Source organism: Enterocloster alcoholdehydrogenati (assembly GCF_013282095.1).
Lineage (GTDB): Bacteria > Bacillota > Clostridia > Lachnospirales > Lachnospiraceae > Enterocloster > Enterocloster alcoholdehydrogenati.
Genome location: NZ_BLTJ01000004.1, coordinates 1 through 114,087, shown reverse-complemented (window position 1 = coordinate 114,087; position 114,087 = coordinate 1). Strand labels below are relative to the sequence as shown.

120 protein-coding genes, 5 tRNA genes, 1 other RNA gene and 1 pseudogene (1 of these 127 only partly in view) are annotated in these 114,087 nt (G+C 47.3%); 17 read left to right on the top strand and 110 right to left on the bottom strand.

The features are described from left to right. A protein-coding gene (locus HW447_RS06150; protein ID WP_176254437.1) for a YesL family protein crosses the window boundary here: on the top strand, positions 1 to 218 show its 3' portion. It extends 406 nt beyond the left edge of the window; the window shows 218 of its 624 coding nt (coding positions 407–624); the start codon falls outside the window, past its left edge; it ends in the stop codon at positions 216 to 218. Between the two features lie 59 nt (positions 219 to 277). Continuing rightward, the gene (locus tag HW447_RS06145) at positions 278 to 1,729 is read left to right on the top strand and encodes a sulfatase family protein (protein WP_176254436.1); all 1,452 of its coding nucleotides are present in this window, start codon (positions 278 to 280) and stop codon (positions 1,727 to 1,729) included. On the opposite strand, the gene HW447_RS06140 is transcribed toward HW447_RS06145, so the two are convergent. From HW447_RS06140 to HW447_RS06090, 11 genes are all read right to left on the bottom strand, one after another. Continuing rightward, positions 1,714 to 3,396, bottom strand: a complete 1,683-nt coding sequence (locus HW447_RS06140; protein WP_176254435.1) for a M3 family oligoendopeptidase — start codon at positions 3,394 to 3,396, stop codon at positions 1,714 to 1,716. The two genes, HW447_RS06145 and HW447_RS06140, sit on opposite strands and share 16 nt — an antisense overlap. A 217-nt stretch (positions 3,397 to 3,613) precedes the next feature. Continuing rightward, the gene (locus tag HW447_RS06135; RefSeq protein ID WP_176254434.1) at positions 3,614 to 5,866 is read right to left on the bottom strand and encodes a glycoside hydrolase family 3 N-terminal domain-containing protein; all 2,253 of its coding nucleotides are present in this window, start codon (positions 5,864 to 5,866) and stop codon (positions 3,614 to 3,616) included. Positions 5,867 to 6,125: 259 nt separating this feature from the next. After that, on the bottom strand, positions 6,126 to 7,028 hold the full coding sequence (locus tag HW447_RS06130) for a dihydroorotate dehydrogenase (protein WP_176254433.1): 903 nt from the start codon (positions 7,026 to 7,028) through the stop codon (positions 6,126 to 6,128). A gap of 15 nt (positions 7,029 to 7,043) precedes the next feature. Further along, positions 7,044 to 7,829, bottom strand: coding sequence for a dihydroorotate dehydrogenase electron transfer subunit (locus tag HW447_RS06125; RefSeq protein WP_176254432.1), 786 nt, complete (start codon positions 7,827 to 7,829; stop codon positions 7,044 to 7,046). A 100-nt stretch (positions 7,830 to 7,929) separates the two neighbouring features. Continuing rightward, positions 7,930 to 8,847, bottom strand: coding sequence for an orotidine-5'-phosphate decarboxylase (gene pyrF / locus HW447_RS06120; RefSeq protein ID WP_176254431.1), 918 nt, complete (start codon positions 8,845 to 8,847; stop codon positions 7,930 to 7,932). 199 nt (positions 8,848 to 9,046) lie between these two features. After that, the gene (locus HW447_RS06115) at positions 9,047 to 9,994 is read right to left on the bottom strand and encodes a CocE/NonD family hydrolase (RefSeq protein WP_176254430.1); all 948 of its coding nucleotides are present in this window, start codon (positions 9,992 to 9,994) and stop codon (positions 9,047 to 9,049) included. Positions 9,995 to 10,057: 63 nt separating this feature from the next. Next, positions 10,058 to 10,747 (bottom strand): DUF554 domain-containing protein, encoded by a 690-nt coding sequence (locus tag HW447_RS06110; RefSeq protein ID WP_176254429.1) that lies wholly within the window; start codon positions 10,745 to 10,747, stop codon positions 10,058 to 10,060. Positions 10,748 to 10,840: 93 nt separating this feature from the next. Further along, positions 10,841 to 12,079: an MATE family efflux transporter gene (locus HW447_RS06105; RefSeq protein WP_243176223.1), complete on the bottom strand. Its 1,239-nt coding sequence runs from the start codon at positions 12,077 to 12,079 to the stop codon at positions 10,841 to 10,843. A 230-nt stretch (positions 12,080 to 12,309) separates the two neighbouring features. Beyond that, positions 12,310 to 14,115, bottom strand: a complete 1,806-nt coding sequence (pepF, locus tag HW447_RS06100) for an oligoendopeptidase F (protein ID WP_176254428.1) — start codon at positions 14,113 to 14,115, stop codon at positions 12,310 to 12,312. A gap of 41 nt (positions 14,116 to 14,156) precedes the next feature. Further along, positions 14,157 to 14,516: a YccF domain-containing protein gene (locus HW447_RS06095; protein ID WP_176254427.1), complete on the bottom strand. Its 360-nt coding sequence runs from the start codon at positions 14,514 to 14,516 to the stop codon at positions 14,157 to 14,159. A 258-nt stretch (positions 14,517 to 14,774) separates the two neighbouring features. After that, the gene (locus HW447_RS06090; RefSeq protein ID WP_176254426.1) at positions 14,775 to 17,015 is read right to left on the bottom strand and encodes a glycoside hydrolase family 3 protein; all 2,241 of its coding nucleotides are present in this window, start codon (positions 17,013 to 17,015) and stop codon (positions 14,775 to 14,777) included. A gap of 354 nt (positions 17,016 to 17,369) precedes the next feature. Here HW447_RS06090 and HW447_RS06085 point away from each other — a divergent pair, with 354 nt between their 5' ends. Further along, a complete protein-coding gene (locus tag HW447_RS06085; protein ID WP_176254425.1) occupies positions 17,370 to 18,101 on the top strand; it encodes a hypothetical protein in 732 nt (243 codons plus the stop codon). Positions 18,102 to 18,165: 64 nt separating this feature from the next. Here HW447_RS06085 and HW447_RS06080 read toward each other — a convergent pair whose 3' ends face one another. From HW447_RS06080 to pyrE, 20 genes are all read right to left on the bottom strand, one after another. Beyond that, on the bottom strand, positions 18,166 to 18,408 hold the full coding sequence (locus HW447_RS06080; RefSeq protein ID WP_176254424.1) for a hypothetical protein: 243 nt from the start codon (positions 18,406 to 18,408) through the stop codon (positions 18,166 to 18,168). A gap of 145 nt (positions 18,409 to 18,553) precedes the next feature. Further along, the gene (locus tag HW447_RS06075; RefSeq protein WP_176254423.1) at positions 18,554 to 19,330 is read right to left on the bottom strand and encodes a nucleotidyltransferase domain-containing protein; all 777 of its coding nucleotides are present in this window, start codon (positions 19,328 to 19,330) and stop codon (positions 18,554 to 18,556) included. 2 nt (positions 19,331 to 19,332) lie between these two features. Further along, positions 19,333 to 20,355 carry a nucleotidyltransferase domain-containing protein gene (locus tag HW447_RS06070; RefSeq protein ID WP_176254422.1) on the bottom strand — a complete coding sequence of 341 codons (1,023 nt, stop codon included), beginning with the start codon at positions 20,353 to 20,355 and terminating at the stop codon, positions 19,333 to 19,335. A gap of 584 nt (positions 20,356 to 20,939) precedes the next feature. Then, entirely contained in the window at positions 20,940 to 21,173 is a 234-nt protein-coding gene (locus tag HW447_RS06065) for a helix-turn-helix domain-containing protein (RefSeq protein ID WP_176254421.1), read from the bottom strand. Between the two features lie 373 nt (positions 21,174 to 21,546). Beyond that, a tRNA-Gln gene (locus HW447_RS06060) sits at positions 21,547 to 21,619 on the bottom strand. Positions 21,620 to 21,650: 31 nt separating this feature from the next. After that, positions 21,651 to 21,723: transfer RNA gene (locus HW447_RS06055), tRNA-Lys, on the bottom strand. A gap of 257 nt (positions 21,724 to 21,980) precedes the next feature. Next, on the bottom strand, positions 21,981 to 22,676 hold the full coding sequence (locus HW447_RS06050) for a metallophosphoesterase (RefSeq protein ID WP_176254420.1): 696 nt from the start codon (positions 22,674 to 22,676) through the stop codon (positions 21,981 to 21,983). Continuing rightward, positions 22,654 to 23,079 carry a helix-turn-helix domain-containing protein gene (locus HW447_RS06045; protein ID WP_176254419.1) on the bottom strand — a complete coding sequence of 142 codons (426 nt, stop codon included), beginning with the start codon at positions 23,077 to 23,079 and terminating at the stop codon, positions 22,654 to 22,656. Before HW447_RS06045 ends, HW447_RS06050 begins: the two co-directional genes overlap by 23 nt. Positions 23,080 to 23,433: 354 nt before the next feature. After that, the gene (locus HW447_RS06040; RefSeq protein ID WP_176254418.1) at positions 23,434 to 23,946 is read right to left on the bottom strand and encodes a hypothetical protein; all 513 of its coding nucleotides are present in this window, start codon (positions 23,944 to 23,946) and stop codon (positions 23,434 to 23,436) included. A 118-nt stretch (positions 23,947 to 24,064) separates the two neighbouring features. Then, a complete protein-coding gene (locus HW447_RS06035; protein WP_176254417.1) occupies positions 24,065 to 24,823 on the bottom strand; it encodes a hypothetical protein in 759 nt (252 codons plus the stop codon). 379 nt (positions 24,824 to 25,202) lie between these two features. Then, positions 25,203 to 25,736, bottom strand: coding sequence for a DUF6652 family protein (locus tag HW447_RS06030; protein WP_176254416.1), 534 nt, complete (start codon positions 25,734 to 25,736; stop codon positions 25,203 to 25,205). 510 nt (positions 25,737 to 26,246) lie between these two features. Then, positions 26,247 to 27,521, bottom strand: coding sequence for a phosphoribosylamine--glycine ligase (purD, locus tag HW447_RS06025; protein ID WP_176254415.1), 1,275 nt, complete (start codon positions 27,519 to 27,521; stop codon positions 26,247 to 26,249). A gap of 151 nt (positions 27,522 to 27,672) precedes the next feature. Continuing rightward, positions 27,673 to 28,266, bottom strand: a complete 594-nt coding sequence (purN, locus tag HW447_RS06020; RefSeq protein ID WP_176254414.1) for a phosphoribosylglycinamide formyltransferase — start codon at positions 28,264 to 28,266, stop codon at positions 27,673 to 27,675. Then, positions 28,260 to 29,291 carry a phosphoribosylformylglycinamidine cyclo-ligase gene (purM, locus tag HW447_RS06015; protein ID WP_176254573.1) on the bottom strand — a complete coding sequence of 344 codons (1,032 nt, stop codon included), beginning with the start codon at positions 29,289 to 29,291 and terminating at the stop codon, positions 28,260 to 28,262. The genes purN and purM overlap by 7 nt, the downstream gene beginning before the upstream one ends. Before the next feature lie 46 nt (positions 29,292 to 29,337). Beyond that, complete coding sequence (purE, locus tag HW447_RS06010; protein ID WP_176254413.1) at positions 29,338 to 29,850, bottom strand: 5-(carboxyamino)imidazole ribonucleotide mutase; 513 nt, start codon at positions 29,848 to 29,850, stop codon at positions 29,338 to 29,340. 166 nt (positions 29,851 to 30,016) lie between these two features. Continuing rightward, complete coding sequence (locus HW447_RS06005; RefSeq protein ID WP_176254412.1) at positions 30,017 to 32,164, bottom strand: aminopeptidase; 2,148 nt, start codon at positions 32,162 to 32,164, stop codon at positions 30,017 to 30,019. 70 nt (positions 32,165 to 32,234) lie between these two features. After that, the gene (locus tag HW447_RS06000; protein WP_176254411.1) at positions 32,235 to 32,558 is read right to left on the bottom strand and encodes a DUF6142 family protein; all 324 of its coding nucleotides are present in this window, start codon (positions 32,556 to 32,558) and stop codon (positions 32,235 to 32,237) included. Further along, a complete protein-coding gene (locus HW447_RS05995) occupies positions 32,555 to 33,028 on the bottom strand; it encodes a VanZ family protein (protein WP_176254410.1) in 474 nt (157 codons plus the stop codon). Before HW447_RS05995 ends, HW447_RS06000 begins: the two co-directional genes overlap by 4 nt. Positions 33,029 to 33,041: 13 nt before the next feature. Then, positions 33,042 to 33,191, bottom strand: a complete 150-nt coding sequence (locus HW447_RS05990; protein WP_176254409.1) for a hypothetical protein — start codon at positions 33,189 to 33,191, stop codon at positions 33,042 to 33,044. A gap of 49 nt (positions 33,192 to 33,240) precedes the next feature. After that, the gene (pyrE, locus tag HW447_RS05985) at positions 33,241 to 33,918 is read right to left on the bottom strand and encodes an orotate phosphoribosyltransferase (protein WP_176254408.1); all 678 of its coding nucleotides are present in this window, start codon (positions 33,916 to 33,918) and stop codon (positions 33,241 to 33,243) included. Positions 33,919 to 34,194: 276 nt separating this feature from the next. On the opposite strand from pyrE, the gene ssrA reads away from it, so the two are divergent. Then, positions 34,195 to 34,534, top strand: a transfer-messenger RNA (tmRNA) gene (ssrA, locus tag HW447_RS05980). 236 nt (positions 34,535 to 34,770) lie between these two features. Here ssrA and HW447_RS05975 read toward each other — a convergent pair. Continuing rightward, entirely contained in the window at positions 34,771 to 35,043 is a 273-nt protein-coding gene (locus tag HW447_RS05975) for an IS3 family transposase (RefSeq protein WP_176254407.1), read from the bottom strand. A 189-nt stretch (positions 35,044 to 35,232) separates the two neighbouring features. Further along, complete coding sequence (locus HW447_RS05970; RefSeq protein WP_176254406.1) at positions 35,233 to 36,135, bottom strand: DUF3658 domain-containing protein; 903 nt, start codon at positions 36,133 to 36,135, stop codon at positions 35,233 to 35,235. A gap of 1,001 nt (positions 36,136 to 37,136) precedes the next feature. Here HW447_RS05970 and HW447_RS05965 point away from each other — a divergent pair. Together HW447_RS05965 and HW447_RS05960 are read left to right on the top strand one after the other, a co-directional pair. Further along, positions 37,137 to 37,208: transfer RNA gene (locus tag HW447_RS05965), tRNA-Glu, on the top strand. Positions 37,209 to 37,259: 51 nt separating this feature from the next. Further along, positions 37,260 to 37,331 (top strand) — tRNA-Glu (locus tag HW447_RS05960). A gap of 135 nt (positions 37,332 to 37,466) precedes the next feature. On the opposite strand, the gene smpB is transcribed toward HW447_RS05960, so the two are convergent. The 7 genes from smpB to HW447_RS05925 form a co-directional block, all read right to left on the bottom strand. Continuing rightward, positions 37,467 to 37,931, bottom strand: a complete 465-nt coding sequence (gene smpB / locus HW447_RS05955) for an SsrA-binding protein SmpB (RefSeq protein WP_176254405.1) — start codon at positions 37,929 to 37,931, stop codon at positions 37,467 to 37,469. A gap of 212 nt (positions 37,932 to 38,143) precedes the next feature. Further along, entirely contained in the window at positions 38,144 to 38,311 is a 168-nt protein-coding gene (locus HW447_RS05950) for a hypothetical protein (protein WP_176254404.1), read from the bottom strand. Between the two features lie 115 nt (positions 38,312 to 38,426). After that, entirely contained in the window at positions 38,427 to 38,717 is a 291-nt protein-coding gene (locus HW447_RS05945) for a hypothetical protein (RefSeq protein WP_176254403.1), read from the bottom strand. Continuing rightward, a complete protein-coding gene (locus HW447_RS05940; RefSeq protein WP_176254402.1) occupies positions 38,714 to 40,357 on the bottom strand; it encodes an ABC transporter transmembrane domain-containing protein in 1,644 nt (547 codons plus the stop codon). The genes HW447_RS05945 and HW447_RS05940 overlap by 4 nt, the downstream gene beginning before the upstream one ends. A 651-nt stretch (positions 40,358 to 41,008) precedes the next feature. Beyond that, on the bottom strand, positions 41,009 to 43,192 hold the full coding sequence (gene rnr / locus HW447_RS05935; protein ID WP_176254572.1) for a ribonuclease R: 2,184 nt from the start codon (positions 43,190 to 43,192) through the stop codon (positions 41,009 to 41,011). Positions 43,193 to 43,339: 147 nt separating this feature from the next. Then, the gene (secG, locus tag HW447_RS05930; protein WP_176254401.1) at positions 43,340 to 43,591 is read right to left on the bottom strand and encodes a preprotein translocase subunit SecG; all 252 of its coding nucleotides are present in this window, start codon (positions 43,589 to 43,591) and stop codon (positions 43,340 to 43,342) included. A 164-nt stretch (positions 43,592 to 43,755) separates the two neighbouring features. Beyond that, positions 43,756 to 44,724 (bottom strand): hypothetical protein, encoded by a 969-nt coding sequence (locus tag HW447_RS05925; RefSeq protein ID WP_176254400.1) that lies wholly within the window; start codon positions 44,722 to 44,724, stop codon positions 43,756 to 43,758. Positions 44,725 to 44,996: 272 nt separating this feature from the next. Here HW447_RS05925 and HW447_RS18105 point away from each other — a divergent pair, with 272 nt between their 5' ends. The 3 genes from HW447_RS18105 to HW447_RS05910 all read left to right on the top strand — a co-directional run bounded on the left by HW447_RS18105 (position 44,997) and on the right by HW447_RS05910 (position 47,556). Next, positions 44,997 to 45,773, top strand: coding sequence for a collagen-like domain-containing protein (locus HW447_RS18105; protein ID WP_279285663.1), 777 nt, complete (start codon positions 44,997 to 44,999; stop codon positions 45,771 to 45,773). 397 nt (positions 45,774 to 46,170) lie between these two features. After that, a complete protein-coding gene (locus HW447_RS05915; protein ID WP_330589053.1) occupies positions 46,171 to 47,355 on the top strand; it encodes an RtcB family protein in 1,185 nt (394 codons plus the stop codon). A 3-nt stretch (positions 47,356 to 47,358) separates the two neighbouring features. Continuing rightward, entirely contained in the window at positions 47,359 to 47,556 is a 198-nt protein-coding gene (locus HW447_RS05910) for a hypothetical protein (protein ID WP_176254399.1), read from the top strand. Here the strand turns inward: HW447_RS05910 and HW447_RS05905 are convergent. The 32 genes from HW447_RS05905 to HW447_RS05750 all read right to left on the bottom strand — a co-directional run bounded on the left by HW447_RS05905 (position 47,538) and on the right by HW447_RS05750 (position 74,355). Then, positions 47,538 to 48,503 carry a peptidylprolyl isomerase gene (locus tag HW447_RS05905; RefSeq protein WP_243176222.1) on the bottom strand — a complete coding sequence of 322 codons (966 nt, stop codon included), beginning with the start codon at positions 48,501 to 48,503 and terminating at the stop codon, positions 47,538 to 47,540. The genes HW447_RS05910 and HW447_RS05905 overlap by 19 nt on opposite strands. 62 nt (positions 48,504 to 48,565) lie before the next feature. After that, positions 48,566 to 49,351, bottom strand: coding sequence for an HAD family hydrolase (locus HW447_RS05900; protein WP_176254397.1), 786 nt, complete (start codon positions 49,349 to 49,351; stop codon positions 48,566 to 48,568). Next, on the bottom strand, positions 49,344 to 49,967 hold the full coding sequence (locus tag HW447_RS05895; RefSeq protein WP_176254396.1) for a Maf family protein: 624 nt from the start codon (positions 49,965 to 49,967) through the stop codon (positions 49,344 to 49,346). Before HW447_RS05895 ends, HW447_RS05900 begins: the two co-directional genes overlap by 8 nt. Before the next feature lie 18 nt (positions 49,968 to 49,985). Beyond that, on the bottom strand, positions 49,986 to 50,537 hold the full coding sequence (locus HW447_RS05890; protein WP_176254395.1) for a putative ABC transporter permease: 552 nt from the start codon (positions 50,535 to 50,537) through the stop codon (positions 49,986 to 49,988). A gap of 10 nt (positions 50,538 to 50,547) precedes the next feature. Further along, positions 50,548 to 50,988, bottom strand: a complete 441-nt coding sequence (locus tag HW447_RS05885; RefSeq protein ID WP_176254569.1) for a divergent PAP2 family protein — start codon at positions 50,986 to 50,988, stop codon at positions 50,548 to 50,550. A 90-nt stretch (positions 50,989 to 51,078) separates the two neighbouring features. Beyond that, positions 51,079 to 51,594 (bottom strand): HD domain-containing protein, encoded by a 516-nt coding sequence (locus HW447_RS05880; protein ID WP_176254394.1) that lies wholly within the window; start codon positions 51,592 to 51,594, stop codon positions 51,079 to 51,081. Between the two features lie 48 nt (positions 51,595 to 51,642). Next, complete coding sequence (gene glgA / locus HW447_RS05875; RefSeq protein ID WP_176254393.1) at positions 51,643 to 53,085, bottom strand: glycogen synthase GlgA; 1,443 nt, start codon at positions 53,083 to 53,085, stop codon at positions 51,643 to 51,645. Positions 53,086 to 53,185: 100 nt separating this feature from the next. Beyond that, positions 53,186 to 54,016: a sporulation transcription factor Spo0A gene (gene spo0A, locus HW447_RS05870; RefSeq protein WP_176254392.1), complete on the bottom strand. Its 831-nt coding sequence runs from the start codon at positions 54,014 to 54,016 to the stop codon at positions 53,186 to 53,188. Positions 54,017 to 54,232: 216 nt separating this feature from the next. Next, a complete protein-coding gene (gene spoIVB, locus HW447_RS05865) occupies positions 54,233 to 55,519 on the bottom strand; it encodes a SpoIVB peptidase (protein ID WP_176254391.1) in 1,287 nt (428 codons plus the stop codon). A gap of 74 nt (positions 55,520 to 55,593) precedes the next feature. Further along, complete coding sequence (recN, locus tag HW447_RS05860; protein WP_176254390.1) at positions 55,594 to 57,270, bottom strand: DNA repair protein RecN; 1,677 nt, start codon at positions 57,268 to 57,270, stop codon at positions 55,594 to 55,596. 125 nt (positions 57,271 to 57,395) lie between these two features. Further along, positions 57,396 to 57,848 carry an arginine repressor gene (gene argR, locus HW447_RS05855; protein ID WP_176254389.1) on the bottom strand — a complete coding sequence of 151 codons (453 nt, stop codon included), beginning with the start codon at positions 57,846 to 57,848 and terminating at the stop codon, positions 57,396 to 57,398. A gap of 14 nt (positions 57,849 to 57,862) precedes the next feature. Beyond that, complete coding sequence (locus HW447_RS05850) at positions 57,863 to 58,702, bottom strand: NAD(+)/NADH kinase (RefSeq protein WP_176254388.1); 840 nt, start codon at positions 58,700 to 58,702, stop codon at positions 57,863 to 57,865. A 20-nt stretch (positions 58,703 to 58,722) separates the two neighbouring features. Next, on the bottom strand, positions 58,723 to 59,550 hold the full coding sequence (locus tag HW447_RS05845; RefSeq protein ID WP_176254387.1) for a TlyA family RNA methyltransferase: 828 nt from the start codon (positions 59,548 to 59,550) through the stop codon (positions 58,723 to 58,725). Continuing rightward, positions 59,547 to 61,460: a 1-deoxy-D-xylulose-5-phosphate synthase gene (gene dxs, locus HW447_RS05840; protein ID WP_176254386.1), complete on the bottom strand. Its 1,914-nt coding sequence runs from the start codon at positions 61,458 to 61,460 to the stop codon at positions 59,547 to 59,549. Before dxs ends, HW447_RS05845 begins: the two co-directional genes overlap by 4 nt. 30 nt (positions 61,461 to 61,490) lie before the next feature. Beyond that, the gene (locus HW447_RS05835; RefSeq protein WP_176254385.1) at positions 61,491 to 62,402 is read right to left on the bottom strand and encodes a polyprenyl synthetase family protein; all 912 of its coding nucleotides are present in this window, start codon (positions 62,400 to 62,402) and stop codon (positions 61,491 to 61,493) included. Then, positions 62,395 to 62,628 carry an exodeoxyribonuclease VII small subunit gene (gene xseB / locus HW447_RS05830; protein WP_176254384.1) on the bottom strand — a complete coding sequence of 78 codons (234 nt, stop codon included), beginning with the start codon at positions 62,626 to 62,628 and terminating at the stop codon, positions 62,395 to 62,397. The genes HW447_RS05835 and xseB overlap by 8 nt, the downstream gene beginning before the upstream one ends. A gap of 2 nt (positions 62,629 to 62,630) precedes the next feature. Further along, on the bottom strand, positions 62,631 to 63,911 hold the full coding sequence (gene xseA / locus HW447_RS05825; protein ID WP_176254383.1) for an exodeoxyribonuclease VII large subunit: 1,281 nt from the start codon (positions 63,909 to 63,911) through the stop codon (positions 62,631 to 62,633). Between the two features lie 82 nt (positions 63,912 to 63,993). Further along, entirely contained in the window at positions 63,994 to 64,494 is a 501-nt protein-coding gene (gene nusB, locus HW447_RS05820; protein WP_176254382.1) for a transcription antitermination factor NusB, read from the bottom strand. 192 nt (positions 64,495 to 64,686) lie between these two features. Further along, positions 64,687 to 65,067 (bottom strand): Asp23/Gls24 family envelope stress response protein, encoded by a 381-nt coding sequence (locus tag HW447_RS05815; protein WP_176254381.1) that lies wholly within the window; start codon positions 65,065 to 65,067, stop codon positions 64,687 to 64,689. Between the two features lie 259 nt (positions 65,068 to 65,326). Beyond that, on the bottom strand, positions 65,327 to 66,232 hold the full coding sequence (locus tag HW447_RS05810; RefSeq protein WP_176254380.1) for a SpoIIIAH-like family protein: 906 nt from the start codon (positions 66,230 to 66,232) through the stop codon (positions 65,327 to 65,329). Positions 66,233 to 66,248: 16 nt separating this feature from the next. Next, positions 66,249 to 66,902 carry a stage III sporulation protein AG gene (locus HW447_RS05805; RefSeq protein ID WP_176254379.1) on the bottom strand — a complete coding sequence of 218 codons (654 nt, stop codon included), beginning with the start codon at positions 66,900 to 66,902 and terminating at the stop codon, positions 66,249 to 66,251. Further along, positions 66,856 to 67,527 (bottom strand): stage III sporulation protein AF, encoded by a 672-nt coding sequence (locus HW447_RS05800; protein ID WP_176254378.1) that lies wholly within the window; start codon positions 67,525 to 67,527, stop codon positions 66,856 to 66,858. The genes HW447_RS05805 and HW447_RS05800 overlap by 47 nt, the downstream gene beginning before the upstream one ends. Before the next feature lie 55 nt (positions 67,528 to 67,582). Beyond that, entirely contained in the window at positions 67,583 to 68,824 is a 1,242-nt protein-coding gene (locus tag HW447_RS05795; protein WP_243176221.1) for a stage III sporulation protein AE, read from the bottom strand. Between the two features lie 77 nt (positions 68,825 to 68,901). Continuing rightward, positions 68,902 to 69,288 carry a SpoIIIAC/SpoIIIAD family protein gene (locus HW447_RS05790; protein ID WP_176254377.1) on the bottom strand — a complete coding sequence of 129 codons (387 nt, stop codon included), beginning with the start codon at positions 69,286 to 69,288 and terminating at the stop codon, positions 68,902 to 68,904. 11 nt (positions 69,289 to 69,299) lie between these two features. Beyond that, positions 69,300 to 69,494, bottom strand: coding sequence for a stage III sporulation protein AC (gene spoIIIAC, locus HW447_RS05785; RefSeq protein ID WP_176254376.1), 195 nt, complete (start codon positions 69,492 to 69,494; stop codon positions 69,300 to 69,302). 12 nt (positions 69,495 to 69,506) lie between these two features. Continuing rightward, positions 69,507 to 70,037, bottom strand: coding sequence for a stage III sporulation protein AB (locus HW447_RS05780; RefSeq protein ID WP_176254375.1), 531 nt, complete (start codon positions 70,035 to 70,037; stop codon positions 69,507 to 69,509). 11 nt (positions 70,038 to 70,048) lie between these two features. Further along, positions 70,049 to 71,017 carry a stage III sporulation protein AA gene (spoIIIAA, locus tag HW447_RS05775; RefSeq protein WP_176254374.1) on the bottom strand — a complete coding sequence of 323 codons (969 nt, stop codon included), beginning with the start codon at positions 71,015 to 71,017 and terminating at the stop codon, positions 70,049 to 70,051. A gap of 198 nt (positions 71,018 to 71,215) precedes the next feature. Then, complete coding sequence (rlmH, locus tag HW447_RS05770; RefSeq protein WP_176254373.1) at positions 71,216 to 71,695, bottom strand: 23S rRNA (pseudouridine(1915)-N(3))-methyltransferase RlmH; 480 nt, start codon at positions 71,693 to 71,695, stop codon at positions 71,216 to 71,218. A 3-nt stretch (positions 71,696 to 71,698) separates the two neighbouring features. Continuing rightward, the gene (locus HW447_RS05765; RefSeq protein WP_176254372.1) at positions 71,699 to 72,190 is read right to left on the bottom strand and encodes a GNAT family N-acetyltransferase; all 492 of its coding nucleotides are present in this window, start codon (positions 72,188 to 72,190) and stop codon (positions 71,699 to 71,701) included. Positions 72,191 to 72,255: 65 nt separating this feature from the next. Continuing rightward, a complete protein-coding gene (locus tag HW447_RS05760) occupies positions 72,256 to 72,975 on the bottom strand; it encodes a response regulator transcription factor (protein WP_176254371.1) in 720 nt (239 codons plus the stop codon). A 35-nt stretch (positions 72,976 to 73,010) separates the two neighbouring features. Beyond that, the gene (locus HW447_RS05755; RefSeq protein ID WP_176254370.1) at positions 73,011 to 73,811 is read right to left on the bottom strand and encodes a helix-hairpin-helix domain-containing protein; all 801 of its coding nucleotides are present in this window, start codon (positions 73,809 to 73,811) and stop codon (positions 73,011 to 73,013) included. A gap of 115 nt (positions 73,812 to 73,926) precedes the next feature. Continuing rightward, positions 73,927 to 74,355, bottom strand: a complete 429-nt coding sequence (locus HW447_RS05750; RefSeq protein ID WP_176254369.1) for a DMT family transporter — start codon at positions 74,353 to 74,355, stop codon at positions 73,927 to 73,929. Positions 74,356 to 74,652: 297 nt separating this feature from the next. Here HW447_RS05750 and HW447_RS05745 point away from each other — a divergent pair, with 297 nt between their 5' ends. The 3 genes from HW447_RS05745 (at position 74,653) to HW447_RS05735 (ending at position 77,318) form a co-directional block, all read left to right on the top strand. Then, the gene (locus tag HW447_RS05745) at positions 74,653 to 75,396 is read left to right on the top strand and encodes a TMEM164 family acyltransferase (RefSeq protein ID WP_176254368.1); all 744 of its coding nucleotides are present in this window, start codon (positions 74,653 to 74,655) and stop codon (positions 75,394 to 75,396) included. Between the two features lie 75 nt (positions 75,397 to 75,471). After that, the gene (locus tag HW447_RS05740; protein WP_176254367.1) at positions 75,472 to 75,891 is read left to right on the top strand and encodes a C-GCAxxG-C-C family protein; all 420 of its coding nucleotides are present in this window, start codon (positions 75,472 to 75,474) and stop codon (positions 75,889 to 75,891) included. 32 nt (positions 75,892 to 75,923) lie between these two features. Then, complete coding sequence (locus HW447_RS05735) at positions 75,924 to 77,318, top strand: MATE family efflux transporter (protein ID WP_176254366.1); 1,395 nt, start codon at positions 75,924 to 75,926, stop codon at positions 77,316 to 77,318. 22 nt (positions 77,319 to 77,340) lie between these two features. On the opposite strand, the gene HW447_RS05730 is transcribed toward HW447_RS05735, so the two are convergent. Beyond that, positions 77,341 to 77,886, bottom strand: coding sequence for a DUF5662 family protein (locus HW447_RS05730; RefSeq protein ID WP_176254365.1), 546 nt, complete (start codon positions 77,884 to 77,886; stop codon positions 77,341 to 77,343). A gap of 156 nt (positions 77,887 to 78,042) precedes the next feature. Between HW447_RS05730 and HW447_RS05725 the strand changes: the two genes are divergently transcribed. Beyond that, complete coding sequence (locus tag HW447_RS05725; RefSeq protein ID WP_021869793.1) at positions 78,043 to 78,240, top strand: cold shock domain-containing protein; 198 nt, start codon at positions 78,043 to 78,045, stop codon at positions 78,238 to 78,240. A gap of 157 nt (positions 78,241 to 78,397) precedes the next feature. Here HW447_RS05725 and hslO read toward each other — a convergent pair whose 3' ends face one another. The 3 genes from hslO to HW447_RS05710 all read right to left on the bottom strand — a co-directional run bounded on the left by hslO (position 78,398) and on the right by HW447_RS05710 (position 80,698). Beyond that, the gene (gene hslO / locus HW447_RS05720) at positions 78,398 to 79,279 is read right to left on the bottom strand and encodes an Hsp33 family molecular chaperone HslO (RefSeq protein ID WP_176254364.1); all 882 of its coding nucleotides are present in this window, start codon (positions 79,277 to 79,279) and stop codon (positions 78,398 to 78,400) included. 2 nt (positions 79,280 to 79,281) lie between these two features. Beyond that, entirely contained in the window at positions 79,282 to 80,046 is a 765-nt protein-coding gene (locus tag HW447_RS05715; RefSeq protein ID WP_176254363.1) for a class I SAM-dependent DNA methyltransferase, read from the bottom strand. A gap of 142 nt (positions 80,047 to 80,188) precedes the next feature. Beyond that, positions 80,189 to 80,698 (bottom strand): SEC-C metal-binding domain-containing protein, encoded by a 510-nt coding sequence (locus HW447_RS05710; protein WP_176254362.1) that lies wholly within the window; start codon positions 80,696 to 80,698, stop codon positions 80,189 to 80,191. Positions 80,699 to 80,941: 243 nt separating this feature from the next. On the opposite strand from HW447_RS05710, the gene HW447_RS05705 reads away from it, so the two are divergent. Beyond that, the gene (locus tag HW447_RS05705) at positions 80,942 to 81,115 is read left to right on the top strand and encodes a DUF1540 domain-containing protein (protein ID WP_176254361.1); all 174 of its coding nucleotides are present in this window, start codon (positions 80,942 to 80,944) and stop codon (positions 81,113 to 81,115) included. Between the two features lie 260 nt (positions 81,116 to 81,375). Beyond that, positions 81,376 to 81,448 (top strand) — tRNA-Ala (locus HW447_RS05700). A gap of 139 nt (positions 81,449 to 81,587) precedes the next feature. Here the strand turns inward: HW447_RS05700 and HW447_RS05695 are convergent. The 7 genes from HW447_RS05695 to HW447_RS05665 all read right to left on the bottom strand — a co-directional run bounded on the left by HW447_RS05695 (position 81,588) and on the right by HW447_RS05665 (position 88,246). Beyond that, the gene (locus HW447_RS05695) at positions 81,588 to 83,054 is read right to left on the bottom strand and encodes a serine hydrolase (RefSeq protein WP_176254360.1); all 1,467 of its coding nucleotides are present in this window, start codon (positions 83,052 to 83,054) and stop codon (positions 81,588 to 81,590) included. Positions 83,055 to 83,431: 377 nt separating this feature from the next. Further along, positions 83,432 to 85,054 (bottom strand): chaperonin GroEL, encoded by a 1,623-nt coding sequence (groL, locus tag HW447_RS05690; protein ID WP_176254359.1) that lies wholly within the window; start codon positions 85,052 to 85,054, stop codon positions 83,432 to 83,434. Positions 85,055 to 85,098: 44 nt separating this feature from the next. Beyond that, entirely contained in the window at positions 85,099 to 85,383 is a 285-nt protein-coding gene (locus tag HW447_RS05685; protein ID WP_066546627.1) for a co-chaperone GroES, read from the bottom strand. Positions 85,384 to 85,622: 239 nt separating this feature from the next. Then, complete coding sequence (locus tag HW447_RS05680) at positions 85,623 to 86,843, bottom strand: tyrosine-type recombinase/integrase (protein WP_176254358.1); 1,221 nt, start codon at positions 86,841 to 86,843, stop codon at positions 85,623 to 85,625. Positions 86,844 to 86,947: 104 nt separating this feature from the next. Next, on the bottom strand, positions 86,948 to 87,142 hold the full coding sequence (locus HW447_RS05675) for a hypothetical protein (RefSeq protein WP_101880270.1): 195 nt from the start codon (positions 87,140 to 87,142) through the stop codon (positions 86,948 to 86,950). 454 nt (positions 87,143 to 87,596) lie between these two features. Then, positions 87,597 to 87,830: a helix-turn-helix domain-containing protein gene (locus HW447_RS05670; protein ID WP_176254357.1), complete on the bottom strand. Its 234-nt coding sequence runs from the start codon at positions 87,828 to 87,830 to the stop codon at positions 87,597 to 87,599. Further along, on the bottom strand, positions 87,827 to 88,246 hold the full coding sequence (locus tag HW447_RS05665) for an RNA polymerase sigma factor (protein ID WP_106622564.1): 420 nt from the start codon (positions 88,244 to 88,246) through the stop codon (positions 87,827 to 87,829). The genes HW447_RS05670 and HW447_RS05665 overlap by 4 nt, the downstream gene beginning before the upstream one ends. 517 nt (positions 88,247 to 88,763) lie before the next feature. Here HW447_RS05665 and HW447_RS05660 point away from each other — a divergent pair. After that, positions 88,764 to 89,123 carry a helix-turn-helix transcriptional regulator gene (locus tag HW447_RS05660; RefSeq protein WP_176254356.1) on the top strand — a complete coding sequence of 120 codons (360 nt, stop codon included), beginning with the start codon at positions 88,764 to 88,766 and terminating at the stop codon, positions 89,121 to 89,123. A 104-nt stretch (positions 89,124 to 89,227) separates the two neighbouring features. Here HW447_RS05660 and HW447_RS05655 read toward each other — a convergent pair whose 3' ends face one another. The 4 genes from HW447_RS05655 to HW447_RS05640 all read right to left on the bottom strand — a co-directional run bounded on the left by HW447_RS05655 (position 89,228) and on the right by HW447_RS05640 (position 91,479). Then, entirely contained in the window at positions 89,228 to 89,416 is a 189-nt protein-coding gene (locus HW447_RS05655) for a cysteine-rich KTR domain-containing protein (protein ID WP_025477909.1), read from the bottom strand. Positions 89,417 to 89,428: 12 nt separating this feature from the next. Then, positions 89,429 to 90,133, bottom strand: coding sequence for a transglutaminase-like domain-containing protein (locus HW447_RS05650; RefSeq protein ID WP_176254355.1), 705 nt, complete (start codon positions 90,131 to 90,133; stop codon positions 89,429 to 89,431). Between the two features lie 44 nt (positions 90,134 to 90,177). Further along, positions 90,178 to 90,936, bottom strand: coding sequence for a helix-turn-helix domain-containing protein (locus HW447_RS05645; RefSeq protein ID WP_176254354.1), 759 nt, complete (start codon positions 90,934 to 90,936; stop codon positions 90,178 to 90,180). A gap of 75 nt (positions 90,937 to 91,011) precedes the next feature. Continuing rightward, positions 91,012 to 91,479, bottom strand: coding sequence for a hypothetical protein (locus tag HW447_RS05640; RefSeq protein ID WP_176254353.1), 468 nt, complete (start codon positions 91,477 to 91,479; stop codon positions 91,012 to 91,014). Positions 91,480 to 91,610: 131 nt separating this feature from the next. Here HW447_RS05640 and HW447_RS05635 point away from each other — a divergent pair, with 131 nt between their 5' ends. Then, a complete protein-coding gene (locus HW447_RS05635) occupies positions 91,611 to 92,144 on the top strand; it encodes a PadR family transcriptional regulator (RefSeq protein ID WP_176254352.1) in 534 nt (177 codons plus the stop codon). A 54-nt stretch (positions 92,145 to 92,198) separates the two neighbouring features. On the opposite strand, the gene HW447_RS05630 is transcribed toward HW447_RS05635, so the two are convergent. From HW447_RS05630 to HW447_RS05520, 23 genes and pseudogenes are all read right to left on the bottom strand, one after another. Next, complete coding sequence (locus HW447_RS05630) at positions 92,199 to 93,110, bottom strand: conjugal transfer protein (protein WP_176254351.1); 912 nt, start codon at positions 93,108 to 93,110, stop codon at positions 92,199 to 92,201. A gap of 15 nt (positions 93,111 to 93,125) precedes the next feature. Beyond that, positions 93,126 to 94,133 carry a bifunctional lytic transglycosylase/C40 family peptidase gene (locus tag HW447_RS05625; protein ID WP_176254350.1) on the bottom strand — a complete coding sequence of 336 codons (1,008 nt, stop codon included), beginning with the start codon at positions 94,131 to 94,133 and terminating at the stop codon, positions 93,126 to 93,128. Further along, a complete protein-coding gene (locus HW447_RS05620; protein ID WP_176254349.1) occupies positions 94,130 to 96,334 on the bottom strand; it encodes a CD3337/EF1877 family mobilome membrane protein in 2,205 nt (734 codons plus the stop codon). The genes HW447_RS05625 and HW447_RS05620 overlap by 4 nt, the downstream gene beginning before the upstream one ends. Next, positions 96,334 to 98,784: a conjugal transfer ATPase TcpF gene (tcpF, locus tag HW447_RS05615; RefSeq protein WP_176254348.1), complete on the bottom strand. Its 2,451-nt coding sequence runs from the start codon at positions 98,782 to 98,784 to the stop codon at positions 96,334 to 96,336. The genes HW447_RS05620 and tcpF overlap by 1 nt, the downstream gene beginning before the upstream one ends. Continuing rightward, positions 98,762 to 99,160, bottom strand: coding sequence for a conjugal transfer protein (locus HW447_RS05610; RefSeq protein WP_002606086.1), 399 nt, complete (start codon positions 99,158 to 99,160; stop codon positions 98,762 to 98,764). The genes tcpF and HW447_RS05610 overlap by 23 nt, the downstream gene beginning before the upstream one ends. 114 nt (positions 99,161 to 99,274) lie before the next feature. After that, positions 99,275 to 99,781, bottom strand: coding sequence for an antirestriction protein ArdA (locus tag HW447_RS05605; RefSeq protein WP_176254347.1), 507 nt, complete (start codon positions 99,779 to 99,781; stop codon positions 99,275 to 99,277). 15 nt (positions 99,782 to 99,796) lie between these two features. Further along, on the bottom strand, positions 99,797 to 100,294 hold the full coding sequence (locus tag HW447_RS05600; RefSeq protein WP_002606084.1) for an antirestriction protein ArdA: 498 nt from the start codon (positions 100,292 to 100,294) through the stop codon (positions 99,797 to 99,799). Beyond that, positions 100,282 to 100,509, bottom strand: a complete 228-nt coding sequence (locus HW447_RS05595; protein ID WP_002606083.1) for a hypothetical protein — start codon at positions 100,507 to 100,509, stop codon at positions 100,282 to 100,284. The genes HW447_RS05600 and HW447_RS05595 overlap by 13 nt, the downstream gene beginning before the upstream one ends. A gap of 87 nt (positions 100,510 to 100,596) precedes the next feature. Then, a complete protein-coding gene (locus HW447_RS05590) occupies positions 100,597 to 101,067 on the bottom strand; it encodes a GyrI-like domain-containing protein (RefSeq protein WP_002606082.1) in 471 nt (156 codons plus the stop codon). Then, on the bottom strand, positions 101,064 to 101,306 hold the full coding sequence (locus HW447_RS05585; RefSeq protein ID WP_002303262.1) for a DUF3781 domain-containing protein: 243 nt from the start codon (positions 101,304 to 101,306) through the stop codon (positions 101,064 to 101,066). The genes HW447_RS05590 and HW447_RS05585 overlap by 4 nt, the downstream gene beginning before the upstream one ends. A gap of 85 nt (positions 101,307 to 101,391) precedes the next feature. Then, complete coding sequence (locus tag HW447_RS05580) at positions 101,392 to 101,613, bottom strand: hypothetical protein (RefSeq protein WP_002323342.1); 222 nt, start codon at positions 101,611 to 101,613, stop codon at positions 101,392 to 101,394. Then, positions 101,614 to 101,727 (bottom strand): annotated as a pseudogene (locus HW447_RS05575) (DUF3789 domain-containing protein); the annotation flags it as partial. Positions 101,728 to 101,760: 33 nt separating this feature from the next. After that, on the bottom strand, positions 101,761 to 102,957 hold the full coding sequence (gene mobT / locus HW447_RS05570; RefSeq protein WP_023921737.1) for a MobT family relaxase: 1,197 nt from the start codon (positions 102,955 to 102,957) through the stop codon (positions 101,761 to 101,763). Between the two features lie 183 nt (positions 102,958 to 103,140). After that, a complete protein-coding gene (locus HW447_RS05565; RefSeq protein WP_117508784.1) occupies positions 103,141 to 104,535 on the bottom strand; it encodes an FtsK/SpoIIIE domain-containing protein in 1,395 nt (464 codons plus the stop codon). Positions 104,536 to 104,608: 73 nt separating this feature from the next. Further along, a complete protein-coding gene (locus tag HW447_RS05560; protein ID WP_117508783.1) occupies positions 104,609 to 105,025 on the bottom strand; it encodes a DUF523 domain-containing protein in 417 nt (138 codons plus the stop codon). Positions 105,026 to 105,094: 69 nt separating this feature from the next. Further along, complete coding sequence (locus HW447_RS05555) at positions 105,095 to 105,484, bottom strand: YdcP family protein (RefSeq protein WP_009319862.1); 390 nt, start codon at positions 105,482 to 105,484, stop codon at positions 105,095 to 105,097. A gap of 15 nt (positions 105,485 to 105,499) precedes the next feature. Next, a complete protein-coding gene (locus HW447_RS05550) occupies positions 105,500 to 105,826 on the bottom strand; it encodes a YdcP family protein (protein ID WP_117508782.1) in 327 nt (108 codons plus the stop codon). Positions 105,827 to 106,064: 238 nt separating this feature from the next. Continuing rightward, the gene (locus tag HW447_RS05545) at positions 106,065 to 109,109 is read right to left on the bottom strand and encodes an SrtB-anchored collagen-binding adhesin (RefSeq protein WP_117508780.1); all 3,045 of its coding nucleotides are present in this window, start codon (positions 109,107 to 109,109) and stop codon (positions 106,065 to 106,067) included. Between the two features lie 352 nt (positions 109,110 to 109,461). Next, positions 109,462 to 110,442 (bottom strand): glycoside hydrolase family 88/105 protein, encoded by a 981-nt coding sequence (locus tag HW447_RS05540; protein ID WP_243176220.1) that lies wholly within the window; start codon positions 110,440 to 110,442, stop codon positions 109,462 to 109,464. A 45-nt stretch (positions 110,443 to 110,487) separates the two neighbouring features. Further along, a complete protein-coding gene (locus HW447_RS05535; protein WP_176254345.1) occupies positions 110,488 to 111,312 on the bottom strand; it encodes a rhamnogalacturonan acetylesterase in 825 nt (274 codons plus the stop codon). Between the two features lie 115 nt (positions 111,313 to 111,427). Continuing rightward, the gene (locus HW447_RS05530; RefSeq protein WP_176254344.1) at positions 111,428 to 111,706 is read right to left on the bottom strand and encodes a hypothetical protein; all 279 of its coding nucleotides are present in this window, start codon (positions 111,704 to 111,706) and stop codon (positions 111,428 to 111,430) included. Next, positions 111,699 to 113,531 carry a glycoside hydrolase family 2 protein gene (locus HW447_RS05525; RefSeq protein WP_176254343.1) on the bottom strand — a complete coding sequence of 611 codons (1,833 nt, stop codon included), beginning with the start codon at positions 113,529 to 113,531 and terminating at the stop codon, positions 111,699 to 111,701. Before HW447_RS05525 ends, HW447_RS05530 begins: the two co-directional genes overlap by 8 nt. 89 nt (positions 113,532 to 113,620) lie before the next feature. After that, a partial coding sequence (locus HW447_RS05520) for a carbohydrate ABC transporter permease (protein ID WP_176254342.1) occupies positions 113,621 to 114,087 on the bottom strand: 467 nt, incomplete at its 5' end.

Genomic DNA, 114,087 nt, shown 5'->3' with positions numbered 1-114,087 from the left:
ACAGCATCAGGCATACTGTATACAATGCTCTGGTCATGGCTCTCTGCCATCTTCCATCCAGCATCGCTATGCTGACTATCTCCTTCGCCCTTTTGGCCATTGGAATGACCTTTTTCCCTCCCCTGCTGTTTGTAGCCCCCGGAATGGCTGCCTATCTGCACTCCCGCTTTCTCAGACGGATCTTTGACCAGTACCTGACGCAGCCAGAAGAGGCATAAGCAGACAAACATAGCTGCAGCCTGCCTAAGGCGTATATAAAATAACGAAAGGAATACCCATGAAACAGCCGCATATCATCTTTATCTGCGCAGACCAGCTCCGGTATGATGTCCTTGGAAAAGGATTTACCCCCCATATCGACGCTCTGTCCCGCGAAAGCTTCTGCTTTGACAATGCCTATTGCGCCAGCCCCCTATGTGTACCGGCCCGCGGTTCTATGTTCACCGGAATGTGTCCCAACACTACAGGCAGCCTGATCAACCCCTGGGAGGCCGCCGATGCCTGGGCCGGATATGTAAAAAAAGATATTAAAAACCTCTATGAAATTATGGAGGAACATGGCTGGGACTGTATTCACAGCGGAAAACAGCACCTTTTTACCGAGGGAACGCCTCTGGAGCAGCGTCCCAATTCAAAGACCCGGTGGATGACCACAGAAAAAACCTATAAAGCGTATTTAAAGGACCACAAAAAGCCCATGCCCGGAGGGCCGGATTTCCGCTCCCCCGTGCCGGAGATCCTAAGCCGGAAGAAAACCATATTCACCACCTGCTCCAACGCCAATACGGGGCTTTATGAGCCTGGAGAGGATTTTTACTTTGACAGTTATTTTGCCAGGGCTGCCGTAAAAGGCTTACAAGAGCGCGACACTTCCAAACCCGTATTTTTAAGCTCCATGTTCCTGGCCCCCCATCCTCCCCTGCAGATCCCGGATCCCTGGTTTTCCAGATACAGGCCTGAGGAGGTTTCGCTCCCTGAAAATGTAGGAAACTGGTATCCCCATCAGTCTCCCCTTCAGCTCTATAATGTCACCGGCGCTCTGGGAACCCATTACAAAAAAGCAGAGTGGGCGGAAAGCTGGAGAACCTATCTGGGGCTTGTTTCCCTTTTGGATCACTGTGTAGGACAGCTCATAGACGAGCTGAAGCAGCAGAATATTTACAATGACTGCCTGATTTTGTTTACCTCCGATCACGGAGAGATGCTGGGTTCCCACCGCCTTTTCCAGAAGATGTGTATGTATCAGGAGTCTGCAAAGGTTCCTCTCCTTATGCGTCTGCCGGATCACCCGCTTAAAAAGCAGGCCTCTATCACGGACAATGTAAGCCACATTGACCTGCTTCCCACTCTCTGCGGGTATCTTGGGCTGGAACCAGACTTAAAAACGGAGGGCCGCTCCCTTCTCCCTCTGTTTGAAGAAAACGGATCTCTTACACCGCGCCCGGTTTTCATCCAGTATGACGGAAACAGCTGTCTCAGCGGATGTCAGCGCTGCGTGGTAGACGGCCATCTGAAGCTGATCGTAGATTCCTTCCAAAATGAGATCTTCTTTGAACTTTACAATAAAACAGAAGATCCCCAGGAAACACGGAATCTTCTGTTTGAAAACGGCTATATTCATGAAGGGCGCAGGCTCTTTGAACTGCTTTTAGAGCACATGGCCGCTACCTCCGATCCTTTTATATGCGATCCGGGGGCGTATGAAGCCTTTCTTCACATTCTGTCGTAAATCTCCTCCAGACCCGCAGCGATCTGTCGGATAGTTCCAGGTTCAAAAGGAGAATCCAGGCCCGCGTCCTTTAACATACGGGTGAAAAAGTCAGAGGCGCTGGCCTGACAGAAGGAAAGGTAGCTTTCCCAGGCTGCCTTATAATCCTTCTGCATCCAGATCTTATACTGGAAGGCATCCGTCTGGGCGATCACATAGTCAATGTAGTAAAAGGGATAACTGTAAATATGGTGCTGACGCTGCCAGAAACCTCCCTCTGCATAAAAGGGTGATTCCTCCTCATAGGTCAAATGAGGCTTATACTGATGTTCCAGTTTTTTCCATTCTTCTTTCCGCTGGGCCGGCGTCATTTCCGGGTGATCGTATACAATATGCTGAAATTCATCCACCATACTGCCGTAAGGGATAAATACCACCGCATCCTCCAGCTGGGATTTCAGGAAATCCGCCGCCCTGTCGCCGAAGAAATGCTCCATCCATGGATTGGTGAAAAACTCCATGGACATGGAATGGGTCTCCGCCGTCTCCATGGTAATGTCAGAATGTTCCATAATGGGATCTTTGCCGGAAATATATCCCTGAAAGGCGTGGCCGCACTCGTGGGTGACTACATCCACATCTCCTGCGGTGCCGTTGAAATTGGCGAAGATAAAGGGAGCCTGGTAGTCGGGCAGGTACGTCATATAGCCTCCCACCTGCTTATGGGGACGTGAAAACACATCGAACAGATCCCTCTCCATCATAAAATCAAAAAATTCTTTTGTCTCCGGGGACAATTCCTCATACATCTCCTGCCCGCTTTTTAAAATCTCCTCCGGCGTACCTGATGGCTTTGGACTGCCTTCCGGGAAACTTAAGCCTTCATCCATATGGTACAGCTTGGCAAGCCCCAGACGTTTCCTTCGGTTTTCCCACATTTTCTCTGCAAAGGGCACCCAGTCCTTTTTGATCTGCTTTCTGAAGTTCTCTATGTCCTCTCTGCCATAGCTGTTGCGGTTCATACGACAGTAGCCCAGCTCAGTATATGTCTCAAATCCCAGCTTTCTTGCCTGCTCCGTCCGGTTCTTCACCAGCTTATCATAGAGTGTATCTAACTGCTCCTCAATCCCCTGATAGAACGTATTTACCTTGGACGCCGCTTTCCTGCGGATATCCCGGTTCTCATGGTTCAGATAGGGCGTCATCATGGAAAGGTTGAGCGTCTGCCCCTCCCAGTCGATTTTTGCACTGGCCAGGAGTTTTTGATATTCTGTTACAAGGGTATTTTCCTGCTGCATCAGCGGAACCACTTCCTCGCTTACGGCTTTTGCAGCAAGCTCGATGTTTTTTAAAGCCGGGCCGCCAATCACCGCCTCCAGCTCTCTGCGGTATGGAGAATGGTATAGCAGCTTTTTATACTGCACCTCCTGGTTTAAAAACGCCGGCATTTCCTGATCATAATAATTTTTTTCCTTCTCATAAAAGGGATCTGAGGTGTCAATGCTGTGACGGATCTCCGCCAGAGTGGCCTGCGTCTTAATATGGCCCATAAGCTTATAATAGCGGCGGTGAACATTCAGCTGCTCCTCTGCCGTGCCTGCCGCCTGAAATGCTTCCATAATTGAAGCCAGTTCTTTTTTCGCAGCATCAAAATCGATCCGCTGGTAAGGCATTTCTCCAAATTTCATGTTGATTTCCTCCTGTCTCCATTGTGGTGTTAGTATGGCTGATTTTTATTTTACCATCCCCGAAGAGAAACTGCAAGAAGACAGAAGCACCGCATACGCTCATAAAAGAACGAAATTCCCTGAGCCGGCCGCTGCGTTTTCGCACAAAAAACCGCCTGCCCATATAAGAGCAGACGGTCTGCAAAAGAGGCATCCGATACGGGAAAGGGGTTAAGCCTTAAAGCCCCGGATAGTACCGCAGCCCAAAATCCAACTCATAATAATTTCCCGCTCCATCCCTGTAAGCGTAAGCTTTTCCGTTCTCATCCTTCAGTTCATCCGGCATATACAGATCCTTGTCATATCCCGGAACATCATTGGGGCTGATGCAGACTCCGTTTTCGTCTACTGTTAAAACCTCATCTCCCCTTGGAAGAGTTACCGGCAGCTTTCCTACTGGTGAGAAACGGCCGAAGATTACATCCAGCGTAGCAGTTACATAGGTATCAAAACCTGCCAGAAAAGCGTCGCAGAAAGGCTCTGCATTTCCCACTTCCCAGGCCAGAGTAATATTCAGATTGGCGATTACCTTTCCACCCCGGCTGTGAACCGCCTGAGCGATCGCCTGGATCTCGCCTGCATCCTTTAGGGTAGTCTCCCTATGGGTCTCTTTCGTGGGACGGCCCTCATCATCCACATTGCACACTTTTTTGTCCTCGCACAGATCCAGCTCCAGGTATCCGGGCGTTGCATTAAAATATTCGCCAGAGGACGGATTTAAAAGCAGGATGGCAAGATCCGCCTCACGGTAATCCTCCGTAAGCTCTGCCTCCTCAGCAAGCTGCTCTCTGAGCGCGCTGGTAGCCGCCTCTGCCGCCTCCTCTTTCTTGTTAAAGCACCGGGCATATATCTTCTTTCCCGCCAGTTTCTCTCCGGTCAGCGGCAAAATACCGTCATTTTTCAGCAAAACCACGCTCTTTCTGTGAGCATCCATGGCATGATCCCAGTCAGACCGCTCTCCAATCACCTGCGCCGCATTTTGGGGATCACGGTAAGGATTTTCAAACATTCCCAGGGCAAACAGCTCAGTAAGGGTACGCACTGCCGCCCGGTCAACGCTCTCATCGGTCAGCACCAGCTCCTCCCCGGAAAAGCCCTCAGGAGCCGGGTGATCCCTGTAATAGTCCTTCTTCCACCGGTCATATGCTTCCTGCCCCTGTTTCTGGTCAAACAGGCCGCTGATCAGATCCACGCCCGCATGGGTTACTGCAAAACCGATCCGCTCCGGCTCGTCTAACAGCTCCACGCCCCAGCTCATGTTGTGAACAATGCCGGTATCGGAGTTAATATATCCCTCAAAGCCCATCTGCTTTCTCAAAAGCCCGTCGATAAAGGGCTTATTGTAGGCAAAACCATAAGGCTCCATCTCCATTTCCTGCCCCTTTTTATCCGTCTGTGTCCGGCTTTTTTCAGCTGCCGGCTTTGCGTAGTAGGGCATGATCGAGGCTGCATGGCAATCCACTGCTGTCTGGAACCCCGGAATATGGTATTTTTCCAGAGAACCCTCTGTCTGGTAGACGTTCCACTGGCCCATACGGTAATGGGGATCAAAGCCATTTTCACGGGCTCCCCCTCCCGGAAAATGCTTTACGGTCATAGCCACGCCGTCAGGGGAAACTCCGTCACGGCTGCCCTGGATCCGCGGGATAATCCGCTCAAAGATGCGGCATACCAGCTCCGGATCCTCCCCAAAGGTGCCGTAGCTGCGCTGCCATCTGGGATCTGTCAGTACATCCGCCATATACATATATCCCTTTTTCATACCTACGCTGTCCCATTCCCGGCGGATGCAGTCTGCAAAATCATCTAACAGCTCCGGCCCGTCGCCCCGGACGGCTGCCGCGATTCCCAGTGTTCCCGGCCATGCGGCAAAGACGCCGCCTGCGTCATTCATTCCAAAGATCATCTCGCCATTTTCATTCCGGGAATTGGAAACAACCTGAACCGGTATAAAATGTTCACATTCCTCCGCAACCGCATGAAGCTGGTTGATCCAGTCTGTCATATCTTCCGGCGTAGGGCTGTCGCGCAGGATCAGGTGACGGGCAAACCACTCCTTGATCAACTCGGTAGTGCCCGGCAGATGCTGTTCTCCGAAAATGGTCTTTCCATGAAATTCCCCGTCATCCAGCACCCCGGATTCATCCAGCTGGGGCTTGTGGTCGGGAAAACGATCCGTGTATTTTCCCATACGCCAGTCAGAGATGAAAAGCTGGGCGATCTTTTCCTTGGTAGTCAGAGTCTTTACATACGCCTCAGCCCGCTCCCTTGCCGGAATACGCCAGTCGTCAAAATCCTTAAACTCCCCGCTTCCGTCCAGATCTTTAAAGTAAAGTCCGTCCCGCTCTATCACGTTTCTTGAAACCGTTCCGATCACAGGGCCTCCCTGGTTCTCATAATACCGAATATGATCCGATGCTTTCTTTGCCATAATCCTTTTCCTTTCTCTCATATTCACCTGCAGATAAAGGCTTGCAGCCCATCCGCCTCAGTTTGCCCTTATCATACACGGATTTTGCACAATTTCATAGGACAATTTTCGGAAATATCAGTATAATTTTAAGTTATTGCCGCAGCAGGAAACAAAGGATTCCTGCTGGTTGATTTACAGGCCCAAAAAGGCCCGCAGCATCTCTCCCGCGGGCCTCTGTTAAAACCGGCCGCAATCCCAAAAGAGCTGCAAAACAGCCTTACCGGACTGCGCCGATCAGTTCCTTTATATCCTTCACTCCATGCTTTTGCATATAAGCCTGAATTCCATCCACGGTCTCCACCGTTGCGTACGGATTGTGGAAATTGGCGGTTCCGATGGATACGGCAGTGGCACCGGCCAGAATAAACTCCAGGGCGTCGGAGGCATTTGCAATACCGCCCATTCCAATGATGGGAACACGGACTGCATTTGCCGCCTGATATACCATGCGCACTGCTACCGGCTTGATGGCAGGGCCGGAAAGTCCGCCGGTCTTGTTGGCCAGCGCAAAAGTGCGGCGCTCCACATCGATCTTCATACCCGTTAAGGTATTGATCAGGGAAATGGCGTCGGCTCCCCCTGCTTCTGCCGCCTTTGCCATCACCGTAATATCGGTGACATTGGGACTGAGCTTCATGATAACCGGCTGCTTTGCATGGGCCTTGACCGCCTTTGTGATGGCCTCCACAGCCTTCGGATCCTGACCGAAGGCAATCCCGCCCTCTTTTACATTGGGGCAGGAAATGTTGATCTCCAGCATATCTACCGGCTCCTCGCCCAGGCGCTCCACTACCTCAATATAGTCCTCTGTGGTGCGGCCACAGACATTTACAATGATCCTGGTATCATATTTCTTTAAAAATGGAATGTCGCGCTTTGCAAATACATCGATGCCGGGATTCTGAAGCCCAATGGCATTGATCATGCCGCCGTAGGTTTCCGCAATTCTGGGGGTGGGATTTCCGGGCCAGGGCACATTTGCAACGCCCTTTGTCACAACGGCACCCAAACGGTTTAAATCTACAAACTCGCTGTATTCCATACCGGAGCCAAAGGTTCCGGAGGCTTCCATCACCGGATTTTTAAATTCCACGCCGGCAATATTTACACTCATATTCACGGATCCGTTCCTCCTTTACAGTTCGATCTCGTCTGCCAGGAATACAGGGCCGTCCTTGCAGATGCGCTTGTTGTGTACCTGAGAATGTTCGTCTTTTTCCCTGGACTGGCAGACGCAGGCCAGACAGGCACCCACGCCGCAGGCCATCTTTTCTTCTAAGGAAATCCAGCACTGAATTCCCTTTTCCCTTGCATACGCCTTTAGGGCACGAAGCATGGGAGCAGGGCCGCAGGCGTAGATCACCTCTGCGTCAAGGCCGTTTTCACGAATAGCATCCAGGACATTTCCCTTTGTACCGCAGCTTCCGTCCTCCGTTGCCGCATACACAGAGCCGCAGTCTTTAAATTCATCCATCAAAAAGGTCTGGCTGTTCCGGTAGCCCATTACAGACTGAACCAGCTCTGCACCGTTTAAACGCTTTAACTCCTTTGCCAGCTCCAGCATCGGAGGTACACCGATGCCGCCTCCGATCAGGAACGCCTTTTTTCCCTCTTTAAGAGGGAAACCATTTCCCAGAGGCCCCAGGATATCCACTGTATCACCGGCCTTAAGGGTGGAAAACTCCTCTGTGCCTGCTCCTGCGATCCTGTATACCAGCCGCAGTTCCCCGGCCTCCCTGTCAATGCCGCAGAGGCTGATGGGCCTTGGAAGCAGGCGGGAGCCGTCTTTGGAATAGACGGATACGAACTGTCCCGCCACAGCCTGTGACGCAATCTCACCAGCCTTCAGCCTTAAATCATAAATACCTTCAGCCAGCTGTGCCTGTGAGACAACAGTGGCTGTCATTTTTAATTTTGCCATGAATCTTCTCCCATTTTCCTGTCATTCTTATGCCGATCCCATCGGGAACCAGCCATAACCGGACCGTTTCTGCCCCGGCAGAAGGCCGGGGCAGCCTTTCTTACAGTACGCGGTTGATGTCAGCCACCATATCTATTACAGCCTGTCTGGATGCCTCTGCAAAATGCTCCGGGCCAAACTGCTTATACTTCTCCTGCTTATACGCTGCAATAATTCCTCTGGATGAGTTTACGATGGCACCCAGACCGTCTTTGTTAAAGCAGTGCTTTAAGTCCTCTGCCGTGCCGCCCTGAGCGCCGTAGCCGGGTACAAGGAAATAGGTGCGGGGCATAAGGTTTCTCAGTATCCGGCTCATCTCAGGATAGGTAGCACCTACGACAGCGCCTACATTGCTGTAATCACCGTCCATGGAAGCGTCTCCCCACTCTACTACCTTCTCTGCCACCCACTCATAGAGAGGACGGCCGTCAATTAGGCGGTCCTGGAACTCGCCGCTGGAAGGATTAGAGGTCTTTACCAGAACAAAGAGACCTCTGTCATGGCTACTGCATACATCCACAAAAGGCTTTACGCCGTCTGTGCCAAGGTATGGGTTTACGGTAAGGAAATCTGTATCAAAACCGCTGTAGGTTTTTGAACCGACCTGGACACTGCCGATATGGCCCACAGCATAGGCGGCGGAGGTAGAACCGATATCGCCTCTCTTCGCATCACCGATGACAATCAGGCCCTTTTCCTTACAGTAATCCACGGTTCTTTTATAAACCTTTAAGCCCTCAATGCCGAACTGCTCATACATGGCGATCTGGGGCTTTACGGATGGGATCAGGTCAAAGGTATGATCTACGATCTCCCTGTTGAACTGCCAGATAGCTTCTGCCGCTCCCTCAAGGGTCTCTCCGTACTGCTCAAAGGCAGCTGCCTGAATGTGCTCCGGAACATAGGAAAGCATGGGGTCTAAGCCTACGCAGACAGGGGCCTTTGTTTTCTGTATTTTTTCAATTAACTGACGGATCATAACGTCCTCCTCTTGTCTTGTGATGTGTTGATTGTTTATCATTTTATCATAGTTTTTGCGGTCTGAACAGTACCCATTTTCCTGGAAAATACAGCTTTGAAAAAAGGAAAACGGCATCCGGCTGAGTTTTCACATTTCTCAGGGATACCGTTTTTGTACACTCATTTCAGAATCCGAGACTGCTGCAGCGCCTTCGCCCTCAGTCCCTGGTATTCTCTCTTTTCATCACAGCCCTTGAAGGGGTCTTTGGACCTCTGTGCACGGTAATATGCGCCTTTTGGACGAAAGCACTGTCAAAGCCGTCTCTGGTATTGCTGTTGGGGAAGATGAAATTTTTGCCGCTGGAGGTGACTGTCAGGCGCAGCCTGTGGCCGGGAAGGAAGGCGTTTGATATCTTGGTAGTTCGGATGGTAATCTCATAAATCCCATCCGGTTCCAGATACTCCGCCTTTTCAAATCCATTCCTGTATTTTGCGCTTAAAACACCGTCCGCCAGCTTGATGGAACGCCCCTGTTCATCCACATCCGTAATCCGCACCATAAAGTCCGTATCCGGGCAGTCGCAGGAAATATAAAGAGTGACTGCCAGCTCACCGGTGATAACACAGGACTTTGTAAATGGCTCTGTGGTGTAGGCAAGCATATCCTCCCGCCACTCCATACGTGTATAATCCTCTGGTATCTCCAGCTCATTTTCCGACATATCCACGATATGGACGGACGGATTTTCGGGATCGTACACATAGCAATCCCTGCCTTTACCGGCAGAAGGCTCAAAGCGCAGACTCCCCTTTCCGCAGCCGGCAGCTGCCCACTGGACATAGCCCAGATAGGAGCCTCCGGTCATTCCCACTGTGCCGTCACTCCATGGCTGGGCCGCAATCCAGTTTAAGGTATCATCTCCATCCTCAATCTCATAGTGCTGGGGCATCCATTCCCCTGTGCTGTCCTCCCGTCCTCTGACGTCCTGGATCACCACCGCGTATCCTCTCTGTACAAAGCGGTAATATACCTCCACGCCCCGGCGCTTTCCGTAAGGGGTACGAATTAGAACAGCGGGCCAGCGCTGTTGGCCTGCCGGGGCGCTCTTTACAGCGAGAAGATATACTTCCGAAGCCAGCCTTTCCCCATCTCTGGTCTGAACCATTTCCGTTCCCCAGAAACAGACGCCAAGTTTCCTATGTGTCCAACTATGCAGAAATGGACTCTTTCACCCCATTCCCGCTGCCGTCAAAACTGCGATCACTGCGGGAGGCACCAGAAGGGCTGGAAGAAGATTCAAGGTACGGATCTGCTTGATCCCAAGGATCCCCAGTCCGCTGCTTAAAATCAGGATTCCGCCCACCAGGCTGATCTCGTTCATCAGTGCATCGGTGATAAACGGCTCAATCACGCTTGCTAACAGATAGATACTGCCCTGCCAGCAAAACAGGACTGCCGCTGCAATGGCGATTCCCACACCGAAGGTAGAACTGAGCACCGTTGATGTGATTCCATCCAAAATCGCATTGGTATAAAGGTAGGTGTTATCTCCCTGAAGGGCGCTCTGCATAGGGCCTAAAATTGAAAGCGTGCCTGCGCAAAACAGAAGGATGGCAGCAGACAGTCCCTGGGAAAGATTTGATCCCCCGGATATCTTCCCCACCGCGCGGTCAAAAACCGCAGCCAGATCCAGTCTTGTACCGATCAGTCCCCCAATGGCCAGGCTGACAATAAAGAGCACATGGTACCTTGACTGGGGCATAGCCTCTGTAATGGAATTGATGCCAAGAGCCGCGGCAGCCAGCCCCATGGAATCCATCATAACCGTTTTATACTTCTCTCCGATTCCTTTCTTTAAGGTGCTGCCAACTATACTTCCCATAAGAATAGCGCCCGTATTCGCAATGGTTCCCAACATGGATATTTCCTCCTGTGTACTTTCTCTCTTTTAACCGGCTGCGCCTTCCTGCGGCCCGCTTACTTCCATATCTTACAGCCTCTCATGTTTCTTTCAGATCACCCTTCTGCGGCTCCATTTTCCTGACAGATATCCGGCAAAGGAAATCAGATAATTGGCTGTCCATCCCATGGGGACTGCATACCACACAGCTGCCACGCCCCATACCGGAGCCAGCAGAAACGCCACGGCTACTCGGATTCCCAGATTGATAAGGTTTGCTGCCGTAAATACCGCCATGTCCCCCGCGCCTCTTAGGACACCGTCCGTGCAGGCCTTTAAGCCGATAAATACAAAGAACCAGCCAATAAAGGACAGATACCCGGTTCCTGTGGCAAAAGCCTCCGATGCTGTATCCCCTCCCAGAAAAGCAGCGATGATTTCTCCGTTCCAGATTCCCACGCCAAAAGCGATGAGCGCTGCAAACGCCCCCACAATTGCATAGCTGATCCGGTAGCCTCTCTTTACCCGGTCAATCCTGTCTGCACCGATGTTCTGAGCAGTAAAGGTGGCTACCGCATTTCCCGTCGCTATCATAGGCACAATGCAGATAGACTCAATACGGCTGCCTGCGGAGTAGCCTGCCAGCACAGCCGAACCAAAGCCGTTGACTACCGACTGTACCAGCAGCATTCCGATGGATACAATGGACTGCTGAAGGATCGAGGGAAGCGCAATCCTCGTTCCTCCTGCCAGCATCCCACTGTCATACCGTTTCACAGCCCCTGACGGATACGTTTTTAATTTGCGGATCAGAAGTCCAAAGGAAATCACAGCGGATACTCCCTGTGAAAATACCGTTGCAACCGCTGCCCCATCTACTCCCATCCCAAGCACAGTAATGGAAAAAATATCCAGAACTACATTCAAAATAGAGGAAAAGACCAGAAGATACAGCGGCGTTTTAGAATCTCCCAGCGCGTTAAAAACAGCGGCCAGCACATTGTACATAAAAAGAAAGGGCATCCCAAGAAAATAGATCCCCAGATAAAGCTCTGCCTGAGCCATGATATTGTCTGGGGTCTGCAGAGCTCTTAAGATCGTGCCGTTAAAATAATATCCCACACCGCCCAGGATCAGACTCACCGTAATGAAACTGATCAGGGCAGTAAACACCGAGGTTTTCATTCTGGCATAATCTCTGGCTCCCAGATACTGGGAGGTCAGCACCGACGCGCCGTTTCCGCCGCCAATGGCGATCATGATAAACACATTTGTCAGGGCATAAGAAGCGCCCACTGCCGCCAGGGCTTCCTCTCCCAGAAAATTTCCAACAATCATGGAATCCGCCATATTGTAAAACTGCTGAAACAGATTTCCAAGGATCAGAGGCAGCGCAAAGAAAAGCAGGCGGATGCCCGGCTCTCCTGTTGTCAGATCCCTGTTCTGCTTCTTTGTTTCCGTTCCCGTTTTCTCTATGACAATCCCCCTCCTTTGTGCTGTACCTTAGCTCTCAGCCGGATTACACCGGTTATCCTGCAAAGGTTCTTAATGTATCCTCCAGTATTCCCCGAAACAGCCGTTTATACCCCGGTCTCCTCCCTCATGCATCTCTCAAATTCATCCAAAAGCTCCCCGAAGAATTCCAGCGCCTCATCTACGGGCCCGCTTTCAGACATATCTACGCCGCAGAGTTTTAAAAGCTCCACTGGCTCCATAGAGCAACCGCCTCCTAAAAAGCTTCTGTAGCCTTCCAGAGTCCCCGGCTCCCCGGCCATGATCCTGCGGCTGATGGCGATTGCCGCGGAAAATCCGGTAGCATACTGATATACATAAAAAGGCGTATAGAAATGGGGAATCCGCTCCCATTCATATCCGATCTCTTCATCCACCTCCATATCCGGACCGAAATAGTCCCTGTTTAACTGCGCATAGATCCCGCACAGACTCCGGGCCGTCAGGCTCTCTCCCGCCGCCTCCATCTCATGAGCCTTCTGCTCAAATTCCGCAAACATGGTCTGGCGGAACAGCGTGGTACGAAAGCTTTCCAGAAAATGGTTCAGCAGATAAGCCCGCTCCTTCCTGTCTTTGCTGGTTTCTAACAGATGACGGATTAAAAGCGCCTCGTTGCAGGTAGACGCCACCTCAGCCACAAAGATCCTGTAGCCGGCATACGTATAAGGCTGGGCCTCATTGGAATACCATGTATGGATGGCATGGCCCATCTCATGAGCCAGCGTAAAAACATCCTTTAAGGTTCCCTGGAAATTTAACAGCACATAGGGATGACAGCCATAAACTCCCCAGGAATAAGCTCCGCTCCGCTTACCCTCATTCTCATACACATCGATCCAGCGGCCGTCAAAGCCCTTTTTTAGCAGCGCCCGGTACTCCTCCCCCAGAGGCGCCAGTCCCTCTTTTACCATCTCCTTTGCCTCCTGAAAGGAAAACGGCCGGTCTGCCTCTGCCACCAGGGGCACATAGAGATCATACATATGAAGATCATCCGTTTTAAGAAGTCTTTTGCGCAGAGAAATATAGCGGTGAAGCTTTGGCAGCCCCTTTCTCACGGAAGCAGTGAGCCGGTCATACACCTCCTCCGGCACCTCATTGGAGTTAAGATAATAGGAACGGCTGGAATCATATTTTCTGGCTCTGGCATAAAAAACAGCCTGCTTTACATTGGCTGCAAATGCTGCCACCAGTGTATTGGAATACTGCTTGTATACACCATACAGGCTTTCAAAAGCCGATTTACGGATCTTTCGCTCCGGGTTCTCCATAAGGGAAATAAAGGAACCATGAGTCACAGGAAGCTCTCTGCCGTCACTTCCTGTAATGGATGGAAAACGTACGTCTGCATTGTTAAACATACGAAATATCTGAGCACCGCCCTGAGTGGCTTCTTTAGAACGCGCCAGCAGCCCTTCCATCTCATGGGATAAAGTATGGGCCTTTCTCTTTGCCAGCTGCTCCAGAAGGCGTCTGTAGTGGGAAATACCGTTTTCCGATCTGCAATACAAAGCCAGCTGACCGTCAGGCATCCCTAAAATCTCCGGTATCATAAAAGCCGACAGCTCCCCGGCCCGAAAAGACAGACTCTGAGCCCTTGAAAACATATCCTGGTACTCCTGGTCTGCCGTATCCTCATCAGACCGCATCCTGGCGTATACATACAGGCGCTCAATCTTCTCAGAAAAAGTGTCGTCAAACTTCAGCGCTTCGTACAGCACATCTGCCGACTCTGCCAATTTTCCCTTAAATTCCTCATAGCGCTCCGCCTCCTTTACAGCCTCCTTATAAAGCTGCTCCCAGGTTTCACGGTCTGCCACCATATCCTCCAGTTTCCATGTATCTTCCATGGGTATTTCATATCGCTTTTTCGTCATATAAAGCCTGCTCCTTTTTTATTCTATCCTTCCCTCACGGGTCAGCATACCTCTGCTCCAAACGGCATCAGCGCCAGCTTTGCCAGTTTAAACTGCTGGAGTCCAAAGGGGATTCCTACCACCGTCACACACAGGAAAAGCCCCAGGCACAGATGCTCCGCAGCCAGAGGCAGCCCTGACACCAAAAGCCAGATGATATTTAACAGAAACGACCCGGCGCCTCCGCCGTAGATCACTTCCTTTCCAAAGGGAAAAAAGCTTAAGGACGCCAGCTTAAAGCACTGTAATCCTATGGGGATTCCCACCACCGTAACGCACCACAGACAGCCTGCCAGACACCAGCTCAGACCGCTGACTGCGCCTCCGAAGATAAACCAGACTGCGTTTCCAAGACATCCCATACGTTTTACTCCTTCCTCCATATTCATTTTCATTCTGCCGTCAGCAGCAAAAGGGACACACGTCCCAACTGCCCTGTAAGGTGATTATATAATAAATGGTTCTGGCTGTAAAGGAGCGTGCAGTCATATATAAAACATCTGCCAGGTCACAGCCTTGTTCTGCCGGAAAATACATCAGAAACAGCAGTTATCCCTGCAAAAAAACTGCCTGCGAAGTTTTACAGGCAGTCTCCAGACAAACATATTCTATTCATTCGCTCAGGAGCGTTTCTCTATCACCCCACTAAAATCCATCCCGAATCCAAAGTCATACACATGGCCTTCGCTGTCTTTGTAGCATTTCATATCAAAGGCCACATCCTCCTTCTGCTCCTCTACCGTCTTCATATCTGCGGGGAGTTGAAGGGGCAGACGGCCCTGGGGCGCAAACTCACCGCAGGCCACCTGGCAGACGGCCCTGGGATTGACGCCGTAGTCCGCCAAAACAGCGTCAGCTAAAGGCTCAAGTTCTGCCATGACCATGGGATTTTTCATGGATACCGACACAACCACCGGCTTTTCTCCCATTATTTCCCGCATCCGAACTACCATATCCAGATCCTCCTCATTGGCAGCCGTATTCCACTTGCCGCGGTAGCTGCGGTTTGCAGACTCCTCCAGCGGATCGCCGCCCGCTATGCTTATCTCTCTGGCATATTCTGCCTGATAGGGGCGGTACTGAAGAGTCACCGGCACATAGCCGTTCCCGCCCGCCGCCCGATCCTCCGGGCTATATCCCTGAGAAATGGGTGACTCGATAAAACACAAGGCCGCATCTGCCTCCTGGGGCGTATCCACCACTGTAAAATACTCTTTTGCGGCCTCCTTTCCCGCCGGAATCATAAAGCAGTCCTCTGTCCTGTGGCTCATAAAATCATAATAGGGCCGGATATGACGGTTCGGAATATAAACCTTCGCCTTTTGTTTCAGCGGAAGAACATTTCCACGGTTTTTCAGGAGGGTAATGCTTCTTAACTGAGATTCAAAGCCCTTTTTCACATACTCCGGGTTTCCCACGGTCTCCAGGGAGGCCTTCAGATCCAGATACGGATTTTCAAAAAGGCCCACTCGGAAAATATTGGTTAAAAGGCGCACGGCAGACCGCTCCAGTCTGGCCCGCATAGCCTCCTCACCATAGATCTGACAGCCTCGCTCATAAGCTGTCAGCAAAGGCTCTGCATCGTTATTTCCGCCAAACTGATCCACGCCTGCTTCCAGTGCCTTTAAATGGCGTCCAGCCTCATCCAGGCCCTCCACGCCCCAGCATTTTCCGGAAAACGTCTCTTCCTTTGGCCCCATATCGCGGGTAATGCCCCAATCCGTGCATACTACACCGTCATAGCCCAGTTCCTCCCGCAAAAGATCCTGGATCAGATACCGGTTGTAGGAATTTCCCACATTTTCCCCGTTCTTTTTATCCTGATTCCAGGAAACGGTATAGTAAGGCATCACCGCGCTTGCACTGCCCGTTCCATCTTTTAAGTCAAAGGCCCCTTTCGTAAATGGCTTTAGATGCTCCTTAAAATTCTCCCCCGGATATACCGCGTATTTTCCATAAGCGTAATGGGCGTCTCTTCCTCCTTCGCAGGGACCGCCGCCGGGAAAATGCTTTACCATGGTATGAACACTTTCTTCTCCCCATCCATCCTCGCTTCCCGGAGTTGTCTGGAAACCGTCGCAGTATGCCCTGGCCATTTCCGCCGTCAGCTCTGTGTCCTCTCCAAAGGTATCCGCAAATCGCATCCATCTCGGTTCCGTAGCAAGGTCGATCTGGGGAGACAGGGCCGTGGTAATTCCCAGGGCGCGGTATTCCCTAGAGGCGATCTGCCCGAAGGTCTTTACCTGCTCTGGATCAAAGGCCGCTGTAAGCCCGATTCCATTGGCCCATTTTGAAATAGGCTCCCCCGTCTGTGCAATATATTCCGCCGTAGATCCTACGCTGTGGCGGGGATCTGAGCTGTTATTGGCCGGGATGCCAAAGCCGTCATTTTCCGCCAAAGCCTGAAGATTATTATTCCAGCGCACCGCGGTCTCCGTATCCTTTAATTCCAGGATCAGCACATGGCGCACCTTATCTTTCAGAAGAAATTCCCTCTGCTGATCCGTCAGATCCCAGCTTTTAGCACCGCTCTCCATGAATTTCTTTCCATGATAGGTTCCCCCAAAGGTCTCTGCCTGAGGCCCGCAGGCAGGAATCACCTGATGGGCGCTGTAAAGCATAAGCCCCGCAATCTCCTCTATGGAAAGCCTGGCTGCCAGGTCCTTTGCCCGTTCCTTTGCGGGAAGTCTCCAGTCCTCATAGGGCGCCAGCTTACCCGTTCCCAAAAAATCCTTAAATGCCAGCCCGTCCTCCGTGATCAGCTGGACCCTGGTATCTTTAGCCAGCCCCAGATCCTTTCCGCCCGGATTATGAATAATGACATATCCGTCCTTTGATTCTTTTGTCCATTTTCCTTCCATCTGTAACCTCCTGCTTGCGCCGCCCCATATTCCCCACTGCTCTCACCTAAGAACAGTTTCACCGGCCTATTACGGCAAAGGATACGAAGGCCCTGGGGAGAGGGGCGCTGATTCTGATGGCATTATTGTATCACAGGATGGAAACCGACTGATAGAACTATTTACAGAAAAAATATCCACATTTCCCGCTCATTTCCCCCAATCTTAACAAAAATGTCAGAAATTATTAGAAAATAGTCAAAAGAAAGTAATTGGTTTTGTAATATCTATCCGTTATAATCATATATGTTAAAATATCTTTTGCCCCAGCATCATATAAAAAGGTAAACAGATTCATAAAAGGAGAGTTTCATTATGAAAAAGAGATTTATAACAGCAGCAGCTATGGCAGCAGTCACAGCAACCGTATTGTTAAACGGATGTACCAGCCCTCAGACCAGCTCTTTGGTTTCCTCTCAGACAGAAACAGAGTCCCCCGCAACAGAACAAGTGCAGACAGAAGAAAGCACAAAGGCGCCGGAAACAGCAGCCGGCGAGACAGAAGCTGAGGCGGAGGATGTGGTTCGGACCGAAGCCGTCTATGTCAAGGACAGCGAGTTTGCTGATGAGGGAAAGCTGGTATTCCACAATGACACCCTTGGCGATTTCATCTGCATTCTCAGCGATTTTACCGTTATGCCCGAGGAATTAAAGGACGGAGAAACCTATGTCATCAGTCATTCCATGGTTATGACCATGTCTCTGCCGGGGCAGCTTCCCCAGGTATATTCCATCCGTACCATGGATGATCCCTATCAGGATTCCATCGGCACAGTGAAGGCCATAGATGAGGACAGCGTACTCTTTGAACGGGCTGACGGTTCTCAGTTCATGGTAAACAAAGACAGTCTTGGCAATACAACGGTTCAGGAAGGAGATCTCTGTGTGGTAAGCCATACACAGAACATGACCCGTTCCATGCCGGGAACCTATATGGAAGTAAACCGCGTGGCTGTACTTCCTCAGCCCGAAGAAGGGACGGAAGCTGCCAGTCCGACCGAATCCCTTACAGAGAGCACAGAGATGGAAACCATCAAGGCAGAATAAGCTGGGATTGCAAAATACCTCCCCGCCACAGACACTGTTTCTGTGACAGGGAGGTATTATATGTTTATCCGTCCTTCCGTTCATCCTTCCAGACAAAAAGGATCCCCTTCTCCTGATACTCCCGGATCTGTTCATCCGTGTAGCCCAGATTCTTTAAGATTTCCGGCCCCTGCTCGCCAATCAGAGGGCCGCCCTTATACTCAGGAACGCCCATTTCCTGGAATTTCACCGGCGGTCTTACCAGGGTTCTGATGTTTCCGTTGTCATATTCCATCCTGTACAGACAATCTCTCGTTTCTCCTTCCACACACTATGTTCCTTCCCCATTTTTCTGTTTCCCCAAAATATTTTCTGTCCATCCACATTCCCACCAAAAGCTTATCCAATGCCTTCCAAAATTTCTGAAACGCTTATATGTGCTTGGCACTGCATATTACTTCCAGCAATGCGCTTTAAGAATTCTCCTCCTGCAATAGATTAAAAAATATTCGGTTCAACTCTCTCCAGTCATAATTCCGGTCATCCGGCATCTGATCCGCTATTTCTTTCTGACGTTCAAGTTCCCTGGCGATATACTCCTGAACCGTTGGATTCTGCAGTCGGCGTTCTGCCTCATCCGAGTTTCTCTTTACTGCAAGAAGCCTGTCAATTTCTCTGGAAAGCTCCCGGGGAAGTTCCTGTTTCATCAGATCATCAAATAAAACCGGAGCCGGAATACCGTGTTCCCTGATATACTTCGCCGCTAAAAGGGGCCTCAGAGCATAGAAGTATTTTTTATATTTTACCTTTTCCTCCTGCAGATCCTGAAGAAATGTCTTGTTCGCTGTACCGTAATAGTGATATATGGCGGCCTTTTTTGAAAAATACAGTTTTGCTGTCTCATAAATACATTCCCAGGCTGCGCTGGATTTATATACGATCGGAGAATTTGCCCACTCAAACAGCGTGGCATTTCCACGCTGAAACTGTACCAGGGCCTTCTTCAGATCCCACCCGTTAATATCAAGAACTTCATCCAGCTGCCATTCAATCACATCTTTTACCGGATCCAGACGCAGATATTCGTCTGGTTTCCGCACATAGATGAAGCGCACGTCATAATCACTGTCCGGCGATGCGATTCCCCATGCACGGCTTCCTGATTCCACTGCATAGAGGATAGCAACCTGTTCCTTCTCTTCAATTTCCTTCAGTTTTTCCTGAATTTCGTTCTGAATCTCCCGTTTCATCATCAAATCTCCAATGCCCTTCTGTTAATATGCTCCACAAACTCCTCCACCCTAACCATATCAGGATGATCCGGCAGGCAGCTCTCTTTTTCTGCCTGTTCCAGGCGTTTTTCATAATCCGAAAGCAGTTCATAAAACTCCGGCATAAAGTCTTTTTCTGCCGTCTGAAAACCGCCGTTTCGGATTTTTAAAAGCAGTTCCTGCTCTGCGGTCCGTCTGGTGCGGATCTCACCGCGTTCCAGAATATCAATGGCCATCATAAACAGCCGGATCAGATGCATGGCGTGCTTGTTCAGGTGGTTGTCATCCTTCTTTTTATTGCGTTTTCCGATTTTGTCATAATCCTTCACTACATTGTGCATAGAAGACCACATCTTTTCATAATCTCGAAGGGGCAGGCGTTTAAAATCTGCATCCACAAATATTTCCGTTTCCAGCTTGGGATTTTCAGCCTGGTCAATGTACAGGTGAATCCTTCCCTTGTCAAACCGGTCATACCTCCGTCCAAAATCCTCCAGTACATTCTGAACGGAACGGAGTATATGCTGCTCCCTCTCCTTTTGAGGCATGAAATCTCTGGCAATCGCGTTCTGGAGACGGCGCAGCTGAGCGCTTGCATATCCTCCAAAAGACCTGGCTGCCCGTTTTGACAGAAACATCCCCCGATGTTTATAAAGTTCCCGTCCAAGAGAGGACATAATCAAATACTGATCCTCATCAAGCCCCAGGATTTCAATGGTATTGGGATTACATTCCAGCAAAAGCTTTACAATTTTGTTGAATGAGTAAAGAACCGTATCCGTATCCCCATCCTCGTACTGCTCAAATTCTGTCAGTCCCACCAGATCAGAAGGCAGATTCAGCGTCACTCCTCTGAAATCAATATCACTGTTTTCATTATTCGTCCCGTAAGCATAGCTTCCCCCAAGGCCAAGGAGCATGATCCGTTTTCCCAGCCTTGGATTTGTCTTTAAAAATTCATATTCTTCTGTATCCAGCAACTTTTTAAAATCCCTGTCCGCCATTCTTTTCTCACTCCTTCCACGGGTATTCCAGCCGCATATCCCCTCATTCCTGTCATTAAAATGATTGCATACAAAAAGACAATGCACTGTCAAGTACCGCAGTTTCTCAGCCAGATCTGACTGTCACAGTTTCCAATACCGTCCAATGATTCCTTACAAAATCTATGACTGTGCAGTGTCATCCCTTCACCCGAACGGCTAACATCATGATTGATGTTTATTTTTGTTTATGCTAAGATCATAGTATAATTTTGTCTGACATACAATCCAATTTTCTCATTTTTTCAAGAAACACACCTGCATATAGTTTTTCTGCAAAATACTATATGATGGCTGCCTGGATTTTGCCGTCCTTCTGGAGCCGACAGACACTACAAGGTATGAGTACATTTCGCTGCCCGCTTTTGATTGCCGGGAACTTTTAATACCAGAATTGCATGGTGGGCTCAAACGGAATTAGAACGCATGAATATTGTCGCAACTTACAATTTGATAAACGGTATCCTGTGTTCAATAAAGCGTCTGAAGCTTTCTTAAACGAATTTTGGAAATGAACCTGTGTTTTTACATACTAATGGGGAGACTTATCCCTTCTTCATCACCACAATATCATTCACGCTTACTCCAAACAGCATACTGAGCGCCATCACATTATCCAGTGTCGGCATACTCGTTCCATGAATCCACTTGTAAATTGCGTTTGTCGTGGCAAAGCCAAAATACTCTGCCATAGCGGCCACACTGTATCCGGCGTCCCTTCGCATTCCATCTATATTTATTCCGGTGGCAACCGGATCAATAACCGGATAATTTCCCATTTTTCTCACCTTCACACAATAAAAATAACTGTCTTCCCTCATGGAGAAAGCGGCTGCATGGACGTGAGCTTTGGAAGCTACGGCAAGCGATAAGCCTTTTCCTGCCATAAGGGTACAAAAAAGAGACGCTGTTGTTTACGGCGTTTTTCTACCTGCCCATGGCGTTTCAGACCATTACTCATCATAGATTCCTCCTGTGCTTATCGTTATATCTTCCCCCAGCATACCCGTCTCTGGCAAAAAAGCAGCCAGTAGTTTTTATCCTTCTGCCGGGATAGCCGGACTGAAACCAGCCTCGTTCTGTCCGCAGCGCAATACCTTATCCATTTGGCTGCGTTCGCTCATAATTATATGTTCCTGTACGGTTCCAAAACTACGGATGCAGGGCTCGAACCTGCGACACGCTGCTTCAGAGGCAGCAGCTCTTCCAGCTGAGCTAATCCGCATAAATTTTTATATCTGTAAGTACAGATATCATGCGTGTAGTGGGGCTCGAACCCACGACCTGACGGTTAAAAGCCGCCTGCTCTTCCAGCTGAGCTATACACGCAAAAATACCGCCTGTCCGGTCAGGGCAGGCGGTGAGAAAAACGATAACGGGATTCTGTCACAAATCAATCAAAAATCCCCTTCCACAGCTTTATCCTGACAGGTATTGGAAACAGACGCTCTTTACGGGCGCGTTTCTGTTTCTGCTGCTGTTTCTCAAAAATCGCCATATTTGTCATCGTTTTTCTCTCCCTTCGTTTTGATATCTGCATTATACTCCGGCAGACAGAACCTGTCTATCTTCTGTCAGTAGATAACTCAGGTAAATAATCTAATATCATGAAACAGAAATGTCAGTTTATCGATTTTCTTGTTGATATGCCAGTGGCCGCAGTACCACTCTCTGTAATCCAGCCTGTCCTCAATGCTATCCAGCCAGTTCTCCGTAGATTTATCTACCTTACTCTGGTCAATTCCCGGCAAAAAATACTCTACCGGCTCATATTTGCGGGGACAGGTGTGTGTTAATACCACGTCCACGTTCCAATTCGCCTTATCCAGCTGCTGTTCCACATATCGCCTGACCTCCTCCGATGGCTGCTCATCCGGGAACCATCGGTATCCCATACGCAGCCGGTATTCCTTATCAATCGAATAGGCCCCGCCGATAACCAGTACACTTCTTCCATTGATCCGGTAAATTTCACCGTCTTTTGCAAATAGCAGCCGCGGGAAACGCGCCTCCTGATAAACCATTCCACCGTTCCAATCAACCAGCCGGTATTCCCCCACTGTTTCCGGCCGCATCTCATGGTTGCCATGTACCAGAAAATATGTCATGTGCGTATGAGATACGTCCATTTTTCCTGCATCATCTCTGATATCCCCAAAATAATTAAACCCCGCATCTCCCAGAATCATCATGATATCATCCTGCTTCGTTTCCATTTCCGCACAGAAATTTTCGATTTGACGAAAATCCCCATGGGTATCACCTGTAATATATACCGCCATTGTAGTTCTTCCTCCCATTAGAACACTTATTTTTCTTAATCCCCCAACTGTCACAGCACTGCAAAAACAATGCAAATGCTTTATGCTTACACTCCCGGAAATTCTTTTCCTTTTCTTCTTTTTTATATTTGTCAAGGCGTCTTGTCGTCCCACCCTTTAATACAGCAATATCCCCGTCCACGACGAGGATATCTTCGATACTGGTATGTAATATTCTGCTGAGGATCAGGAAATTGTCCAGACTCGGAAGGGATTTTCCGGACAGCCACTTATAGACTGCCTGGGGATTCTCAAAACCCATTGCTTCCTGGATATCCTTAACGGAATACCCTCTATCCCGGATCATCGTTTTCATCCGCTTTCCGGTGGCTTCCTGCTGGATCGACAAATATACTGGTTCCATATGGCATACCTCCTGCTATTCATCTTTCCATTCCAAAACACGATGAAAACAGTATACCTCTTTTCTGGATCCTATACCATAACTTTTTTATTACAATTCATAACTGTTCAGCCATGTTCACATTTTTCTCCTTAAACGCGGCATATGACCGTGCTTTTGCCGCTTCGCACATACAGAATGTACGAAAAGCTTTCGATTCCCCAGACAGACAGCGATATGGCAGGATTTCCCTCTTAAACTGACTTTATACCCTATGGAATAACAAACAAATAACGGATAACAGGATTCCTAAACGCTGTACATCTTCTCTATTAGCATTAAAAATTTTCTGTCTGGAAAAAACCGGGAAAGCAATCAGAGGTCAATTTCCATGGTTTCGGTACTGTTCACAGCATCCAGAGCCGTCTGTGCCCTGGCAAGTTCATCGGATACTGCCGCATAGTCTGCTTCCGCCTTCCCGATGTTGTAGTTGGCATAGCAGTAGTCAATAATACTGCCTGTATGGCCAAATCCACCGGCCATCTCACGCTGCTTCGGAAGGCGGCTTTTCATATTGGACAGCTTTTTCTTTTTTGATGTAAGCTGCGGGATATATACCAGCATCTGGTCTATGGTCATATCGAAGCCCTGAACCTCATGGCTTACATTGAATCCATTGATTGCGTGCTTTACCATACGTATTTTCCGATCCAGTTCCTCCAGTTCTTTCTGCGTCTGTGCATAGTCATAATCCGGCCTTACAGAGTCCACATCCTCTCCCATGGCGGCCAGAAATGTGCTGCTTTTGAGTTCTTTCACTAACAGGGCATCCCGCTCCTCCGTCAGTCTGCGAAGCAGCTTATTCGCTTCTGATGACGTATATCTCATAGCTGTTCCCTCCTTCATCTGTCTTTGTTTACCTGATCACACCTATTATATCCCAGGATGCACAAGCTGTCATTAAACTGCTGGTTTACTAAGACCAAAACATTCTTTCTCTCAATTTTTATACCTCTGGATGCTGTACCCGCATCCCATTGTTTTTAATCATCCCTGCTGCACTGTCCCGCAGGTTTTCCTGAAAGAAGCCCATAGCGTAGTCCGGCGGATCATTTTCAGACAATCCCCGGTCAAAGCGGTCCTTCCGGTAAAATCCGATGGTATAAAGGGTAAAATGGTGACAGGTTTTGCTCTTGGCCCCGTGTGTAACAGCCATCTTTTGCTCAGAACCTGTTTTTACCTCTGCAATGTCACTCAGCCGAACCAGTACGGCATAGGGCGAGCTGCCCTCCTGCAGGATATAGTGGGACGTCAGGATCACCCTTGCCGGGGTTCCATTGCTGTTCGGCCCGATCATCTGGTAGGAAAGCACCTGTTCCCCGCCCTCTAAGGCAGCCAGCATTTCTCTGCCCAGAAACTCCTTTTCCATGTCGTTTGCAGAAAGAGCCTTAACACTTTGCTCAATTTTTTGCACATACCGGCTGGGTCTGAGCTGAAGCAGCAGAACGGCCAGGTAAAAAGCGCAGATAATTAAGCCTAAAAATAAGCCTCCAACCATCCCTGTGAGCAGATCCTGTGTACTGCCGCCCCCTAAAAGCGCCATGCCTCCAAACAGAACGGCTAAAAGCAGAATCGTCAGCGGCACAACCTTCAGAATACTGTTTTTGCGGATACGGCTGCAATAGGCACCGATCCATTCCTCTTCCTTTTTCAGCCAGTTCTGGTAAGCAGATCCTGTCATATTGGTTCCTCTCTTTCTGTACACTCCGTGCCTGCACAGCACGAAGGGTCTCTCCCATCCTATTCGCCTTTAAGATAGCCTTCAGCACCCGCAGATGCTTCATAGCCAGCTGCCCTCCCGATCCCCGCCCTCAGTATCCCTACAAAGTACACAGTTATGAACGGTAAATTTATAGCTGATATTTGGCAATTCCCGTTTCTGCGCCGCCGCACTCCGCCCCATCCGCTTTTTCAACAGGACGGGCATGGCGAGAGGGGCGGCAACCAGCAAAACCATGCCAAGAGCAGCTACAGACATTCCCCTCAGCTGACAATCGCCAGCACCACAGCAATAACCATGGGAAGGCCGCACCCGGCAAGAACATAGGCATTGTCGGTATTACTCCAAATTCCAATTTATTCCCCTATTCATCCCCTTGTTTTTTCAAAATAAGGATTGTGCTGAAAATGTCAATCACTGGAAAAAACTGCAGTGCATAGTGAATACCCGACGGACATTTCTGATGTTTTTTACGCAGAAGCATGATATAGCAAATTCCCACACAACCGCTCTGGACAATCAGGATACAGGTGAAAATGACCGGAAGCGGAACAAGAAGAATCATCATCCCTCTGGAAGCCCCCACCAAAACAAACCAGACCAAACAGCTGTAAAGAAAATTAAGGATGTAAAATGGGATACTCCATAGTTTCAGCCATTTCCAGCCTTTCCTTAGATTATCTGCTTCATTTCGGCAATAAGCCATAACCGCAGCTGCAACACAAACCCATCCGGCAATATGTACAATTACCGCCATTGCCAGATAAAACTCAAAAAGTCCCATCACCACTGTATTCCATCCACTGTCGCCAAAATAGAGCATCCCCATGGGGACAGCGATACTCAAAACAAGGTGCAGATACATTCCCATCAGAAAAATCTTCGCCAACTTTTTCAAATCTGTTCCCCCCTTTCAGGTTTTTAAAACCATTTAGACCTTTCATGGATCTGCCATAAACCCATCTGAAATTTCCTCTTATCAATGATCAAAAAAGCCCTGCGCCGCGCCGCCGTAAAGACAGCCTGACACAGGGCATGAAAAGCCCGCAAAACGATCCCCACATCCATGGCGGATGTGGTCTCTTCTACAGATAAAATCATTTTTATATGTGTGACTTTGTGTTTTATTATATCATAAATTGTTTTTATTTGGAAACATTTTCTTATCTGAGTTTCCGCAGTTTTATCCACAGCCTTCCCATTTTGCAATCACTGAAAGCTGAACATATGTCTTGACCTCTGCAGCCTGAGGAAACATCATAAGCCTCACATGGTCATCATGGTACGCTGCATATATATCAAAGAGCCGGAACTTTCATTCCGGCTTCTTAAACTGCGTTTCACTGATACTGTATACCAGCAGTTTCTCTTATTTTGAAATGGAAATCAACCGCAGCATCACAGCGCATCAAGCCTCGTCAATGGCATACCCTATATCATTCCTCATATATTTATTCCCAAACTCTACCCACTCCGCAGCCTGATAGGCGTTAACCCGCGCTTTCTTCAGATCTTTTCCCACAGCAGTAACGCCCAGTACACGGCCGCCGTTTGTGACAACCTGGCCCTTTTCATCAAATTTCGTTCCCGCATGGAATACATAATATCCGTCTGCATCCTTAAATTTCTCCAGGCCCGAAACTGGGTATCCCTTCTCATAATGCTCTGGATACCCCTCAGAAGCCAGAACCACACATACGGCTGCATTGTCCTCAAATTCCAGTTCTGTCTGATCCAGGGTTCCGTCGATGCAGGCCTCAAAAAGCTCTGCCAGATCGTTTTTCATCCTCGGCAGCACTACCTGCGTCTCAGGATCGCCGAAACGGGCGTTGTATTCCAGAACCTTCGGTCCGTCAGCAGTGAGCATGAGTCCAAAGAAAATAATTCCCTTAAACTCTCTTCCCTCTGCTCTCATTGCGTCCACCGTAGGCTGATAGATCCTTTCTCTGCAGAAAGCATCCACCTCAGGCGTATAAAAGGGACTTGGAGAGAACGTACCCATTCCGCCGGTATTTAAGCCTTTATCTCCGTCTTTGGCCCGCTTGTGATCCTGAGCGGAGGTCATGATTTTGATGGTCTTTCCATCTACAAAGGATAGTACAGATACCTCACGGCCAGTCATAAATTCTTCTATGACAATCTCGTCTCCCGCAGAACCGAACTGTTTATCCAGCATCAGCGTCCTGACGCCGTCCTTTGCCTCCTTTAGGCTGTTGCAGATCAAAACTCCCTTTCCCAGAGCGAGGCCATCTGCCTTTAAAACAATGGGCATTTTGGCTGTCTCAAGATACTGGATGGCCTTATCCGGATCCGTAAAGGTTTCATAGGCGGCTGTGGGAATGTTGTATTTTTTCATCAGATCCTTTGAAAATGCTTTGGATCCCTCCAGGATCGCTGCATTGGCTCTGGGGCCGAACGCCCGCAATCCCGCTGCCTCAAAGGCATCTACGGCTCCCGCTGCCAGAGGATCATCCGGAGCTACGACTGTCAGATCGATCCCATGTTCTTTTGCAAACGACACCTGTTTATCAAATTCCATCACACCGATGTTGATGCACTCTGCTACCTCCGCAATTCCTGCATTGCCGGGAGCGCAGTAAATTTTCTCTACCTTCGGGCTCTTTGCCAGTTTCCATGTAATCGCGTGCTCCCTTCCGCCGCCGCCTATGATCAGAATTTTCATCTGTGTTTTCCTCCTTCTCTCCTGTATCATTTTGCCAGGACGCAGACAGACCGGCGGCTTCCCCCGGTCTGTCTCCTGCGCTGTCCTGTTTCGGGATGTGTGTAAGCCTATAAACGCCTGTTAACATCCAATCTGTAATTTCACCCGTTCATCAGGCTTCTTTATCAGCGATCATCTGAATCGCTTTTGGAAGAATTACCCACTCCGCCTGCTCCATTACCCTTCTCTGAAGCGTCTGGGGCGTATCTCCCTTTTCCACCTCTACCGCCTTCTGTAAAATGATCGGCCCCGTATCCATACCGCCGTCTACATAATGGACCGTAGCTCCCGTAACCTTTACTCCTCTTGCCAAAGCGGCCTCATGAACCTTAAGCCCATAGTAGCCCACGCCGCAGAAGGCCGGGATTAAGGACGGATGGATATTGATGATCCGGTGCTCATATTTCTCCACCATAGCCTCAGGGATCTTAACAAGAAAGCCTGCCAGCACAATGAGATCCAGCCGGTACGCATCCACCTTTGCAAGAAAAGCCTGATTAAAGGCCTCTCTGCTTTCATACTCCCTGGGAGACATACATACTGACTCAATGCTGTGGTTCCTTGCCCTTTCCAGAGCGTAAGCGCCCGGATTATTGCTGATCACCACTTCTACTCTGGCATTTGTGATCGTTTTGCTGTCAATTGCATCCAGGATTGCCTGAAGGTTGGTACCGCCGCCGGATACCATGACGCCTACTCTTAGCATAAGGTCACTCCCTTTTCTCCCTCTTCAATGGAGCCGATCACATAGGGAGTATCTCCGGCTGCCCGAATCGCCTCCATGGTCTTATCCACGTCTGCAGGATCTGCTGCCACGATCATACCGATTCCCATATTAAAGGTATTATACATCATTTCCTCGGCAATCCCGCCTTTTTCTGCCAGCAGCTTAAAGACAGCAGGCACCTCATAGCTGTCCTTTCGGATCACGGCGCGGACGCCGTCTTTCAGCATACGGGGTACGTTTTCATAGAAACCGCCGCCGGTGATGTGGCTGCAGGCTTTTATGGAGACGCCGGCCTTCTTGATGTTTTTTAACGCCTTTACATAGATTCTGGTAGGCGCTAAAAGCGCCTCGCCCAGTGTCTTTCCCAGGCTGTCATAGTAGGTTTCCAATCCCTCTTTTGTCATTTCCTGTTCAAATACCCTGCGCACCAGAGAGAAACCATTGGAATGTACGCCAGTGGACGCCATACCGATAAGCACATCTCCTGCCTTCAGGCTTTCGCCAGTAATCATTTCCTTCCGATCGCAGACGCCTACGGCAAAACCAGCCAGATCATAGTCCTCTTCCGGCATCAGTCCCGGATGCTCTGCCGTCTCGCCGCCGATCAGGGCCGCTTCAGACTGCAGACAGCCTTCCGCTACTCCCTTTACGATATCTGCAATCTTTTCAGGATAGTTCTTTCCGCAGGCAATGTAATCCAAAAAGAATAATGGTTCGCCGCCGGCACAGGCAATATCGTTGACGCACATAGCCACCGCATCAATACCAATGGTATCGTGCCGGTCCATGATAATGGCCAGCTTTACCTTGGTGCCGCAGCCGTCGGTGCCGGATAACAGCACCGGCTCCTCCATGTCCTTGATCTTTGCCAGTGAGAAAGCGCCGGAAAAGCCGCCCAGGCCGCCTAATACCTCTGCGCGCATGGTCTTTTTTACGTGCTCCTTCATCAGTTCTACGGACTTGTATCCCGCCTCGATATCTACTCCGGCTTTTTTATAATCCATCATGGTATTCATCCTCCGTTTTTAGTGGTATGGTTTCAAAGTCCTATTACATCTGCGCAAGATATTCTTTGTAGCCTAAGCTGTCTAATTTTTCCGCTTTCTTTACCACGTCCTCCTTAAGGCTCTCAGAGTATGCCTTAAGCCGTTCAAGCAGTTTCTGATCGGAAGCCGCAAGAATCTTTGCAGCTAGGATGCCTGCATTGGCGCCGCCGTTGATTGCTACGGTTGCTACAGGAATACCGCTTGGCATCTGAACGATGGAATACAGGGAATCTACACCTCCCAGGTCAGAGGTTTTTATTGGGATGCCGATTACAGGAAGAGGGAAGATGGCTGCACACATACCAGGCAGATGGGCTGCCTTCCCGGCGCCTGCAATGATTACCTTAAAGCCCTTTTCCTCTGCGCCTTTTGCCCACTGAAAGAAGATGTCCGGCTCTCTGTGGGCGGAGATAATTGTCATTTCATAATCAATTCCCAGCTTATCCAGGATCTCTGCTGCCTTTGCCATAACCGGCATATCTGAGTCACTGCCCATTACAATTCCTACTTTTGCCATGTTTCAATCTCCTTTTCTAATAATAAATATTAGTTATAATTATAAATAGCTTTTCATATCTTAATTTTGCTTATAATTATAATACTAGGAAACCGCACAGGCGTCAATAGAAATCTTAAAGTCCAGGTAATTTTCCGTCAGGCCTCTTTTCTCCCAAAATGCTTCTCTACAGTGCCTCTGAATCCAGGGCCTTATTTAATTCCTCCGTTCCAGGCAGCACGAACCGGCCGGCCCGTATAAGGGCTGTCTGGCTGCTGTCCGCTTCCACTGCCAGAATATCTCCCAATTCATTATAAGGAATAGTAATATCCGTATGGCAGCTGAAATACGCCTTCTCCATATTCTCTTTTCTCAAAATGGAAATCTCATTATCTCTGGCAATGACCTCTTTTCCATCTGGATTATACATAGGAGAATCCTCGGCAAATCGGTAGCAGGTATCTCCCACCGCAAAATGAGGTCCCGTCTTTTCCGCGATCAGAATCGGCAGCCTGTTTCCGATGCCATACTTCTTGGCCATAGCATAAGCAGCGGTATTGGTACCGATGGCAAACTCTCCTAACGGCAGCCAGCTGTGTCCCCGCATGATCACCTGCTTTACCAGATCCTTTCCCTGACGGAGATCATTTTCCTCTGTGCCTGTCTCATTTTCCTGTGAAATGAAATTTCCGCAGGAAAAATCCGTAACTCTGCCGTCTTTAAAATGCAGCCGCAGATCCTTAAAAAGATACCCCTCCACATATACCCTTTTCACATGGAGAAGGCCGCTGGTTCCCGTCAAAACCGGAGAGGTAAACACCTCGCCCAAAGGGATATTGACATCGGAAACACAGTTTTCAAAGTTGGTCTCTCTGGAGGGATTGCCTAAATTGTGCAGATGAACCCGGATATCCGTCTCGTTCCCGTCCCGTCCAGTGACCCTTACATACTCCGCTCTGTCTAGGGCATCTATCAGCGTTTGCTGAATCTTCTGGTAAGTTTCATAATCCAGGGTGTTGATGCGGATGGTCTCTTTAAAGATATCCTCAAACATCGGCCCGATCTCCGGTCTTGGGAAAGCGATCATGGTAAAGCTGGTCTCATCTCCAGGCATATATTGGTTGATGATCTGCCTGGCAGCGGTGGCACAGGAAAGAGTCAGTTCCTGCTGATGGTCGTTTAAGGAAAACGCCGTCTTTTTATTCACCGGCTGAAACTCCTCCTCACCAAAAGTCTCCACCAGGGCCGGGCCTGCGCACCAGGATGCCTGCTCCTTAAACGTCTCATAAGCCGTTTTTAAAATCGACAGCCTCCGCTCCTTAAAGGCATTTCCCATATAAAGGGCGCTGTCATAGCGGTGGTCGTATTCATACTGACGGTTTGGGGAAGAACTGCAGTAACCGCGTCTGCCGTTTGAAAGGCGGTTTACGGACTCCACAGCCGCCCGGTAAAATACCGGCTCCAGGCCCATTTCCCGAAAATTCTCCACGGCGCGGCGGATCATCCGTTCAAAGCCTAACTGGTACTCCACCACAAGGGTTTTCTTTTTTGACAGGTCGCGCCCCATGACCTTAAATCCACGGCGGAAGCCCTCGGTATAGGTAGCTGCCATTTTCTCAATGACCTCATCAGGCAGGGATGCCATAAAGGCAGCCAGCTTCATTTCCGAAGGAGAAATGTATTCCCCAAACTGATATAGATACCGCAGATCAGTCAGATCCTCCTTTATAATCAGTTCTGTTCCAAAGTTCAGAGACGGATCCAGTCCCTCTCTGATCCGCCAGGGCAGGTAAAGATCCGCATAATCGCTCACATACCAGTACAGCGCGTCTCTTACCGCCTGTTCCCTGGGCGCTTCTTCTCCCTCTTCCCAGGCTTGGGTAAACAGGTTATAAACCTCCAAAAAGGTCTCTGCCAAAATGGTTATATTTTCCAGTCTCATTTCAAAAGCATACACAATACAGCCCCGGATCTCGGTATAAAGGAAGGACAGCAAAGGCCCCATCCCCTTTCCCAGGCACCGAACCGCCCAGTCGGGGTTTGCAAAGCTCTCTTTGTAATGCTCTGGAAGGATATCCTCGTAAAGCCGCTCATTCCACCTGGCTAGCTCTTCCAGTGTCTGCGCCTTCCAGCGTTTTGGAAGTGCATCTTCCCAGATTCCCCTGGCAGTCAACAGTTCACACATCAGGCCGAAAAAACCGGCCATCCGTTTAAAATAAGGGCCGTAAGGCAGCCGGATCTCCTCTTTTTCAATCGAAGCGATTCGCTCCATGGAAAGGTCCAGCCGTTCCCTTACGGCTTCATTCTCTTTCTGTAATAATATTCTGTAATCCATGCAAAAACTCCTGTTTAAAAACGATAAGGACTGGCCAGAGCGGCCAGTCCCGGTAACATTTATCCTGGTTTCAGCCTGCAAATCCGATCAAAATGATCATGACCCAGAGGAGGATAATAAGTCCTTCCAGGGCAATTCCGATCTTGGCCAGAATATAATTGCAGCCATCCTCTGTAAATGAAAGAATCCCGTACCATAATCCTGCCGCAGCAGCCACGATACTGGAAAAGCCGTAGGCGCCTGTATTTGGTCCCCCCTGTCCAGCCCCCTGAACAGACAGATACAGACTGAAAGCGCCCAGTCCCAGCGCTAAAATCCCCAGTCCCAGACAGATAAAGCTGCGCTTGGCAAAGGGATTTCTCACATAGGATATTTTATTTCCCACCTGTCTCACTGTTTCCACCTCCTGTACCGGATAAGAATACGGATATAATGGGCTGCCCCGTGGATATAAAAGCCGGCAGCAGCTCCCAGGGTATTAAGAAACATATCATCCACATCAAAGCTTCCCACCTTAAAGATCAGCTGCAGAGTTTCTAAGGTCAGACTCCAGATAAAGCCAAACATCACAGTATTATACCACAGCCGGCTTCGCCTGCTGATGATGGGCAGAAAAAAACCAAAGGGGATAAACGCAGCGATATTTCCAACAATATTGATCATAAACAGAGAAAAGCCAAGGACATCATAATGACGGAAGTAGCGGCTGATCTCTTTAAAGAGAACCAGGTTATAAGCATACTCCCGATCTGCCTCCGTGCGGCCGAAGGATTCCGAAAAAAACATAAAATAAGCCAGAAGGCACAGATAAAGTATAAACAATACCCATCCTGCCTTCTGCCGCGGGGTGGTACGCCTGATCATCCTTCCCCGCCTGTTAAAATTCGATCTCGGATTTGCGCTTTAATAAGAGCGCTCCATTTACGATCGAAATAATGCCGACAGTCAGTCCCGTGACTGCCATGATAATGCCTACCGCAATGCATCCCGCGCCGGTATTGCGCATGGTCTTATATATTCTTTCCATATTTTTACTGCCTTTCATGGGTTCTGCGGCTGCCTGCGCTTTTAAGATGTTATTCCTGTGCGCCGTACTCTGCATAGTATGCGTCAATAGCAGCCTTTAATGTATCATCAATGACAACTTTGCCGCCGCGCTCCTTATTGTACAGGTACTCGGTCACATCCGCCATGGTAACGATGGCAGCCGTTGGAAAGCCGTACAGATCTTTGATCTCATCCAGAGCACACTTTGTTCCCTTACCCCGCTCCATGCGGTTTAAGGATACGATCAGGCCCTTAACCTCCACACTGCCCTGTGCCTTTAAGATCGGGAACGTTTCTTCGATGGACTTTCCTGAGGTGGTAACATCCTCAATAATCATCACACGATCACCATCCTTAATGGGACTTCCAAGCAGGATGCCCGTATCTCCATGATCCTTTACCTCCTTGCGGTTGGAGCAGTAACGGATATCTTTTCCATAAAGCTCACTGATCGCCATGGTAGTTGCCACGCTCAGTGGGATTCCCTTGTAAGCCGGTCCGAACAGCACGTCAAAATCCAGACCAAAATTATCATGAATGGCTTTTGCGTAATACTCGCCCAGCTTGCGAAGCTGCGTTCCTGTCACATAGGCTCCCGCATTCATAAAAAACGGGGACTTGCGTCCGCTCTTTAAGGTAAAATCTCCAAATTTGAGCACATTACTCTCTACCATAAAATCTATAAATTCCTGCTTATACTGTTCCATTATGAAAAAACCTCCTTTAAAATAATTCGGAAAATAATTAAATTGGGGATATTCTCTCCGATTGTAGCATATTTTTCCAGTCTTGTGAACTACCCATTACATAAATCCCAGGACAAATCCCCAAGTAAACCTATCGCAAAAATAAGAATGGAAAAATATTCCAGCCTGTACCGTGTGAGATTTTCCAACACGCCTTGACATTCCCCCTTCAACCTGCTAATATAGGTAAAAGCGAATTGTTTCGTTGACATACCAGATATGCAAGCTTGGTTATCCGGGGTTGTACTGGTTTCGACGGGGGTCATGCAGCTGGTGAAGCTATCCCCATGCGATGGGTTAAATGGCAAAATTAAAAATAAACGCTAACGACGAATTAGCATACGCTGCCTAATGGCAGCTGTCAGACTTAAGGCACCCACACTTTAAGAGCCTGGCATCGACTATGTGGGAAACGACGTATACAAAGCTTTGAGTATACGGGCGTATGATGAAGCTACTAAAACCGTCAGAGTGTCTTTTCCCGGACGGCGGAGGGAATGTTAAATAAAAGACTATGATAGTAGAAGAACAGGGAATTGATTTTCGGACAGGGGTTCGATTCCCCTCAGCTCCACTTTAAAGAAACCGCGTAAATGCTGGAAAATCCAGTGTTTAGGCGGTTTTTTCGTGGTTTGGGGATGTAAGGACAGAAAGCAGTAAAGCCCCCACCCCCCACCATATCCCCAATGTTTTCCAGGCAAGTATCACACGAAATATCACACAGGCAGGCAAAAGACAGCGGATAGTAATATAAAGGCTGGGGAAACGCCTGGTTTCTCTGGCCCTTTTTATCGTCCTCAAAATAAGACATCTCTATAAACTGCCTTCCAGAAGGTCAAGCATTTTGTGGTTCAAAACATATCCTCGGTTACGCAGTTCCATTAAAATCCGGCGGTATCCGTAACGTCCCTGATTTTCCTTATAAATTGCTGTGATTTCTGCTTTTTCAAGATTATATTTGTCTCCAGACTGCACTTTTTTGCAATGATAGTAATAAGTGCTTCTGGGGATGCCGGAAAGTTCCAGCAGGGCTGCCAGTTTATAGTTACGCCTTAATTCTGTAATGGCAGTCACAATATGGGGCATTTGTATTTTTCCCGCTTTTGAATTAAGGCGTTCATTTTTTTAGGTAGTCATTCTCCATACGGAGCCGCAGTTTTTCTTCTTCAAGACACTTCTCCGATGTTTCTCTCCGGGTATGGCCTTCCAGCACATATTGAACAACCATCATTTTGAATTCTTCTATAAAAAGTTCTTTTCCCATAAAACTGCAAGTTATCCACCAGATAGAGTACCTGCTAAACAGATCACTCTCGCATATTTATTTTCGGAATCCTCCAAAACTTTAATTTTACCTTGCCGAATAAAATGTTCGATTCGCCCTGCAAACCACCAGTCCCCCATACCTATCTGAAAACACCCAAGAATATCGCCTATCAATCTTGCCTCTTTGATGGGCTTATATGTAAGTCTTTTCCATATCAAAAAATCATAAAAATCTTCTGGAACACTGGTAACTCTCCCGTTTATCACTGCTCTGAGAGGACTGTTATCCTCAATCAATCCTATCCAAAGCAGCGCATACTTCCTCTCTTCTTCTTTGGTCAGCATCCTTTCATGGGAGAGGAATCCTGCAAATTCCTCCGGCGAAACTTCTCCCCAGTTTCTGTAAGAAATAATACTCGTTTTTCTTACCACAGATTCCGGGAGTTTTACGATATGAACCTCATTTTTATAGTTTTGCAGTATCCGGCACAGACTGTAAAAACCACATATCGAATACGGCGCATCGCTGTACCATACCCGGATTGTCTCGCCATCTTCCAGATATTTCTTCAAACGCAATAATTCATTCAAATAAACTTCCCCTGTCAGTTTCAATTCCTCATCCATTTCTTGACTTTTACCATACGTATTTTGTGCGTACATGGAATAAATCAGATTGTTCCGGTACTGACTGTCTAAAGGCTCTTTGATATTACCAATATCCAGCATGAAACCAAGGCAGACTACTTCTTCTGCCATTCCCTCCACCCATCCAGTAAAGGTTTCATCTGGCGGTGTCTTTTTTTCTGCCATCCACACCGATGTCGGCCCGTTCACATGACCAACTGCTACCGTACTTTTTGCGGCTTTCATAGAGGCCGCTTCACTTTCTCCAAATAATACTTCAATCATATCTGCTTTCTCCGCAAATTCCGAATCAGTTCGTTTATAATTATATTTTACCATATAAGCCCTTAAAAAACTATTTATTTGCCCTTGATTCTTGGAATGGTGAGGGCTGCTGTCCATAAAAATTTTGTGCAACTTTATCGCACATGAGCATTTACTGATGGATTCACGGGAACCCCCTCTTTTTAACTATCCTGCCGTCTGACAGCCTTTTTAAGTCCTCTGAAATCTCCGTTTTTATCCCCCTCCCTCATCCACCTGACCAACCGGCTGTATTTTCAGCCTGTTCGCTTCCCAAATTTGGACAGCAACTCCCTCGGATTATCGAGCCATTAAATTCTCAGAGCCAACGCATCCCTCCCGCACTCCCTGTATCATTCACAAACTTCTTACACTATGTTCATATTTCTGTTACAGATTGATCAAACTCTCTTCACGATTTTTTCCTATACTTAGTTTTGCAAAGAGCTAATGCTATTAAACTTTTTTTCATAATACTCGGCCGGCTGGAAGGACTTTCAGCCGGCCTCCTCCTTTTTACAGACACATATTAAAACGAGTACCTGGCAAAAATCCGTCCGTTTCCTCCTTTTTTACTTTCTTTCCGTGATTTTGTATAAAATCTTTTTTCATATTTTCTAATTTTTGTGTAGACTTATTTCATCATCTGTGCTATTATAATAGACGTAACCCCCCAATACATTATATAGTTTTTGCTACACCCCATAAGAAACGAAATACCTTCTCCTGAAAAGACCGGTTCCCCGACCGGTCTTTTCGCTGTTCGGATATTGCTGCATCTTGGAAATGATCTGCCGCAGGAATGCACCTGATATCGTCTTTTCATTTATACCGATTATAAGCGCTGTGAATTATCTGATTTTTTACTTATTTTGCTTCAAATTGAACATCTTTATTTTTTTTACAAAAAATGCTGGACAAATTGAAAAGCTCATGATAGACTATACAAGTTCTCAGCGATGAGCAGATAACAAATTGAAAAAGGCCTGATGGTCAAGCGGTCAAGACGACGCCCTCTCACGGCGTAAACCCGGGTTCGATTCCCGGTCAGGTCATTGAAGAAACATTTTGTTTTTTCTTTAATAATCACATTACAATTTATAAAAGGCCTGATGGTCAAGCGGTCAAGACGACGCCCTCTCACGGCGTAAACCCGGGTTCGATTCCCGGTCAGGTCATTTAAAGCAAGCAGTATAATTACTGCTTGTTTTTTTGTACCTCACCGCCATCCTTTCTGCACTCCAATAAAAAGGCCGATAGTCAAAAAAAGAAACAGGCACCCTTTACCAGGAAACCGCCTGTTTCCACACATTCTAATACAGATTTCTGACCTTAAATTCTTTCTCCAGCTCTCTGCGCTGATCCTTCTTTGCAATGTCCGCTCTCTTGTCATAGAGTTTCTTTCCTCTGGCAAGTCCGATCTCTACCTTCACAAGGCTTCCCTTAAAATACACCTGCAGAGGCATCAACGTATATCCTTTTTCTGCAATTTTGCCGTTTAGCTTCATGATCTCCGATTTATGCAGAAGCAGACGGCGGATCCGCAGCGGATCCTTATTGAAAATATTTCCCTTTTCGTAAGGACTGATATGCATACCATAGATATACACCTGGCCTTTCTCAATCTTTACAAAGGCTTCCTTTACGCTGCATTTGCCTATACGAATGGACTTTACTTCTGTGCCGAACAGTTCAATTCCGGCTTCATATTTATCATCAATAAAATAATCATGGTATGCTTTTTTGTTATTAGCCACCAGCTTGATCCGATCTTTCACCTTGTCCCTCCCTCTGACTGGTCTTTCCGGCAGATGTCCCTATCATACCACAGGCAGGTCTTTTCAGTCAAGAAGAGACGCAGCCGCTGCAGAAACGCCTGAATTATTTATTTAAATTCTACCCTTCACTTGGCAAGCAGAACTTACTCTTTCACTTTGATCGAGCAGTGACAATCTCCCTAATGATCCTGACCAATCATCCAGAACTCAGCCTATCCGTGACACCCCTCTATTCCTACATTGACAAAGGAATCCTTCTCAGCCGGAATATAGATCTGAAACGGAAAGTGAAGTTCAAAAAGCGGAAATCCAATCAGCCCCAAATACAGAATCGTAAGATCTTCAATGGGCGTACCTGCGCCGATTTCAAAGGAGTTCATGCGGATGAATTGGACTTTTGGGAAATGGATACCGTCAAATCTGCACAGGGATCCGCCACGCTTACAGAAAGCTTTAGGCGACAGCGTTGAATTTACATTTCTCTTCCCGGTCATCTTAACAGACCGGGACGGAGAATTCGGAGATCAGGAAAACCTTGAAATGAGTCGGCAGGATAGACGGCGGACCAGCATCTTTTACTGTGACCCTATGTACAGTAGCCAGAAGGCTGCACAGGGACTCTGGACCCCGGCTGCCGCGGCCCGCAGGGCCATGCCCCCAAGCAAAAGCCCATAGCTGTCCCGACCCGCTCTCAATGGTAATATACCAGCTCAGCACATAATCCGTTACTACCGAGCCAAGGATGGAGCCGATCTGGCTGATCAGAAATCCTCTGACTGCTTTCATACAAAAATCTTTTTCACCTTTCCATTCTGCTTTTCTTCATAGTATTTTTCAAAGGAATCATTGTGGGAAACAATAAGAAGGGACATTCTCCAGCGCCTGCAATACTCTGCCACCCGCTCTGTCACAGTATCCGCCAGCTCCGGGTTCAGCGCGCTCACCGGCTCGTCCAGCATAAGAAGCTCCGGCTTGCGGATCAGCGCCCTGGCAAGCCCCAGACGCTGCTTCTGTCCGCCGGAAATATTTTCCCCGTTCTGCTCGATAAGGTAATCCATCCCCTTAGACTCCACAAACTCCTCCAGACAGGCCGCCTCCACTGCCTCGTGGATCTCCCGCTCTGAAAAAGCCTCTCCCAGCGTAATATTATTTAAAATCGTATCCCGGAAAATATAGGGAGTCTGCTGAGACTGCAGGACGTGGCTGTAATATGCCTCCGGCTCTATGCCGGCCGCCCGGATGCCGTTAAATCCCACGGATACAGGCTGACCCTCCGTATCATAAAAACGGGAGATCAGGTTTAAAAGGCTGGTTTTTCCCCTTCCGCTGGGCCCAGACACGATCCCCGCTTCTCCTCTTAAAAGAGTAAAATCCACATCATGGAGAATGGATTTTCCATCAGGGAAGGTAAAGGACCTGGAGGAAAATGAAAATTCCTTCAGAGACTCCAGCTGGCAAGTCTGATACTCCCTTTCCTGTTTTTTAAGAATCGGAGCTATTTTCTCCTGCATGGCCAGGGCCTGGGTTCTCTTATTCAGATAATCCGGGATCACCTGGATGGGCTCCTGGAGGGTTCCGGCCACTCCGTAGATGGCAATCAGCTGGCCGATGGAAAGCTGGCCCTTCATCACCAGTCCCACTCCGATGATCACCGTTAAAATCGGCATGGCGATCACAAGCATGGCATAGGTAGAGGTAAAGGCAGAATAATAGCGTGAAATACTGCGGCTGTATCGGAAGGGGTATTCATCAATAAAATCCGACAGCTTTTTATCAAAAAATCCTTCTTTTTTATACTGCTTTATATCCTTGATCCCATCCAGACACTCCACAATATCGGTGCTGATCTCCGTATTGGAAACCTGAAGCTGATAGGTCCGGTCAGAAATAATCCGGCTGATATACTGGGTTCCCAGAAAGCAGGCCATGACGATCAGAAATACAATAATAGAGATCAAGACGCTGTAGTAAAGCATCACTCCAAAAGCCAGGATCAGGCAGCAGACATTGAAAACAACGGTTATGATCCCCACACTCTGCCAGTCTGAAATAAACTTGCTGTCATCCTTTACCATTGTAAGGATTGATGAGGAAGAAAAGCGCTCATAAAATGAATATTCCTTTCTCATAGACAGCCCAAACAACCGCTTCATCAGGGAATAATGGCTGGTATACTGCAGCTTCCGATACCAGTATTGGAAAAAACAATTCAGAAAAAAGAATGAGAAAACCAGGATCAGACAGTTCCTTATATAGGACTGGGTTATACCGATATTCCCTGCCGTAAGGCTGTCAACGGTTCTTTGGATCTCCATCAAAAGCACATACCGGATCAGCATCTCCGCCACAAAAATAAGCGTCGCAATGACCTGGATCTTTCGGATGGGCTTAAAGGTGTGATTGATTTCTCTGTCAAATTGCTTCATCGGGGGGCACACTCCTCTTTTTTCTTCATTTTATCTATTTATGGTAATAAAAGCAATCGCAATCTTTCCTAATATCTGAATCCTGAATTATTTATTTAAATTCTACCCTTCACTTGGCAAGCAGAACTTAGTTCCGTAAATGCAGAACTTAAGCTTTCATATATTCCTTGTTATTCCCATGTTTTTTCATGTATCCTTCTTTTGTTCCCACGCGGCGGCTAAGGGAGGGACATTATATCAAATGTATGATCATACCAAAAGGAACCGTTTTTGAAGGGTTCACACAGTGGGATATACGTAAGGCCGTTGATCATGGTAAACAATGCTCCCAGGAAGAAGCTGGGAGGACCCACGCCTTATCAAATCTCTATGAATGTATTCGGTGAAGAGATACTCAAAAAGCAGCAGCTCCGGTACATTTCCTCTGACGAGGCAACGTACCGGAGCTGCTGAAATAAAATCAATCGATGAAAAACGCCGCAGGACACAGCAAACTTTACTCATTTCATAAAAGCCTGTAGAAGTCAGTTTCAAACAGCACCCTTCCAGAGGCTTATTTGCCATATCACAAAGATGATTATTTTCAATGATCTACCTTTCGCTTATCACAAAAACTCAGTATTTCATATGGCAAAAATATAAAAAAGTTCCCTACCTTTCCCTTTCAAGTACGAAATCTACTGTCCGCAGCAGTCGATCCGTTCCCGCCACAATCACACGCACCGGCTGTCCCAGCTTGTAGGTTTTTTTTGTCATTTCTCCTGTAAGTTCATATTTTGTTTCATCAAATATATAATAATCATCCCGCAGCTCGCTGATATGAACCAGCCCCTCTACTGTATTGGGCAGTTCTACATAGATGCCCCAGTTTGCCACTCCTGAGATCACACCCTCAAAGGTTTCACCCACATACCTTGCCATATACTCGCATTTTTTCAGCTTATCTGTCTCCCGCTCCGCCTCGTCGGCCCTGCGTTCCAGAACCGACGCCTGTACCGCCACCTGGGACAGCAGCAGCTGGTAATGTGCCTGACGTTTCTCTTTTAAGCCCCCGCAAAGAGCTTCCTTGATAATACGGTGGATCTGCAGATCAGGATAACGCCGGATGGGCGAAGTAAAATGTGTATAGTACCTGGCCGCCAGACCAAAATGGCCGGAACATTCGGTGGTATATTTTGCCTGTTTCATAGAACGCAGCGTCAGCCTGGCAAGCAGCGGCTCCTCTGGCGTTCCTTCAATCCGGTCTAAGAGCTTTTGCAGTTCCTTGGGATGAATCTCCCCCTGCTGCATCCGAATAAAATAGCCGAAATTATTGATAAACACTCCCAGCTGCTTCATTTTCTCGGGATCCGGCGTATCGTGCGTCCTGTATAAAAACGGCACGGACTGCCAGTAGTAGTCTTCTGCCACTGTTTCATTTGCCAGCAGCATAAAGTCCTCAATGATCCTGGTGGCCGTATTGCGCTCATAAGGCCTGATTTCCAGGGGATGCCCATTTTCATCCAGAAGAATCTTGCTCTCCGGGAAATCAAAGTCAATGGCTCCCCGCCTCTTTCTCCTCTCCCTCAAAACAGAGGACAGCTTCTCCATTCGCCCAAAAAGAGGCAAAAGCTCCTTATATTCCTCTATCAGTTCTTCTTTTTTTTCTGTCAAAATACCATTAACCGCCGTATAACTCATCCGTCGATCCACGCAGATAACTGTCTCACAGATCCTGTGATCCATTACATTTCCCTGATGATCCACTTCCATAATGCAGCTTAACGCCAGCCGGTCTGTACCTGCATTCAGAGAGCAGATACCATTTGACAGCTTGTGAGGCAGCATAGGGATCACCCGGTCTACCAGATAAACGCTGGTGCCCCGCTTTAGGGCCTCCTTATCCAGAGCGCTGCCCTCTCTTACATAATGACTTACATCCGCGATATGGACTCCCAGGATATAATTTCCTTCCGGCGTCATCCCAAGGGTGATTGCATCGTCCAAATCCTTTGCATCCTCTCCGTCAATGGTAACGGTCTGTAAGCTGCGAAGATCCAGACGACTCATATAAGTACCCTTCCAGGTATGATTTTCCCTCAAATCATCCAGATGATACACTGCCTGCGGACCTGAAAAGGCGGTTCCTGCCGGCGTTTCCATCTCCAGCTTATCCGGTACAGACTCCAGTTCCTCCATCACCTCCTGTGGAAATGCTTCTGGAAGCCCGTAGGCCCGCACCAGGGACAGGATATCTGTTCCAGGATCATTCACATGGCCTAATATCTCAACGATCCTCCCCTCCGGTTTCTTTCCCTGACTACCGAAGTCCGTGATTTTCGCAACTACTTTGTGACCCGTTACCGCCCCCTGATCGCAGCCCTGAGGAATAAAAATATCCTTTGTCAGTTTCTGATTATCAGGCACCACAAAACCGAAGGTCTTATTTTTCTGGTAATATCCCACAACCTGGCTGTTGGCATGATCCAGAATCCGCACCACTGCCCCCTCTGGTCTGCGGCCATTTTTCCCGTCAGATGTGATTACGATCTGCACCCGGTCCCCGTGAAGAGCCGCTCCAGTCTTTTCCTCCGGAATAAATACATCCTGATCCATTCCTTCCACTGTCACAAATCCAAAGCCTCTCGGATGACTCCCAAAGATGCCGTTTACCGAAAAGGTCTCCGGTTTCGCATATTTTCCTTTTTTTGAAATACCAATGATACCCTCTGCCGTAAGTTCATCCAGCACCTCCTGAAGCTCGCCGCGCTGGGATTTAGGGATATCCAGCAGCATGGCAAGCTCCTTTGCTTTCATAGGCACATAGGCCTTTTCGTCCATAAGCTCTGTGAGCATTTTCTTTCTCTGTTCCAATAATTCTCTTTCCATGTATCCTCTTTTCTGTACGGCGTTTCTTCCTTAACAACGCCAAAAGCTGATTAAAAAAACACCCTTCATTGATGATACATGAAAGGTGTTCTTCTCTGTCCTGTGTCCGTATTATTATCCCTGAACCTTTAAAAGAATATTCAGGATCAGTGTGATGATCATAAAAACAATGGCGCCGTATCTTGTGAAGTGCTCCAGTGTGCCCTCCATGGAACGTCCCTTGTTCTTGCTCCAATAGCTCTCAGCTATGCCGCCGATGGCACCGCCCAGTCCATTGGACTTGCCCTCCTGCATCAGGATCACGATAGAAATCGCAACGCCGAGGAGCACATATATGATCGATAAAATAACCTGAATCACTGCCATGACCTGTACCTCTCTCCATTTTCTTATAATCAAACAAAGCTACTATACCATACTTTTTCTGTAAATACAAGGATTTTTTCACGCTCCGCCATTTCGTCTGTCGCCGGATCCCTGTTCCGATCCTGATTCATACGGCAGCCTGTGCCCCATACATCCAATGGATCTCACTGCAAAAGCCTGGCACCGTCCTCTCCCACCGCAGATCCATCCGGCGTTACCGCTGATACCAGCATAGCGCCTGACTCATCACAGAAATACTCTTTTCCATTCCAGAAGATCCAGCCCGTTTTCATATACCCATCACTGTCAAAAAAATACCACCGGGAATCAATGAGCTGCCAGCAGTCTCTTGGGTAAGAACCGTCCCTGTTTTCAAACCACCAGCCGCGGCCGTCCCGTTTCCAGCTGCCTTTCCAGTCCGCCAGGTCAGCATCCGTTACTTCAAACCAGGGTGATTCCACCCAGTCTCCCTCATTTCCTCTGATATCGACGGCCCTTACTTTAAAATAGTAATTGCCGGCCTTGGGAATCTGCTCTGCAAAATCAAAGCTGTTTTCTGCCACTGTGCAGACTGCTCCTATTCGGTTTTCAGAAGAACTGCCGCCCTTTCCCCTGTACAAACGGACCTTATAGCTTTTTGCAATACCGTTCTGATCCCAGTGAGCAATCGCATTGTCTTGATCCCACACAAGACCTGATACATCCAGATCCTCGTCCTCCTCATCCAGTTCATCCAAAGACACTACAAGGCGCAGCAGCTCTTTATCGTATTTTGTGGAACTGGACACATATTTTACCTCATCTCCTGTAAAGGTGAATGTACTTTTTCCCGATTTTTTAAAATAGCAGTCGCTGTCAGCCGCCAGCCATATTTCCACCTTAGGCCGGACGCCGCCGGCCCAATATTCCTGCTCATTGATGAAATCCGCGCTCTCTAGGGAACAGTTCCCCTCCTCCACTGACACATCGATCGAAGCGCCTGCATCTCCTGCCTGTATATCAGAGCTGATATTCAGACGGATGTGCCCCACCGGCGTCCGCTCCTCTTTTGCAAATGCCGGAAACGCACAGAGGGCTGAGAAAACCATAGCTCCCATAATACCATGAAACAGGCGTTTTTTTATTACTGTCATTGTAATTTCCCCCTTTTATTTCTTATCCTGCGTGTTGTACCCATTCCTGTGTAAGTATATCACAGATCCTTGCGTTTGCGAACCATTTTCCCAACATTTGCGCACGGTACCCTGCCTCATCCCTCCTGTTCGCACAGCCTGGACACACAACCTGACAATGAAGCATATAGTACATTAAGCGGACGGAGGAGCATTCAGCCTGCAGCGGCAGGCACGGATCCATACTCCTATGCATGGAGGGTACAGCGCAAGACACAGAAAGGAGTGCAACTATGTATTTTGAGTATCCTGATGATCTGGAACTTGACGCCCGAATGGGGGATATTCCCGATGGGCCTTTTGAAAATGAAACAGTCAGCCGGGAAAACAGCGGACTGGAGACTTCTGACAGAGGCTGCGGCACACAGAGTTCTGACAGCAGATGCTGCAGGTGTAATTGTGAAGGGCAGAACAGAGAATGCTGCCGATGCTGCCGGCGGGGACCAGCCGGACCAAGAGGCCCCATGGGCTGTCCCGGACCCACCGGTGCCACCGGGGCTATGGGACCCAGAGGTTTCACCGGAGACACCGGACCAAGAGGTCCTGTCGGACCGGCAGGGCCGCAGGGACCTGTTGGCCCCCAGGGGCCTATTGGAACAACCGGTGCCACCGGGCCAATGGGACCCAGAGGCTATACCGGCGCAGCCGGGGCAGCCGGCCCCAAAGGGGATACGGGAGCAGCCGGAGCCACTGGCGCTCAAGGCCCCAAAGGTGACACGGGAGCCACTGGACCAATGGGACCCAGAGGCTATACCGGGGCCACCGGCGCAGCCGGAAAAGCTGCCACTATTACCATCGGAACCGTTGCCACGGGAGCTCCCGGAACAGATGCCGCCGTTACCAACACCGGTACGAATACGGATGCTATTTTTAACTTTACCATTCCGGCCGGGGATTCGGGAGTTGTAACTCCTGCGGCGCCAGTAGAGGATGCCGTCTGCACCACCATTCTGACCCAGTTTAATCTTCTGCTGGCCCACTTAAGAGCAGCCGGGCTGCTGGAAGAATAACATTCCCTTATAAAGGCGGGAACACCTCCCAACGTGTTCCCGCCTTTATAAGGGCGCATACAGAAGGAGAGCACACAGAAAGACCAACAAACCCTTAAGAAAATGGCATGGCTGAACAGTTACATATTTCCTTCGCTCTATCAGGCATTGACATTTTCGCTGCTTCTCACTATAATAGCCTCATAAAACAGAAGCACGACTGTTTGCAGCTATTGACCCGGATGAAAGGAGGATAACCATGACAGCAACTTACAACCGCAACATAACTTTAAATTTTATCAGAGGTCTGGAGATCCTTCCGGTATTGGGCTGATCTGCGCTTTTATATTATCCAAATTCGGATCCCATTCTCAATATCTTACGATCCCCACACCTCTGTCTGCTGCGAGGTATTTTTATGCCTGTTATCAGGCGAAACTTCCCGGCAGAGAAAGGGATCATCATGAAAATCATAAACGGACGCTATACATCTGCAGTCATCTATCACACGAACAATGAAAAAACAGGCATTGAGCCTTACGCCCTGGCACAGATCCAGGCGCTTTGCGATAATGAAGCATTCACAGGAAGCCAGATCCGTGTCATGCCTGACGTTCACCCCGGCAAAGTCGGAACCATCGGATTTACAGCCACTGTAGGCAGTCGGATCCTGCCCCAGGTAGTGGGGATTGATATCGGCTGCGGCATCACCCTGGCCCGTCTTTCTTCCAAGGCCAGAAAAGACTGTTTTCCCAGGCTGGACACCCTGATCCGAGAGCGGATTCCCGCAGGCTCCCGGATACGAAACGACCTGCACCGTTTTGCTGACTCCTTCAGACCGGAAGCATTTTACTGCAGACGCAGCATAGATGAGGTCAAGGCCGTATTAAGCCTCGGAACCCTGGGCGGAGGCAACCATTTCATCGAACTTGACGAGGATGAAAACGGCGCTCTCTATGCGGTGATTCATTCCGGCAGCCGCTCCTTAGGAAAAATGGTTACCGAATACTATATGAGAGAAGGCCAGAAAGCCCTCAGACAAAAAGGCGTACGCGTGCCCTATGAACTGACCTGGCTGGAGGGCTCCCTGAAAGAACAGTATCTTCACGATCTTCAGTTAGTTCAGCAATTTGCCGCTTTAAACCGGGAATCCATTCTGGATGAACTAACCCGCGCAATGAAATGGAAAACGGAATCCATTCTCTCCTGCCAGCATAATTATGTGGATCTGAGAGGCAACATCCCCATTTTAAGAAAGGGAGCCATTTCCGCCCGAAAAGAAGAGCCTGTCATTATTCCCATCCATATGCGGGACGGCGTTCTTTTGGGAAAGGGACTTGGAAATAAGGACTGGAACTTCTCAGCCCCTCACGGCGCCGGAAGGATCATGAAACGGGAGGATGTAAAAAAGCACTTCACGTTGTCCGCCTTTAAAAAGGAGATGAAGGGGATTTATTCTCCCAGCATCAGCAAAGATACTCTGGATGAGTCCCCCTTTGCCTATCGACCCATGGATGAAATACGCGCCGCCGTCTCAGACACTGTAGAGATCGATCAGATCCTGCATCCTGTCTATAATTTCAAGGCTGGAAGGGAGGGATGATTTATGGCAAAATACAGAGAAATTCCCTGTAAATACTACGAAGCACTGGGGCTCTGCAAAAAAGGCCGCCAGGCCTGCCACAAGACCTGCTGCCAGCACTGCTCAAAATACCAACCCCGAGCCAAGATCCGCTGTCTTAACAAAAAAAAGCTGTATCTGGAAAAACGCGCCGGTAAAACCTGTCACTGGCGCGATGTGTGATACAGCTGGAAAAAGTTATCCGCAGTGCACTCCTCACCTCCCGAAAAATCCATCTCATCCCACATACCCTCCTTCAGGCGGACAGGATTTGTCTGGCTGAAGGGAGTGTAGATCTGGTCAAAGGCCCTTGCCTTTTTTTCCTCCAGCAGCTTAATCTTTCGGGCAGCCGTGGCGTCTTTATCATAGGCATTGGTGCATTTTTGAATATAATATTTTCCTTCATATGAAATAACCTTACTGATCTGATCCTGTTCCAGGAAAAAGGCCGACTGCTCTAAGGGCGTCATATCCCCGCTCCATTCCAGCTCATACTCAATCTGACTGTTCTGGGATTCCTTAGCAGCCACAGCAGCAAAATCCGCCTTTTCCTGGGTCGCCTTTTCATAAACCTCCTGGGCTTTTTCCTCCGTATCAGTCTCGATCTGCTGGATGTGGATTACCTTGGCCTCCGCGTCGCTCACCTCCAGATCTTCCTCATTGGTAAGCTGGGATACCGTCTTATCTGCCAGGTAATATTTGCTGTAAAGGTCATAGACCTCATCCTTTGATACCTTCATATAGTCCAGGTCGCCTTTTGTCAGGCCGGAATAATATTCGTCCGTCAGGTTCTGAACTGCATCCTTTTCCTGACTGGTAAGCTGGATTCCATTTTTCTCAGCAAGCAGGTTCACCACAGCCAACTCCTTCAAAAACTGCTCAACCTGCCCCTTCAGCAGTGTCTCAAAGGTATTCCCCTCTCCGTCAGCCGCAACCGACCACAGCTGGCTGGTATAGATGTTCTGATACCGGTTGCGCTCCGTAGCGGCCACCATTCGGATCTGGCCTGGCGTATATTCGGTGACAGAGCCCATACTCCTCTGCCCGGAAGAGGCCTGTCCGCTGCAGGCTGTAAGCCCTGCGGTCCCAATGAGAACCCACAGTCCCAGACACAGGATTCGACGCCACATTCCCATCCCCCTGCTATTCCTTTTCTGGTTCAATACAGACTCCTTTCCCACAGAGCATCTTATTACAAAAGATTCTTAAGGATCTTTAGAACTCCGTCGTTTACATTGGTGTCCGCCTGAAATCTGGCCCTGTCCCGCACCTCTTTTCTGGCGTTTGCCACAGCGAAGCTGTAATAAGCCTGATCCAGCATTTCCAGGTCATTCAGCTGATCGCCAAAGACCATTGTCTCCTCAGGCCGAATATCCAGACACTCCTGAATAGTCCTTACCGCACTCCCCTTATTGACGCCGAAAGCCATGCAGTCCATCCACATATCTCCGGCGCAGGCCAGCTTAAGCTCACCTCCAAATTCATCAAAAACAAAACGGGTGGCAGCTTCAATACCCTCAGGCTTGTAAATGGAAATCTTTACCGGAGCTTCCTCTAAGGCAAGAAGATCCTCCACCCTGTTCAGCTTAAACTTATATCCGTCAATCAGCCAGCGTACCAGTTCTTCATTTCTGGAATCCACATAATCTCCGCCGGCGCAGGCATAGACAATCTCCAGTTCCGGATGACGGCGAACGGAACGAATCAGCCGGTCTGCCAGGGTCTTATCGATGGCGTATGTATAGAGGCTGCGGCCATAGCAGCCAATATAAGAGCCGTTATTTGCAATATAAAATATCTTTTTCTTTACCGGGTCAAAGGTATGCTCCACGCTGGACCAGGGCCGTCCGCTGGCAATGGCGAACTGGATTCCCTTTTCCCGCAGCTTTTCGATCACATCAAACAGCTCCGGATTTAAATCGGCTGACCCGTCAGGCACCAGCGTTCCGTCTACATCCGACACGATCAGTTTAATCATTGTCTGTTCCTCCATTCTCTGTCAGCAGAGCATCCACCTCATGAACCAGACGCCCCAGAGGCAGCCCTACCACATTGGTGTAATCTCCCCGGATTCCCTTTATATAGGCGGCAAAACGGCCCTGAATCCCGTAAGCGCCCGCCTTGTCAAGCGGCTCGCCGCTCTGGGCGTATGCAAGGATCTCTTCCTGAGTCATGGGCCAGAGGCTTACGTCGGTACATTCTGCGAAGGTTGTATTGTGATACCGGCCTTCTCCCAGACAGAGAAGTACCGTAACACCAGTGTAGACCTGATGATCACGCCCCTCAAGGCTTTTTATCATCTGCGCGGCCCGCTCAGGCGTCTTTGGTTTCCCAAGAATTTCATTGTCCAGCGCCACCACCGTATCCGCGCCAATCACAAGGGTTCCCGGCATACAGTCTGACGCGACCTCCCGCGCCTTGCCGTCTGAAAGTTCCATCACCAGTCCCTTTGGCGTATCTGCCTCAGAGGTCTCCTCCAGGGAACTCGGACATATCCTGGCCCGGATACCGATCTGCTCTAAAAGCTCTTTTCTTCTGGGCGAACCGGAGGCAAGCACCACCGGATGTCCCTTCCAATATTCTGTCATTTCCATATCTGTCTCCTGCTTTCTTTAGTATACCTTCAGCCGTCCCACGGTTTCCTTCTCATCCTCTTCCCCTCCCAGGCGGCGGTGAATACACCACAAAAGATCCAGAAGATAATAAAGCGGTAATACCCAGGCTAAAACATGACCGGCTTTTACCGGTATATGCCCCACTGCCTGCCGTACCTGACGATCCAGAAAATGGAAGAAAAAGATTCCTAAAAGTCCCCAGGCCAGACTGCTTTCCAGGCAGATAATGCCGCGGTAATTAAAAGGCTTTGTGCTGTAGTCCCACCAAAAACTTCCAAACAGGCGAATCATCACCGCAGCCGTCACAAGTTCCATCACAGTAGCCATCACCATGGACGCCGTGTAAAGCTTCACCGGATCCCCGGCTACCGGCGTCAGAAGAAACATCGCCCCCAGCGCCCCGAAGCCGTATATGACGCAAAAGGGGCCATGGCCAAAGCCACGGTCCACTACGGGGCGTCTGTATTCAATACTCAGTACCGTGCATTCCAGAAGATAGCCTAAAAAACTGTACATAAAAAACCAGTTGATCATGGTATAAGGTTTCATGGATCACCTCTTAATAATATGTGTTTAACAGAAGCGCCAGACAGATTCCCAGGATAGCTCCGGCCAGAACCTGAAGCGGCGTATGGCCCACGTATTCCTTTAATTTTTCCTGAAGAACCTCTGCATTAAGCTTAAGCGGATTTTCCATCAAAATGGAGTTTAACAGCTTTGCCTGCTTTCCCGTCTCTCTGCGCACTCCAATGGCATCATACATGACTACCATGGAAAGGACAAACGATATGGCAAACTCAAAGGAGCCTGCTCCGTATTCCAGTGCAGCGGCTGTGGTCAGTCCGCATACTGTGGCAGAGTGGGAGCTGGGCATACCGCCGGAGCCTACCAGACGTTCCGCGTTGAAGTTTTTATTTAAAGCAAAGTCGATCAGTGTCTTTAAAACCTGGGCTGTCGTCCAGCCCACTACGGCGCTTACAAGGATCTGATTGCCAAGCATCTCGTTCCAAACATTCATGGTGCGGTTATTTTCCCCTTTCTTCGGGCGTTTATCTGTGTTTTCATTTACCGGCCTCTTAAAGGGGATATTCTAGCCCCGCCCTGCCGGCTGTGCCATAAAGGACATAAGGATCCAATCCTTTGCCCGCGCCGCCGTTTCCCTTGTGCCGCAGATCTTGTCAGCCATGGTAACTGCGTAGCCGGCCCTGGTAGCCGGCGGCACCGGCGTCAGAGGCCACATATGGCGCAGGATGATATTTTTTTCCTCTTCTGTAATATTAAAATAGAGAACCGCATTTTCCATCGCTCTGCGCGGGTGGGTAAAGCCGTGAAAATGCTCACCTGTCTCTCTGGCATGGGTATGCCAGTCATATAAAAACAAATCATGGAGAAGCCCCCCTCTGGCAGCGCTCCTCCAGTTTCCTCCCAGTCTCCTGCACAGCCGGTACGCCATGTAGGATACCTGAATACAGTGTATCTTACAGGTGGTGGTGCCGTGCTGTATGTACTGGTCCATAGACTGGAATACCGGATGGGACAGGATATCTGCCACACACTCCAGGTATTCCGGATCCGTTAAATATACATTTGTTTCAAAGTCCTCCATGGGCATCTTACCTCTTTTTGCGCACAGAGCAACCCTTTTTCACGGTCATCAGCCGATGAGCCAGTCATACAGCTCCTGATATCGGGAAGCAGATGTTTTCCATGAGAAATCGGCCGCCATCGCCCGGTCAATGATCTTATTCCACTCCCGGCGTCTGCTGTAGTAGACGTATTTGGCATAGCGGATGCTCCCCAACATCTCGTGAGCATTATAATTGGCAAAGGAGAAGCCTGTGCCTGTGCTTTCGTATTCATTATAAGGCCAGACGGTATCCTTTAAACCGCCGGTCTCTCTGACAATAGGCACTGTGCCGTAGCGCAGGGCCATAAGCTGGCTTAAGCCGCAGGGTTCAAACAGAGACGGCATCAGGAAGGCATCACAGGCTGCATAGATCTTATGGGACATGGCCTCTGAATAATAGATCTGGGCCGATACCCTGTCATGGTACTTCCAGTCATAGTGGCGGAACATATTTTCATACCGCTCATCGCCGGTTCCCAGGATAATCAGCTGCATATCCTCGCTGCATATCTCATCCATGACTCCCTGAATCAGATCCAGCCCCTTCTGGTCTGTGAGGCGGGATACAATTCCCACCATAAACTTTTTCTCATCAACCGGAAGCCCCAGCTCCTGCTGCAGAGCTTTCTTGTTCTTCCCTTTTTCCCTGCGGAAATTCTTTGCATTGTAATTCTGAGCAATATAACGGTCTGTCTCCGGGTTAAATTCATCGTAGTCGATTCCATTTACGATTCCCCTTAAGCTGTTGGAGCGGGCCCGCATCAGGCCGTCCAGCCCCTCTCCATAGAAGGGCATCTTGATCTCCTCCGCGTATGTATTGCTTACCGTAGTAATGGCATCGGCATATACGATACCGCCCTTTAACAGATTTCCGTCCTTATAGGCTTCCAGCTTATCCGGTGTAAAATAATAATCAGGAAGTTCCGTAAAGCGCTGGATGGTCTTGACATCCCACACGCCCTGGAACTTTAGGTTATGGATGGTGATAACGGACTTCATATTGCAGAAGAAGTCTCCGCCCCGAAAACTGTCCTTTAAAAGTACAGGGATGAGTCCGGTCTGCCAGTCATGGCAGTGAACTACGTCCGGTTTAAAACCGATGACCGGAAGAGCTGAGAGCGCCGCCCGGCAAAAGAAACAGAACTTCTCCAGATCCCAGAACCAGTCGCCGTATGGCTTTGCCCCGTTAAAATAACTCTCGTTATCAATAAAATAAAATGTAATCCCCTCATGGACATACTGAAGAATCCCCACATAACGGCTCTGGCCCAGATAATCCATATAGAAATGGTCCACATACTGCATCCTGTCTCTCCACTCCTGGCTGATGCACAGATATTTAGGGATCATGACTCTTACGTCAAAATACTTCTTATCAAAACATTTTGGCAGAGAACCCACTACATCTGCCAGTCCCCCGGTTTTAATAAATGGTACTGCTTCAGAAGCCGCAAATAATATCTTCTTCATCCAAACCTCCCTCTCCCGACATACACAGGTAGCTTTTTGCCTTATCTGATAGTATATCGTATTTTTATGAAATTAGGAAGTAATTTTCCATGTATTTATCTTAAATTTTTTTGTATTCCAGGAATATTTTGTCAGAAATAAGAGCAATAAATTCAGAATTGGTAGGCTTGCCCTTACCCGTACTGATGGTGTATCCAAAAAGCTCGTCAATGGTTTCCATTTTTCCCCGTCCCCAGGCTACTTCGATGGCATGGCGGATGGCCCGCTCTACCCTGCTGGCTGTGGTCTGATTCTTCTTGGCAATGGCCGGATAGAGGATCTTTGTCACAGATCCCATCATCTCCTGATCCTTTACAACCATGGTAATGGCATCTCTTAAATACTGGTAGCCCTTGATATGGGCGGGGATTCCCAGTTCGTGAAGCATCTTTGTAATATCGGTCTCCAGATGCTCCTGTATATATTCTTCTCTTGTAATCTTAGGCTCCTCCTCACGGACGGGGAGCGGCGCTTCCAAAAGACGGCCCGACGGGATCCTTACAGGAAGCCGGCCTGCATGGCGGATCTTGGTCATCAGAATATCCCTGTCAAAGGGCTTCATCAGGTAATAATTTACTCCTGCCCGAAAGGCTTCCTCTGTGACCTGCTCGCCTCCGGCGGCACTGAGCATGATAAAAACAGGATGCTTGCGAAATGTATCTCTGCGCTTTAGTTTTTCCACGATAGTGATTCCATCTACCTTCGGCATTACCATGTCTAAAAGGACGATGTCCGGGGTAGTATCCTTTATCATGTCAATGGCATCCTCGCCATTGTCGGCCTTTCCAATGACCGTAAGCCCATCTTCGGCATTGATCATTTCATCCAGAGTGTTTAAGATCATGGGATTATCATCCACGATCACCACGTTTAACTGTTCCTGCTTTTCCATTTGCTCCTCCTCATTACACGGGGCCGGGAGTATCCTCCCCCTGCCTAAGATTAGCACAAAGGAGCCGCCAATTCAACGGCCCCTTTGTCTTGATCAGTAACATTTTATATTATACAGGCACATCTTGTCATTTGGCAATATCTGGTAGTCGCAAATTTAGACACATTTTTTCGTGTATTTTTGGTATTTTTCGACATTTTGTAACCATCTTCTCTATCATTCCTCATATTTCAGCATATCTTCTGCCAAAATTCCGTATCCTCTTGTTGGATCCTGCACAAATACGTGCGTTACTGCCCCCACCAGTTTTCCATCCTGCAAAATGGGAGTTCCCGACAATCCCTGAACGATCCCGCCGGTAAACGCCAGAAGCTCCGGATCCGTAACTTTTAAAACCATGGTCTTATTTTTCTTAGTGGCGCTGTAATCTACCTTCTGAATCTCCACCGAGTAATCCTTCGTCTCACCGGAAACCGTAGTTCGGATCACTGCCGGCCCCGGCTTTACCTCCTGGCGTCTGGCGATCTCCACCGGTTCGCCTGACAGTTCCTTTTTAAACTGCTGATTCACCTTCCCGAAAATACCGTCCTCTGTGTTGGATGATATCTCACCCATACAGGACTGAGGGCCGTAGTAAATGACGCCTGATAAAAGGCCTGGTTTGCCCGCCTCCCCTTTTTCCACGCCCATGATCTTTGCCGTATAGAGAGCGCCGTTCTCAATCTCCACCAATTCCCCGGTATCGCTGTCACTGATGCCATGGCCCAGCGCTCCAAAGTTTCCATTGGGATCTACATAGGTAATCGTGCCGATGCCCTGGGTATCGTCCCGAACCCAGGCTCCCAGCTTATACTGGCCGTCTGATCCTTTTACCGGATCCAAAGCCACCTCCATAGTCTCACCCTCCCTCCGGATGGTGAGGCTTGCCTGACCGCCTTCCCAGTTTTCCACCTTCTGGATCAGTTCCTCTTTGGTTGATAGAGGTGCTCCGTTAAAGGCTTCAATGTAATCGCCTGATTTTAACCGGCCGTATGCCGGTTCTGTCTCCACACCGTCCTCCCCTGTGACCCGTCCGGTGCCTATGACCATAATTCCGTTTGATTTTAAGTAAATGCCTATGGGAGTGCCGCAGGGAACGGCGTACTGGGTGTCCACCACATCTACCTGAATATCTTTAAACTTAATAAGCCCCAGGAGTTTTAAATCTACCTGGTAGCTTCCCTTTTCACCTGCAAAAATAGAAAATGGCTCGCTGCTGCTTATGGTGATTTCATCTGCGGGTATATTGCTTTCATTTCCCAGGGCCACCTCTGTACTGCCGCTGGAAAGAGTGGTTTTCCAAAGCAGGGGAAAAGCAAATTCCTCCTGCTGGTTTTCAATGATGCTGATACGGTCAGGAACCGACCGGTCTGCCAAATACCACACAAAGCCGGTTCCGGCGATGGCGGTCAGCCAGAAGATCCAGGCCAGCCGCCTGTATAATCCTGATTTTCTCCTTCTCATATGCCCTGCCTCCTTACGAATGACGATTGCGTCTGTCATTAGTATGGGTTTGCAGAGCCGGTTTCAATCTGGTTTTATCTTGCCATCATTGGCTTTTTTGTCTGGTCTGCCAGATCCTTCATTTCTCCTGCATTTTTAAGCACAGCCTCCGTGATCTGAGCGCCGCCCAGCAGCCTTGCAAGTTCTTTTATTTCTTCCTCCCGCCCCAGCCTTTCGATGGTAGTGGCCGTCATATTCCCATTTGCCGATTTTTTTATTTCAAAATGAATATCCGCCATGGCTGCGATCTGAGGCAGATGGGTAATGCAGATGACCTGATGGCTGCCGCCTATATAGGAAAGCTTCTCTGATACCTTCTGAGCCGTGCGGCCGCTGATTCCCGTATCGATCTCATCAAAGATCAGTGTGGGAATTTCATCCGAATCCGCAAGCACCGTCTTGATAGCCAGCATGATACGGGATAGCTCGCCTCCGGAGGCCACATCCTTTAAAGGCCGCATGGGCTGTCCGGGATTGGTGGAAATAAGAAACTGCGCCTCATCCCATCCTCCCGCCGTAAAGTGATCCAGGCGGTCAAATTCCATATCAAATTCCACATCTAAAAAGTTGAGATCCAAAAGTCCCTGACGAATTCTCTCCACCAGCTTTACAGAAGCGCTTTTGCGTATCTCTGATAAGTCTGCACAAAGGCCGGCAAGATGATCCGAGGAAGCTTTTAACTCTTTTTCCGTCCGTTCCCTGAAGGCGTCATAATCTTCCAGTTCTTCCAGACGTTTCCTTTTTTCTTTCAGACGTGCCTCTATGGCCTGAGGCGTAGCCCCATATTTACTCTGCAGGCTGTGAATCTGATCCAGCCGCTCCTCCGTCCGCCGCCAGGTCTCCTCGTCAAACTCCATGCTGCTTAAGTAGCCTGAAATCTCCCGTCCGGCGTCGCTTATAATAGCCTCCGCATCATACAGCTGATCCCGGATGCCCTGTAAGGCCTCATCAAAATCCGTCACCTGCTCCACAGACCGCAGCGCCCTGGTAATCCCGTCCCCCTGAAGGCAGTCATAGGCCTCGGTCAGGCTTTCCGCAATCCGCCGTGCGTGTGAAAAACGGCGGTACCGGGCCGTCAGCTCCTCCTCCTCGCCCTCTTTTATATTTCCATCCTCAATCTCCTGGATCTCAAAGCGCAGAAAATCCGCCTCTCTAAGTCTGGCATCCGTATTCATCTGAAAGGAAGCCAGGCGTTCTTTTAAGGCGCAGTAATTTCGGTACTCCGCTTCTATCTTCTTTTTTTCCGGTTGGGTCTGTGCCTTGACGTAGGCGTCCAGGATTTCAAGATGTTTTGACTTATACAGCAGAGACTGATGCTCATGCTGGCCGTGAATATCAAGCAGAAGACCGGTAATCTGCCTCAGCCTTGCAGTAGTTACCATCTCATCATTGATTCGGCTGACGCTTCTGGATGGAGTGATCTTGCGCGATATAATAATCAGACCATCCTCTGTTGGCTCTGTATCCAGCTCCTTTAAGGCCTTTCGCTTTTCCTCTCCTGAAACGGAAAAGACCAGTTCAATATAAGCGTAGGGGGCTCCGTGGCGTATGCTGTCTCTGGAAGCCTTTCCCCCCAGAGCCATGGTCACAGAGCCGATGATAATGGACTTTCCAGCACCGGTCTCACCGGTCAGGATATTTAAGCCCTCGCCAAACTCCACATCCGCCTTCTCAATAAGAGCCAGATTTTTAACATGCAGTTCCAGTAACATCTGATTCCTCTCTTTTCTCTTCGTTTCTGCGCATTTTAAGGAAATCCGGCGTACTGCATCACTCACATTTTACCAGGCAGCCCTGTATTCTGTGCTGTTTTGCTGAAAGTGAATAACGCAGTACCCTAATCCTCCACCATCTTTTTTATCTTTTCCATAACGATAATGGTGTCATCTACGCTGCGCACGGCGCACATAATGGTGTCGTCTCCCGCAATACATCCAACTACCTCCTGAAAGTGGATGGCGTCAAGGGCAGCAGCTACTGCCATGGCCATACCGGATACCGTTTTAATCACAAGAATATTCTGCGCCATATCCATGGACATGAATCCATCCTTTAAAATACGGATGTATTTGATGGCCGAAGTTCCTCTTGGACTCTCCAGAACCACATACCGCTGTCTGCCATTCTCACCCTGGATCTTGGTCAGTTTAAGCTCACGGATATCTCGGGAGACCGTGGCCTGAGTCACATTAAAGCCGGCTTTATTTAACTTCTCAGCCAGTTCCTCCTGCGTCTCTATCTCATATTTTCCGATCAGTTCCACGATCTTGCTGTGGCGTTCTACCTTCATGTGTGTTCCCTCCCTTAAATACCGCTTAAATGGTCGCTTAGGTTCTGCATAAATGACTGTTTTTTTCTGCGGATCATCACCGTTTCCAGCCCGGAACGTTCTACTGCCAGGCTGTCTCCTGTTTCCAGATCCGCCGTGGAATCCCCGTCAAAGGAGACCCGTCCGCTGTTTGACACGCCGATGCGCACCCGGTCCTCCGGCGCAAGGACAATGCTTCTCGCATTTAACGAATGAGGACACACCGGTGTCAAAGCCATCATCCGGCCCGCCGGGGCCATCACCGGCCCGCCCGCAGATAGGTTGTAGGCCGTAGAGCCGGTGGGTGTAGCCACCAAAACTCCGTCTGCGCTGTAGTGGTTTAAATATTCGTCATTCACCGACACCTGATAGCGCAGAACCCGCAGCGGAACCTGGCTGGTGACGGCAATCTCATTTAATGCAATATCCTGGAATACCGGTTTTCCCTCATGAAACACCGTTCCGCGGATCATCATCCGCCGTTCCAGTTCATAGCGGTCCTGTGTCAGGGCTTCAATCGCCTCCTCTATCTCCTCTTCTGTGCTCACCTGGTTTAAGAATCCCAGATGGCCCCGGTTGACTCCCAAAAGAGGGATATTACGCCCTGCCAGATCTCTGGCAGCCTGGATCAGGGTTCCATCACCGCCAATGGTGATGACACACTCCGTCTCTGAAGGTACCAGCTCAGAAGGGGTGTGTTTTCCATATTTATTCTGCTGAGCCGGACTGAGGAAACGGCACTGCGCCCCCCTCTTTTCCAGACGGTCAATGATATACGCCCTGGTCTCAGGAACCAGCTCCTTCGCCAGATTAGCTATCAAGTAAAAGTATTTCATCTGCCACTTCCTGTCATTTTCTATGAATGATCCAGAGTACCATGGGCCTCATCCACCACGGTCCGGGGATCCGCTGCCGCTTCATGGCGCACTGCGTACTCTGCTTCCTCCTGCTTGGGATGTTTCTGAAGGTAAAGCAGATACTCAATATTTCCCTCCGGCCCCTTGATCGGGGAAAATTCCAGATTCAGGACTTCAAAACCGATGGAAAGGGCATAATCTATAACCATCTCAATCACTTCCAGATGAACGGAAGGGTCTCTGACTACGCCTTTCTTTCCCACCTTTTCCCTGCCCGCCTCAAACTGGGGTTTAATCAGGCATACAATCTGGCCGTAATCCTCTAAAAGGGCCTTTACCGGCCCCAGAACCTTGGTCAGGGAGATGAAGGACACATCAATGCTTGCAAAGCCGATGGGATCTTCTATCTCCTCCGGGGTGACGTAGCGGATGTTTGTCTTTTCCATGCAGACTACCCGCTCATCATTGCGCAGTTTCCAGGCCAGCTGGCCGTGGCCCACGTCTACGGAATAGACCTTTACAGCCCCGTTCTGAAGCATACAGTCCGTAAATCCGCCGGTGGATGCTCCTACATCCATACAGACTTTTCCGTCCAGGCGGACGCCGAAACGGTCCATGGCCTTTTCCAGCTTAAGGCCGCCCCGGCTTACGTATTTTAAGGTACTGCCTCTGACTTCAATGGGAACGGTATCAAGAAAGGCAGTCCCCGCTTTATCTTCTTTCTGTCCGTTTACATAGACAATGCCGGACATGATCAGGGCCTTTGCCTTTTCCCTGGATTCTGCAAGATTTCTCTTTACAAGCAGTACGTCTAATCGTTCTTTCATTCGTGGTTCTCCTGTCTGTGTCCCTCTTTCTGCAGGCGCTTTTGCCCCTCAAGCCAGCCTTCTGCCTTCAGCCTGCGGATGATGGAGTCGCTGTCGATCCCCAGTCCCTGGCGGAGAAGGGATACGTTTCCATGCTCCACATAGGCGTCCGGAAGAGCGATGTTTAAAACGCGCACCTTCGGATCGTGTTCGTGGATATACGCCGTGATGGGAAGTCCATAGCCGCCCTGGAGCACATTTTCCTCCAGCGTGACGATCAGGCTGTGATTTTTGGCCATACGGGCCACCAGTTCCCGGTCAAAGGGCTTTACAAAACGGCCGTTTACAAGGCTGCAGGTGTACCCTTCTTCCTTCAGTTTCTCACGCACGTGCTCTGCTGTGCTTACCATACTTCCCACTGCCATAAGGGCGATTCCTCTTTCTTCATAAAGCAGTTCTCCTTTTCCATAGGCAATAGGCCGGGTAAATTCACGCAGCCCCCTGTAGGCGGTGCCTCTGGGGTAACGGATGGCAAGAGGAGCCTTATAGTCCATGGCAAATTCCAGCATAGCCCGAAGCTCCCACAAATTTTTCGGCGCCATCACCGTCATGTTGGGAACGGAGGTCAGATAGGAATAGTCAAAGATTCCCTGATGGGTCTCCCCGTCGCTTCCTACCAGCCCTGCACGGTCTATGGCAAACAGCACTGGAAGATTCTGGATGCAGACATCGTGAAGAATCTGGTCATATCCTCTTTGCAGAAAAGAGGAGTACACGGCCACCACCGGACGCAGTCCCGCCGCAGCCATACCGGCAGCGCTGGTAACTGCGTGTGCCTCCGCAATCCCCACATCAAAAAAACGGTCAGGGAATTTTTTTCCAAAAGCTGCAAGACCGGTGCCGTCCGGCATAGCAGCCGTCACTGCCACCAGCTCAGGATGTGTCTCTCCCAGCTGGCACAGCTTTCTTGAAAATACATCCGTATAGGAAGGATATTTCTTCTCCCCGCTCTCTTTTCCCGTGGCAATGTCAAAGGGACCGATTCCGTGGAATCCGGAAGGGTTCTTCTGTGCAGGCCCATAACCCCTGCCTTTTTGAGTGATCACATGAACCAGAACTGCATGATCCAGTTTCTGTGCCTCCCGCAGCACCTTGCAGAGGGCCGGTATATTGTGGCCGTCCACAGGCCCCAGGTAGGTGATCCCCATATTTTCAAACAGCATACCTGGTATAAAAAGCTGCTTAATGCTGTCCTTGGTGCGTTTCAGCCTGTGAATGACCGCATCTCCCACCACAGGCACCTTTCCCAAAACGTCTGCAATGCTCTTTTTCAGATCATTGTAGCCGGCACCCGTGCGGAGTCCGCTTAAATACCGGGACATACCGCCTACATTTTCAGAAATGGACATCTCATTGTCATTTAATACAATTATGAAATTTTTCTTCATTCTGGCCGCATTGTTTAATGCTTCATATGCCATCCCTCCCGTAAGAGCGCCGTCTCCGATCACGGATACCACACGGTAATCCTCCCCCAGGATATCCCGGCCCTGAGCAATCCCCAGGCCCGCAGAGATGGAGGTGGAACTGTGTCCCGTGTCAAAGGAGTCGTACGGGCTTTCCTTACGCTTTGGAAAACCGCTCAAGCCTCCATACTGGCGCAGCTCGTCAAACTCTCCCATCCGGCCGCTTAATATCTTATGGGTATAGGACTGATGGCCTACATCCCAGATGATCTTGTCTTTGGGCAGATCAAAGGTTTTAAACAGGGCAATAGTCAGCTCCACCACGCCTAAATTGGAAGCCAGATGGCCGCCGGTACGGCTGATCTTCTCCACCAGAAAGGTGCGTATCTCTTCTGCCAGTATGGTCAGTTCATGGGCCGACAGGCTCTTTAGCTCCTCCGGTCCCTTTATCTGTTCCAATATCATAGGCTCGCACTTCCTTATTATTTTCTAGGATTACTTCTCTCTGTTGACCAGAAGGCGGATAAGGCCTACCAGAAACTCATTGTTTCCCGGCAGCTTATCCAGATCGGAAATGGCGGCTGCCGAAAGCGCCTCCACATCCTTTTTTGCTTTTTCCAGGCCCTCTATGGTTACATAGGTGGTTTTTTGGTTTTTCTCATCACTGCCCGCACTCTTTCCAGTCACAGCGGCATCTCCGGTCACGTCCAGGATATCATCCTGGATCTGGAAGGCCAGTCCTATTTTTCCGGCCAGATCTTCTACGATCCTGCAGTCCTCATCTGCCGCGCCTCCAAGAACCGCGCCGATCAGCATAGCTGCCTGGATCAGGGCTCCGGTCTTTAAGCGGTAGATAAAATCCAGCTTATCCTTGGGGATCGGCCCGCCTGCCAGCTCTACATCTACCGTCTGACCGCCGATCATGCCATGCATACCGGTCCTTGACGCCAGGATTCCTACAGCCTGTCCTGCACGCTTTAACTCATCCGGATCCTCAGCTGCCTCGAAGGCCCTGGCCGCTGTCTCAAAGGCGTACATCATCAGAGCGTCTCCCGCCAGCACACCGATATCCTCGCCGTACTCGGCCCAGGTGCTGGCCTTGCCTCTGCGGATGGTATCGTCATCCATGCAGGGCAGGTCATCGTGAATCAGAGATGAGGTATGAATCATCTCAATAGCTGCCATAAAGGGTTTTACGGTATCAGACACCCGGCCGGCAAAAAGACGGCTCATCTCCTGCATAAGCAGAGGGCGCAGCCGTTTTCCGCCGGCGTTCATACTGTAGTTTACAGCCTCGAAAATAGTTTTCTGATGGCCCTTTTCCTCCGGCATATACCCTGCAATTCCCTCATTTATCTCTTTTACCCGTTCTTCCAGTTCCTTCTTGAATGTTGTATTATCACTCATTGCTTTCACCCTCGCTCAATATCTGAATCTGTTTTTCTACGTTATCGATCTGTCCGTTTAAGGATTTCACAAGCTTCATGCCTGCTTCATAGCCCGCAAAGGTCTCCTCTAAGGAATCTTCCCCTGCTTCCAGCTTTTTTATAATCGCTTCCAGCTGCGCGAAATTTTCCTCGATGCTGGCTGTTTTTTCCGGCGTTCCCGGTTGTTCTGACTTCTTTCGCGGCACGGTCATCCCTCCCTTTCCTCTGTGTGCTCTATTTGTTTTACCATTCCGTCAATCCTGCCGTCTGCAGCATAGATACGGATGGTTTCCCCTTCTTTTACCTGCGTCACGGAACGCAGGCCCTTTCCCCTTTCGTCCTGAATAAAGCCATATCCTCCGCCCAGTTTTTTAAGGGGCGAAAGGCCTTCCAGACGGGTGGCTGCCAGAGCCAGACGATGTTTTTGCTCTGCGGCAGCCATCTGGATCAGTCGGACAAGTACGCTCCTGTCATCGTCTAAACGGGACCTCTCCTCATCCAGGGCATTCCTCATCTGCCAATCCAGCGCCTGTTCCAGATCCGCCAGCCGCTGACGTTTTTCATTAATCTGGCGGGCCGGATCCTTAAGCTTAAGACGCATCCGGCACTGCTCCAGCATAAACCGCGTCTTTTCGATGCGGCGGCGGGCAGAGCGCTCCAGGACATCTCTATAGAGTTCTATCTGCTCCTTAAACTGACGGTAATCAAACACAGCCAGTTCAGCTGCTGCAGAAGGCGTGGGAGCACGCAGGTCTGCCACATAATCCGCTATGGTTACGTCTGTCTCGTGGCCTACGGCAGAAATCACGGGGGTAGAGCAGTTAAAAATAGCTCTGGCCACCCGTTCCTCATTAAAAGCCCATAGATCCTCGATGGAGCCTCCGCCCCGTCCTACGATCAGAACGTCCAGCCCCAGCTTATCCAGGGTCTCAATCCCCTTTGCAATGCTGTATTGGGCCTGTTCTCCCTGTACAAGCGCCGGATAGAGAACCAGCTGGACATAGGGATTGCGTCGGGCTGCAATGTTCATGATATCACGGATAGCAGCCCCTGTGCCGGCAGTGACGATGCCGATCCGTCTGGCATATCGGGGAATGGGACGCTTATAGCAGGCATCAAACATCCCCATTTCCTCCAGCTCATTTCGCAGCGCTTCAAACCTTGCAAAGAGATCTCCCCTGCCTTCTCTGGCAATCTCCTTTGCATAAAGCTGATAGCGGCCATCCCTCTCATATACGTCTACCGTGCCCTTTACCACTACCTCCTGACCTTCTTCCAGACGGAAGCTCAGGCCGTTTCTCTGTCCTGCAAACATGACGGCGGCAATCTGTGCGCCGCCGTCCTTTAAGGTAAAGTAGATATGGCCGGAGGAATGGTATTTGCAGTTAGACACCTCGCCCCGGATGGAGATTCTGTTTAAGGCAAAATCCTGTGTGAACATATTTTTGATATATGAGGTTACCTGGGATACGGTAAATACACTTGCCATCTGTCCTGTCTGTTTCCCCTTCCTTTATACGTCCAGCCCTTCTTTTCTTCCCCCTTTGCAGGAGTTTTCTTCTTTCTCGGCCTTATACCGTTGTATCCGGCGTTTCCTCTTTTGGGCTGTCTGAGGTCTGGGCGTTTCGGATGAACCTGGCAAGAACACCGTTTACAAAAGACGGCGACTCGCTTCCGCCAAACTTCTTTGCAAGCTCTACCGCCTCATTGACCGCTACCTTCTGGGGTACGCAGTCATCATAGTCCATCTCATAGAGTGCCAGACGCAGGATGGTAAGTTCTACCTTGCCCATCCGCCGCGTTTTCCAGCCTGCAGCTACCTGATCGATACGGCTGTCGATTTCCTGGATCTTATCTACTATATTCCCGGTTTTCTCCTGAAGATATTCCCGGTCTTTCTCTGTGAGCTCTACCCTGTGAAGGACGCAAAGACCGCCCTCCGGATCTGCCTCATCCTCCTCAGGAGACTGGAAATACTGCAGCATCTGCTCCTTTGCTTCCTCTGTGGTTTTATAAAAATCCGCTGAGAACAGCATTTTAAAACAGTGTTCCCTTAATTCTCTTCTGGTCATTTTTTCTGCTTGTACGAAAAGCCTGGGCTCTCGAATACATTTTCCTTTCTCTATTCTGATCCGCTAACTGTGATTATACCAAAGGCAGGGGATAAACACAATAAAAAATATCAAAAGGTGCCGCAGGCCCTGACGGTCCTGAGCACCCTTAAGACTCTCATGCATTCCAAAGAACGCACACCTTTTTCAGAGTCAGCTTTCCTCCATATTCACTCCTGCGATACGGATATTCACATCCAGCACTGTAAGGCCGGTCATATTCTCAATGGCAGCGCTGACCTTTTCCTGCACCTGCTCGCTGACGGCAGGGATATTAAAACCGTAGCGGATATTCAGGGAGAGATCTACGGATACATGATCCTCGGTCACATCTACCTTAACGCCCTTGCTCAGGTTTTTCATGCCCAGCTTTCCCACCAGCTCATTGGTGATATTGCCCGCCATGGAATCCACGCCGTCTACCTCCGTGGCTGCAAGGCCTGCGATAATGGCCACTACCTCGTCTGCAATCTGAACCTCGCCGATCCTGTCTTTTTCGTATAATTTATGGGTACCTCGATTTTCTTCAGCCAATCTTCTCTACCTCCTGTCAGAACTTGCTTAATTAGTATTATAACAAATCCGCAGAAAGATGTATAGGATAATTTTTCCTCCGAACCGCGGCCCATGAAGCAGCGGCTGATCTGACGTAAAAAATTCAGGCTCAGAAAATATTTTCGGGTTCGGATACGGATTTTGAACAGCAAAGAATGCTAAGTCACAGGTCTCAACCGTGGCTTAGCACTGTATTTTTAACACCCTCCTCCCGCTATTCCTCTTACATTATCTCCGTCTACTCATCCATATTTAAAAGCGTGATGATAATCTGATCTGCGCCTACCTCTGCCTTGCGCTTTACGATATCCTCGATCTGCGCCCTCTGGGGATCAGTGATAGACGGAGCATTGATCACCACATCCACCTTTTCATCGGCAATGCTTACCACCGGATCGGCAAAGCCCTTTGCCATAAGAAGGGTCTCTGCGGCATTCTCCTTCTCGGAAACTTCCGTCAGCTTAATCATATCCTGAATGGCCTGCTGTTTGGCAGCCTCGTCAATAGCTGTGCTGTTGATCAGTCCCATCAGCGTTTCCTTGTTTTTTGCGCGAACCTGCTCCCGGCTCAGCTGCACATTCGCTATGTAGTCCGCTACGCTCATGCCGCTGGTGAGCACGGCTTCTCCGGGATTTTCAATGCCGGCCAGGGAAGCGCCCGCGGCATCTGTTCCGTCAGAAGCGGCCGGTGTATCGGCCTTGGCAAGCTGTCCTGCATCCCCATCCGCTTGCTGCTGAGCACTGTCTGCCGCCGTCTGCTGACTGCTCTGGTCTGGGACCGGCTGCTCCTCTGCGGCTGTCTGTGCCTGCTGCCCCGCATCCCCCCTGGCCAGCTCCTCCTGAGGCAGCGCCTCCTCTATCTGGTCTAAATCCTGATCCAGGCTTCCAATCTCCAAAAGTTCTCCGCCTGCCGCTTCATTTTCCGCCAGCAGATCTTCATCGGAAATATCCATGGCTCCTGCCTCATAGACGCTTCCCGCCCCCGCAAGATCCCGCTTTCCGGCATAGTTTAAATATCCCGCCGCAGCAATCATTACAGCCAGGGTAGTAATAATAATCTGATTTCTGCGAAACAGCCGTTTCATCTTTACATCCTTCATATGTGCTGTGACCTGTTTTACCTGTTTCATGTTCCTGATCTTCATGTCCTGCACTCCTTTTTTATTCCACCCGCTTTAACACTTTTATTTTATGTGCAGGAAGCCCTAATAATGCTTCCATTGCCTGAGAAATTTCAGAACGGACTGCCGGACTGCCTCCTCCGTCTGCGCTGATAATAATGCCGGATATCTCAGGGCTTAACTCTTTTTCCACCACCGGAGCATTCCCCTGGCTGCCCGACTGGGGCAAAACCGTGGTTTCCTGTGACTGGCTCTCCGTAACCTCTCTGGTGCCGCCGGAAGAATCGCTCTCCTTTGTAACTGTACTGCTGCCGGAGCGATCCACCCTTAATACCTTCTGGCTGGTAGAGCTTAAGACCACCATGACATCCACGTTTCCTACGCCCTCTACAGAGCCGAGCAGTTCCCGGATCCGTGTCTCCAGGCGCTCCTCATAGGCAGCTGGAAAGGAAGAAGCGCCAGAGGATCCTCCCAGCCCAGCGCCTGCTTGTTCCGGCTCCTGCGCATTTTTTTCCATCGACAGACCAACCGCCTCTCCAGCTCCTCCAGAACCATTTTCCGGCTCTGTTTTCTTTCCTCCCCCTGGAACCGGAAAAGACAGAATCATGAAAAATGCGCCAAGCAGCAGCAAGATCAGCCATTTTTCCTTAGTCATCTTTCCATTTAACTTTGACAGCTTCCCCTTCCAGTCCATAATACTGCTCCACCTTTCCTTTCAGGTCCTTTGGCCCATTTTCTCCCTCTGCCTGAGAAACAGACGGGGACACTGGGGCGGCCATCTCTATCCTTACCGGCTCTACACCTATGGGATCTATACTGACCGGGCGGTCCCCGCAGTCATCCTCTGAGGCAGGAAAAGAAGCATCCCTTTGGTTCTTCTCCCCCTCCCTTCCTGTCAGCACAATATGTATCCCCAGAAGCTTTCCGTAATCCTGGCTTTCCCTGTTTTCATCCAGGATTACCGACACCTCCCTGCATTCATACCCCTGATCCTCTGCCAGCTGTTCTACTTCTTCTTCCACATTTTCCCTGTACTGCGCAGTTATTCCTTTTAGCCGTTTCTCCTCCATTCCAAAAATTTCTTTTTTCAGTCCTTCTGCCTCCTGCTTAAAAGCAATCTGATCAAAAAGATATCCCATCTGCTCCTCCAGATCCAGAGGAGCCGCAGCAGGGCTAAGAACAATGAGAATCAGAACCATCCCCCCAAACAGGCGCAGATATTTTCCATAGGAACTCCCAGCCAGAAGATTGCCCGCCAGGGAAAGAAATATCATATAGCAAATAATGGTTCTGGCCCAGTTTAAAAGCGCTTCTGCCATGACTGCCTCCTGTTTTGCAGCACATCTGTTTCTGTCCCTGTATCATCCTGATCTGTCACGCCGCCAGATAAGCCACATTAGCCGCTCCGCAGGTAATGGCAATGGCAATCACAAACAGCAGCAGGGAGTACAGGGCCAGCTTCAGCAGCAGCCTGTGTCCCCTGGCTACCCCAAGGACAAGTTCAACCATCCGTTTATCGCACACCGGCTGCATAATAGCTCCTGCCGCCTGGTAAAGGAACATAAGTACCAGAAGCTTGACCACCGGCACCAGGGAAATGAAAAAGAGCACTGTCACTGCCGCAGCTCCCATGGTATTTTTGATCAGTACCCCGGATCCCAGAACCAGCCTGGCCGCCGCCCCGGCTCCGGCTCCCAGGCCCGGAATCATCTCCGCCAGTTTCAAAAGGCCTGAACGGGCGGCGCTGTCCCCATAGGGGAGAACCATGGCCTCCAGCACATGAAGCCCCAGCACCAGGCCAAACATGGTCTTTATGCCCCATTCAATGATCTGCTCCGTAAGGGAAGTCAGCTTCGATAATAGAGGTTCCTTCATCACATGGCTCCCCAGCGTCAGAAGTACATAGACCTTTACCCCTGAAAGAAACAGGTTCCGGCACAGCCACTGAACCCCTGTAACGGCAGCCATCATGGCCTCATACATACAGAGAGCACTGAGGCTTCCCCCGGAAAATGACACCGCCATAAAGTAGGCCGGCATCAGAACCCGCATAAATTCCAGAATCCGGTCCAGAACCCCTGCGGTAATGGACAGACTGGCCAGAAAGCTGCCTGCCAGACACACAAAGAGAAGCAGATATGTAACATAAAATCCCGTATCAGAGATCTGCCCTTCCTTAAAAACAGAGGCGGTTCCAGAAAACAGCGCTCCCATCAGTCCGATTGCGGCCACCTGGGCCAAAAGTCCCGCCCCTTCTGTTACCTGGGAAAATAAAATACTCCTCAGCCCTTCTTTCACCGTCTGGAATACAGTTTCCAGATTCCCCACGGCAAAGGCCTTCATCAGATCCCAAAAAGAAATTCCCCATCCTCCGTCGCCAGGATTCCCGGACGCCTGATCCAGATATTCCTGTATCCGATCCAGTTCCTGGGTAATCCCTATATCAAGGGCTGCCTGTTCCGGATCTGTGTTCTCCTGCCCCCTGGTATTCTTCCCGGAAATCATTTGCCCTGCTTCGGCGGCCCAGGCTGAATAAGTCCCTCCTGCGAAACCAATCCACAAGCCAGCGGCGAAAATCACAAGCTTTGCCAGAAACGCGTATTTTCTTTCCTTCACCCGTTCCCCCTTTTCTTCCCTATCCGGGCTGTATGCGGACAGTAAGGTTCAAGCAGCCTGACAGGGCGTCGGCTCCTCTATTTCATAAAGCGCTCCAGCGTCTCAAACAGAGCCAGGAACACCGGCATACTCACCCCCAGAACAGACAGTTTTCCCAGGATCTGGATCTGATTTCCCAAAGCCCCATATCCTGCATCCCGGCAGATCCCGGAGGCAAATTCAGCCACATAGGTAATTCCTATCATCTTAAGGAGAGTCCCCAGGTAAGCGGAATCCACCCGGATATAGCCTCTCATCCGCTCCATGGCGTCTAAAATCACCTCCAGACGTCCGGCGGCGCTGAGCATAAAAAGGATTTCTGCCGCCATCACAAGATATACCGCATATTCTGCCCGTACACCTTTAAGCCACACAGCCAGCAAAACAGCGGCAATCCCGGCGGCCCCTATGGCAAGAATGGTCATTTTCCCCCTCCTTACAGTAAAAACAGCCGTTTCATTGTTTCAAACAGATCATATATGTAGGGTATCATCCAGAACAGCACCAGGAGCAGTCCGGCCAGACTGGTTAAAAAAGCCTGTTCATCCCTGCCGCTGTGTTTAAGCACCTGACAGATCACCGATACCAGGATCCCCACGGCCGCAATGCGGAAGATCAGATTTACGTCCATATTTCCTCCCATCTAATACATGAGGATCACCAGCAGAAGGCTTCCCATCATACCAAGAGCCGTGCTCAAACGGCATCTTTCTTTTAACTCTCCCCGCAGACGGCTGATGGTAAGCTCCAGCTGTTCCAGATAAAGGAGCAGCGTCCGCTCCTGCATATCCACGTCCAGATAGCCAAGATGATTTCCCAGCCCTGAAAGCTGCCTTACATCCTCAGGATCTAAGATCCCTCCATGAGGCCCGCTTTCTGCCTTTCTTACCTCGTTTTCCCATATCTTGGAAAATGTTTCTCCCTGGCCCTGGGCGATCCCCTGAGCCGCGCCTGAAAACATCTCCCCCAGAAAACTGCTTTCCCGCCGTCCCACACGATCCAGTGCTTCCTCTAAGGGTGCGCGGCTGTAGGTGATCTCCCCTTTCAGGCAATAGACCATCTGGCGCAGCGTCTCAAGCGCCGCCAGTCTGGCCCTCCACCGCCATGCCATCCAGATGCCAAAGCCTGTTCCCGAAAAAAGTATGATGGCTGCGCCGGCCCATTTTAATACCATGACTTCCCCCCTTACAGCGGCGTTCCCGTCCCATCGCACACCGCCCGTATATGTCCGGCTCCGCCCGCATGATCCAGAACGATCAGCCGCTGAAAGGTTCCAGCCTCAAACAGTTCCCGGATGCCGGGACGCTCTTTCAGTTCTCCCAGCGAGCTGCCATGGATCGTAGCCGCCAGGGCGCAGCCGCAGTTTTTCACATATTCCACAGCCTTTATATCCTCTTTTCCCCCGATTTCATCCACCGCCACCACCGCCGGGGACATGGACCGGATCAGCATCATCATCCCCTGGCTCTTTGGACAGCCGTCCAGAATGTCGGTGCGCATACCAAGATCATTTTGAGGAACACCCTGAAAACAGGCCCCCAATTCCGACCGTTCATCCACCACTCCCACCGTTCTTCCAGGCACACGCCGTCCGGTCTGCCGGTTTCTGTGTCCGTCTGATACCTGGCGGATCACGTCCCTCAAAAGAGTCGTCTTTCCGCATCCAGGCGCAGACAGGATGACCGTATTCAGAAATTCCCCTTCTCTGTAAAGAAATGGCATGATTCCATCGGCACAGCCACGGATCTCATGTGCCACCCGGATATTTAAAAAGGAAATGGACTTTAACACTCCCACCTCCCGTTCCTTCAGCACAGTCTTTCCCGCTACTCCGATCCGGTGACCGCCCCGAACGGTAAAATACCCCTGACGCAGCTCCTCCTGGGCCGCATAGAGGGAGAATCCACCCATAAGCTCTGCCGTCTCCCGGATCTGACGCTCCGTCACCGTAAGAAGGCTCTTCGCCTCCCCGTTTACCTCCGCCAGCCTTCCATCCTCTGTGATCCCATATTCATTTTCCCCATAAAGGATCAGTACCGGACGTCCGGCCCGCAGCCGCAGTTCCCGAACCCGGCCAAAATCCAACTCCAGCCCTTCAAGCGCCGCCCTCAGACTGCCCGGAAACAGCCCTGTTATTTCTTCCCGTTTCTCCATGATCACCTCTCCTTTATCTCCAATATATGAAACAAGCCTGTTTTTATGACAGGATTGCTCCCACCATAAAAACAGGCCTGCTGTTATGTACTTCAGAGAGAACACGAAACTGCTCTGCCTGCAAATACATTTTTGCTGTTTCTTCAATCAGATTGATTTTTATCTGCTCCCGTACCCAAATTACACATAAGCGGCACCTCACTTATGATAAGGTTCCCCGGCGATAATCCGAAAGCTGCGGTAGATCTGCTCCAGCAGGATCACCCGCATCAGCTGATGCGGAAATGTCATGGGCGAAAAGCTCAGGTGATAATCTGCCCGGTTCATAACAGCTTTTGAAAGCCCCAGAGAACCGCCAATAATGAAAACCAGCTGTCCCTTTCCTTCCACGCCCAGGCGGTTTATCCTGGCGGCCAGTTCTTCGCTGGAAAGCTGTTTTCCCTCGATCGCAAGGGCAATCACATAGGCTCCGTCACGGATGTGGGACAGAATCCGCTCCCCTTCTTTTTCACGGATCTGGCGCTCCAGGGCTTCTTTCGCGCCGTCCGGCGTCTTTTCATCCGCCACCTGAAGGATTTCCAGCCTGCAGTAACGGCTCAGACGCTTGCTGTATTCTTCAATAGCCGCCTCAAAAAAGCGTTCTTTTATCTTTCCTACGGTAATAAGCGTAATCTTCATCGTTTAAAACTCCAAAATCATATCATACCACACAGCGCCGCCGTGGACAGACCGGGACACGCCCATATTTTTATAACCGAACCGTTCATAAAAACCGATCAGGTGCTCCTTGCAGGTAAGTATAAGCCCCTTTCTCCCCTCCTGCTCTGCCTGCTGGATCATAGCCTTCATAAGCTGTCCTGCCACCCCCTGATGGCGAAACCCCGGGATCACATCCAGACCGAAAATACTCTGATATGCTCCATTGGGATCATGAAGAGACACATTTTCAAACATTTCATCTGCAATGGTTCTTTCATCCGTCACAGCGCCATTGATAAAGCCTGCAATCTCTCCCCCGCACTCTGCCACTAAAAAGCTTCCCGGAAATTTCCCAAGCCTCGCTTTTAAGCTTTCCCTGTCTGCCGCCTCTGCCGGCGCAAAACAGTCTGCCTCTATCCCGGTTACTGCGTCCAGATCCCCTATGGACGCCTGTCTGATCTGTACTTTCTTCATGTATCCTCTTTCCTTTTCTTCCGTTTGTTCCGGGCTATCCTGCTTTTTCAATCCGTCCCCAGATCCTACATCCGTTTTCTGCCGGACACGCTGAAATAATATCCCACTCCCCATTTAGTATGTACATATTTGGGATCGCTGGGACATGGCTCGATCTTCTCCCTTAAGCGGCGCACATGGACGTCTACCGTGCGGACGTCCCCGCTGTCCATAGCCCGGTTTCCCCACACATAATTTAAAAGCGCCTCCCTGCTGTAAACCTTGTTGGGATTGCGCACCAGAAGTTCTAAAAGATCGAACTCCTTGGCCGTCAGATTGATCTCCCTTTCACCGATAAATACTCTGCGCCCCTCTGTATCAATTTTAAGATCGCCGGATCCGATGTAGGCGCTGGACGGCTCTTCCTTTTTCTGGCGCTTTGCCTTCAAACTGCGCCGGATGATGGCCCGAATCCTGGCCTTGACCTCTAAAATGTTAAAGGGTTTGCTGATATAATCATCGGCTCCGTATTCCAATCCCAGAATCTTATCCATATCCCCGCCCTTGGCCGTAAGCATGATCACAGGCATATCCGAAAATTCACGGATGGCCCGGCATACCTCAAACCCGTCATGCTTGGGAAGCATCACATCCAAAAGCACAATATCATATTCTGTCTTTTTTGCCAGTTCAATGGCTTCCTCGCCGTCATAAGCGCAGTCCACCTCAAAGCCGTCCTGTTCCAAACTGAACCGGATCCCTTTTACAATCAGTTTTTCGTCATCAACTACCAATACCCGAGCCATATTCTATTCCCCTTTTTGTCTGTCTATTTATATTTCTATACGGTGATATCCTTTCGGATCTTCTCAAATGCGCTTTCCTTGATTCCAGACACATTCATCACATCTTCAATGGAACGGAACGGCCCTACCTCCTGGCGGTAGCGGATAATAGCTTCCGCACGGGAACTGCCGATTCCCGTAAGCGTCATCAGTTCTTCCGCACTGGCCTGGTTAAGGTTCACCTTTCTGCCTGTAGCCAGGGATGCCCCATAAACGGCGCTGTTTTCAGAAACACCTGGGGTAATAAACGACTGGTCTGACAGCATCCCCGCTGCTTTTAAGGCCGCTGCATCCTCTCTCCCTGGCACTTCAATGCGCATCCCGTCAGAAAGGGGCATTGCCAGATTGAGAACGCTGCTGTCTCCCTCTTCCAGGGTTCCTCCTGCTGCTTCCAGCGCCTGGTAGATCCGACTCCCTTCTTCCAGGGAATAGACGCCGGGAGAAGCTACCTGACCGCATACATGAACCCATATAAGAGTAACAGAAACCTGAGCCGCAGCCTCTGCCAGATCTGTCTCTTTCTCTCCCGCCCCGCTCTCTGCGGCAGCAAACGCCATATTCTCACCCAAATCATCCCCGGTATCCGCCGAAGACTCTGCCTCACTGGCCGTACTGCCTTCCTGAACCGGCTCTGAAACGCTCTCTGCCGCCTGTTCCACCCGAACTGCATTCTCCGATGCTCTCGGTGAACAACTGTAAAAAACGCCTCCTGCCAGCATAGTGAAAAGAAGCAGAAGCGTTTTTGTATGCTTCCACTCTCTGAACCATTCCATTTTCTGTAGTTTTAAATGTTTCAAAACGACATCCCTCCTGTATCCGGGATGCCGTTCTGGCCTGCTGTCTCTATTCTATCGGAAAGCCGATTTAAATACAAGCGTAATTTCTCACATTTTCGTTGGTTTTTAACGATTCCTACCGTTGAAAGATCACAATTCCCACAATAGCAGCCGCCGCTCCCAACAGCTTGTGCCAGGCAAAGGGTGCTCTCTCTACACCGAAGAGGCCGAAAAGCTCAATGAGATACGCCGTAATGATCTGCGCCACCACGATCAGCAGTGCCGTTTTTGCCGGTCCCAGAGCCGCCATGCTTCGGATCACCGTGTACGTGATCAGAGCGCCGATCACCCCTCCTGCCAGTACATACCTTGGCGTCACATCCATAAGGCCCGATATAGGCGGACGGCCTGTAAAAAACCACACGGCCAGACAGGTAACAAGAGCCGTGGCCTGAACCCAGCCGGCGGCTACCCATACGCTGGTCTGCTTGGTAACTGCTGTGTTAAATACGCCCTGTACACTCATAAGGGCTCCTGATAAAAGAGCCGTAATCCATCCTGCCATTGTTTTTCCTCCTGATACGCTGTGCGGCGGTTTCTGTCGCAGAATTTTAGGCATCTGCGGATGCTTTTATTTTCCCCGAATCCCGCCGTTCTATACATACCTGCCCTTAGCCCAGACTGTATACACTGTTCTTATTTGTGTACAAACCTGGTTGCCTTCCCTGTCCAAGTGAGTTATAATCATAGCCGTGCCTTGTATAGGCATACAGGTTTATGAAGCATTTCCGATTCTGGAGTTTCATCCGACACAGGAGGTGTTTTTACGCTGGAATCATTTTTTCAGGCAGCGGCCTGGACCATGACGCCGCCCAGGCCCTACGGCCCTTTCCATCTGCTTTTTACGGCAGCCGGTGCAGGGGCTGCCGTCTGGCTCTCGGCGTTACTTTCCCGGCCCCAAAAAAGTCCCGGCCTTTCCCGCCTGCTGTTTCTCTGCGGACTGGTGTTGGCCGTATGCGAGGGATTCAAGCAGGGTTTTTTATATTTTGTGGAAAATAACCATACCTATGACTGGTGGTATTTTCCGTTTCAGCTGTGCAGCGTTCCCATGTACCTGGGACTTCTTCTTCCCGCTGCCAACTCTGTCCCCAGGCTCCGCTCTGTTTTTACGGTCTTTATCCAGGACTACGGCCTTTTGGGCGGGATCATGGCTCTCCTTGAACCCAGCGGACTGATGCACCCTTACTGGCTGATGACGATTCACGGGTTTTTGTGGCACTTTATCCTGATCTTTATGGGACTTTCCTGCGCTTTTCAGACAGAAAGCGGAAAGGATATACGTTCTTTTCTGAGAACCATCCCTCTCTTTCTGTTCTGTGCTGCCCTCGCAACTGCGGTCAATCTTTTGTCTCATCCTTATGGGGATGCGGATATGTTTTATTTAAGTCTCTACTATCCCAACAGCCAGATTGTCTTTCACCAGATCGCTCTGACTCTGGGTGTGGGAACCGGGAATATCCTGTATCTGCTTTCCATGATCCTGGGAGGAGGGATTTGCCACCTGATCAGCAAGAAACTGTACTATTTTCAAAAACATCATTCATAAGCATCCCTCTTTTAGGGAAACCAAACGATATCTGCCGGCGGCAGCGCGCCGGACACTGAAAGGAGACTATTTACCATGACTGACAACCATAAACTGACAAGAGCGGAACAGGCCATCGCCTTCCACAACAAGGGCTACAACTGCGCACAGTCCGTGATCTTTGCCTTTGCAGATCAATGTAACGCAGATCCGGAAACCCTCTTTAAGATTACTGAAGGGCTGGGCCTTGGAATGGGAGGAATGGACGGCACCTGCGGAGCCATCTCTGCCGCAGCGGTTCTCTCCGGCCTTCTCACCAGCACTGCCAATTTAGAGAAGCCTGACTCCAAGGGCGCTACCTATAAGAAAGCAAGAGCCTGTATCCAGGCCTTTAAGGAAAAAAATTCAAGTGTTGTCTGCCGGGAATTAAAGGGAGTCGATACCGGAAATGTGCTGCGGGCCTGTCCTGACTGTATCCGTGACGCCGTGGCTATCATTGAAGAAGAGCTGCTTTAATAATGTGGAACCCACCAGGAAAGGAAACAGCCATGCCAGCAAACAGTGAACCTTCCGCTGATCTGACCGAAAAAGACCGGGCTTTCCGGGCCTTTGTGCGGGAGGGCAATATGTGGAAGGTGGTATTTTATGTATGTACCCCTCTGGCTCTCTATCAGAGCCTGAACCAGCTTTTTAAGATATTTGATTCCATGATGGCCTCCTATATCGGAGCATCCTCCGTTTCCTCTGTGGCCTATCTTTCCCAGATCAACCTGATGCTTTCCGCACTTGGAGGCGGACTGGCCGTAGGAGCCAGCATCAAGGTGAGCGAAGCCTACGGAGCCGGAGATTTTAAACTGGTCAAGCGAAGGGTCAGCACCCTTTTTGCCCTCTGTGGGATCCTTGGGGGCGGACTCCTGCTGATCCTGATTCCCTTCGCACCCCAGTTTCTGCGCTTTGCCAAAACGCCGGAGGAATTTATCGCAGAAGGAACCACCTACTTTATCCTGGATCTCATCGGTACCGTGCTGAACTTCTTTAACAGCGTCTACATAGCCATTGAGCGGGCCAGAGGAAATTCCAGGCGGATTCTCCATCTGAATATGGGCGTAATCCTGGTGAAGCTGAGTCTGACGGCGCTTTTTGTATACGGGTTCCACAGCGGCATCAATATGATCGCCGCAGCGACCATTATATCCCAGTGCCTTATGTTTGCCGCCGCCATCTATCATTTGAGCCAAAAAGGAAACGCATTTTCCTTTGCTGTCAGGAGTATTTCCTTAAAGCGGCGGGTGGTGCGGCCTATGATCCTCCTATCCGTGCCTGTAATCATTGAGAAGATGGCATTCTCCTTCGGAAAGGTAGTGGTCAACTCCATGTGTACTGTATACAGTCCTTTAACAGTAGGAGCCCTTGGAATCTCCAATAACCTGGGCGGCATTACCACCAATCCCCAAAACGGCTTTCAGGAAGGCGGCTCCGCTATCATCAGCCAGAGTCTGGGGGCCGGCCTTCCCAAACGGGCCCTGGAGGCATTTCGCTGTATCCTCATCATCTGTATCGCCATGGGCGCAGCGCTTATGAGCCTGACTCTGATCTTTCTGGAGCCTATCAGCAGCCTTTTTGCAGGGGGAGACCCGGAATTTCAGAAAATGATCTGCACCATCTATAAAATGGAGGCTCTGGGAGCAATCCCCCTTGGCATCAACGCCTCCGTTATGGCCCTGCTCTATGGCTTTGGAAAGACACGGATCTCCCTGATGATCAACTTCAGCCGCGTTTTCATCTTCCGGGTTCCGGTGCTCTGGGCCTTACAGAACTTTACGGATCTGGGAGACATCAGTGCCGGTATCGTCATGGCAGTAAGCAATATTGCTACCGGCATTCTAGCTGTCGCAGTAGGCTGGATCACCGTGCGGCAGATCCGAAAACAATACAGCATATAAGAAGCGCCGCAGACGCGCCCGGTTAATAATCCCCCTGTTTTAAAAGCCCTTTGAGATACCGGAAGGCTTTTTCCTCCCCCTCTTCCTTTAGCATAATCAAAAGTTTCTCAAGCAGCGCCCTCGTTTCTGGATGTATGGTTATGTATTTCTTTGTAAATTCATAATATTCCAGAGGCGCGGCGCTGGTATAATTTTTTCCTTTATACACCTCGCAGGCCGCGATCCGGTCACAGATCATCTCAGCCACATACCGCAGCGGCATCTTATTCCCCACCAGCCCTTCTTCCTTATGTACGGAAATGTCAATCCAGTATTCGTAATGATGCTTATTGCGCCCTTTGTGGTGGAGCCATGCCTTGGAATATCCAAGCATCTCCCGCTCTGCCGCATTAGGGCTGCGGTCACCCTGATAGTAGCGCACGCCGGTCCAGAATTCCTCCGGACTGTATTTTGACAAATCATGCATCAGCCCCTGGCGGTAAAGTCCGATCCGAAAGCAGTGTCTGCACACCAGGATCCGGTGGGTTGTAATGGTTTTAAAATGGTTCCATATATTGATCAGTTTCATAGATTCTCCTTTTCATAAAAGCCCGAAAATACAGGAAAATCGGGCCGCAGTTTATACACAAAATGTTTGACACCTGGAAAGATCTGTGATATTCTAATGGAAGTTGCGAAATTACTTGCAGCTCAACATTTTTTTTATTTTTTTGGAGGTATCATAATGAAAGGTACAGTTAAGTGGTTCAACAACCAGAAGGGTTACGGCTTCATCTCTGACGAGCAGGGCAACGATGTATTCGTTCACTACTCTGGTCTGAACATGGAAGGCTTCAAGTCCTTAGACGAGGGCGCAGAGGTTGAGTTCGACGTAGTAAACGGAGCTAAGGGTCCTCAGGCTACCAACGTAACCAAATTATAATCAATGAACAAACAGTGTACCTTTTTCAAACATATATCGGTTAGATAGAAAGTTGAAGTAAGTTATATCTGAATTTCAAATGATTAAAGATAAGAGCCAGTCGAAAGACCGGCTCTTGTTGTATTCTGGAAACTGCCCTACAGGCATACGCCCATCTCTATGCTCTGGCCAGCTCCAGGATTTCCTTTAATTCTTCCACATCAAAGGTATAATTCCTGTTGCAGAAATGGCAGTTCACCTCAATAGGCTTACCGTCGTCGATCATTTCCTGAATATCCTTTTTCCCCACGCTGATCAGCGCCTTTGCCACTCTGTCCTTGGTGCAGTTGCAGTAAAAACGTGCCGGCAGCCTGTCGTTGATTTCAAGCCCCATATCACCCAGGATCTGTTCAAGGATCATCTCCGGCGTATTCCCCACATCCATAAGTGTGGTGATGGAATGGATCTCCTTAATCCTGCTCTCCAAAGCATCGATTACTGCCTCCGAAGCGCCCGGCATCAGCTGAATGATAAAACCGCCGGCCTGACGAACCGTATTGTTCTTATTCATCAGAACGCCCAAAGCCACGGAAGATGGGGTCTGCTCTGAGGTTGCATAATAATAGGTAAGATCCTCTGCGATCTCTCCCGTCACAAGGATCGTCTGTCCCACATAAGGATCCTTTAAGCCAATGTCTTTAATGACGCTTAAAACGCCGACTCCCAGCGCGCCGCCTACATCCAGCTTTCCCTTGTCATTGGGAGGAAGCATGACCTCCGGGTGAAAAGCGTAGCCCTTCACGCCGCCATGGGCATCTGCCGTCACCACGAGACCGCCGATAGGGCCGTCCCCCTGGATTTTTACGGTCAGAATATCCGCATCTCCCTTCATATCATATCCCATCATAACAGCCGCTGTCATCAGCCGTCCCAGTGCCGCTGTCGCTACAGGGCTTGTGTTGTGCGCCTGTCTGGCCGCCTCTGTCAGATCCCTGGTCGTAGCCGCAAAGGCCCGGATCTGTCCCTCGGCCGCTGTCGCTCTTACTACATAATCTGCCATCGTTATCTTCCTTTCTCTGTCTTTCCATGCTCTCTGAGAACCACATAGATCCGTTCGCTGTCCGCCCTTACCGGATCCCTTGTAAATGCGTCATAGGCTGTGACAAATTCCAGCCCGGCCGCCTGGGCCGCTTCTTTAATCTCCTTCAGCAGATAGCATCTTTGAAAATGGGTCTCCTCAAACTTCCGGTACAGCTCCCCCTCCCGGATAAAAAGCGTCAGATCATATTCATTGATCCGCTCTTGCTCATCATAATAGTTTTGCCAGATGAAACTGCTCTCCTGCCGATCCTCAGCAAAGGTATTTTCCCCCATAAGCGTTCTGTATTTATATTCTGTATTCAGGTCGAAGATAAATACGCCTCCGGGGTCCAGATAATTATTCACCAGCCGGAACACCTGAACCAGATCATCCGGATCCAGGATATAGTTCATGGAATCGCAGATACTGACCACAGCGCGGACAGTGCCGTACAGTTCAAACTCCCGCATATCCTGCAGCAGATAAAGGATATCCAGTCCGGCTGCCGCCCGTTTTTCCATGGCAATCTCCAGCATCTCCTCTGAATTATCAGCGCCGATCATATCGTAGCCCGCCTTTGCCAGCAGCTGGGTCATGCTTCCTGTGCCGCAGCCAAGATCCAACACCAGGCCGTCCTCTGCCCCGTATTCCTTTAACAGCGCCGTCAGATAGGCGGCCCACTCCTCATAGGGAACATTGTCCTGAAACAGGTCATAGACCTGTGCAAAGCTTGTATATGCTTCCATCTGCTTCTCTCCGTCTGTATTCCAGCCGGGGACCGGTTCAACAGCCCCTGTAACGCCAACTGCCTGTCCGGGAATGCCGGGCAGGCAGTCTGTGCAGCTTATTCGTGGCCATAGAACGTCCGCTCGGCGTACCTTCTATTGTTTAAGCGTTCTTACCGCAGCACTTCTTGTACTTCTTGCCGCTTCCGCAGGGACAGGGATCATTTGGGAAAATCTTCTTATCCTTGCGCACGGTGCCGGAAGCCTTCTGCGCCTTGTAAAGCTCCTTGCGCTTGTCAGCGGGCAGAATACTGTCCCACTGAGGAAGTTCATAAAGCCAGCTGGCCTTTGCCTCTACCATATTATAGTACAGTTTCTCAGGATCGATCTCGATCTTTACCTCTGTGTCCTCCTCCATTGTGTCAATGGGGTTTTTGTAGCCCTTTAAACTCTCATTGATGCCATCCAGAAAACCGGTCATGATCAGAATCTCTGTGTTGTACTTTTCAGCCAGTTCCTTTACCGTGCCCGTAACTGTCTCAGAAGGAGCGGAAAGGATCTGCTCATAGATGCCCTTCTCGATCTGGAAATATCCAGACCACAGTTCTTCTTTCTTTTTATCATCCAGGCCGTCACCATATGCCAGATTTCTCCATGTTTCTAATAATGCCATAGTTAAACCATCCTTTTTGTATATTTTATAGAAACCTATAGTAATCTATAGTATATAACAAAAGCTCATATTTTTCAAATAGTTTTATCGGAGTTTTGCCCATTTGAGCAAATGCTCCTCTGCGCCTGTATATTTCCCCGGATCCTGCGGATACTTTATAAGGCAGCTTACCGATCAGAGGGTCTTATTTGAACCCTCTGCGCACCCATATGGGCGCGCGTTTTCATTAAAGGAGGAACATCCATGAACGCAAACAAAACCAACGAATGTATCCAGTGTACCATCAAAAACTGCACCCACCATGCTGACGCCATGGACTACTGCACCCTTGACACCATCCGCATCGGCACCCACGAGATGAACCCTACCAAGAAGGAATGTACCGACTGTGAATCCTTTGTAAACAAGATGCAGTAACAGCAGAATCTTGCGCCATCTGTTACAAATTTATTACGTTTTTTTAAGTTTCCCTGACTACCATTGATTTTTATATGCGTCCATGGTATAGTGGAGACAGTCAGAGATGACGCGGGCCCGGCAGTACCTGTGAAAGCAGCGTACCCCGGGCCATCCCCCTTTTTGTGGGAATTTTTCATTTCTTCAGGCAGTTTCAGCCTCTAAAATGTTTTGAACTTTCCTCTTGTTAATTTCCTCAATCGTGCTATAATCATTCATATGGGGATATAGCTCAGCTGGGAGAGCGCTGCGTTCGCAACGCAGAGGCCGTGGGTTCGAATCCCATTATCTCCATTCTCCGTATGTAATATTTACAGGCAGTCCCTCATCTTAAGAGACTGCCTGTTTTATACCCTAAAACAGAATTCTGTGCCGATTCCGGCATCTCCCTTCAGGATTATTGCAATCCTCTGGCAGGGAACGCCATAGCCCATTACCGGATCCAGGCACCGTCCGCCCCTACCCGGTAACCGTCCGGCGTAGTAGTGCTGGTAAGCATACTTCCATCAGATCCCAAATAATACCAGGTTCCGTCCTGTCCGGCGGCCCAGTAATTTTTGGCAACGGCACCGTTGGAGCGGAGGTAATACCATTTCCCCTCTACCTGACGCCAGCCTTTGGCCATATAGGTATCAGAATCGATCCAATATGTGCCGTCCGAATCGGAAACCCATTCTCCGGAGGCCTTGGCTCCGTTATCCTTGATAAAATTCCATCCCTTATCTGTTTTTACCCATCCTCTCTGCGATGTCACTCCAGGACCGCCGGATGTGCCTGTAACCGGGCTGACAGCAGATCCCTGAGAAGAGGTTTGGCTCCCTGTACTGCCCGATCCATTCCCGTTTCCCGAACTGCCCGCCCCATTTTCGCTTAATACTCCAGCCTCTGCCAGTTTGAAACCGTAATCCAGCATGGCTTTCGTATCTGTATAGTGAGTAGACTGGCTCTTCATCACCACAGCGATCATACGGACGCCGTTTCGTTCCGCCACCGTAACCAGGGTGTTTCCTGCCTTGGAGGTATATCCCGTCTTTCCTCCGATAATTCCCTCATAATACCTGGAATCACTGGGATTGAGCATCTTGTGTCCCATGGTAACCGTAAGACCGGAAGGATTTTTCTTCGTGGCGGGGAGCGTATATGTACGGGTAGACGCTACGGTTTTTACCACATCATTCTGAAAGGCCGCTCTGGCGATCAGCGCCATATCGTGAGCCGTAGTATAGTGGTCAGGGTCATTTAAACCATGGGGATTGGTAAAATGGGTGTTGGTACAGCCAAGGGCGGCCGCCTTTGCATTCATCTTATCCGCAAAAGCCTGATTGCTCCCTGCCACGTGCTCTGCCAGAGCATTTCCCACCTCATTGGCAGATTTTAAAAGCAGGGCATACAGGCACTGACGAACCGTCATGGTATCGCCCTCTGTCATTCCAATGGATACAGCGCCGGACTCCAGATTGGTAGTAGCTGCCGCAGAGAAGGTCACAGTGTCATCCAGGCTGCAGTTTTCAGCCACCACCAGGGCTGTCATCAGCTTTGTTATGCTGGCTGGATAATACTTTGTATCTCCGTTCTTAGAAAACAGCACCTTGCCCGTTGCTCCGTCCATCAGCACAGCCCCGGCTGAAGCCACTGACGGCTGGGCTATGTCAGCTGTGCTGACCTGCGAGGAAGTATTTCCCTGTGCAGGCGTATTTTCCTGCGAGGAAACACTTCCCGGCCCGGAAGTATTTCCCGGCCCCGTACTCCCCGGAGCAGCGGGCGCTGCTGTTTCCTGTGATGAGGTCTGGCCTGTGCCAGGATCCAGCGGTGTGATCGTTACCGCATAAGCGGGGAGAGACAGGCCCAGAACCGTCGCACTGCAGAGACCAAGAAGTGACTTCCATCTGTTTCGTATCATATGTTAAATACCTCTTCCGTTTTATATTTTTAAGGAATCTCCCTCTCTGCAATGAAATACAAAATCAGACTGCTGTCCGCAGGGCGTAAATCACAGCATAAAACACACCGGCGCAGACTGGATTTTTACCAATACCATGCCTGAAAATACAGATATAAGGGAGACCTTTATGGCACACTTTTATCAAACTTTTTCCAGTATATCATAATTCACTCCAACAAAAAAGCACAGAAGTATTACATTTTCATTAAGCGCAATCATTTTCCAGAAAGCCTCCTTCTTCTGCCTGTACAAAAAAAGCTGCGGCCCTGGGAGCATTTCCCAAAGCCGTAGCCTTTACTTGATTCTTATATGAAATTATTTCCTGAAACCGGAAATTAGTACATTCCGCCCATATCAGGTGCTGCTGGTGCTGCTGGAGCCGGCTCCTTGATTGCTGCAACTACAGACTCAGTGGTGAGCAGAGTAGACGCAACGCTGGTAGCATTCTGCAGAGCGCTTCTTGTAACCTTTACAGGATCCAGAATACCAGCCTCGATCATATCAACAAATTCCTCGTTGTATGCGTCAAAGCCCTGACCTACTGCAGACTCCTTTACCTTATTTACAATCACAGCGCCTTCCAGACCTGCATTTGCTACGATATGGAACAGAGGAGCTTCCAGTGCCTTTAAGATAATCTTAGCACCGGTTTTCTCGTCGCCTTCCAGACCGTCTACTACCTTCTGCACGTCAACGGTAGCGTGTGCGTATGCAGAACCGCCGCCTGCGATGATGCCTTCCTCAACAGCTGCGCGGGTTGCGTTTAACGCATCCTCCATACGAAGTTTCGCTTCTTTCATCTCTGTCTCGGTAGCAGCGCCTACACGGATAACAGCTACGCCGCCTGCCAGCTTAGCCAGACGCTCCTGCAGCTTCTCCTTGTCGAAATCAGATGTTGTCTCGCCAATCTGCTTGCGGATCTGAGCCACTCTTGCGGCGATTGCCTCCTTGTCGCCCTCACCGTCAACGATAATGGTATTTTCCTTCTGTACCTTAACGGATTTTGCACGGCCTAACTGCTCCATGGTAGCATCCTTCAGATCCAGACCAACTTCCTCGGAGATTACGGTACCGCCGGTCAGGATAGCGATATCCTGAAGCATCTCTTTTCTTCTGTCGCCGTAGCCAGGGGCCTTAACAGCAACTACATTGAAAGTACCTCTTAATTTATTCACGATCAGGGTTGTTAAAGCCTCACCCTCAACATCCTCAGCGATAATCAGCAGTCTTGCGCCCATCTTTACGATCTGCTCTAACAGAGGCAGCAGATCCTGAATGTTGGAGATCTTCTTGTCAGTGATCAGAACGTATGGATCGTCCAGATTTGCCTCCATCTTATCCATATCGGTGCACATATATGCGGACAGGTAACCTCTGTCAAACTGCATACCTTCTACCAGATCCAGCTCTGTTTTCATGGTCTTGGATTCCTCGATGGTGATAACACCGTCCTTGGAAACCTTCTCCATAGCATCAGCTACCATTGTACCAACCTCATCATCAGAAGCGGAAATAGCTGCTACTCTTGCGATCTGAGCCTTGCCGCCCACTGGCTTGCTCATAGCCTTGATTGCCTCAACTGCTGCGTCAGTAGCCTTCTTCATTCCCTTTCTTAAGACGATCGGGTTTGCACCTGCCGCCAGGTTCTTCATTCCTTCATTTACCATGGCCTGTGCCAGTACGGTAGCTGTGGTGGTTCCGTCGCCTGCTACATCGTTTGTCTTGGAAGCAACTTCCTTGATCAGCTGCGCGCCCATGTTCTCAAATGCATCTGCCAGTTCGATCTCCTTTGCGATGGTAACACCGTCGTTTGTGATTAACGGTGCGCCAAAGGACTTGTCAAGAACTACGTTGCGTCCCTTCGGTCCTAATGTCACGCGAACGGTATCTGCTAACTGATTTACGCCTGCTTCCAGTGCCTTGCGGGCTTCTACGCCATATTTAATCTGCTTTGCCATGTCAATCAACCTCCAAATTATAATAAGTCAGTATTTTTAAATGATTACTCTACTACTGCCAGAATGTCGCTCTGCTTTACGATCACATACTTCTCGTCATCCAGCTCAACCTCTGTTCCTGAATACTTGGAATAGATTACTGTATCGCCGGCCTTTACCTGCATAACCACTTCCTTGCCGTCAACCACACCGCCCGGGCCAACTGCGATAACCTCAGCCTGCTGTGGCTTTTCCTTTGCCGCGCCGGGAAGAACGATGCCGGACTTGGTAGTCTCTTCTGCAACTAACTGCTTTAATACGACCTTATCAAATAATGGTACTAACTTCATATCTGGATTCCTCCTTGTGATCATTGATATTTTATCAGCTTTCGCTGTTTACTGCTTTGTTTGCTCACAATGTAAGTTATACCACTGCTTATTAGCACTGTCAAGGTTTGAGTGCTAATATTTTTGCTATTTTTTTGCAAACCCTTTAAAATCAATGGTTTGCTGTATCTTATTTCTTTTGAAATTGTGATTTTTTCTGTTTTGACACCAATTTGACACCAATTTTTCTTTTTATGGTGTCAAGCGTTTAACGCCATGCTATCCAGTCTTGCAATCTCTTTTTCAATCCTTGTCAGCTCTCCGATATGGTTATACACTTCCATTGTTACATCTATATGGGCGTGTCCCATAATATATTGAAGAACTTTTACGTCCATACGGCACTCTGCCATTCTGGTACAAGCTGTGTGACGCATTACATGAGCTGAAAACTTTGGTAACAGCTCTGCTTTCCTATGCTCTTTTTTTGCTCTCTCTACTTCGGTTTTGTTATATGTGTCTACAATGTTATATAAAACACTATTTACGCCATTCGGCATAAGCGGTCTGCCCGATTTCGCTGTAAAGACAAACCCAGAATACCCGTCCACCTCAATGCTCTTATCCTTTGCAAGCATGAAATTGATTTTCCTTTGTTCCTCAAAGGCTTTTGCAACTTCTTGTGTCATAGGTATAATACGAATACCCGACTCCGTTTTTGGTGTTGAGATATGGAACTTGCAACCGTCGCCTAAATTCTTATAAATGAGCTGGTGGTCTACATTAACCGTTTTTGCCTTGATGTTTATATCTTTCCATGTAAGACCAATAAGCTCCCCACACCTTAACCCCGTACCAATCATTATGGTAAACATGGGATAATATGTGTTATAGACATTGCTCTGTTTTACAAACTCCATAAACTTTTCTTGTTGAGAAACAGTTAAGGCTTCTTTTTCCTCTGCTGGTTTTCCATAATCGCTAATGGAACTTTTTGCAGGGTTCTTTCGGATAATATCATCATCAACAGCCATTTCTAATGCAGGATAAAGCAGGTTGTGAATATACTTGATTGTAGAATAAGCATATCCAGCTTTGGAAAGTTTCGCATAATACGCTTTAATATGTGAGGGTAAAAGCTGAACAACTTTAATATTTCCAATCTCGTCTTTTACTCTGTTTTCCCAAGCACGAACATAACTAACTCTTGTAGTATCAGCCAGCTCACGAGTTGCCATATAACGCTCAAACAACGTGTTAAGCGTCATTTTTTTGATTGCTCCGTCTGTCAGTATGTTATCTTCCATATCCTTTGCAATCTGTTTCTCTTTTTCTCGAAGCTCTGGTAAATCTTGTGCATAGACTGTCAATCTCTTGCCTGTTCTTACATCTGTATAACGATAACTGTATCTTCCATCATTACGCCAGTTTTCGCCCTCTCTTAATTTTCTTCCTTTTGGGTCTTTTCTACTAATTGCCATGAGAACCATTCCTTTCTGAAAAAGCCTCTTTTCTTGTTCTCACAGCGTGCTTTGTCCTTTCTTATTATACTACACACGCCAGAGAACATAAATAGAAAATCGCTCTATTCTTCCAAATATATCAAGTATTTTTTGACTTTTTCTATGGAATAAAGAACCCTGCGACCTATCACAATTTTTGCTCCTGCCTGCTCGCCAATCTTTCTTGCAGTAGCACGACCACAAGATAACATAGCAGACAGCCCCTCTATATCAACAGCAATCGGCTGTTCCGTTGCTCTTATCTTCGTTTTATTCATATTCCAACACCTTACCTTGCTGGAACATCACATCATTTAACACATCAGTATTTAACATAATGTAACACCCCCTTACTGAGTGTCTATTTTATAAGTTACAGAAGCAGGCAGACGGCTTTGGAAAGCTCCGTTAGTATCTCAACTATTCCCATTCTTGTGGGCAGAACCGCACCATGCGGACGTATCATTATTCTGTGAGGATAGGTCGTGGCAAAACGACTTTTCCAACAGTCGCTCTCGGATCACTGCGTGGGGCGCTCGCTTTCTTTTGGAAAGGTCATGGCGTACAGTTCCTGTGGCTCGCTATCTCACAAACGTATCTGCCTGCTTTATTCAGTTGTCAAAGAACTATCGGCTATTCAGCCTATTAAAATCAACTTTCAGATTTTGATTTTAATAGAATGACAAGTGAAGTGGCAGGAAAGGGGGACGTGCCAGACTTCACTTGTATGTACTACATCACTACAATTTCAAAATTCATCAGCATATCAAGTAATGCTGTCTGAACTCTGTTTTTTAAATCTGCGTCTACCACCATGCAGACGTTACCGTGTTCGTCATACAATCTACGCAGACATAGTTTGGAAATGTAACCGTCATAAAATTTCATAACTGCTTCAATCGCTTCTGGGTCGCCCTCTGTTGCTGATAAAATAACTTCAAAAGGCAGATGTTCATATTTCTTCATTTGCGTTCCTCCATAATTTTTCTCATTGCTTCAAGTGTTTTAGTTCTGTGATACTGGACGTTAGAACGGGGAATTTTAATAAATTCGCTGATTTCACTATCCGACATATCCATAAAGTAGGATAACAAAATAATGTTGCGTTTCTTCTCTGTCAATGTTTTAAGGGCTTTGCTTAACTGGTCGTCCTCAACCCATACTTCAATGCCTAAGATATTGAATACAGTATAATCACTTTCGTATTTATCCAATTCTCCAAAACGTGATTGTTCATAATCTGGAATATCCGAAAATAAACATTCGTGTTTTTCACGCCTTTTCATATCACGGTAGCCTTTCTTTACTGCACGTTTAATTACTTTTTTTGAAAGGCAATCAAACTGTGCTTCAATGGCTTGTTTGAAAGAAGATGTTTTCATTTGCTCACCTCCTTTCCGTGCTGGATTGAAATAAACTTTTGTTTATTTCCCCCTTTCCGCACCCTAACTACCCAAAGAGGTGGCAAGCTACCAAGATTTTCAAAAAAATTTTTTTGAAAAACAAAAACAGCCCGATAATGTGTAATTACACAAACGGACTGTTTTATAAATTCTGATGATATGAATTTTTAACTCATATAAAGGGTGTAATGATTGTAATAGTGGACTGAAATATTTATCCAGTTGAGAACGGCAAAGCGTTCTTTTGTATGCAGTCATGGTATAGCCCCCTTTAACCAGAGCCATACCTTGCACTCACAAGAAAAAGGACAGTTCTGGTTATATCCAAAACCGTCCCGTTATTCTTCAAGACGCACAAAAGTATATTATCTAAGAACGGTTTTTTTTATTTACCGCACACGATAACAACTTTTGAATTATTACTGCATACTATATGCACTTTTAATACATTCTAAATACATCACATGAAGTATAAACTCATGCTAGGTGATTTAAAATGAGAAAAGCAAAAGAAACACAAACTTTTGATTTCAGACCTTTAGGGCTGGCAATCAGAGAAGCCCGTGAAAGAGCAGGGCTTTCTCGTAATGATTTAGGCGATAAAGTGTTCTATGGAGAACGTCATATCGCTGATATTGAAAATATCGGGTCGCACCCTAGTTTTCAATTATTCCATGATTTAGTTACCATGTTCAATATATCAGTTGATGAATATTTCTATCCAGCAGAGAATGTCGTAAAAAGCACAGCTCGCCGTCAGATAGAAACTTCTCTTGATTTATTGAGCGATAGCGAATTAAAAATCATTCAAGGTACGATTGACGGTATCTTGAATAGCAGGGAAAGCAAGAAGTAATCAGCTTCTTGTTTTCTTTTTTGTCTTTGATACTCTTATTTGCTAATCTGCTCCGCAGGTAACAAATAAGAGCCGACAATCTACAAGTTACAATAACCTATAAATTATCGGCTCTGCGTCTTAGCGTCTGGCTCTTTGATAACAGTTACTTTTCCATACTTTATATTGATTAAAGTTTCAGCTTTGCACTTCGGACAATACAATGGGAAATTTATTAGTTCTGTATCTTTCCGTATTCTTGTTCGTGTTTTGTTACTACAAACAGGACATAGTACCCATGACTGTTTTTCCACAACACCACCTCTTTATTTCTTTGAATTTCTTATTTTGAATACTCTTTTTGTCATCATTTTCGTTCCTATATGCGAGTAAAGGTACAATTTAATTTTTGACATATTCTGCGTATGCTTAGAAAAAAGTATATCGGGAGAAGAAAATATACCATAATCATCAACAACAGCTTCTTTCTGAATAAAAACATCGTTTCCCGTCCAAGCAATATTAACTGTTTCCAAGTCTTTAGTTGCAATAGCAAATTTTTTGAATATACCTTTATATTCAGTATATTTTTGTTGTACTGTGTATAAATAGTCTTTATCGATTATTACACCTTCTAAAGCAATCCACTTATCATTAAAGAAAACTTCTACCCATGTATGCAAAATATATTTAGGTGCTAACAAATAAATAATTTGGGGAAGTGCTCCCTTTTGAAAATCTTTTGACACATTAAAGGCGTGTAATCTGCACGGTATATTAACTGAACGTAATAGTGCCATTAAAAGTGTTGCTTTAGTATTACATTGTCCGAAACCATCTTGTAAAACTTCAACCGCACTCAATATATCCGTAGAGTTATATCCAAATAAAATATCATTTTGAACAAACTCATAAATGTTTTTTATTTTATGAAATTCGTCTAATTCCAGCCAGCCTTTTTCCCTAACTAAATCACTAATCTTAGCAGAATTAAAATTTAACATTTTCGTTTCTTTCAAATATTCTTCCATAATAAAGCTCCTTTCTTCATGGCTTTATTATATTTTAAATTTCATTAGTAAACTTTCAAAAATTCGCTATCTTTTAACGATAATGAAACGGTCATACCCATCATTTTTTTTACTGTACTTGCAAAATGGGACGGACTATCAAAACCAGCAATCATTGAAGCCTCCGTGATATTTCTACCAGCGAACAATTCATCAAAAGCCCGTTCCATTTGATGTAATATAATATAGGACTTTAAAGGTATTCCAGTTTGTTCTTTAAATAAATGTGATAATCTGCTGGAAGATAAAAATACATTATCTGCTAAATATTTGATACTATGGTCGGTGCATTTACAAGTGTCTAAAATCTGGAAAATGCTAGATATTCTTTCATCATACGTGTGTTTATACATAGATAGTTCTAAATAATTTAATAGATATTTGTAAAAATATTTATATTGTTCAACATTTGTACTATGTAATAACCTTTTAACTTGCATGCTCAATTCGTATGTATCTATTTGGTCATAAATCAAAAAATCTTTTTCTCCCATTTTATCAATAAGTTTTTTTCCATACACAGATGTTGGGTCAATAATCGAAGAAAAATACAATTTCCCCTTTGCCGAAAAAGAATGTGCAACATTTTTATTTACAACTATAACATTACATTTAATCCGTATGTCTTTGATAACTATTTCCACATAATCGTCAACACCAACAAATAACTGTAACATCAAATGACTATGTGTATCAGCGTCTAAATGATTTGTAATCATGCTTATTTTATCTGTATCCCAAAAGATTTTATTTACAACTTTCATAAAATGCCCCCAAAAAAGTTCCCAATCCCAAACTTTTGTCTTTTTCGTAATCTGCCATAATCAAACTTCCTTCCATTAATAGCGGTCGATATTTCCACTGTAATTATGGGCTTTTTCAAGAAGCGGTCCTTTTGCGCCCATTGTAAATGCAATATCGCTACTTCTAATACACAATAACTCATTTCCTACATTAAGATGTAACTGTTCAAGTAATTGTGGTGTGAATTGAATACTTCCATTTTCTTTTACAACAAGCCATGTATATTGGCGACCTTTATATGTAATCAATGTCCCTTGTGGAATAGACTGGTTTTTTAACTGTGGACATTCATGTAAAATATGACTTAGCTTTGATGTAGATAGCAAAGAATATGTCGTTACACAAAATCCTCCAGTAACCTTACTTCCCGTGAAAATAATAATTTTATTATCATTCAGCACTCGATATTCTTTAAGTGCTTGTGTTGGAAATTGAACAGTTAAATTATCGTGTATCAAAGATAACCCAAATACAAATTTCCCACCTTTATTTAATTGCGGCATAAGCACAACTCCTTTCTATCTTCCATTTTTCAAATATTCGTGATACAATCAAAATAAAAGTAATACAACCAAATACTACTCTATATATAGAGTATATTAAACTGTTGTATTTGTCAAGGAGTGTAAAATATATGTTATCAAAACCAGCAACTATGCTTTTAGGGCTTATTAGCCATCAACCACTTAACGCCTATGAAATTGTCAAAACTTTAGACTACATGAATATCAAGTATTGGTTTAATATCGGTACTTCTACCGTATATGCAACGATTAAAACTTTAGAGAAAAAGCAATATATCACTGGCGAAGTACAAAAGGACGGTAATATGCCCGATAAAACAATCTACTCAATCACAGAACAGGGGACGGCTACATTATTAGATACCTTGAGAACTTCTTTTTTGAAATTCGATTATGATACAAATATCTTTTCTATCACAGCATTCTTCCTTGATTGTTTACCCTTAGAAGAACAAAAAGCACTATTAGAAAAGCGTATGTTTGTTTTACATGAATACTTGTCAGGTATTCAAAAACAAGATACAGAAGAATGGGAAGAACGGGTCAATTCATATCATATCGCCAATCTTCAACGCATGACGGATATTGTATTAGCTGAAATCAGCGGTACAAAACGCCTTATAAAAGCTATAACAACTAAATAAAATATATATGAATATGGCTTGCAGAGCATACAGTGTATGACGCAAGCCTTTTCCTTATCCTACAATCTTCCAGTTACTATCTTTATGTAACACAAGCTCATACTGTGATATTTGCGTTGCCTTTGTTTGATTATCAAGGAATTTCACGGCTACTTTGACTTTCACATTGTCCCCGTCCTTTGTAAAGATAGGGTTTACCAGTTCAGAATAAAGGTAGTCCCTGCCGATAGGCTCAATCACATTTCCCGATACATAGTAGGCAAGCTCTTTTTCTGTGGCTGTTGGATAGAGATTAAAGAATGTTTCCAGAAATGTGGTAGCGTCATTTACCGTATCAGCGTCCAGATTTCCGTCTGCTTCTGGTGTCTTTGGCTCATAGTACGACTTTTCGATTGCTGGTGCAAGGGTAGGGTTCTGAACGATTACCATATCCCCGTCAGCGTCTACATGGACTTCTACGGTATAGGTTGCCTTGACATTTCTAGTCTGTTCTCCCTCTTTTATCTGCTGATCTACTTCGTAGGTAGCAGAAAAAGTGTCCGTCCCCGACTGCTCAATATTCCACACAAGCACATCTGTAACTGTGGAGCTGGTCGGTATATCCGTTCTAATGGTATCCACATTCAAGTCCTGCAATTCCTTTGTCAGATAACCGCTGATTGCCTGCGTCCTTGCTTCAATCGCTTCTTTGCTATTATTCCATGTGTAGTAGGACTTCGCAAAGTTCTTCACGAAATTTTCAATCCCGTTGGTGTCCTGCAAGCGAAGTTCAATGATTTCTTTTTCATGGGTGGTATGCTGGTCGATAGCCGTAAAATTCTTATACACTCCGAAGCTCACGCTTGCGATAAGCACCACCCACAACGCAATCACGGTTTTCTTATGTGTGCCTACCTTAACAGTACGCACCTTTTTTTCTTTTGGTTCTTTGAGAGTTTCTGTCTGTTTCTTATTCTTCTTAAACATATTTTCAAGTCCTTTCTATTGTTTTACTCGTCCTGCACCGATTAAGTGCTGTTGCCAGTAACTACCGCTTAGGTCTGAATATCCTATCGGGTCGCCTGCATGATATATCTGGTTATTCCCTACATAAATTGCAACGTGCGTTACATAAGTACCAGCGTTATAGGTAGAATGGAAAAATACCAAGTCCCCAGCCTTTGCCTGCGAGAGTGGCAGATGTTGGGTAGCGTCATACTGTGCTTGTGCCGTTCTCGGTAAGGAGATACCAGCTTTTCCATAGCACCATTGCGTCAATCCCGAACAGTCAAAGGAAGTGTTGGGATTGCTACCGCCATACACATATTTCCAGCCTTGATATTTCAACGCTTCATTCATGACCTTTTGTGCCAGTTCTCCCGATACCTGCGGTACAGTTAAATACTGATTGACTAATTCCACATAGAACATATTTCCATAGCCATACCGCCAGCCCCCATTCTTTGCAACGGCTATCGGGTTGGTGTAGGTTACTTTCTTTCCACCCGATTTTTCACGGGCGAAGCTCTCTGCAAGGTTAAAGGTGTGTTTCTTTCCTTTTCCTGCCACATATCCCACATAACCACCGCCATAGTTATAGGACTGTATCGCTACATTCAAATCGTCGATACCTTGATTTTTGCAGGAAGAAAGCAGGGACGCAAAATACTTACACCCCTGCTTGATTGAGCTTTCCGTATCTAAAGAGTTGGGCGGTAAACCAAGACTTTCTGAACTCTGCATAACATCTTCTGCCGTACCGCCACTTTCTACTTGAATGATAGCCAGTAGCACGTTGACATACTCGGAGATACCGTTTTCTCTGGCGTATTTTTCCACCATAGGCTGATGTTTCAAGACTTCTGCGGATAAGTTCATACCCGTAATGCCAGAAGAAAAGTTGCTGTTCTCGTCGTCGCTGTCCGCACTAATGAGGACACCAAAGAAAAGCACCAGAGAAAAGAGGATAGGAAACAGACTGCCGATAAGAGCGATATGTTTCAGTTTCATTTTTTCTTCTGTCCTTTCTTCGTTACAAGGTTACGAGTTTTCTCTATGGTCTGCTGGTTCTTCTGGACGCTCTGCGTCTGCTGAACCTTTGTCCTGCGGTCTTTCGTGTAATTCTGGCGTGTTTCCTGCGATACCACTTTTTCTACATTCTGCCTATGTACTGTCTGTGTAGGCTGGGGTGCTTTCTTATCAGAAGCACCAGAAGATAACGGACGCTCTTTGATAACATTTGTCTTGACTGGCTCACTTGCTTTCGGAGTTGGAGCTGTGGCTGGGCGTTTGACTTCCTGCATTTTTTCAGCACTCGGTTTTGGAATGGTTGAAGCTGTGGCTGGTCGCTCATGGGGACGGGTAGCTCCCGTTGTCTCTGATCCGTCCGTATTTCTACGCCTTGCTTCTTGTGCCTTTTGAAGCTCCATACGCTTGTCAGCGATATTTTTCTTATGTTGTTCCTGCTTTTCCAAGCGTCCCGTCTGTCTGGACTGCTGTTCCTGCACCATGCCACGCTTGAAGTCTGATACGCTGGACTTTGCCTTTTCCTTTGCGGAATACACCGCATAAGCGGTCTGTGTCGGCATATCCTTGATATTCTCTTTGACAGCGTTTGCCTTGTCTTTCACTTTATTTTTCGTATCTAAGACAGCACCCACCTTTGAGCCTGCACGCTGTCCCATGCTGGAAGTGGTATTGCCCCGATTTTCTTTAGAAGCGGTATTTTTTCTTTCAGCCCTCTTGCCAGCAACGGCACTTCCAGCCACCGCACCAGCCACACCGCCCGAAATACCGCCAGCACTTACCGCCCTTGCAATATGGTGTTCCATACGTCTAGCCCTATGTCGCATGAACAGATACGGTCTGCGGAAAATTCTTCGTCCCATGCTTTGACTGTCGTTAGCGTTCAAAGAGAACATACTCATTAAGTCGCCCAGCTTCATGTAAATACCAGCGAAACATACTATCTGTAAGAACGCCACCATAAAGAACGGATAGTCCGTGGAAATGTTGTAAAACATACTGGAAATACTAAATGCCACCGTTACAATGAGCGTTATTCCTGCCCGTGTCATTATGGTATTAAATACCCTTACGATTGCCTGCTTTGCCATGCTTTCATAGCTCGGTATCATGGAAAGTAAAAAGCTGATAGGCAAAAACATTGCAAAGATAATAAAAAGTATCTGGCTGAACAACATCATGCCTGTAAGCAAGAATACAAATATCGTTATCCCTAAGTTGAAGAACAGTAGGAAAAACACCATACCCAAACGGTTTACCACCTGCGGTATTGTCAGATTGTTGTTGTCGTTATCCTCGATTTCTGTTTTCACGACTTCTTCTCTGGTCTTTCCGTCCTCGTCCTCTGGGCTTGCCGATACGAGAGCTTCGACACGGTCTGTCCCGATTTCCTCTGCATTGCTGTTGCCGAATTGTAAGAGTAGCCACGGCTGTTCCACTTGAATAGAAAATAAGCTGTCCCGTATCAAGTCCACGCTGTCCTTGCCCTCGCTGTCAGAGTTAGGGAGCATGATTTTTGTTCCCAAGTCCAAAGAAGCGGTACTGATGTCTGATGAAAATTCATTTATCTTCTTGATGTAGTCGGGAGCATAAGCGATAAACGAAGCGGACAGCACGAACACCACCACAAAGTTGATAACAGCGTGAAGTGCCTTGCTGGTTTCCCGTTTTATCAGTCCCGTATAGGCAACATAAAGTCCCACGACTAAGATAATGAGAAGCAGGAAACCAACATAAAAGCCCGTAGAAGAAAAGCCGTTCTGTGTTACGCCTGCAAGGGTCTGTATGCTCTTTCCGATACTGTCTGCCATATCGTTGATAAAATCAAGTTTATAGGCTTCCTGCACCACATAGCCCGTGGCATTGCTTAAATAAAGGCTTATCGTCCAGACAAAGTTGGTAATACAGTAAAGCCCGTACTGCACCGATTTTCCGATACCGTCCAGCCAGTTCCACGGAAGCCACGACCAGCTATTATCTACATAAAAATCAAGCTGGTAATTCGATAGCGGATATTTTGAGTAAAGATTTTCTGCGTTTATGGTATCGTCCACAAGCCCCGTCGCATGAGCCACCGTCCCCAGAAGTGAAAGCAGGATAAGGGAGAGTACCACGACAAACAGAGCCATTTTGAGAAAGTGAAAAATCTTCTTTTTTGTGAACGCACCTTTTATCCTTTCTTTCATCACTCCACCTCATTTCTCTGCACGGGCGGTCTTGTATCAAAGGCGTGTAGCAGTTCTTCAAAGACGGGGTGTATCTGCACCACACCGACACGCCCGTATAAGTCCTGCAATAAGCATTGTCCGTTCTCTAAATCACGCAAGCGTTTCTGGTTGTTTTCGTCGTCCTTGTCAATGCCGAAAAATTCTAAGGTCTGTTTTATCTCGTTGATGTCGGTACTACGAAAGGCAAACTTCAAACCGATATTGTTTTTCAGACTTTCCTTTGATACGTCGCCAGAGGATTGTGTAACGAAATAAACGCCTGCCTGCATAGCTCGCCCAGCACGAACCAGCTTGTTAGAGAGCGTTTCTCCTTGTGCCACATTTAAGAACGCCCACGCTTCGTCAAGGTCTACGATTTTGAAGATAGAACGGTCGCTGTGAATGAAGTCGAGTGCAAAGGTACTAATCACAATCAGCATAGACACCGACAATAATTCAATGGTCGTGTATTCCTCAAAAGTGGTATCTTTATCTGGCAACACAAGGTCGGCTACTTGAATGATATTGAGCTGATTATCTAAACTGATAGCATTTTCCACCGTACCGTCTGAAAACAGCAGGTGTGCAAAGTCGTAGTCCGTGAAGCTGTCGATATGGTCTGCGATATTTCTTGATACTGGCGTATCTTCACGGCGAAGCTCATCTATCACATGGAGCAAGCCCCGACTGTCGCTCTGGGTAACAGAACGCACCGCCTTACGAAGTACGGGAAATTTTTCGCCGTCCCTAGAGGAAATACCCGTAAGGAATGCCAAGATGTCGATTGCCAGACTTTCAGCGTCTTTGACATTCTTCATAATCACAAACGGGTCAAGAAGTCCTGCATTGTCCTTGTCGCTGGTAAGGTTTACGATATTGATTTCATGGGCGATTTCTGGGAGCGTTTCTTTCCAGTTGCCACGCTCTGATTTTGGGTCTAAAATAACCGCTTGTCCCCCAAAGAGAACAGAGTAGTACACAAGAAGATTGTTGCAGAACGATTTACCACCGCCAAGACTTCCGACAAAAGCAGAAGCTAAAGCGTTGGTAACTGTACCTTTTACGCCCTGCGAAGCTAAAGACGGTTGCAGGTACACATTTCTTCCCGTATCGACGGAATAGCCGATATAGATACCCGTATTTTCCCCTAACTGCTGTGTCGCTCCAAAACCAAGCCCTGCCAAAAAATCTGATTTTACATACTGCACATAATCATTGATATATCGCTTGCTGGCTGGTAAAAATTCAGAATGAAGCCCCAGCATATCGCCAGCAGGACGCACCAGTTTTACATTGAGGTCGTCGTAAAAGTCCTTGACTTCATCACAACGGCGTTTTAATTCGTCCAAATCATCAGCACAGACACGCACCACATAAGAGAGCTTATACATACTTTCTTTAGTCTGGTCTAAGTCTGTTTCCAGCTCGTCCACGCTGTCTAATGCGTCCACCACATTTGAGCTGGTTTCACTTCCTGCTTGATAGGCGTGATTGTCAAGGTCTTTCAATTCCTTTTTCTTGTTGCGGACAGTTGTTAATGCTTTTCGATTTTCCACGATTTCTACATTCATAGAAGTATCAACGGGGAATGTGAATTGCTGTTGCTGGAAATAGAAGATTTCACTTGACGGAAAATCAAGCTCCCCGACAATCGCATTGACAGTAAAGTAGGACACATAGCTTTCCTTATCCTCATGTTCCAGTCGTAAATACCGCTGGCTTTCCTCAATCACACACCTTGTCGGACGGATAAGGTCATAGTATTTTATCAGCGTTTCTTTCTTATAGTTCTTCTTTGGTAGCTGGTACGCATAATCTTCATAGGCGATACCGTCCCTGCCGTAAAGATGTTCCATGAGATACCCAAAGTCATTGATTTCCAAGCGACGCACCTTAAAGCGACGGGAGATTTTATTTTCCAGTAATTTTTCCATTTTCATGTAACGGTTGATTTCATCATTCGGCATGGAAACAAAATCATTCATCAGCGTGTGGTTCACTTCATGGAGAAATTCTTTGAACGTCAGCCATGCCGATTTTTTGATGTTCTTCAGATTGAACTGTTCTTCCGTAACCATGAGCTTAAAGCCAAGAAAAAAGCGGTAGTCCACTTGATTGTCCCCAATCATAGATACTAACGCTTCGGTCTGCTCGTCTATCTTCTGGCAGGCAACTTCCTTTAATTTTCCAGTTACCAGTTTCTTTGACTGCTCCTGCATACTTCGTATGGAGCTTTCCGTGGCAATCTGCAAGGCATGAATTTTACCCTCACGGGATTGTGCGATTAGCTGGCGAAAGCTGTCATGCACAATAAATTTCTGCTCTGCGGATAAGAAAGAATAGTTGTACGGTATCAGCTCATAATAGGCAAACACTTCATTGTCCTTGTTCCAGACAAGGTTATTGTCAATATATTTTATCGGGAACATCGTTCACACTCCTTACTGCCGTGATTGTTTCATTCAATATCTGCTTATGCAGTTTTACGGCTTTTCCTGCATAAGTGATTTTCGGTCGCAGGGCATAGGTTATTTGCGATTTCAAAAAGCTGTACGGCTTCTTTCCGTCAAAGGTTTTCTGCGACATAAACCAAGTGAGAGCAACGGGAATACCGAAATATTTGAGAAATGCTCCCTCAATCATGGAAAGTGGGGGAATATCCCCAAACAGAATGATGATAAATTCTGTAAGCACAAACCATGTAATCTGCGTAAAGGTAACGGGAAAGGGCAGGTTAAAGTCATTGATTGCATACAAGACTTTTTCCACGTTCCAGATACCCGTATAAGATTTAATTTTTTTCAAGTTCTTCCAGCTCCTTTCGTAAATTTCTAAATGGAAAAGGACAGCCATTTTCAGACTGTCCCTCAATATAAAATCGCTGTCAGTAGCAACAGTTCTTGTTGCTGATCTTCCAGCTTATCGTTTGATTTCACACATACCGTACCTTGTTTTTACAAAATAGTCTTGAATTTCAATATCTCTGCCATAGGCTTCACAATCTATGTAATGGAAAAAGGCAGGCGGTATTTCCCCAAGTACATTTTCTTCATAAATCTTCTGATACGCAACATCTTCCATTGTTTCACACCTCGAATAGCAGATAATATCGCCAATATGGTCTGCCAGTTCTTCAAGGTCGCCATAGTAGGAAATAAAATCGTCAAGATTATCTAACACTTCCTCTGGAAAGTCTTGTATCAGCTCATAGATACGGTTTAGTTCTTCTATGGACGTATATTCTTCCAACTCGCAAGGGAAGTTTTCGCTATCGTGGATAACGTATTCTTCATAACGACCATTCAGCCCGATACGCTCTGCGATTTCTTCCTCGTCGAGTGGAAAATGAAACCACGCCCCTTTGACACCGCCCTCAACATAATCCCCTAAATTTGCGATATAGACTGCCATATCATCAACGCTCATTAGACCACCTCATTTCTATGGAAGTTCGTAGATACCGTGTTCCGTTTCTATGAATTTTCCATTGTCGTCAAGATACTGTCCGTAGGCTTCAAAATTGAAGTATCGGACTAGGCGTTCGTCAATCTCTGCAAAGGCAGGGTCGTTGTCTAGCAGATGTTTCGCCACATCAGCCATGTTCTTACACCATGAATAGTGGATAATGTCGTGTCGGTGCTGGTGCAGTTCCTCAAGGCTGGTAAAGTGGCACATCAGCTCCCCGTAGTCCTCTTTCAAATCGGCTGGCAGGCTTTCATAAGTGTAGTAAAAATCATTGAGCCTATCCACCGTAGTATCTTCGTCCACTTCCTCGGCAAAGGGCAGTTCCTTTTCTGTGATACGGTAATCATTGCTTTCTGCGTCCACGCCCAGCCTTTCAGAAAAGAGTTCCTCGTCAATCGGCAGGGTAAACCATGCGGATAGTATATCGCCCTCGACTGTTGGGACAGCTTCAATCTGTACTCTTAATTCATACATTGTTTTTCACTTCCTCTCTGTTGTTTCATAACTGCCTGTAATATCTGGTAGGACATACCAAAAACATAGACAGAAAAATCTTCCAGTTGTTTTTTAGGATAGTCGGCAGGGCTCAGCCGTTTCATTTCCTGCCATACTTCACGCTTGTAAAAGGGCATGTCGGAAAGATATTCACAGCCGACTTTTGCCTGCATATCCTTAAAAATATCGTTCATTTCATCACTCCAATCTGATTTTTAGGTAAGAAAAAAGCAGTCAATCCTAAGACCAACTGCTTTGTGTGTATGGATATGAAATTGTTTTTAATCTTGAATAGGTATCCAAATTTCAATAACTGAATTATCTCTATTCCAATGGAAACGGTAATCATATTTTTCAAAGTGCAGGATAATATTTTTTATAGGGGTATATGGTGTATTAGGAATAATTTCCTGATAAATTTTTCCATAAGTTTCATATATTTTTTCCATAGCACCAATATGTTCCACAACCAAATATTTATAAGACGGTATTTCTTTATACAGAAAGCCCTCTGGGGTAATGGTTCTTTGGGGAATAGAACAGAAATAATAAAGTTTTCCATTTCTTCTTTCCATAAAAGCATATTTTACCCAATTTCCCGATTGTGAAAGATACGCTTTTTTCAAACTACTGTTAAACTTTCTCCAAAACTGTGTACTAATCTGAATATTCTTTTTTTGATAATTAGTCAGTTCTACTTCTTGCCCAATAACTGCAAATGCGTTTAATTCCTTTATAGAAAAATTTATCATTTTACCTTGTGAGCAGTGATAACGGTATAACTGTACGCATTTACTGTTATAATACAATTATCAATCGTTATATACCAATTTTTTCCTTTTCTTGTGATTTCCGCATTAGAAAGGCTAATTTTTTCTTTGCACCATTCAATTACATTTTCTACATTCAAAGATAAGTTCTTTTTAATTCTAATAACGCCAAGTTCAGTTGTGTGAAGTCTTCCTAAGTTTTCCAGTAATTCATTTTCCATATTTTGATACCTCATTTTTCAGCAATTTATTTGTATGTTTTATATCCCAATTATAACATTCTCATATCAGCACTACAATAAATTTTTATGCACCGATGATTTTGTTAAACAACTCTAACAGTACATCTTTTACACCGCCAGCATTGAATACCAAGCCGACAGCAATTAAGGCAACTACCAAGAAGCCGATAAGTTTGGAAAACTCACGCTTGAAACCTAAGTAGATACCGATAACCACGATCGCCATAAGCACTAAGCTCTGTGCATTTGATAAAAACCATTGATACAAATTTTGTCCGAAATTCATTTAATTGTCCTCACTTTCTTCTAATTGTTTCGTTTCACAGTCAGCTTCTTTGCCGACATTCAAAATACACATCAAGACTACGCCGATACCCATTCCCATAGATACCAGCAGGAAGTCTTTTAATAATACCCACATTTTTTATCACTCCTAACTTTCCACCAAATCTTTTGCAGGGGTCGTCTGCTGTTTGATTATCATTTCATGCTTTTCTGTGAGCTTTGCCTGCTGTTCGATTGTTTCCATGTAGTCTGTACCGTTTCCCTTATCAATCTTTTTCAGCATTTTCAAGGTTGGTGCTACCTGCCTTTGTACCCACCGCAATGTACGGTCTAAGGTGTAAGGCTCTGGCTTTGTCGTCAGCTTCAAGCTCTGTCTGTTATCGCCAATAAACCAAGCCCAGCGGTCATTGAGTTTCCAGTCATTTTTTCGCTTGTCTGGTTCTTCATCAACAAACCGCACATACTGATTGATGATAGAAAATGCGGTCTGCTCTGCGTCATAATAAGTCAGCAAATCTCGTACTGCATAATAGGCTCGTTCATTCCGAAGCCGTATCTCAAAACGGTTGATAATGTCTGCTTCTTCCAGCGGTGTCCCTAACTTGACGTACTGCTCATAGTCCTTTTCATAGATACAGAAATATACATCAGATTTCAGCGAACCAAGATAAAGGGTACGTCCCATATATTCTCTGTCGTCCTCTCTGTGCTTGATAAGCTCGCCCGACTGATAAAACTTATAGCTTCTGGACTTTCCAATATATTCCCGTTTCCTGCATTTTTCCGCAAGCTCTGGAATATCCAAAATGCCCGTATGGTCGTTGATAGCAAGGTCGATACGCTTCATCACGCCACCGTCTACGAGTGCGTCCATGAGAAAGTCATACCAGCTTCTTTGTTGTGCTAACAGGTAACTTTCAAACTGCCTGCAACCACGCCCCTTTAACTCTAAAAGGACACCTTTTTCTTCGTCAGCCGACGTATAGATAAAGATGTCCCCTAAAGAATAATGCTCCGTATAACTGTAATGTCCGTAATCTTCATGGAGCATATAATTGATATTCAGTTTTAATATATCTTTGATGATGTGCTGTATATCCAGCGTGGGAAAACGAATTTTCACATAATCAAACAGCATGGTAAGCGGTGCTTCTGGATTGAACCTTGCCAGTTCCTTATGCAGAGTTTCCAGAAGTTCCTTTGACGGCTTCATTTTTCCGCTTTCTATCTTGTTGAGATATTCCCTTGTGATACCAGAAGCCACCGCCAGCCTGCCTTGTGAGATACCGTAAGCAATCCGTTTCTCCCGTAATTCTTTTATCCATTGTTCTTCATTCAGAACCATACCCCCAATCTGTCAAGTGTGAAGTTTTTTAAGGCGACTTCACAACTGATTTTTGCTAGGAAACCATGCCAGAAGCCTTATGTTTCCTATGTTTTTTGTCTTTTGTCTATTTGCAAACGTACCCCTCTGTTAGATACCGAGGGGTTTTACCTGCTGGCGTGGCTTACGCCACACCAGCAACGGCTAGTCCGTGCCGTCGCCTTTCGCTTCGCACGTCGCCGTCCCGTCCTGCCTTGCTTGTGCAAGAGAGCCGATAGTCTGCAAAAAATCATGTCCTTTCGGGACTAAAGGCGTGTAAAACTCACTGATAACGCTTGTTCCCACATCACAATAGCCACGCCCCTTGATACGCTTCTGAAAAAACTGTTTTTTCACATCTGAACCGAACAGCATACCGTAACCTAATTCGCTGATACGCCCCAAGCCCACACGGAAATTGAAGTTATCTCTGATACCGTCCGAGAAATACTTTGCGTCTGGACGCTGGCAGGCAACGATAAGGAAATAACCTGCTTGTCGTCCTAACATAACGATTTTCTTTAACTGGCTAAGTAAGCTCACACTTTCTTTCGTCCCCAGCATTTCAAAAAATGCTACATATTCATCAAAGATAAGAAAGCAGGGTGGCAGTCCCAGATAGGCATAGTTTTCGCCCGTCTTATAGTTCGGGTGTTGCTTCATTTCCTCACTTCGCTGTACCATGCCCTCATAAAAGGCATTGACACAGTCTATCATTTCTTCTTTGGTGTGATACACATTTCCCATAACTGTTCCTAAGTCTGCTAAGTCCGCATTTTTCGGGTCTAAGATGTAAAGGACAGCGTTAGTATGCAGTAAGGCTTCAATGAGCGTCAGCAGAAAATACGTTTTACCGCCACCAGTCCCACCAGCAATCAGAGCGTGAGGGAGTGCGTCATATTCCCAGACAAGATTTTTCATCAGTCTAAGACAGCCGTTTTCTGCCCGTACTTCATCAATGGTAATGCGGTTCGCTATCATATCATAAAGCAGGGTATATTCGATATAACCGTCATGTAAGGTCTTGTCGGTCAGTTCGCAATACAAGCCACTTTCCAATTTATCCTCTAACCGTAAAAGCTGGTCTTGATATTTCCCCAGCGTAATTTCACAGCGGATATGAAGCAGTCCCTTTTCCATTTGATAATAAATCTTTGGAAACCAGACGATTTTTTCCCTTGATCTGCTTTGCAGGTCAGTAAAAAAACCGCTGTCTTGTACGGTATCAGCTTCATACCACTTATTTTCCAGTACCATTCTTGCCAGCTTTTGACGGTGCAGGAGCTTCTTGAAACCGTCGTAACAAAAGCGGTAATATAGAAAAGCGACCAATGCACAAACACCAGTCGCTATCAGTATGGTTATGAAGTTGTAAGGGGAAAGCGTCAAGCCGTTCTCTAACAAGCTGAAATGCTCCCAATCGGTACACATGAGCTGTTTGATATTGAGTAACAAGAGAACCGCCACGAATACAAACAGAAGCGTCCCTATGGAAAAATGATAGACAAGGTGTTTGTCGCTGGCTCTGATACGGTGTCCTTTGTTCCAAATCTTACGCATAAATCAATCACTCCTTTCTGGGTATGAAAAAAACAGTCAATCCTAAGACTAACTGCTTTTTCATTACTATTCATTAAAAATCTTCTGAGTCCAACACTTTATATCCAGCCTCAATTAACGCTTGTGCAAACAGACCTTGACCTTTTATCAATTTTCCCGTAAAACTACCATCATAAATATTTTTGACTGCACAAGTTGGGCTTCTTGATTGCAGAATAACTAAGTCTATTTCCACACTTTTTATTTCATTTAAAGCCAACTGTACCGCATGACGATATTCCTCATCAACAATATTTCCATTTATATCCATGACAATACCATTTACTATTTCCGCACTAGGACGTGGTGTAGGCATATTCGCTAATAATTCTGGACAAATCTCGATAACCTCTTTGTCTTTTAGAAACTCTACAACTTTCGGATTGAGATTATTCCCACCGTTATATTTGCAGTTTTTTCCCATGATACATGAACTAACTAATACTTTCATAGATAAGCACCTCACAATTTATCCTAATTATATCATTCAACGAATTACCTCACAATAAAAATCTAATCTCTAATTTTGTTTTTTCGGCTGTCCCTGCGTGTTATTATTCTGTGGATTGCCTGCGTTCTGGTTGCCTTTATTCTTCAAGACAATATCCTCTGCCTTTACATACCAGTCCACATCTGCACCACCAAACGTCTTTCTTGATACCGTATCGGCTACGGGATTGACAAGCTCCACGACTGCATTGTAAGGAAATTCCCTTAACGGTACTTCTGGCGGTACAGACACGGGGATAATTCCACCATGCAGACTGCACTTCAAATCATAGATACGCTTTTTAAGCTGGGTACTCGGTGTTCCGTCCTCATTCTGCAAGAACACATCACGCACCGCTGTAAATTTTAATTCTCCAAATGTTTTCTCTTTGTCAATAACAAAACCGTTTGATAATCTCATAAATTCTTCACTCCTTTACTTTTCTTCAACTGCTATAATATCATCAGCAACTAACACATAATCGGTATGTCCCATATCCCCGATTGCGTAACCTCTGCCGTATAACTTCGGATTGACAAGTTTTACTTTCTGCTCATACTTGAACTTCTTTTCGCCTGCCTGCACGGGAATTTCTACGACAACATTTTCGCCTTTCTGTACGTCAGAATAAAGGTTATAGCTTCGTCTGGCTAAGACCCTGCGGTTATTTTTATCTCTTTCAAAGACTGGCTCACTTTCGCCTGCAAATTCAAGAGTTCCAAAAGACTGTGCCATATCTGGCACGACATATTTCATTTCCATATTGTTTTACCTCGTTTCTTTCTATATTTGATAAGTTTTTTGATTGTGATTTCTTATTCTGGCGGTTTGGGAAGTACCAGCAATCCCCCAGATAGTAAAGGGTAAAATCAATGCTTACGCACCCTTGACTATCCGTGTTCTTGCAGGTTGTAGGCAGACAAGCCAGAATAAGCGGAAGTCTGCCGTTTGACCGATTCGGCGGAGAGCGTGATTTTTCTTTCTTCATACCGTTACTGCCTTATGATTTCTTCATTTTACGGCGTTTGTAGAAGAAGATACCTGCCAGCCCAGCACCAGAAGTCATAAGAAGTGCAAGCAGTCCGTAAAGGTTGGTGTTATCGCCCGTTTTGGGACTGTCGCTAGGTCTGTTAGGCTTTTCTGGTGTCGGTGGCGTTTCGGGTTTTTCTGGTTCTTCTGACTTTTCCTTAAAGGTAATCGTCTGTCCCTTATCCTCAATATCCTTATGCTCGGTAACTTTCTTCGGCTCGTCTGGATTGCTCAAATCATATAATTCTTCAAAAGTTACAAGCTGTTTGCCGTCAAGAGAAGTAGCGTCAAACGTAAAAGCAACTTCCACTTTCATAGTTTTGCTGTCAGCGGTAAACGTATAATCGCTTTCCACACGCTTTCCATTGATAAGAAGTTCTGCATTTTCTTCTTTCAACATCTGCCAGCCCACAAGTTTGTACTGTGTACCGATTTCTAAGCCCTCTAAGGTTACGGTATCAATGATTGTAACGTCTTTTCCTGCTTCAAGCTCTTTGTTGCCGTCCTTATCGGTAGCGGTCGTATGTATCTTGATGATACGCTCTGTGATAAGTACCGTTTGCCCGTCGTCCTCAATGTCTTTGTGTTCTGCAACTTTTACGGGTTCGTCTGGATTGCTTAAATCATACAATTCTTCAAAGGTAACAAGGTTTTTGCCACCTAAAGCAGACGCATTGAATGTATAGGAAATTTCCACTTTCATTTCCTCATCATCAGCGACAAAGGTATAATCGTTTTCTACACGTTTCCCGTCAATAAGAAGTTCTGCGTTTTCTTCCTTTAACATCTGCCAGCCTTTGAGCTGATATTTTGTGCCTTTTGTAAGTCCGTCCAATTTTACAGTATCAACAATCGTAATCTCTTTTCCTGCAAGGATAGTTTTTTCGCCGTCCTTGCTGGTCGCTGTGGTATGGATAGAAATTTCTTTTTCGTATTCATCAGTCAGCGTTCCTAAATCAATCACAAGGTTATTTCTTGATACCACGATTTCAAAAGGTGGGATAAGTTCAAAGCCTTTGTTACTATCAGAGCGTAATTCTTCAATGATGTAGGTATCATAAGGTAATGCACCCTTGCTGTCGTCTGGTTCAGAAGTTCCAAACCATACACCGTCCTCGCTTGTCTTGCCTGCGTTAGTATTGTGCTTATGTGAAGCCCATTCAGAAGAAGTGGAGAACTGCCCGTTATCATCAGTTACCACAACATGATTTTCGCCCGTTGTCTTGCTTGTGATCCTAAAGGGAACATCAGCAAGACGCTTGTGTGTGCCTGCACCGATTTTTACACCCTCAATATCTCCACGCTTAATCTGATTGTAGATAGAATGGGCTTCGTCGGTTAAGTCCACGATTTTTCCGTTTTCTGTGATTGTAAAATCAATCGGTTTCGCACCGTCAGTTAAGTAACCGTCGGGAGCTTCACTTTCAACGATACGGAAGTTTCCATAAGGTAAAAGGTCAGCAGAAGTAGAAGCGACACCCTCAAGGTCTGTATGAATAGTCTTTACCACTTCATTTTTCTTGTATAACTTGCCCTCAACCAAAACAGAATTATCATTTAAGGAAATGATGTCAAAAGCAGTATCTTTCAAAGTGGCACTTCCTTGTGGCTTTGTATCGCTCGTTTCTAAATCTCGTTTCTGAATTTTCACACCGCCACGGATAACCTTGTCTGATACGGAAAACTGGTTACTTCCAGATAGTACGGCAAGGTCGCCGTCCTCGGTAATCTGTGTTACATATAAGCCCTTAATCTGTTCGGACTTATCGCCAGCCTGCATATATGCACCGTCTAACAAGTAACCGTTTGGAGCTTTTGTTTCCTCAACGGTTAGTGTCCCAAGTGGAAGAACCGCTTTGCCGTCCTGCATATAGAAGCTGTCGCCAGATACCTTGTATGCGTCCGTTAATTTTGTGATGTAATGAGTTGTCCCGTCGCTGTCAGTTTCAGCGATTGTCTTTGTAACCCATGTACGAGTAGCTTCGGCAGGGAGATTGTCTTTGTTATAGAAGCCAGCATAATACTTCCATGTAAATTCCGCACCTGCTAAAGAAGCGTTCCCCTGCGGATTGTCTTTCTGTGTTTCCATATCAATCTTGAAAAGCTCAATCAAAGTGTCCGTTACTTTCGGTGTATCTGATACTTTCAAGGTTGCTGTCTTTCCAGCTTCAACCTTTAAGGAATATACAGTTTTATCCACTTTATATCCTGCTGGTGCGGATAATTCCTTGATATAGACTGTGCCTGCTTTTACCTCTACAATATCTGTATTTCCGTTTTCATCAGTCGTAAGGGTGGCAAGCTGTTTCGTGCAGTCCTTATCAGAAAAGACACCGTATGTCGCACCAGCGACAGAGTAATTTCCGTTACCGTCTGTAATGCTGGTATTACTGGAAGTCTTTTGCAGTTTCGCATTTCCGACATTCAGCTTCGCCCAGAATTGTCCCAATTCCTGCCCCTCGCCAGAGTAGATATAACCGCCACATTCATAGCGTCCCTTATTCTCTTTGACAAAGGCTTTTGCACCAGCGAAAACTTCGTCCTGCGTAGCCTTTGGAATTTCATCATAAGAAGCTCGCACGTTATCACATTGCCAGCCAAGATGTACGCTCAATCTCTGCCAGACTACAAGCTGTCTTAAAAGGTAAGCGTGATTTTTGCTTATTCCGCTGTGGCTGTCTGTGTACTGTTTTACATATTCGATAGATAAGGCAACGTCGCTTATCTGGTCGATACTCATGCGTGAGCTTGCGTCAGCTCTGGTCTTGTAGCCATTCTTAAAATCTGTATTGATGTCGATACAGTAAGCGTCCTCGCCCTCAACGGTTAAATGTCCCTCATTAAAGGTAGAACCAATCGAACCGTCATTCATTACTTTTTCAACGATACCGACACGCTCTTTTGACTCCGTCCAGTATTGCTTACTTTCTGCATGAACGGGTGTAGTCGGTAAAGCAGTAACGACAGTTGCAAGAGCTAAGAAGCCCGTACACAATCGTTTCCATGTCTTTTTCATAAATCTAATGCTCCTTTCATTTTGGGTAATAAAATAGCCGTCCAATAAGAACGGCTGGAAATAGAAAAGGAACGTCATGTTAGGCGTTCCATAGTCTATGAAATATTCAATTTTTTATACTGATGTGTTACTCATCAAAATCTCAAATCAAGGTTATTTGACACCAATTTTGACACCAAATTTTTGTATATTGACGATTTTTGATGAAATGTGATAAATTCATAAAACCCGTGAAAAGCCTGTAAATAGGCACTTTACGGCACTCTATGAACTAAGACAAAAGCTACGCTGTAATAACAAGAGTTGAGTGCTAATAATTTCTAAAATATTTGTGAAGTTGACTCTTCTTTTTTTACAAGAGTTCCGAAAAAAATGCCAAAGCCAATCCCTGTCCCCAGCCCTGGATCCAGTCTCTGGTAATTTTTCTGTATCCATCCCGATCCCTCATCACTGCCGTTCCTGCAGATACATTCATCACCTTTCCGCTGGAAGCTATCTGAGGAATAATACCGTCAAGAGCCCTTTGTATATATTTTTTATGGAAAATATTTCCCTTTACCACCATAGCCGCACTGATGCCGCAAGAGGCAGAAACTTCCTCATAGGATTCCGAGTCATCTAAAATGGTTCTCCACAGGCCATGTTTCGTCTGAATCCCCTTTAATGCAGTCAACTGCTCATCCAGCGCTCCCGAAATATCCATATACTGGGGATAAAGATAGTTTTCCGGTAGGAATTTTCCCACACAAGCCATAGTATAAGCAGCCCATGCATTGGCTCTTCCCCAGTAGATCCCTGACATATGGTCCTTTGTTTTATTATTGTACCCATGGTACCATAGTCCAGAATCCTTATTTTGTAAATACTTAATATGCCAATAATACTGATTTAATGCATCATTGATCAAATCCTCGTTCCCTTCCTTTACACCCATTCGCAGCATAAAATAGGCTGCCATAAACAAAGTGTCTGCCCAGCACTGCTCCGGAAAATCATTTCCGGTTGAAACCGTGTGCTGCAAAACTGCATCGCCAAAACGCGGAGCTTCATTTTGCAGATAACCAATCTTACTCTTTAGCAACTCCCAGTACCCCTCATCCCCAGTTGCATCATACAGATTAATCAGACAATGGCCCATGGCACAGCTGTTCACCGTCCACTGCTCAGGAATACCTAGGCAGATAAATTCATCGATACGACTTTTTAAAAGTTCCAGATACTCCTCTTTTTTCGTCTTTTCATATGCCCTGCAGACACCATAATACGCAACTCCGCACTGCCAATTCCAGGCCATATCCATTTCCATAGTGCGTTTTACGATACGATCTATCATTTCCTCTATCTGCGTTCTGTTAAAATCTATCATCATTCTTGACCTCTATTCCCTGCCTGCCAGCGCTTTTTGAATTGCTGCTACCAGATCCGTACTGGATTTTTCTATATAATCAAACTGTTCCTCCTGGCGGTTTCCCCCACAGACTGCTTTGTGACCGCCAAATTGCTGCCAGTGATCTTCCGGCGGTTCAAATTTCACCGATTCCTTCATATGCCGAAATTTCTGTGCAAATAATTTCTTTAGTTCTCCAGCCATCCATCCTGCAACACGATATGCCCCATATTCACAGGTATGCGTATAATCTCCCGGATGAAAATATCTGCAGGATTTTCCCGCTCCTTCCCTAAAAATCAAGTTTTTAGAATACTCATGAAGATCTATAACAAAAACAGCTTCCTTTTCCCCAACATTCCGTACCGCCTGAGCATGGGCTCCCAAAAGTTCCAGATACCGCCCTTCCTTAGACCAGATATTCCGGCTCAGAGGTGTCACAAGAACCGGTTGTGCCCCAAATTCCCGAACATCTTCTATGAAACGCCTGAGATTTTCAGGATATTCTCTGTCTGCCAGCAAATGAGGTAATTTCTGGTCATTATGGCCAAACTGAAATAGAACCATATCGTCAGGATGAATCCGCTGTTTAATCAGATCCATATGCCCTTCCGAACGAAACGTTTCTGTGGTTAATCCCGAATGTGCTTGATTATCTAACGCTATAGGATCTGCTAAAAATGCAGGCAGACATTGTCCCCAGGAAGAAAAGACAGCTCCCGGATCATATGGGATCACTCCCGGCTGATCCGTAACTGTAGAATCTCCGGCCAGCCATATCACTGGTACCTGTTCCTTTGCGCCATAGCATTCCACTATCTCTATTGCCTCCGGATTCTGAGTGCAAATTGTAATAAACAGCCGCTCTGCATGGTATATTCGATCAAAATGACGCGGAACAATAGGAGCTAGGTTTTGAAAATACGTTCCCTCAAATTTCTGACCTTTCTTTAGCGTAAGAATCTCCCTTAACTGCTTTCTTCCCGTAAACACATATAGCATCTTCACATCTGTTAGGGCTCTGAAAGCAATATGAATCTTCCATGTGCCCGGATCTAAGACTTCCGAAAAAAAAACTAACAGGAAACATCCCACCAGCACAGCCTCCTCCATAGAACTGAAAACCGTCTGTCAGCTCTGGAATCCCAAGCTCAGGCTCTTTTTCTGCCAGTGTACGGTCAAAAAGAGATAATACAATCCTCTTATCCATTTTCCTCCCGCTCCTTTCTCTCATAAGCCCTCTTTACCACATTCCACGCAAGTTTCCGGCTCCTGTGATCCGAACCTATCAGGCCTTTTAGGTTATACCCCTTTTGCAGCACATTGGCTCTGCGCATGGATGCATAATCATAGAGAATCCATGGTGTAATTCCACGGATAAATGGATATGAAAATAGAATCTCAAACTGTTTTTCATAAATAGCGGCCTGACACTCCTCTGTATAGACCTGGGTCGCTGAGCCACGAATCCCCAGAGCTGCCTCTGCTCCTGTCTCCGTTACGATAATAGGTTTCTCTCCATCATAATGATCCAATATATCTCTAAGCTCGCCATAATCTTTTAAATACCAACCGTAATACTCATTGATTCCCGCCACATCCAGACAGGACAGCAGCCGGTCTTTAATCCGATGGGTTTCTACATCTATCAGACAGGCCGCTCCAATCAGACGGCTCTGATCCAGTTCTCTTGCCGTATCTACTAAGGTTTTCATAAAATGATATCTGGCATCTGTATCCGGATTCTCATTTCCCACAGACCAAATGATTACGCTGGCGCGGTTCCAATCCCGCAGAATTAACTCACAAAGCTGCCCCTTTGCATCTGCCATGGTTTTGGGGTTTTCAAATTCCAGCGCCCAGTACACCGGTATTTCTTCCCACAACATAATTCCCATCCGGTCCGCCAGTTTTGCCATTCTCTCGTTATGAGGATAGTGAGTAAGCCTCAGAAAATTACAGCCCAGTTCTTTAGCCGCTTTAAGTGTTTCCTCCATCTCATCCTCTGTCATGGAACGCAGATGGATAGCACTTTCTTCATGTACGCACATTCCCCGTAAAAATATCTGTTTTCCATTTAAAAAGATCTGACGGTTTTGAGACGTAATCCGTCTGAATCCAACCGTATCCCGGAATACATCGTTGCCGCAGGAAACCGTTACATGATAAAGGAACGGCTGTTCCGGACTCCACAGCTTTAAACAGCTCTCATCTATATCAAGGCAGCCTGCAGCTTTCCATTCTCCGTTTTCTCCCTTTTCGCAGCGAACCTTCCAGCCCTGCCCCAACTCCTTGATCACAATCTCGGCCTCTTTTTCAATCATTTCTCCGCTGTTTACAGAAAGGTACAATCGGTATTCCAGGGTTTGTTCTTTATCTGGTGAAAGCTGAAGAAAAACACTACGTATACAGATATCCGGCGTTTCTATCAGTTCTACTCCCCTATGGATTCCGCCATAGTTAAACCAGTCATAGTGGACAGATGGCACCTGTTCCCCCTTTCTGGTATTGTCGGCAAGGATCATCAGTCGATTTCCCTGACTCTTCAAATATTCTGTAATCTCTGCTGCAAAGGGAGTAAATCCTCCCAGATGACGTCCAAGATATACACTGTTAAGCCAGATTCTAGTTTCATAATTAGCAGCTTCCATTCGTAAAAATACACGTTTTTTCGGTTTCCTCTCATAATCAAAGATTGTAAAATAAATGCCAGGACCTTCATACAGCGCATATTCCGCTTTCTGATTATTCCATACTCCGGGTACTGAAACAGTATCCCATTTTTCAAAATCAAAATCATAGGGCAAAGGCAGGCCATCCCTGTTCACCCTGGTTTCTTCAAACCAGCGGCTCCTTACCATGCTGTTAAATACATCAGGGCAAAAGTGCCATTCTCCGTTTAAAGATACTACTGGCCGGTTTCCCGCAGTCGGCAAAAGTTCTCCTGAAATCCTATTCCCATCCTGATAAGCCTGATCATAATCATAGATCAGAATATTATCAAATCCTTCATCAAAACGTCTTTTCTCTTTCATATCTGGCTCCTTTAAAAATACACAAGGGACTGTCGAAAACAGGCAGTCCCTCATCGCTGGCTTTATGCTGACATCAATCACTATAAAATTTAACCCTTAACACCGCCGGCTGCAATACCGTCGATGAAAGCGTCCTGTGCACAGAAGAATACTACCAGGGAAGGAATAATGGAGATCAGGGACATTGCCAGGATTCTGTTCCACTGGAAGCCTACGTCTCCGTCCATGGACATACGCAGGTATACGGAGTTGGTATATTTCTGCATATCTGCGATATAGATTAAAGGTCCCTGGAAGTCATTGTTGGTCCACATGAACTGGAACAGCGCACAGGATACCAGGGATGGCTTTAACATTGGCACAATCACATACCACAGAGTCTTTAAGGTGTTGCAGCCGTCAATCTTTGCAGCCTCCTCCAGCTCCTTCGGAACGCCTCTTAAGAACTGGATCAGCATGAATACAAAATAGGTATCCGCCGCAAATAAGGATGGGATCACCAGCGGAAGGTAGGTATTTACCCATTTCCAGTTATTGAACATAATGTACTGCGGCG

Excerpts from the sequence above, each read along its gene's own strand:
- HW447_RS05630 (WP_176254351.1), bottom strand. The coding sequence starts at position 93,110 with ATGTTTAAGAAGAATAAGAAACAGACAGAAACTCTCAAAGAACCAAAA.
- HW447_RS05560 (WP_117508783.1), bottom strand. The coding sequence starts at position 105,025 with ATGAAAGTATTAGTTAGTTCATGTATCATGGGAAAAAACTGCAAATAT.
- HW447_RS18105 (WP_279285663.1), top strand. The coding sequence starts at position 44,997 with ATGTATTTTGAGTATCCTGATGATCTGGAACTTGACGCCCGAATGGGG.
- HW447_RS05800 (WP_176254378.1), bottom strand. The coding sequence starts at position 67,527 with ATGGCAGAAGCGCTTTTAAACTGGGCCAGAACCATTATTTGCTATATG.
- HW447_RS05725 (WP_021869793.1), top strand. The coding sequence starts at position 78,043 with ATGAAAGGTACAGTTAAGTGGTTCAACAACCAGAAGGGTTACGGCTTC.
- rnr (WP_176254572.1), bottom strand. The coding sequence starts at position 43,192 with ATGCTCACAGAGCTTATGGACGAAAAGGCCTATGTGCCTATGAAAGCA.
- HW447_RS06095 (WP_176254427.1), bottom strand. The coding sequence starts at position 14,516 with ATGGGATGTCTTGGAAACGCAGTCTGGTTTATCTTCGGAGGCGCAGTC.
- HW447_RS05585 (WP_002303262.1), bottom strand. The coding sequence starts at position 101,306 with ATGGAAAATGAATTACTGGAAAACTTAGGAAGACTTCACACAACTGAA.
- HW447_RS05620 (WP_176254349.1), bottom strand. The coding sequence starts at position 96,334 with ATGAAAGAAAGGATAAAAGGTGCGTTCACAAAAAAGAAGATTTTTCAC.
- pepF (WP_176254428.1), bottom strand. The coding sequence starts at position 14,115 with ATGACGAAAAAGCGATATGAAATACCCATGGAAGATACATGGAAACTG.
- HW447_RS05550 (WP_117508782.1), bottom strand. The coding sequence starts at position 105,826 with ATGGAAATGAAATATGTCGTGCCAGATATGGCACAGTCTTTTGGAACT.
- HW447_RS06070 (WP_176254422.1), bottom strand. The coding sequence starts at position 20,355 with ATGGCGGACAGGGATTTTAAAAAGTTGCTGGATACAGAAGAATATGAA.
- HW447_RS06115 (WP_176254430.1), bottom strand. The coding sequence starts at position 9,994 with ATGGTTCAGACCAGAGATGGGGAAAGGCTGGCTTCGGAAGTATATCTT.
- HW447_RS05940 (WP_176254402.1), bottom strand. The coding sequence starts at position 40,357 with ATGAAGCAATTTGACAGAGAAATCAATCACACCTTTAAGCCCATCCGA.
- HW447_RS05650 (WP_176254355.1), bottom strand. The coding sequence starts at position 90,133 with ATGGAAGAATATTTGAAAGAAACGAAAATGTTAAATTTTAATTCTGCT.
- HW447_RS05750 (WP_176254369.1), bottom strand. The coding sequence starts at position 74,355 with ATGGCAGGATGGATTACGGCTCTTTTATCAGGAGCCCTTATGAGTGTA.
- HW447_RS05970 (WP_176254406.1), bottom strand. The coding sequence starts at position 36,135 with ATGATTGAAGTATTATTTGGAGAAAGTGAAGCGGCCTCTATGAAAGCC.
- HW447_RS05945 (WP_176254403.1), bottom strand. The coding sequence starts at position 38,717 with ATGAAAGCAGTCAGAGGATTTCTGATCAGCCAGATCGGCTCCATCCTT.
- pyrE (WP_176254408.1), bottom strand. The coding sequence starts at position 33,918 with ATGGAACAGTATAAGCAGGAATTTATAGATTTTATGGTAGAGAGTAAT.
- HW447_RS05625 (WP_176254350.1), bottom strand. The coding sequence starts at position 94,133 with ATGAAACTGAAACATATCGCTCTTATCGGCAGTCTGTTTCCTATCCTC.
- HW447_RS05995 (WP_176254410.1), bottom strand. The coding sequence starts at position 33,028 with ATGATCAGGCGTACCACCCCGCGGCAGAAGGCAGGATGGGTATTGTTT.
- HW447_RS06125 (WP_176254432.1), bottom strand. The coding sequence starts at position 7,829 with ATGGCAAAATTAAAAATGACAGCCACTGTTGTCTCACAGGCACAGCTG.
- argR (WP_176254389.1), bottom strand. The coding sequence starts at position 57,848 with ATGAAGGTAGAACGCCACAGCAAGATCGTGGAACTGATCGGAAAATAT.
- purD (WP_176254415.1), bottom strand. The coding sequence starts at position 27,521 with ATGAAAATTCTGATCATAGGCGGCGGCGGAAGGGAGCACGCGATTACA.
- HW447_RS06065 (WP_176254421.1), bottom strand. The coding sequence starts at position 21,173 with ATGGGAAATTATCCGGTTATTGATCCGGTTGCCACCGGAATAAATATA.
- HW447_RS05635 (WP_176254352.1), top strand. The coding sequence starts at position 91,611 with ATGTTATCAAAACCAGCAACTATGCTTTTAGGGCTTATTAGCCATCAA.
- HW447_RS05605 (WP_176254347.1), bottom strand. The coding sequence starts at position 99,781 with ATGAGCGTTGATGATATGGCAGTCTATATCGCAAATTTAGGGGATTAT.
- HW447_RS05900 (WP_176254397.1), bottom strand. The coding sequence starts at position 49,351 with ATGATTAAACTGATCGTGTCGGATGTAGACGGAACGCTGGTGCCTGAC.
- HW447_RS05545 (WP_117508780.1), bottom strand. The coding sequence starts at position 109,109 with ATGAAAAAGACATGGAAACGATTGTGTACGGGCTTCTTAGCTCTTGCA.
- purM (WP_176254573.1), bottom strand. The coding sequence starts at position 29,291 with ATGGATTATAAAAAAGCCGGAGTAGATATCGAGGCGGGATACAAGTCC.
- HW447_RS05695 (WP_176254360.1), bottom strand. The coding sequence starts at position 83,054 with ATGATACGAAACAGATGGAAGTCACTTCTTGGTCTCTGCAGTGCGACG.
- HW447_RS05850 (WP_176254388.1), bottom strand. The coding sequence starts at position 58,702 with ATGAAATACTTTTACTTGATAGCTAATCTGGCGAAGGAGCTGGTTCCT.
- HW447_RS06145 (WP_176254436.1), top strand. The coding sequence starts at position 278 with ATGAAACAGCCGCATATCATCTTTATCTGCGCAGACCAGCTCCGGTAT.
- rlmH (WP_176254373.1), bottom strand. The coding sequence starts at position 71,695 with ATGAAGATTACGCTTATTACCGTAGGAAAGATAAAAGAACGCTTTTTT.
- HW447_RS05590 (WP_002606082.1), bottom strand. The coding sequence starts at position 101,067 with ATGATAAATTTTTCTATAAAGGAATTAAACGCATTTGCAGTTATTGGG.
- HW447_RS05780 (WP_176254375.1), bottom strand. The coding sequence starts at position 70,037 with ATGGTATTAAAATGGGCCGGCGCAGCCATCATACTTTTTTCGGGAACA.
- HW447_RS06090 (WP_176254426.1), bottom strand. The coding sequence starts at position 17,015 with ATGGAAGGAAAATGGACAAAAGAATCAAAGGACGGATATGTCATTATT.
- secG (WP_176254401.1), bottom strand. The coding sequence starts at position 43,591 with ATGGCAGTGATTCAGGTTATTTTATCGATCATATATGTGCTCCTCGGC.
- HW447_RS05735 (WP_176254366.1), top strand. The coding sequence starts at position 75,924 with ATGCCAGCAAACAGTGAACCTTCCGCTGATCTGACCGAAAAAGACCGG.
- HW447_RS05990 (WP_176254409.1), bottom strand. The coding sequence starts at position 33,191 with ATGGAAAGAATATATAAGACCATGCGCAATACCGGCGCGGGATGCATT.
- HW447_RS05595 (WP_002606083.1), bottom strand. The coding sequence starts at position 100,509 with ATGAACGATATTTTTAAGGATATGCAGGCAAAAGTCGGCTGTGAATAT.
- HW447_RS05790 (WP_176254377.1), bottom strand. The coding sequence starts at position 69,288 with ATGACCATTCTTGCCATAGGGGCCGCCGGGATTGCCGCTGTTTTGCTG.
- HW447_RS06105 (WP_243176223.1), bottom strand. The coding sequence starts at position 12,079 with ATGGCGGATTCCATGATTGTTGGAAATTTTCTGGGAGAGGAAGCCCTG.
- mobT (WP_023921737.1), bottom strand. The coding sequence starts at position 102,957 with ATGGTTCTGAATGAAGAACAATGGATAAAAGAATTACGGGAGAAACGG.
- HW447_RS05895 (WP_176254396.1), bottom strand. The coding sequence starts at position 49,967 with ATGGAAATGACAGAATATTGGAAGGGACATCCGGTGGTGCTTGCCTCC.
- HW447_RS05745 (WP_176254368.1), top strand. The coding sequence starts at position 74,653 with ATGACGCCGCCCAGGCCCTACGGCCCTTTCCATCTGCTTTTTACGGCA.
- spoIVB (WP_176254391.1), bottom strand. The coding sequence starts at position 55,519 with ATGAGAAGGAGAAAATCAGGATTATACAGGCGGCTGGCCTGGATCTTC.
- HW447_RS05915 (WP_330589053.1), top strand. The coding sequence starts at position 46,171 with ATGCCTGTTATCAGGCGAAACTTCCCGGCAGAGAAAGGGATCATCATG.
- HW447_RS05925 (WP_176254400.1), bottom strand. The coding sequence starts at position 44,724 with ATGACAGTAATAAAAAAACGCCTGTTTCATGGTATTATGGGAGCTATG.
- HW447_RS05730 (WP_176254365.1), bottom strand. The coding sequence starts at position 77,886 with ATGAAACTGATCAATATATGGAACCATTTTAAAACCATTACAACCCAC.
- HW447_RS05565 (WP_117508784.1), bottom strand. The coding sequence starts at position 104,535 with ATGCGTAAGATTTGGAACAAAGGACACCGTATCAGAGCCAGCGACAAA.
- glgA (WP_176254393.1), bottom strand. The coding sequence starts at position 53,085 with ATGAAGAAGATATTATTTGCGGCTTCTGAAGCAGTACCATTTATTAAA.
- HW447_RS05950 (WP_176254404.1), bottom strand. The coding sequence starts at position 38,311 with ATGAACTCCTTTGAAATCGGCGCAGGTACGCCCATTGAAGATCTTACG.
- HW447_RS05675 (WP_101880270.1), bottom strand. The coding sequence starts at position 87,142 with ATGAATAAAACGAAGATAAGAGCAACGGAACAGCCGATTGCTGTTGAT.
- groL (WP_176254359.1), bottom strand. The coding sequence starts at position 85,054 with ATGGCAAAGCAGATTAAATATGGCGTAGAAGCCCGCAAGGCACTGGAA.
- HW447_RS05740 (WP_176254367.1), top strand. The coding sequence starts at position 75,472 with ATGACTGACAACCATAAACTGACAAGAGCGGAACAGGCCATCGCCTTC.
- nusB (WP_176254382.1), bottom strand. The coding sequence starts at position 64,494 with ATGACCAGAAGAGAATTAAGGGAACACTGTTTTAAAATGCTGTTCTCA.
- HW447_RS05680 (WP_176254358.1), bottom strand. The coding sequence starts at position 86,843 with ATGGCAATTAGTAGAAAAGACCCAAAAGGAAGAAAATTAAGAGAGGGC.
- HW447_RS05600 (WP_002606084.1), bottom strand. The coding sequence starts at position 100,294 with ATGTATGAATTAAGAGTACAGATTGAAGCTGTCCCAACAGTCGAGGGC.
- HW447_RS05835 (WP_176254385.1), bottom strand. The coding sequence starts at position 62,402 with ATGAGTGATAATACAACATTCAAGAAGGAACTGGAAGAACGGGTAAAA.
- HW447_RS05670 (WP_176254357.1), bottom strand. The coding sequence starts at position 87,830 with ATGAAGAAATATGAACATCTGCCTTTTGAAGTTATTTTATCAGCAACA.
- HW447_RS05760 (WP_176254371.1), bottom strand. The coding sequence starts at position 72,975 with ATGGCTCGGGTATTGGTAGTTGATGACGAAAAACTGATTGTAAAAGGG.
- HW447_RS05890 (WP_176254395.1), bottom strand. The coding sequence starts at position 50,537 with ATGAAACCTTATACCATGATCAACTGGTTTTTTATGTACAGTTTTTTA.
- purN (WP_176254414.1), bottom strand. The coding sequence starts at position 28,266 with ATGCTAAGAGTAGGCGTCATGGTATCCGGCGGCGGTACCAACCTTCAG.
- HW447_RS05580 (WP_002323342.1), bottom strand. The coding sequence starts at position 101,613 with ATGAATTTCGGACAAAATTTGTATCAATGGTTTTTATCAAATGCACAG.
- HW447_RS06135 (WP_176254434.1), bottom strand. The coding sequence starts at position 5,866 with ATGGCAAAGAAAGCATCGGATCATATTCGGTATTATGAGAACCAGGGA.
- HW447_RS06045 (WP_176254419.1), bottom strand. The coding sequence starts at position 23,079 with ATGGAACCAGTATATTTGTCGATCCAGCAGGAAGCCACCGGAAAGCGG.
- recN (WP_176254390.1), bottom strand. The coding sequence starts at position 57,270 with ATGTTACTGGAACTGCATGTTAAAAATCTGGCTCTTATTGAGAAGGCG.
- HW447_RS05905 (WP_243176222.1), bottom strand. The coding sequence starts at position 48,503 with ATGTGGCGTCGAATCCTGTGTCTGGGACTGTGGGTTCTCATTGGGACC.
- pyrF (WP_176254431.1), bottom strand. The coding sequence starts at position 8,847 with ATGATCCGTCAGTTAATTGAAAAAATACAGAAAACAAAGGCCCCTGTC.
- HW447_RS06085 (WP_176254425.1), top strand. The coding sequence starts at position 17,370 with ATGAAAAAGAGATTTATAACAGCAGCAGCTATGGCAGCAGTCACAGCA.
- HW447_RS05845 (WP_176254387.1), bottom strand. The coding sequence starts at position 59,550 with ATGAAAGAACGATTAGACGTACTGCTTGTAAAGAGAAATCTTGCAGAA.
- HW447_RS05885 (WP_176254569.1), bottom strand. The coding sequence starts at position 50,988 with ATGCTTGGCAATCAGATCCTTGTAAGCGCCGTAGTGGGCTGGACGACA.
- HW447_RS05645 (WP_176254354.1), bottom strand. The coding sequence starts at position 90,936 with ATGAAAGTTGTAAATAAAATCTTTTGGGATACAGATAAAATAAGCATG.
- HW447_RS05765 (WP_176254372.1), bottom strand. The coding sequence starts at position 72,190 with ATGAAGAAAGTACAGATCAGACAGGCGTCCATAGGGGATCTGGACGCA.
- HW447_RS05540 (WP_243176220.1), bottom strand. The coding sequence starts at position 110,442 with ATGATAGATCGTATCGTAAAACGCACTATGGAAATGGATATGGCCTGG.
- HW447_RS05640 (WP_176254353.1), bottom strand. The coding sequence starts at position 91,479 with ATGCCGCAATTAAATAAAGGTGGGAAATTTGTATTTGGGTTATCTTTG.
- spoIIIAA (WP_176254374.1), bottom strand. The coding sequence starts at position 71,017 with ATGGAGAAACGGGAAGAAATAACAGGGCTGTTTCCGGGCAGTCTGAGG.
- spoIIIAC (WP_176254376.1), bottom strand. The coding sequence starts at position 69,494 with ATGGACGTAAATCTGATCTTCCGCATTGCGGCCGTGGGGATCCTGGTA.
- HW447_RS05810 (WP_176254380.1), bottom strand. The coding sequence starts at position 66,232 with ATGAAGATCAGGAACATGAAACAGGTAAAACAGGTCACAGCACATATG.
- xseA (WP_176254383.1), bottom strand. The coding sequence starts at position 63,911 with ATGGCAAGTGTATTTACCGTATCCCAGGTAACCTCATATATCAAAAAT.
- HW447_RS05530 (WP_176254344.1), bottom strand. The coding sequence starts at position 111,706 with ATGGATAAGAGGATTGTATTATCTCTTTTTGACCGTACACTGGCAGAA.
- HW447_RS05525 (WP_176254343.1), bottom strand. The coding sequence starts at position 113,531 with ATGAAAGAGAAAAGACGTTTTGATGAAGGATTTGATAATATTCTGATC.
- HW447_RS06075 (WP_176254423.1), bottom strand. The coding sequence starts at position 19,330 with ATGAAACGGGAGATTCAGAACGAAATTCAGGAAAAACTGAAGGAAATT.
- HW447_RS05880 (WP_176254394.1), bottom strand. The coding sequence starts at position 51,594 with ATGGAGGACTTTGAAACAAATGTATATTTAACGGATCCGGAATACCTG.
- tcpF (WP_176254348.1), bottom strand. The coding sequence starts at position 98,784 with ATGTTCCCGATAAAATATATTGACAATAACCTTGTCTGGAACAAGGAC.
- HW447_RS06005 (WP_176254412.1), bottom strand. The coding sequence starts at position 32,164 with ATGGATTACAGAATATTATTACAGAAAGAGAATGAAGCCGTAAGGGAA.
- HW447_RS05685 (WP_066546627.1), bottom strand. The coding sequence starts at position 85,383 with ATGAAGTTAGTACCATTATTTGATAAGGTCGTATTAAAGCAGTTAGTT.
- dxs (WP_176254386.1), bottom strand. The coding sequence starts at position 61,460 with ATGATATTGGAACAGATAAAGGGACCGGAGGAGCTAAAGAGCCTGTCG.
- spo0A (WP_176254392.1), bottom strand. The coding sequence starts at position 54,016 with ATGGAAAAGCAGGAACAGTTAAACGTGGTGATCGTGGATGATAATCCC.
- HW447_RS06050 (WP_176254420.1), bottom strand. The coding sequence starts at position 22,676 with ATGGCGGTATATATTACAGGTGATACCCATGGGGATTTTCGTCAAATC.
- HW447_RS06140 (WP_176254435.1), bottom strand. The coding sequence starts at position 3,396 with ATGAAATTTGGAGAAATGCCTTACCAGCGGATCGATTTTGATGCTGCG.
- HW447_RS06110 (WP_176254429.1), bottom strand. The coding sequence starts at position 10,747 with ATGTTGGGAACCATTGCGAATACGGGCGCTATTCTTATGGGAAGTATA.
- HW447_RS05715 (WP_176254363.1), bottom strand. The coding sequence starts at position 80,046 with ATGGAAGCATATACAAGCTTTGCACAGGTCTATGACCTGTTTCAGGAC.
- HW447_RS06040 (WP_176254418.1), bottom strand. The coding sequence starts at position 23,946 with ATGAGATATACGTCATCAGAAGCGAATAAGCTGCTTCGCAGACTGACG.
- HW447_RS05975 (WP_176254407.1), bottom strand. The coding sequence starts at position 35,043 with ATGCCCCATATTGTGACTGCCATTACAGAATTAAGGCGTAACTATAAA.
- HW447_RS05555 (WP_009319862.1), bottom strand. The coding sequence starts at position 105,484 with ATGAGATTATCAAACGGTTTTGTTATTGACAAAGAGAAAACATTTGGA.
- hslO (WP_176254364.1), bottom strand. The coding sequence starts at position 79,279 with ATGGCAGATTATGTAGTAAGAGCGACAGCGGCCGAGGGACAGATCCGG.
- purE (WP_176254413.1), bottom strand. The coding sequence starts at position 29,850 with ATGGCAAAAGTAGGAATTGTAATGGGCAGTGACTCAGATATGCCGGTT.
- HW447_RS05665 (WP_106622564.1), bottom strand. The coding sequence starts at position 88,246 with ATGAAAACATCTTCTTTCAAACAAGCCATTGAAGCACAGTTTGATTGC.
- HW447_RS05805 (WP_176254379.1), bottom strand. The coding sequence starts at position 66,902 with ATGGACTGGAAGGGGAAGCTGTCAAAGTTAAATGGAAAGATGACTAAG.
- HW447_RS05910 (WP_176254399.1), top strand. The coding sequence starts at position 47,359 with ATGGCAAAATACAGAGAAATTCCCTGTAAATACTACGAAGCACTGGGG.
- HW447_RS05705 (WP_176254361.1), top strand. The coding sequence starts at position 80,942 with ATGAACGCAAACAAAACCAACGAATGTATCCAGTGTACCATCAAAAAC.
- HW447_RS05710 (WP_176254362.1), bottom strand. The coding sequence starts at position 80,698 with ATGGCATTATTAGAAACATGGAGAAATCTGGCATATGGTGACGGCCTG.
- HW447_RS05660 (WP_176254356.1), top strand. The coding sequence starts at position 88,764 with ATGAGAAAAGCAAAAGAAACACAAACTTTTGATTTCAGACCTTTAGGG.